Source organism: Nocardia sp. NPDC050712, from assembly GCF_040654295.1.
Lineage (GTDB): Bacteria > Actinomycetota > Actinomycetes > Mycobacteriales > Mycobacteriaceae > Nocardia.
This window is the reverse complement of sequence record NZ_JBFAHT010000002.1, coordinates 285745-401087: the sequence shown is the minus strand read 5'-3', so window position 1 is coordinate 401087 and position 115343 is coordinate 285745. Positions and strand designations below refer to the sequence as shown.

At 69.4% G+C, this 115343-nt stretch carries 100 protein-coding genes (2 of these 100 only partly in view); 56 read left to right on the top strand and 44 right to left on the bottom strand.

Features of this window, described 5'->3' with window-relative positions; translation table 11 throughout:
- Positions 1–1092, bottom strand: partial view of a germacradienol/geosmin synthase gene (locus AB0H76_RS12180; RefSeq protein ID WP_357321509.1) — the 5' portion only. It extends 1134 nt beyond the left edge of the window; only the first 1092 of its 2226 coding nucleotides appear in the window; it begins with the start codon at positions 1090–1092; the stop codon falls past the left edge of the window.
- 529 nt (positions 1093–1621) lie between these two features.
- Here AB0H76_RS12180 and AB0H76_RS12175 point away from each other — a divergent pair.
- Positions 1622–2824, top strand: coding sequence for a lipase family protein (locus tag AB0H76_RS12175; protein WP_357321506.1), 1203 nt, complete (start codon positions 1622–1624; stop codon positions 2822–2824).
- 10 nt (positions 2825–2834) lie between these two features.
- Here AB0H76_RS12175 and AB0H76_RS12170 read toward each other — a convergent pair whose 3' ends face one another.
- Entirely contained in the window at positions 2835–3473 is a 639-nt protein-coding gene (locus AB0H76_RS12170; protein ID WP_357321503.1) for a TetR/AcrR family transcriptional regulator, read from the bottom strand.
- Between the two features lie 79 nt (positions 3474–3552).
- Between AB0H76_RS12170 and AB0H76_RS12165 the strand changes: the two genes are divergently transcribed.
- Positions 3553–4962 (top strand): cytochrome P450, encoded by a 1410-nt coding sequence (locus AB0H76_RS12165; RefSeq protein ID WP_357321500.1) that lies wholly within the window; start codon positions 3553–3555, stop codon positions 4960–4962.
- A gap of 74 nt (positions 4963–5036) precedes the next feature.
- Positions 5037–6518 (top strand): NAD(P)/FAD-dependent oxidoreductase, encoded by a 1482-nt coding sequence (locus AB0H76_RS12160; RefSeq protein WP_357321497.1) that lies wholly within the window; start codon positions 5037–5039, stop codon positions 6516–6518.
- A 5-nt stretch (positions 6519–6523) separates the two neighbouring features.
- Here the strand turns inward: AB0H76_RS12160 and AB0H76_RS12155 are convergent, their stop codons facing one another.
- Together AB0H76_RS12155 and AB0H76_RS12150 are read right to left on the bottom strand one after the other, a co-directional pair.
- Positions 6524–7897, bottom strand: a complete 1374-nt coding sequence (locus tag AB0H76_RS12155) for an alpha/beta hydrolase family protein (RefSeq protein WP_357321494.1) — start codon at positions 7895–7897, stop codon at positions 6524–6526.
- Between the two features lie 16 nt (positions 7898–7913).
- Positions 7914–9191 (bottom strand): MFS transporter, encoded by a 1278-nt coding sequence (locus AB0H76_RS12150; protein WP_357321492.1) that lies wholly within the window; start codon positions 9189–9191, stop codon positions 7914–7916.
- A gap of 123 nt (positions 9192–9314) precedes the next feature.
- Between AB0H76_RS12150 and AB0H76_RS12145 the strand changes: the two genes are divergently transcribed.
- From AB0H76_RS12145 to AB0H76_RS12135, 3 genes are all read left to right on the top strand, one after another.
- Positions 9315–10502, top strand: coding sequence for a TetR/AcrR family transcriptional regulator (locus AB0H76_RS12145; RefSeq protein ID WP_357321489.1), 1188 nt, complete (start codon positions 9315–9317; stop codon positions 10500–10502).
- Between the two features lie 13 nt (positions 10503–10515).
- Positions 10516–11457 carry an alpha/beta hydrolase gene (locus AB0H76_RS12140; RefSeq protein WP_357321486.1) on the top strand — a complete coding sequence of 314 codons (942 nt, stop codon included), beginning with the start codon at positions 10516–10518 and terminating at the stop codon, positions 11455–11457.
- Between the two features lie 223 nt (positions 11458–11680).
- Positions 11681–12373 (top strand): PAS and ANTAR domain-containing protein, encoded by a 693-nt coding sequence (locus tag AB0H76_RS12135; protein ID WP_357326117.1) that lies wholly within the window; start codon positions 11681–11683, stop codon positions 12371–12373.
- Between the two features lie 7 nt (positions 12374–12380).
- On the opposite strand, the gene AB0H76_RS12130 is transcribed toward AB0H76_RS12135, so the two are convergent.
- Positions 12381–12941, bottom strand: a complete 561-nt coding sequence (locus tag AB0H76_RS12130) for a hypothetical protein (protein ID WP_357321484.1) — start codon at positions 12939–12941, stop codon at positions 12381–12383.
- A 167-nt stretch (positions 12942–13108) separates the two neighbouring features.
- Between AB0H76_RS12130 and AB0H76_RS12125 the strand changes: the two genes are divergently transcribed.
- The 7 genes from AB0H76_RS12125 (at position 13109) to AB0H76_RS12095 (ending at position 20657) form a co-directional block, all read left to right on the top strand.
- Positions 13109–13936: an alpha/beta hydrolase gene (locus AB0H76_RS12125; RefSeq protein ID WP_357321481.1), complete on the top strand. Its 828-nt coding sequence runs from the start codon at positions 13109–13111 to the stop codon at positions 13934–13936.
- A gap of 22 nt (positions 13937–13958) precedes the next feature.
- The gene (locus AB0H76_RS12120; RefSeq protein WP_357321479.1) at positions 13959–14783 is read left to right on the top strand and encodes an alpha/beta fold hydrolase; all 825 of its coding nucleotides are present in this window, start codon (positions 13959–13961) and stop codon (positions 14781–14783) included.
- A gap of 28 nt (positions 14784–14811) precedes the next feature.
- Positions 14812–15612 carry an alpha/beta hydrolase gene (locus AB0H76_RS12115; RefSeq protein ID WP_357321476.1) on the top strand — a complete coding sequence of 267 codons (801 nt, stop codon included), beginning with the start codon at positions 14812–14814 and terminating at the stop codon, positions 15610–15612.
- Positions 15613–15733: 121 nt separating this feature from the next.
- Positions 15734–16705, top strand: coding sequence for a helix-turn-helix domain-containing protein (locus tag AB0H76_RS12110; RefSeq protein WP_357321473.1), 972 nt, complete (start codon positions 15734–15736; stop codon positions 16703–16705).
- 141 nt (positions 16706–16846) lie between these two features.
- A complete protein-coding gene (locus AB0H76_RS12105) occupies positions 16847–18160 on the top strand; it encodes an ATP-binding protein (protein ID WP_357321470.1) in 1314 nt (437 codons plus the stop codon).
- Positions 18161–18200: 40 nt separating this feature from the next.
- Positions 18201–19604, top strand: coding sequence for a LuxR C-terminal-related transcriptional regulator (locus AB0H76_RS12100; protein ID WP_357326114.1), 1404 nt, complete (start codon positions 18201–18203; stop codon positions 19602–19604).
- Positions 19605–19760: 156 nt separating this feature from the next.
- Entirely contained in the window at positions 19761–20657 is an 897-nt protein-coding gene (locus AB0H76_RS12095) for a M23 family metallopeptidase (RefSeq protein WP_357321467.1), read from the top strand.
- A gap of 1 nt (position 20658) precedes the next feature.
- Here the strand turns inward: AB0H76_RS12095 and AB0H76_RS12090 are convergent, their stop codons facing one another.
- Entirely contained in the window at positions 20659–21069 is a 411-nt protein-coding gene (locus AB0H76_RS12090; RefSeq protein WP_357321464.1) for a VOC family protein, read from the bottom strand.
- A 156-nt stretch (positions 21070–21225) separates the two neighbouring features.
- Between AB0H76_RS12090 and AB0H76_RS12085 the strand changes: the two genes are divergently transcribed.
- Positions 21226–21603: a VOC family protein gene (locus AB0H76_RS12085; protein WP_357321461.1), complete on the top strand. Its 378-nt coding sequence runs from the start codon at positions 21226–21228 to the stop codon at positions 21601–21603.
- 4 nt (positions 21604–21607) lie between these two features.
- On the opposite strand, the gene AB0H76_RS12080 is transcribed toward AB0H76_RS12085, so the two are convergent.
- Entirely contained in the window at positions 21608–23005 is a 1398-nt protein-coding gene (locus AB0H76_RS12080) for an MFS transporter (protein ID WP_357321458.1), read from the bottom strand.
- Between the two features lie 79 nt (positions 23006–23084).
- Here AB0H76_RS12080 and soxR point away from each other — a divergent pair, with 79 nt between their 5' ends.
- On the top strand, positions 23085–23576 hold the full coding sequence (soxR, locus tag AB0H76_RS12075) for a redox-sensitive transcriptional activator SoxR (protein ID WP_357321455.1): 492 nt from the start codon (positions 23085–23087) through the stop codon (positions 23574–23576).
- Here the strand turns inward: soxR and AB0H76_RS12070 are convergent.
- Complete coding sequence (locus AB0H76_RS12070) at positions 23567–24403, bottom strand: formate/nitrite transporter family protein (protein ID WP_357321452.1); 837 nt, start codon at positions 24401–24403, stop codon at positions 23567–23569. The genes soxR and AB0H76_RS12070 overlap by 10 nt on opposite strands.
- A gap of 213 nt (positions 24404–24616) precedes the next feature.
- On the opposite strand from AB0H76_RS12070, the gene cynS reads away from it, so the two are divergent.
- A complete protein-coding gene (cynS, locus tag AB0H76_RS12065) occupies positions 24617–25066 on the top strand; it encodes a cyanase (RefSeq protein WP_357321448.1) in 450 nt (149 codons plus the stop codon).
- Here the strand turns inward: cynS and AB0H76_RS12060 are convergent.
- On the bottom strand, positions 25054–26190 hold the full coding sequence (locus AB0H76_RS12060) for an aminotransferase class I/II-fold pyridoxal phosphate-dependent enzyme (protein WP_357321445.1): 1137 nt from the start codon (positions 26188–26190) through the stop codon (positions 25054–25056). The genes cynS and AB0H76_RS12060 overlap by 13 nt on opposite strands.
- A gap of 212 nt (positions 26191–26402) precedes the next feature.
- Between AB0H76_RS12060 and AB0H76_RS12055 the strand changes: the two genes are divergently transcribed.
- Positions 26403–27464, top strand: a complete 1062-nt coding sequence (locus AB0H76_RS12055; RefSeq protein ID WP_357321442.1) for an NAD-dependent epimerase/dehydratase family protein — start codon at positions 26403–26405, stop codon at positions 27462–27464.
- Here the strand turns inward: AB0H76_RS12055 and AB0H76_RS12050 are convergent.
- The 3 genes from AB0H76_RS12050 to AB0H76_RS12040 are packed head-to-tail and all read right to left on the bottom strand — an operon-like array spanning position 27436 to position 30479.
- Complete coding sequence (locus AB0H76_RS12050; RefSeq protein ID WP_357321439.1) at positions 27436–28467, bottom strand: HAMP domain-containing sensor histidine kinase; 1032 nt, start codon at positions 28465–28467, stop codon at positions 27436–27438. The genes AB0H76_RS12055 and AB0H76_RS12050 overlap by 29 nt on opposite strands.
- Positions 28464–29153 (bottom strand): response regulator transcription factor, encoded by a 690-nt coding sequence (locus tag AB0H76_RS12045; protein WP_357321436.1) that lies wholly within the window; start codon positions 29151–29153, stop codon positions 28464–28466. The genes AB0H76_RS12050 and AB0H76_RS12045 overlap by 4 nt, the downstream gene beginning before the upstream one ends.
- A 6-nt stretch (positions 29154–29159) precedes the next feature.
- Entirely contained in the window at positions 29160–30479 is a 1320-nt protein-coding gene (locus tag AB0H76_RS12040; protein ID WP_357326112.1) for a hypothetical protein, read from the bottom strand.
- A gap of 192 nt (positions 30480–30671) precedes the next feature.
- Between AB0H76_RS12040 and AB0H76_RS12035 the strand changes: the two genes are divergently transcribed.
- Genes AB0H76_RS12035 through AB0H76_RS12020 form a run of 4 tightly spaced genes read left to right on the top strand, consistent with a single transcriptional unit; the run spans position 30672 to position 33595 of the window.
- Positions 30672–31328, top strand: coding sequence for a glycosyltransferase family 2 protein (locus AB0H76_RS12035; RefSeq protein WP_357321433.1), 657 nt, complete (start codon positions 30672–30674; stop codon positions 31326–31328).
- Positions 31325–31993, top strand: coding sequence for a DUF2064 domain-containing protein (locus tag AB0H76_RS12030; RefSeq protein ID WP_357321430.1), 669 nt, complete (start codon positions 31325–31327; stop codon positions 31991–31993). The genes AB0H76_RS12035 and AB0H76_RS12030 overlap by 4 nt, the downstream gene beginning before the upstream one ends.
- A 22-nt stretch (positions 31994–32015) precedes the next feature.
- Positions 32016–33170: a molybdopterin-dependent oxidoreductase gene (locus AB0H76_RS12025; RefSeq protein WP_357321427.1), complete on the top strand. Its 1155-nt coding sequence runs from the start codon at positions 32016–32018 to the stop codon at positions 33168–33170.
- Positions 33167–33595, top strand: a complete 429-nt coding sequence (locus tag AB0H76_RS12020; RefSeq protein ID WP_357321424.1) for a hypothetical protein — start codon at positions 33167–33169, stop codon at positions 33593–33595. Before AB0H76_RS12025 ends, AB0H76_RS12020 begins: the two co-directional genes overlap by 4 nt.
- Positions 33596–33602: 7 nt before the next feature.
- Here the strand turns inward: AB0H76_RS12020 and AB0H76_RS12015 are convergent, their stop codons facing one another.
- Complete coding sequence (locus AB0H76_RS12015) at positions 33603–34730, bottom strand: cation:proton antiporter (RefSeq protein WP_357321422.1); 1128 nt, start codon at positions 34728–34730, stop codon at positions 33603–33605.
- A complete protein-coding gene (locus AB0H76_RS12010) occupies positions 34727–35122 on the bottom strand; it encodes a hypothetical protein (RefSeq protein ID WP_357326108.1) in 396 nt (131 codons plus the stop codon). The genes AB0H76_RS12015 and AB0H76_RS12010 overlap by 4 nt, the downstream gene beginning before the upstream one ends.
- Before the next feature lie 220 nt (positions 35123–35342).
- Between AB0H76_RS12010 and lanKC the strand changes: the two genes are divergently transcribed.
- The 8 genes from lanKC (at position 35343) to AB0H76_RS11970 (ending at position 44674) form a co-directional block, all read left to right on the top strand.
- Entirely contained in the window at positions 35343–37889 is a 2547-nt protein-coding gene (gene lanKC / locus AB0H76_RS12005; protein WP_357321419.1) for a class III lanthionine synthetase LanKC, read from the top strand.
- Between the two features lie 537 nt (positions 37890–38426).
- Positions 38427–39668, top strand: coding sequence for an MFS transporter (locus AB0H76_RS12000; RefSeq protein ID WP_357321416.1), 1242 nt, complete (start codon positions 38427–38429; stop codon positions 39666–39668).
- A gap of 34 nt (positions 39669–39702) precedes the next feature.
- Positions 39703–40158, top strand: coding sequence for a hypothetical protein (locus tag AB0H76_RS11995; protein ID WP_357321413.1), 456 nt, complete (start codon positions 39703–39705; stop codon positions 40156–40158).
- Positions 40151–41317 carry a histidine kinase gene (locus tag AB0H76_RS11990; RefSeq protein ID WP_357321410.1) on the top strand — a complete coding sequence of 389 codons (1167 nt, stop codon included), beginning with the start codon at positions 40151–40153 and terminating at the stop codon, positions 41315–41317. The genes AB0H76_RS11995 and AB0H76_RS11990 overlap by 8 nt, the downstream gene beginning before the upstream one ends.
- Positions 41314–41964 carry a response regulator transcription factor gene (locus AB0H76_RS11985; protein WP_357321407.1) on the top strand — a complete coding sequence of 217 codons (651 nt, stop codon included), beginning with the start codon at positions 41314–41316 and terminating at the stop codon, positions 41962–41964. The genes AB0H76_RS11990 and AB0H76_RS11985 overlap by 4 nt, the downstream gene beginning before the upstream one ends.
- 83 nt (positions 41965–42047) lie before the next feature.
- Positions 42048–42656 carry a class I SAM-dependent methyltransferase gene (locus AB0H76_RS11980; RefSeq protein ID WP_357321404.1) on the top strand — a complete coding sequence of 203 codons (609 nt, stop codon included), beginning with the start codon at positions 42048–42050 and terminating at the stop codon, positions 42654–42656.
- Between the two features lie 91 nt (positions 42657–42747).
- Positions 42748–43392 carry a TetR/AcrR family transcriptional regulator C-terminal domain-containing protein gene (locus AB0H76_RS11975; RefSeq protein WP_357321401.1) on the top strand — a complete coding sequence of 215 codons (645 nt, stop codon included), beginning with the start codon at positions 42748–42750 and terminating at the stop codon, positions 43390–43392.
- A gap of 19 nt (positions 43393–43411) precedes the next feature.
- Complete coding sequence (locus AB0H76_RS11970; protein ID WP_357321398.1) at positions 43412–44674, top strand: helix-turn-helix domain-containing protein; 1263 nt, start codon at positions 43412–43414, stop codon at positions 44672–44674.
- A gap of 8 nt (positions 44675–44682) precedes the next feature.
- Here AB0H76_RS11970 and AB0H76_RS11965 read toward each other — a convergent pair whose 3' ends face one another.
- On the bottom strand, positions 44683–45603 hold the full coding sequence (locus AB0H76_RS11965; protein WP_357326105.1) for a LysR substrate-binding domain-containing protein: 921 nt from the start codon (positions 45601–45603) through the stop codon (positions 44683–44685).
- A 91-nt stretch (positions 45604–45694) separates the two neighbouring features.
- Here AB0H76_RS11965 and AB0H76_RS11960 point away from each other — a divergent pair, with 91 nt between their 5' ends.
- Positions 45695–47014 (top strand): aspartate aminotransferase family protein, encoded by a 1320-nt coding sequence (locus AB0H76_RS11960; protein WP_357321395.1) that lies wholly within the window; start codon positions 45695–45697, stop codon positions 47012–47014.
- 7 nt (positions 47015–47021) lie between these two features.
- Here the strand turns inward: AB0H76_RS11960 and AB0H76_RS11955 are convergent, their stop codons facing one another.
- The 4 genes from AB0H76_RS11955 to AB0H76_RS11940 all read right to left on the bottom strand — a co-directional run bounded on the left by AB0H76_RS11955 (position 47022) and on the right by AB0H76_RS11940 (position 53556).
- A complete protein-coding gene (locus AB0H76_RS11955) occupies positions 47022–47927 on the bottom strand; it encodes an oxidoreductase (protein WP_357321392.1) in 906 nt (301 codons plus the stop codon).
- Positions 47928–47957: 30 nt separating this feature from the next.
- Positions 47958–51209 (bottom strand): MMPL family transporter, encoded by a 3252-nt coding sequence (locus tag AB0H76_RS11950; RefSeq protein ID WP_357321388.1) that lies wholly within the window; start codon positions 51207–51209, stop codon positions 47958–47960.
- 258 nt (positions 51210–51467) lie between these two features.
- Positions 51468–52001, bottom strand: a complete 534-nt coding sequence (locus AB0H76_RS11945) for a transglycosylase SLT domain-containing protein (RefSeq protein ID WP_357321385.1) — start codon at positions 51999–52001, stop codon at positions 51468–51470.
- 433 nt (positions 52002–52434) lie between these two features.
- Positions 52435–53556: a GGDEF domain-containing protein gene (locus AB0H76_RS11940; protein WP_357321382.1), complete on the bottom strand. Its 1122-nt coding sequence runs from the start codon at positions 53554–53556 to the stop codon at positions 52435–52437.
- 192 nt (positions 53557–53748) lie between these two features.
- Here AB0H76_RS11940 and AB0H76_RS11935 point away from each other — a divergent pair, with 192 nt between their 5' ends.
- The 4 genes from AB0H76_RS11935 (at position 53749) to AB0H76_RS11920 (ending at position 58545) form a co-directional block, all read left to right on the top strand.
- Positions 53749–54873: an XdhC/CoxI family protein gene (locus tag AB0H76_RS11935; RefSeq protein ID WP_357321379.1), complete on the top strand. Its 1125-nt coding sequence runs from the start codon at positions 53749–53751 to the stop codon at positions 54871–54873.
- Positions 54874–54938: 65 nt separating this feature from the next.
- Positions 54939–55460 (top strand): 2Fe-2S iron-sulfur cluster-binding protein, encoded by a 522-nt coding sequence (locus tag AB0H76_RS11930; RefSeq protein ID WP_357321376.1) that lies wholly within the window; start codon positions 54939–54941, stop codon positions 55458–55460.
- Complete coding sequence (locus tag AB0H76_RS11925) at positions 55457–56455, top strand: xanthine dehydrogenase family protein subunit M (RefSeq protein WP_357321373.1); 999 nt, start codon at positions 55457–55459, stop codon at positions 56453–56455. Before AB0H76_RS11930 ends, AB0H76_RS11925 begins: the two co-directional genes overlap by 4 nt.
- Positions 56452–58545 carry a xanthine dehydrogenase family protein molybdopterin-binding subunit gene (locus AB0H76_RS11920; protein WP_357321370.1) on the top strand — a complete coding sequence of 698 codons (2094 nt, stop codon included), beginning with the start codon at positions 56452–56454 and terminating at the stop codon, positions 58543–58545. The genes AB0H76_RS11925 and AB0H76_RS11920 overlap by 4 nt, the downstream gene beginning before the upstream one ends.
- 484 nt (positions 58546–59029) lie before the next feature.
- On the opposite strand, the gene AB0H76_RS11915 is transcribed toward AB0H76_RS11920, so the two are convergent.
- The 4 genes from AB0H76_RS11915 to AB0H76_RS11900 form a co-directional block, all read right to left on the bottom strand.
- On the bottom strand, positions 59030–61486 hold the full coding sequence (locus AB0H76_RS11915) for a hypothetical protein (RefSeq protein WP_357321367.1): 2457 nt from the start codon (positions 61484–61486) through the stop codon (positions 59030–59032).
- A 3-nt stretch (positions 61487–61489) separates the two neighbouring features.
- Entirely contained in the window at positions 61490–61798 is a 309-nt protein-coding gene (locus AB0H76_RS11910; RefSeq protein WP_357321365.1) for a WXG100 family type VII secretion target, read from the bottom strand.
- Positions 61799–61997: 199 nt separating this feature from the next.
- Positions 61998–63824, bottom strand: coding sequence for an APC family permease (locus tag AB0H76_RS11905; protein WP_357321362.1), 1827 nt, complete (start codon positions 63822–63824; stop codon positions 61998–62000).
- A 103-nt stretch (positions 63825–63927) separates the two neighbouring features.
- A complete protein-coding gene (locus AB0H76_RS11900; protein ID WP_357321359.1) occupies positions 63928–64722 on the bottom strand; it encodes an alpha/beta hydrolase in 795 nt (264 codons plus the stop codon).
- 92 nt (positions 64723–64814) lie between these two features.
- Between AB0H76_RS11900 and AB0H76_RS11895 the strand changes: the two genes are divergently transcribed.
- Positions 64815–65891, top strand: a complete 1077-nt coding sequence (locus AB0H76_RS11895; protein WP_357321356.1) for a magnesium and cobalt transport protein CorA — start codon at positions 64815–64817, stop codon at positions 65889–65891.
- 3 nt (positions 65892–65894) lie between these two features.
- Here the strand turns inward: AB0H76_RS11895 and AB0H76_RS11890 are convergent, their stop codons facing one another.
- The 10 genes from AB0H76_RS11890 to AB0H76_RS11845 are packed head-to-tail and all read right to left on the bottom strand — an operon-like array spanning position 65895 to position 75442.
- Positions 65895–66269 carry a phage holin family protein gene (locus AB0H76_RS11890; RefSeq protein WP_357321353.1) on the bottom strand — a complete coding sequence of 125 codons (375 nt, stop codon included), beginning with the start codon at positions 66267–66269 and terminating at the stop codon, positions 65895–65897.
- Positions 66270–66282: 13 nt separating this feature from the next.
- A complete protein-coding gene (locus tag AB0H76_RS11885; RefSeq protein ID WP_357321351.1) occupies positions 66283–66822 on the bottom strand; it encodes a hypothetical protein in 540 nt (179 codons plus the stop codon).
- 36 nt (positions 66823–66858) lie between these two features.
- The gene (locus AB0H76_RS11880; RefSeq protein ID WP_357321348.1) at positions 66859–68097 is read right to left on the bottom strand and encodes an MCE family protein; all 1239 of its coding nucleotides are present in this window, start codon (positions 68095–68097) and stop codon (positions 66859–66861) included.
- Positions 68094–69176, bottom strand: a complete 1083-nt coding sequence (locus AB0H76_RS11875; RefSeq protein WP_357321345.1) for an MCE family protein — start codon at positions 69174–69176, stop codon at positions 68094–68096. The genes AB0H76_RS11880 and AB0H76_RS11875 overlap by 4 nt, the downstream gene beginning before the upstream one ends.
- Positions 69173–70273, bottom strand: coding sequence for an MCE family protein (locus AB0H76_RS11870; protein WP_357321342.1), 1101 nt, complete (start codon positions 70271–70273; stop codon positions 69173–69175). Before AB0H76_RS11870 ends, AB0H76_RS11875 begins: the two co-directional genes overlap by 4 nt.
- The gene (locus AB0H76_RS11865; RefSeq protein WP_357321339.1) at positions 70273–71349 is read right to left on the bottom strand and encodes an MlaD family protein; all 1077 of its coding nucleotides are present in this window, start codon (positions 71347–71349) and stop codon (positions 70273–70275) included. Before AB0H76_RS11865 ends, AB0H76_RS11870 begins: the two co-directional genes overlap by 1 nt.
- Positions 71346–72371, bottom strand: a complete 1026-nt coding sequence (locus AB0H76_RS11860; RefSeq protein ID WP_357321336.1) for an MlaD family protein — start codon at positions 72369–72371, stop codon at positions 71346–71348. Before AB0H76_RS11860 ends, AB0H76_RS11865 begins: the two co-directional genes overlap by 4 nt.
- Complete coding sequence (locus AB0H76_RS11855) at positions 72371–73717, bottom strand: MCE family protein (RefSeq protein ID WP_357321333.1); 1347 nt, start codon at positions 73715–73717, stop codon at positions 72371–72373. Before AB0H76_RS11855 ends, AB0H76_RS11860 begins: the two co-directional genes overlap by 1 nt.
- A gap of 8 nt (positions 73718–73725) precedes the next feature.
- Complete coding sequence (locus tag AB0H76_RS11850; protein ID WP_357321330.1) at positions 73726–74586, bottom strand: ABC transporter permease; 861 nt, start codon at positions 74584–74586, stop codon at positions 73726–73728.
- Position 74587: 1 nt separating this feature from the next.
- A complete protein-coding gene (locus AB0H76_RS11845) occupies positions 74588–75442 on the bottom strand; it encodes an ABC transporter permease (RefSeq protein WP_357321327.1) in 855 nt (284 codons plus the stop codon).
- Between the two features lie 130 nt (positions 75443–75572).
- Between AB0H76_RS11845 and AB0H76_RS11840 the strand changes: the two genes are divergently transcribed.
- The 7 genes from AB0H76_RS11840 to AB0H76_RS11810 all read left to right on the top strand — a co-directional run bounded on the left by AB0H76_RS11840 (position 75573) and on the right by AB0H76_RS11810 (position 87429).
- The gene (locus AB0H76_RS11840) at positions 75573–76259 is read left to right on the top strand and encodes a TetR/AcrR family transcriptional regulator (protein WP_357321324.1); all 687 of its coding nucleotides are present in this window, start codon (positions 75573–75575) and stop codon (positions 76257–76259) included.
- A 113-nt stretch (positions 76260–76372) separates the two neighbouring features.
- A complete protein-coding gene (locus AB0H76_RS11835; protein WP_357321322.1) occupies positions 76373–76900 on the top strand; it encodes an RICIN domain-containing protein in 528 nt (175 codons plus the stop codon).
- Between the two features lie 111 nt (positions 76901–77011).
- Complete coding sequence (locus AB0H76_RS11830; RefSeq protein WP_357321319.1) at positions 77012–77500, top strand: DNA starvation/stationary phase protection protein; 489 nt, start codon at positions 77012–77014, stop codon at positions 77498–77500.
- A gap of 122 nt (positions 77501–77622) precedes the next feature.
- Positions 77623–83745, top strand: a complete 6123-nt coding sequence (locus AB0H76_RS11825) for an amino acid adenylation domain-containing protein (RefSeq protein WP_357321316.1) — start codon at positions 77623–77625, stop codon at positions 83743–83745.
- Between the two features lie 165 nt (positions 83746–83910).
- Complete coding sequence (locus tag AB0H76_RS11820) at positions 83911–84846, top strand: arginine deiminase-related protein (RefSeq protein WP_357321313.1); 936 nt, start codon at positions 83911–83913, stop codon at positions 84844–84846.
- 1 nt (position 84847) lies between these two features.
- Positions 84848–86083, top strand: a complete 1236-nt coding sequence (gene glsA, locus AB0H76_RS11815) for a glutaminase A (RefSeq protein WP_357321310.1) — start codon at positions 84848–84850, stop codon at positions 86081–86083.
- A gap of 68 nt (positions 86084–86151) precedes the next feature.
- The gene (locus AB0H76_RS11810) at positions 86152–87429 is read left to right on the top strand and encodes an MFS transporter (protein WP_357326102.1); all 1278 of its coding nucleotides are present in this window, start codon (positions 86152–86154) and stop codon (positions 87427–87429) included.
- Here the strand turns inward: AB0H76_RS11810 and AB0H76_RS11805 are convergent.
- Complete coding sequence (locus AB0H76_RS11805) at positions 87419–87562, bottom strand: hypothetical protein (protein ID WP_357321307.1); 144 nt, start codon at positions 87560–87562, stop codon at positions 87419–87421. The two genes, AB0H76_RS11810 and AB0H76_RS11805, sit on opposite strands and share 11 nt — an antisense overlap.
- Positions 87563–87737: 175 nt before the next feature.
- Between AB0H76_RS11805 and AB0H76_RS11800 the strand changes: the two genes are divergently transcribed.
- The 4 genes from AB0H76_RS11800 (at position 87738) to AB0H76_RS11785 (ending at position 93001) form a co-directional block, all read left to right on the top strand.
- On the top strand, positions 87738–88781 hold the full coding sequence (locus AB0H76_RS11800) for a mechanosensitive ion channel domain-containing protein (RefSeq protein ID WP_357321304.1): 1044 nt from the start codon (positions 87738–87740) through the stop codon (positions 88779–88781).
- Between the two features lie 60 nt (positions 88782–88841).
- Positions 88842–90137 carry a threonine/serine exporter family protein gene (locus AB0H76_RS11795; protein ID WP_357321300.1) on the top strand — a complete coding sequence of 432 codons (1296 nt, stop codon included), beginning with the start codon at positions 88842–88844 and terminating at the stop codon, positions 90135–90137.
- A gap of 69 nt (positions 90138–90206) precedes the next feature.
- Positions 90207–91745: an FAD-binding protein gene (locus AB0H76_RS11790; protein WP_357321298.1), complete on the top strand. Its 1539-nt coding sequence runs from the start codon at positions 90207–90209 to the stop codon at positions 91743–91745.
- 164 nt (positions 91746–91909) lie between these two features.
- A complete protein-coding gene (locus tag AB0H76_RS11785; RefSeq protein WP_357321295.1) occupies positions 91910–93001 on the top strand; it encodes a hypothetical protein in 1092 nt (363 codons plus the stop codon).
- Here AB0H76_RS11785 and AB0H76_RS11780 read toward each other — a convergent pair.
- Positions 92989–94455 carry an aldehyde dehydrogenase gene (locus AB0H76_RS11780; protein ID WP_357321292.1) on the bottom strand — a complete coding sequence of 489 codons (1467 nt, stop codon included), beginning with the start codon at positions 94453–94455 and terminating at the stop codon, positions 92989–92991. The genes AB0H76_RS11785 and AB0H76_RS11780 overlap by 13 nt on opposite strands.
- A gap of 138 nt (positions 94456–94593) precedes the next feature.
- On the opposite strand from AB0H76_RS11780, the gene AB0H76_RS11775 reads away from it, so the two are divergent.
- On the top strand, positions 94594–95709 hold the full coding sequence (locus AB0H76_RS11775; protein ID WP_357321289.1) for an NAD(P)-dependent alcohol dehydrogenase: 1116 nt from the start codon (positions 94594–94596) through the stop codon (positions 95707–95709).
- Positions 95710–95761: 52 nt separating this feature from the next.
- On the opposite strand, the gene AB0H76_RS11770 is transcribed toward AB0H76_RS11775, so the two are convergent.
- From AB0H76_RS11770 to AB0H76_RS11730, 9 genes are all read right to left on the bottom strand, one after another.
- Positions 95762–96472, bottom strand: coding sequence for a hypothetical protein (locus AB0H76_RS11770; protein WP_357321286.1), 711 nt, complete (start codon positions 96470–96472; stop codon positions 95762–95764).
- On the bottom strand, positions 96469–96972 hold the full coding sequence (locus AB0H76_RS11765; RefSeq protein WP_357321283.1) for a hypothetical protein: 504 nt from the start codon (positions 96970–96972) through the stop codon (positions 96469–96471). Before AB0H76_RS11765 ends, AB0H76_RS11770 begins: the two co-directional genes overlap by 4 nt.
- A gap of 164 nt (positions 96973–97136) precedes the next feature.
- Positions 97137–97844: a TetR/AcrR family transcriptional regulator gene (locus tag AB0H76_RS11760; RefSeq protein WP_357321280.1), complete on the bottom strand. Its 708-nt coding sequence runs from the start codon at positions 97842–97844 to the stop codon at positions 97137–97139.
- Between the two features lie 111 nt (positions 97845–97955).
- On the bottom strand, positions 97956–99641 hold the full coding sequence (locus AB0H76_RS11755; protein WP_357321277.1) for an MFS transporter: 1686 nt from the start codon (positions 99639–99641) through the stop codon (positions 97956–97958).
- 183 nt (positions 99642–99824) lie between these two features.
- Positions 99825–100541: a TetR/AcrR family transcriptional regulator gene (locus tag AB0H76_RS11750; RefSeq protein ID WP_357321274.1), complete on the bottom strand. Its 717-nt coding sequence runs from the start codon at positions 100539–100541 to the stop codon at positions 99825–99827.
- 6 nt (positions 100542–100547) lie between these two features.
- The gene (locus AB0H76_RS11745) at positions 100548–101729 is read right to left on the bottom strand and encodes a cytochrome P450 (RefSeq protein WP_357321273.1); all 1182 of its coding nucleotides are present in this window, start codon (positions 101727–101729) and stop codon (positions 100548–100550) included.
- Positions 101726–102151 (bottom strand): DUF6285 domain-containing protein, encoded by a 426-nt coding sequence (locus AB0H76_RS11740; protein WP_357326099.1) that lies wholly within the window; start codon positions 102149–102151, stop codon positions 101726–101728. The genes AB0H76_RS11745 and AB0H76_RS11740 overlap by 4 nt, the downstream gene beginning before the upstream one ends.
- Positions 102151–103164 carry a phosphotransferase family protein gene (locus AB0H76_RS11735; RefSeq protein WP_357321270.1) on the bottom strand — a complete coding sequence of 338 codons (1014 nt, stop codon included), beginning with the start codon at positions 103162–103164 and terminating at the stop codon, positions 102151–102153. Before AB0H76_RS11735 ends, AB0H76_RS11740 begins: the two co-directional genes overlap by 1 nt.
- A complete protein-coding gene (locus tag AB0H76_RS11730; protein ID WP_357321268.1) occupies positions 103161–104882 on the bottom strand; it encodes an AMP-binding protein in 1722 nt (573 codons plus the stop codon). Before AB0H76_RS11730 ends, AB0H76_RS11735 begins: the two co-directional genes overlap by 4 nt.
- Positions 104883–105033: 151 nt before the next feature.
- Here AB0H76_RS11730 and AB0H76_RS11725 point away from each other — a divergent pair, with 151 nt between their 5' ends.
- The 9 genes in view from AB0H76_RS11725 to AB0H76_RS11685 are tightly spaced (at most 34 nt apart) and all read left to right on the top strand, a layout consistent with a single transcriptional unit that may run on beyond the window.
- Positions 105034–106251 carry an oxygenase MpaB family protein gene (locus tag AB0H76_RS11725; RefSeq protein WP_357321265.1) on the top strand — a complete coding sequence of 406 codons (1218 nt, stop codon included), beginning with the start codon at positions 105034–105036 and terminating at the stop codon, positions 106249–106251.
- Positions 106252–106282: 31 nt separating this feature from the next.
- Positions 106283–107065: a crotonase/enoyl-CoA hydratase family protein gene (locus AB0H76_RS11720; protein ID WP_357321262.1), complete on the top strand. Its 783-nt coding sequence runs from the start codon at positions 106283–106285 to the stop codon at positions 107063–107065.
- A 29-nt stretch (positions 107066–107094) separates the two neighbouring features.
- Entirely contained in the window at positions 107095–107871 is a 777-nt protein-coding gene (locus AB0H76_RS11715) for an SDR family NAD(P)-dependent oxidoreductase (protein ID WP_357321259.1), read from the top strand.
- A gap of 34 nt (positions 107872–107905) precedes the next feature.
- Complete coding sequence (locus tag AB0H76_RS11710; protein WP_357321256.1) at positions 107906–109078, top strand: acetyl-CoA C-acyltransferase; 1173 nt, start codon at positions 107906–107908, stop codon at positions 109076–109078.
- A gap of 28 nt (positions 109079–109106) precedes the next feature.
- Positions 109107–111269 carry an acyl-CoA dehydrogenase gene (locus AB0H76_RS11705; protein WP_357321253.1) on the top strand — a complete coding sequence of 721 codons (2163 nt, stop codon included), beginning with the start codon at positions 109107–109109 and terminating at the stop codon, positions 111267–111269.
- Positions 111270–111282: 13 nt separating this feature from the next.
- Positions 111283–112452: an acyl-CoA dehydrogenase family protein gene (locus tag AB0H76_RS11700; protein ID WP_357321250.1), complete on the top strand. Its 1170-nt coding sequence runs from the start codon at positions 111283–111285 to the stop codon at positions 112450–112452.
- Positions 112449–114224: an acyclic terpene utilization AtuA family protein gene (locus AB0H76_RS11695; RefSeq protein ID WP_357321247.1), complete on the top strand. Its 1776-nt coding sequence runs from the start codon at positions 112449–112451 to the stop codon at positions 114222–114224. The genes AB0H76_RS11700 and AB0H76_RS11695 overlap by 4 nt, the downstream gene beginning before the upstream one ends.
- The gene (locus tag AB0H76_RS11690; RefSeq protein WP_357321245.1) at positions 114224–115270 is read left to right on the top strand and encodes a phosphotransferase; all 1047 of its coding nucleotides are present in this window, start codon (positions 114224–114226) and stop codon (positions 115268–115270) included. The genes AB0H76_RS11695 and AB0H76_RS11690 overlap by 1 nt, the downstream gene beginning before the upstream one ends.
- 16 nt (positions 115271–115286) lie before the next feature.
- Positions 115287–115343, top strand: the 5' end (the start) of a protein-coding gene (locus AB0H76_RS11685) for a hypothetical protein (protein WP_357321242.1). 1038 nt of this gene lie beyond the right edge of the window; only the first 57 of its 1095 coding nucleotides appear in the window; it begins with the start codon at positions 115287–115289; its stop codon lies off the right edge, out of view.

The window sequence follows — 115343 nt, the reverse complement described above, 5'->3', positions numbered from 1 at the left end:
CGTATTCCCGGCACGCAGCGGCAGCGGGTAGGCGGTCGAGAGGCCGAACCGCGAGTGCAGTTCGCTCATGCCGAGCATGTCCGTGGCCGGTGCGGCGTCGGGCTTGGTGTATCGACTGGAGCGGAGGTGCCATTCGTGGCCGCCGGCCTGCCAATCCTGCAAGCCCTTGATGTAGGCCGCGACGGCGCTGCCCTCGTCCGGGGTGGCGCCGGTCGCGCCGAACATGATCGGAACCTCGGTGACCGCGGTGTGCTCGAACTGCTGCACCCGGGAGGTCAGCATGTCGTTGACGATGTCGACGGCGCGCTGGGTGGGCACCTGGAAGAAGGTCTCGACGACCAGGACGCCGTTCGAGTTCTCTTTCTCCTCCAGCACCTCGCGCTCATAGGAGAACAGGTCGTTGCGCAGGTGCACGGCGTCGGCGAAGGTGTCGCGCAGGACGCGGATCGGCCGTTGCCCGGTCAGCCGATCCGGGATCTCCATGCCGACGGCGTACTCGACCAGGTCCGCCGACCAGGGGGCGCCGCCGACCCGGCGGCGCATTTCGAAGTACTCGATCGGGTTGGCGATGCGGCCGGAGACGATGTTCTCCAGCTCCCAGCGTGATTCCTCCATCAGCGCGCTGGTATTCGCGACGAACCGGCGTTTCCAGCCGGTGGTCATGTGCGGCGCGGTGCGCCGCCACAGATCATCGAGGCCGCGTTCGGCGGGGTTGCGGGGCTCGGGGGCCGAATCCGGATCGTCGATCGGCATGAACGAGTGCAGCCGCTTCAGGTGCTGCTCCGCACCCGCCTTGTCCAGTTGCCGCTTGAACAACTCGAGGAAATGATCGTCGAAATAGAACACCCAGGTGTACCAGTCCGTCACCAGGTTCAGATGGTCGCGATCGCAATCCGGATGGGTATACGCACACATCAGGCCGTAGTCGTGCGCCGTCAGGTCGGCTTCGGACCAGATATGGCGGCCTTCCTGCGGCTCGAAGAATCCCATCTCGGCCGCCCATTCCATCGTGTGTGAACGGGCGCTCTCGACATTGGGGTTCAGCCTGGCCGGATATGGCGTATAGAAATCAGGCAAGCGATAGGGAGGCATATATCGTTCCTCGGCTTCGGCGCGACAAATCCGTCACGGACTGGGATGAGCCATCACAAAGACCGTCGACAACGCGATGGCAGGCAAGTAACACTCAGCGTGGGTATTACGGCGCGCTAGGCCGGAGGTCGAAGTATGCGGCTATTCGGCGTCATCGATAACTCTCCCAAAGGTGTTCGTACGCAAGGGCACTCGTTGCGCAGGAGCCTGAAGAGCTTGGGCCAGAGACTTGTTCGTTACGGCTATAACTCTATAGCAAGGGTTGTGTCGGGGCTACAGGATTTCGCAAACCTCGAGCTAGTCCGAGACGGTAACGGGGCGGGAGTATGCGCAGACCCCCAAACCGATCAGCGCAACCGCCCCGGCTCGCACACGTTGTCCAACGAGTGACCCAACGTTCACCCGAAATGTCGGCGTGTCCCTGCCGACCGATCCCCAACCAAGCGATACTCAGTTAGCAAACTTTCAGCTAATATTTCCACTCTGGGAGGGTTCACGTACCGTGCTGACGTCCGTCGTTCGTCGCTCCTTGTCGGCCTCACTACTGTCTCGCGCCGCGCTCGGCGTGGTCACCGCGCTCACGCTGGCCACCGCGACCGTCGCGGCCGAGCCGCTCTACCCGGCTCCGGACCCCGACCCGTTCTACGCGGCGCCGGCGGACCTCGAATCCGCCGCACCCGGCGACGTGCTGGCAACTCGCCCGATGCCGCCGCTGTGGTCCTTCCCCGGCGCGCGGGTCACCCTGGTCAAGTTCCGGTCGACCAACTCCACCGGTGCGCCGATCGCGGCCACGACGACGGTCTTGACCCCGATGAACCACCAGCCGGGTGCGCCGCTGCTGTCCTACCAGCACATCATCAACGGCTTGGGCTCCAAATGCGCTGTCTCCCATATTCTCTACACCCAGGACCCGAACCTGTTCGTCAAGGAAGCGCCGGTCCTCAACGCCATCCTGCTGCGGGGCTGGTCGATCGCGCTCCCCGACCACCTCGGCCCGAACGCCGCCTATGGCGCCGCCCGGCTCGGCGGCCTGATCACCCTCGACGGCATTCGCGCCGCGCAGCGCGTCGCCGAACTCGGGCTCGACACGAGTCCCGTCGCGATGCTGGGCTACTCCGGCGGCGGAATGGCCACCGCGTGGGCCGCCGCACTACAGCGTGAATACGCCCCCGAGTTGCGGATCGTCGGGGCCGCGGAGGGCGGTGTGCCGATGAACCTGGTCAAGATGATCGAGGAGCTGGGCTATCAGCGGCACCCGGTCTTCGGCCTGGCGCTCGCCGCGGCCATCGGGCTCGAACGCGAATACCCGCAGCAGCTGCCGATCAGCGAGCACATGAACCCGGCCGGGCTCGCGGTCCGCGCCAGCATCGCCAACAGCTGCACCAACGAGATTCTGATGGCCGGGGCCGGGCGCAGCGTGATGGACGTGGCCAAATCGACGTCGCTGATCGAGGATCCGAGCGCGCGCGGCGTGGTGGAGGCGAACAGCCTCGAGTTGTTCGACGGCATTCCGCTCGCGCCGGTCTACGAGTGGCACTCCCCGCAGGACCGGCTCATCCCGGTCGACTCCATCGTCAACACCGTGCGGCGCTACTGCGGGGCGGGCCAGCCCGTGCTGTCGGAACTGTTCCCCAGCCCGGACCATCTGAGCACCGCCGTGCTGGGCGCACCGGCCGCGATCAGCTGGATCGATGCCCGCTTCCGCGGCGAACCGGCGCCGAGCAACTGCTGAGAATCCCGCACTAAGAGGTGGCAGGTGCGGTCAAATAGCGATCGCCGAAGGCCGATACGAGCCGTCCGGCCTGTGCGACGATCGCCTGCCCGTCGCACTCGAAGACACCGGCCTGCCAGGCGCTGAGCAACTCGACGAAACCGCCGACCGCGACGACGGCGTCCATCCGCAGCGCCAGCCGGTCGGCCCCGGGGCGCAGGTGCGGCTGCGCGGCCGCGACGACCAGCCCGGTGACCATTTGCAGCGCCGAGGTCCGGCACTGCTCCAGCGCCGGGCTCCCCCCGTGATGCATGAACAGAATGCGTGCCGCGCCGGGGTCGTCGGCGATCCGACCGACCACGATTTCCGCTGCCGCCGTGGTGATTTCGTACGGTGATCGATGCAGATTCTGCGCGAAGACGACGGTCAGCGCGGACAGCATCCCGTCCCGCGTGTGCTCCCACACCGCCACCAGCAGCTGGTCGAGATCGCCGAATTCCGCGTAGAAGTAGCGGTCGTTGAGCGCGGCCCGCCCGCAGACGCCACGCATCGTCACCGCGGCCCAGCCGTCGCGCTGCCAGATCTCGATCGCGGCGTCGAGCAGCCGCTTGCGCCGTTCGGCCCGGCGCTCCGCGGCGGTGCGGCCACCCCAGGTTCCGGCTTCTCGCATTCTCGGCACCGTTCCATATTGACAACTTCGCGCGCCGAACCACAAACTGGTGTCACATGCCCCCAAAGGGAGGACAACGATGTCCGTCGCACTCAGCACCGCGCCCCCGGCACCCTCGCGCCGCACCCGCACCCTCGTGGCCACCTACGAAGCACTGACCATCGGCCTGGACTACGAGGACGGGATGATCGGCCGGATGAGGGGCGTCGACGTGCTCCGATTCCGCGCGGGGACACGACGATTCGTCGCCTTCACCAATCCCGAGTACGTCGACCACGTGCTGCACGCCGGCCGGCTGAAGTACCACAAGTCCTTCGAATACGAGATCCTGCGCGCGATCCTCGGCGTCAGCCTGTTCACCGACGAGGACGAGTCGTGGCAGCGGCACCGCACGATGCTCGGGCCGATGTTCGGCAAGCGGCACCTCGACAGCCTGCTCGACCTGATGATCGCGCCGATCGAGGCCAGCCGCGCCGCGCTCGCGACCGAGGACGGCCGCATCGAGGTCGACATGGTGGGCGAGATGGTCGAACTCACCCTCAACGTCGTCGGCAACGCGCTGTTCGGTCAGCAGTTCGCCAGGATCGCGACGAGCATGTCCGGCCTGGTGACCTACGGGCTCCGCTTCGCCGAACATCTCGAGCGGCTGTTCATCGTGTTCGCTCCGCCCAAGCGCGCCTGGCGCGGGCTCTCCTCCGTCGCGTTCACACCGATCCCGTTGCCGCCGCCGTTCCGGCGCATCCAGTCGATCGTCCGCATCCTCGACCAAGCGGTGTGGGACGTGATCGACGAGCGGCGCGCCCACCCGACCGACAGCCCGGATCTGCTCAATCACCTGCTCGGCGCCGAGGACGGACAGGGCCGGCTCCCCCTGCGCCGCGTCCGCGACGAGGCACTGACCTTCATGCTGGCCGGCCACGAGACGACCGCGAACGCCCTGTCCTGGATGTGGTACCTGCTGGCGCTGAACCCGGATGCTCGCGCTCGCCTGCTCGACGAGGTCGACGAGGTCCTTCAGGGGCGCACCCCTACGGTTCAGGACCTGCCCCGATTGCCTTGGACCGCAGCGTGTTTCCACGAGGCCATGCGGTACTTCTCACCGGCCTGGGCGATTCCGCGCGTGGCGATCGCGGACGATGTCGTCGCGGGCCACCACATCCGCAAGGGCACGACGGTGATCATCCCGACGCACCACATCCACCACGACGAGCGCTGGTGGCGCGATCCCGAGGAGTTCGATCCGTCGCGGTTCCTGCCCGGCGCCTCGAAGGGGCGTCCGAGATCGGCGTACCTGCCGTTCGGCGGCGGCAAGCGGATGTGTATCGGATCCAGTTTCGCGACCATGGAATCGGTGCTCATCACGGCGATGCTGAGTCAGCGCTTCGTGTTCGATCTCGCGCCCGGCCACCCGGTCCAGCCCGAAGCGACGCTGACCTTGCGGCCCCGCCACGGGTTGAAGATGATCGCGCGGCGGCGCCCGGTGGCATAACTCGTATCGTCGGAATCGAAGTCAGCCGGCACATCGATGCTGCCGGGACCTGTTCAGGATTTGGTGGCTCGCTTGTGAACATTCAGCACGACATCATCGTCATCGGCGCCGGGTTCTCCGGCATCGGGTTCGGTATCCAGTTGCGGCGGCACGGTTTCCACGATTTCGTCATCGTCGACGAGGCGAGCGGGCCGGGCGGCACCTGGCATTGGAACACCTATCCCGGTATCGCCGTGGACATTCCCTCGTTCAGCTACCAGTACTCCTTCGAGAAGCGCCCGACCTGGTCGCGCACCTACGCCAAGGGCGCCGAACTCAAGAACTACGCCGAGCACTGCGTCGACAAGTACGGGCTGCGCCCGCATATTCGATTCGGCGTCTCGATCACGGCGGCCGCCTACGACGACGATCAGGCGCGGTGGCGGCTCACGACGGCATCCGGTGACGTGCTCACCGCCCGCTACGTCGTGAACGCCGCCGGTGTCCTCACCCGGCCGAAGCTGCCGGACATCGACGGCATCGAGTCCTTCGCCGGCGTGCGGATGCACACCTCGCGCTGGGATCACGCGGTCGACCTGCGCGGGAAGAAGGTCGGCATCATCGGCACCGGCGCGTCGGCGGTCCAGGTGATTCCCGCGATCGCCCCGGAGGTCGCGCAGCTCACCGTGTTCCAACGCACCCCGATCTGGTGCCTGCCCAAGCCCGATGTGGCGATTTCCCGGCCGGCGAAGGCGCTGCTGGCCCGGCTGCCGGGCGGGCAGCAGGTCGCGCGACTGGCCAGCCAGGCGTTCGTCGAGGTGACCTTCCCGATCGCCGCGCACTACAACGGAATCGTCCCCGCGGGCAAAGCCGGCGAACAGCTCGGCCGGGCGTTCCTGCGCCGCCAGGTCGACGATCCGATCGTGCGTGACAAGCTCACTCCCCGTTACGGTTTGGGCTGCAAGCGGCCCAGCTTCCACAACAGCTATCCGGCCACGTTCAATCGCGCGAACGTGGCACTGGAGACCGGTTCGATCACGACCGTGGACGCCGGCGCCGTGCACACCACCGAGGCGAGCCACGACCTCGACGTGCTGATCCTGGCCACCGGCTTCAAGGTGGCCGATCCCGGCAATATGCCGACCTATCAGCTGCACGGGCGTGGCGGCCTGGAACTCGAACAGTGGTGGGACGCGAATCGGCTCCAGGCCTACGAAGGCGTCAGTGTCCCCGAATTCCCCAACCACTTCTCGATTTTCGGGCCTTACGGCTACAACGGCTCGTCCTATTTCGCGCTGATCGAAGCGCAGACGCACCACATCCTGCGGCTGCTGCGCCGGGCGCGGTCGACCCGGGCCAACGTCGTCGAGGTCACGCCCGCGGCGAACCGGCGCTTCTTCGACGAGATGCTGGCCCGACGCAAACACCAGATCTTCTGGCAGGACAGCTGCGCGTCGGCGAACAGCTACTACTTCGACCGGCACGGCGATGTGCCGCTGCGACCGACCACGACCGTGGAATCCGCTTGGCGCAGTCGGCATTTCGATCTCGACGACTACCGGTTCGCGCAGGTGTAGGCCACCTATCGAGATAGGCGCAGCACGGATGTCGTCACGTTGGAGAGCGCACCGGCACGGAACTGCTGATGCTGGTTGGGCGGGCCCAGGTCGATCGTCAGCGTGATTCGGCCACTCGCATCCGGAACGAAGGTGACCGGGTTTCCGTCGATCGTGCCGGTCACCTGCCCGGCCCCGCGGAAGCCGGGTGGCGTCGTGAGGGTGGTGATGCCGCTCCCGGTGATCGTCAGCTCGTCAACACCGACCTCGCGGAGGTCGAGGAATTCGACGGCCCGGTTCGGGTCGGCGCGCACGGACCAGCCCCAGACCTCGAAAGACGGTTCGATCGAGCGGAAGCCGAAGGTGGCGGGCGGGGCGGGCGGGTCCGCGAAGACTTCCGTGAGCCGCTGTACCGCTTCGCGCATCTGGTGTTCGAACATCGCGGGGCCGTGGCAGCCCCAGGGCAGCTCTACCCAGCGGTGCGGGATGCCCCGGGCCAGGAGCTCGCGGTGCATGCTGAGGCTGGGCTGTTGCACGATCGCCGCCTCCACCGGGCAGCCGAGGGCGGCTTCGGCCGGGGTTTCCCCGTGGGCGGGATCGAAGACCCCGTTACCCGTGAAGAGCTGTAGATCCGTGGCGCCGAGGTTGCCGGCGAGGTCGACCGGATTGTGCCCGCGCCATCGAATCTCCTGTGTCGCACGGGGTCCGTAGACCGCGTCGGGTCGCGCGCCGCGCACCAGCGGCACCTGCGAGATCGGTTCCCAGGTCGCCGGGGAATTGGTGTCGAGAACGCCGGACAGGCTTGCGGCCGCGACGAATTCGTCCGGGTGCCGGGCGCTGAGCATGAGCGCGCCGTAGCCGCCCATCGATTCGCCCATGACGGCCCGCTGTCCGCGCTCGGGAAGTGTGCGGAAGTTCTTGTCGATCAAGGGGATCAGCTGATCGATCACGAAGGTTTCATATTTCGGCGGCCCGTCGGCGCCGTCGTTGAACCAGTCGGACCAGAACCCGACGTCGCCGCGCGGGGCCACAACGATGGAGGGATACGCCGCGGTCACCGCCTCGCCGTTGTAGGCGGCACGGAACGCGGTCTGGTCGTGGTTGGCTCCGGCCAGGTAGTAGGTCACCGGCCAGCGTCGGCTGTCCGCGGAGCGGTACTCGACCGGCAGGGTGACCTCGACGGCTACCGGCCCGGTGAATGCGTTGGTGGACACGGTGATTCGCACAGTGCGCGTGGTCACCCACTGTTCGGCGATGATCGCGGCGTCGGGGGCGGTCGCGAAGGAAGGCGGTTGCGCGACAACGGGCGTCGCCGCGCACGCAAGGGCGAGACACACGCCGAGCACGGCGCCCGGCCATCGAGACACCCGCGGTGTCCGGTCGGCGATGGGAGAAGACATCTGCGTTCTTTCTGCTTCAGCGCACGTTCTTGATCGGCAGAACCGCCAGCCCACCGAGCACGATGGCGATGATGGAGCCGATGAACAGCGCGGTGTAGTTGGGTCCGGCGTCGCCGAGTGCCAGCAACGGGGTCGCGACGACCGGCAGCAGCAGCTGGGGAAGCTGGTAGGACAGCGCGACGACGGCCAGCCCGGCTCCCGCTCCGGAATCCGCCGCGGCCGGGAGCAATTCGGTCATCATGGCGACGTCGACGCAGACGAAAGCGCCCTGCCCCATCCCGACCAGGGCGATCCCGAGGGTGAACACCACAAGGCCGCCGGCGGACATCGCGATCAGCAAACCCACGGCGGTGAACAGCGCCGAGGAGTACACGATCGGCTTGCGCCGCCCGGTGCGATCGGAGATCCAGCTGAACGTCACGCTGGTGACGACGCTGGCCGCGAACATCACGCCGATGACCGTGGCCTGCGCGGCCGTCGCGGCCGCGGGAGTCAGCCCGAGCCGATCGGTGAGCAGGTAGAGCAGATAGGTCGCCACCGAGACCAGCGACAGCGTCACGAGTAGCCGGCACAGCCATGCCCAGGCGAAATCCCGGTGCCGCACCGGGTTGATCCAGTAGCTGCTCAGCAGACTGCGCCAGCCCACCGGCACCGGTTCGGTGCGCACGATGTCGCGCAGCACCACGACCATGCCGATATTGGTGACCAGCCCGATCACCGCGGGGATACCGAACCAGTACACGGGATCGACCGGCAGCACGCCCACCAGCCAGCTGCCCAGGGCGGGCGCCAGCGCCGTACTCATCCCGAAGGCGGCCGCGACCCGGGCCCGGATCCGCGCCGGAATCTGTTCGGCCAGTAGCGCGTTGAGCGCCATCGTGGTGGCGCCGAACCCGGCCTGCGCGACGGCCCACCCGCCGATGAGCGCGGGCACGGTGGTGGCGAACGCAAGGATCACCATGCCGAGCGCGGTGACCAGCGCGCCGCCGAGGATGAAGGGCCGGCGGATGCCCGCGCGGGCGGTCGAGACATCGCTGAGGCGGCCGAGCGGGGCCGACACCAGGATGATCACGATCCCGCCGACCGCGACGGTCAGCGACAGGGTCTGGGATTTGTGCACAGGATCCAGCTCGGACAGGCGCAGCGGAATGCTGACGAAACCCGCGGACAGCGCGGTGAGTGCGGCGCCGAGGTAGGCGAGCACCAGCGCGGGCAGGAACATCGGCGGCTGCGGCCGCCCGGGGAACTCGGCGGTGGCGCCCTGGGGCGAGGTCATGGGTTCGGTCTCGGACATCGTTCCAGCTCTATGTGAATTGAATGAAGTGCGATCTGCGACACACTACCGAAGCACACCCGATGGTCAACCACTGATACATTCGCTAAGTGAACGAGGATTGTTCGGCAGAAAGGTGTATAGGTGCCCACTGAGAGCGACCTGCTCCGCCCGGCACGGGGCACCCGCCCGGCCAACCGGCGGCAGCTGATCATCGACGCGGCCACCGAGCTGTTCTGCGCGCGCGGCTACGGCGAGGTCGGCATGGGCGACGTGGCGGACGCGGTCGGCATCGGCCCCTCCGCGCTCTACCGGCACTTCCGCGGCAAACAGGATCTCCTGGCCACGGTCATCGACGCCCAGGTCACCCGGTACGTCGACGTGGTCACCGCCTGCGCGGCCGACGCCGCGCGCGACCTGCCCGCCGAACTGGCCGCGACCGTGCTCGAGCATCGCGGCGTCGGGGTGCTGTGGCGGCGCGAAGCCCGCAACCTCGCCGCGGCCGACGCGAAACGGTCGATGAACACCGCCCGGCAGGTGGCGGACCTGACCGCCACGGTGGTCCAGACCCGGCGCCCCGATCTCGATCCCGCGGGCGCCGAATTGCTCGCCTGGTGCGCGCTCGCCGTCGCCAACAGCGCGTCCCTGCACACCGCGACGCTGCCCGAGCCCGGCATGACCACACTGCTGGCCGAGCTGATCGCCACGGTCATCGCCACGCCACTCCCCCCGGCCGGCGAGGCGACGCCGTCGGCGGAAGCAGGCGGCGGAATCGCTGTCCAGTCACGACGCGAGGCGATCGTCACCGAAGCGGTGAAACTGTTCGCCGCCAAAGGATTCAGCGCGGTCAGCATGGAAGACCTCGGCGCCGCGATCGGCATCACCGGGCAGAGTGTCTACAACCACTTCCCGTCCAAGCCCGAGATTCTCGCCGCCGCGATCACCCGCGGGGAGGAAGGGCTGCGGGTCGATCTGCACCGCGTCTTCGCCCGCGCACGCACGCCCGGCGACGGGCTGGCGGGTTTGCTGGCGAAGTATCGGGAGTTCGTCTTCGACAATCCCGAGCTGATGCAGATCCTCGTCTCCGAGCTGGTCTATCTCCCCGAATCCGAACTCCACCGCGCCCGCGCCGCTCAGCACACCTACATCGCCGAGTGGGTTCATCTCCTGCGGACGTTGCGCCCCGAAGTCGACGTCGCCACGGCCCGAATCCGGGTGCAGGCGGTGCAGCTGATGACGAGTGACATCGCGGCGGCCCCGCACCTGCGCCGGTATCCCGGCATCGATGCGGCACTTTCCCAGATCGGCGCGCGGCTGCTCGCCGGCGACTAAGAGAAGAGGCACCATGGCTCGACCGATCCCGCAACCCGCCCGCGCCGTCCTGGGGTTGAGCGGTCTGCTCAGCAAACTGCGGCTCCTGCCACCTCCGGACCGCGCGCTCCGCAAACCGCACGCCGCCCGCCTGGCGATGACGCACCCCTGGTTCTTCGGCGGCAGAAGCGATCTCGGCGTGCGCACCTGGAACGAATCCGTCGCCGGCCGCGGCGGGCCGATTCCGGTGCGGGTCTACGCGCGCCCGGATCTACCGCCGGGTGCACCGGCCGTCCTGTTCATCCACGGCGGCGGATTCATGCTCGGCGGCTTGGATTTCGCCGACAACATCCAGCGCGGGCTCGCCGCGCGCACCGGCTACGTCGTGGTCGGCCTCTCCTACCGCCTCGCCCCGGAGTTCCCGTTCCCGGCCGCGCTGGAGGACTGCCAGGACGTGCTGCGGTGGATGGTGGACACCCGGCCGCAAGACCTGGATCCACAGCGCATCGGCGTCGGCGGCGAGAGCGCCGGCGGCAACCTGGCCGCCGCCCTTGCCATCGCCGACCGCGACAGCGCGCAGCACCGAATCCGGCATCAGGTCATCATCTATCCGTTCACCGACACCACCCTGACCTCACCGGACTGGGACACCTCGACCATGGCCGGCGGCGACCGTGCCGCCGGTGAACTGATGGTCCGGAGCTACGCGGGCGCGCAGCGCGACAACCCGCTCGTGAGCGTGCTGCACGCCGACCACACCGGACTGCCGCCCGCGATGGTCATCACCTGCGAGCACGACCCCCTGCGCACCGACGGAATCCGCTACGCGGAAGCGCTGCTCGAGGCCGGCGTGGAAACCCGGCACCGCCACTACGACAACATGCCGCACGCCTACCTCGTCATGCCCCGTCTCCTCCGCGAGGCCGAGACCTCGCTGGACGAGATCGCGGCGGAGATCACCAAGCGACTGGGCTAGGCTGCGAGGACCTGCCGATTTCGATACTGCCGGTACCGGTCGGCTAGGCTCCTTTCGCCTCAACGGTCCAAAATCAGCGCCGCGGGGTCTATCGGGCGTGCTTCGCGCACGTCACCTGAGTTGATCGGAAGCCGCGTGCTCGAGTGTGTTGTGCCCACTTCCCCCAGTCCTGGCAATGTCCGCACGTGTCGGTGGTCCCGTGCAGAATAGGACGGTGACCGACATGGAACAGGCGATCCCCAACGACGCCGAAGTGGAGCAGATCGTTGCGCCCGACAGCGTCGCCGAGGTCGACGCTGTGATCGGCACGGGGACACAGCAGCCCATCGGCAGTTTTCGATTCTGGTTCGCCGACCAGCGCTGGGAGTGGTCCGACGAGGTCGCCGCGATGCACGGCTACGCGCCCGGTGAGGTCGAGCCGACCACCACGCTGTTGCTCGCGCACAAGCACCCCGAGGATCGCGATCGGGTGGCCGGCGCCATCACCACGATGATCGAGAACGGCGAACCGTTCTCCAGCAGGCACCGCATCATCGACACGGCCGGCTACGAACACGAGGTGATCGCCGTGGCCGACCTGATCGCCGACGACGAGGGTTCGGTGGTCGGCACGCTGGGCTACTACATCGAGATCACCGACATCGTGGACGAGGCCGACGAGGCGCTCGCCGAATCCTATGAGGGCCGGGAAACGATCGAGCAGGCCAAGGGTGCGCTCATGCTCGTCTACGGGCTGACGCCCGATCAAGCCTTCCGGCTGCTCAGGTGGCGGTCGCAGGAATCGAATGTGAAGCTGCGGGCCTTGGCCACCCAGCTGGTGGCCGAGCTACGGCCGCTCAGCAATGAGATGCCGAACTTCCGGACCCGATTCGATCACCGCCTGCTGACCCTGCACGAGCGGATCCGGAACGACTGAGCATCGATCAGGAGGCCCGGCTCAGCGGCCAGTCCGCGGGCAGCATCAGCCAGGCCCCGATCATCCGCAGCGCGGTGAGCAGCGCTTGAACCTCATCCAGGCCCGAGGCGATCGCCTCCCGCCGGCCGTCGATGCGGAACCGGCAGATGTAGTACGGCTGCGCCGCCGCCCGGGTCGGCCGGTCGATCTCGACCGCGCACGGCTCGCCGTGCGTGATGAGGATGCGCAAGGCGATGACCTCCCGGCCGCCCGTGTCCGCGGTCGGCCGCGGAGCGCGCTCCCGGCTCGGTGCGGCGGGAAACCCCATCGTGTCGGGGTCGCGCACCGGGAATTCGTGACCCTTGTCATTGGCGCGCGCCAGCACCGCGCCGACCTCGACCAGCGCGTTGTACAGCGCGGCCATCCCATCGACCCCCGTGGCCGAGAATTCACCCAAACCCTCGATCCGGAACCCGGAAGTTCCGATACCGTCCATGGCATGGGTCGGCATGCCCACCTCGATCAAGACCGGACGGGTGCCGTCGGTCACCGTCCGCGTCGCGATCACCTGCCCGACCTGGTCACGCATTGCTCAAAGCACCTCCCAGGGGAACCGCACGGCTGACTACCTATTGCGGTACCCGCTGATCTTCGTCTCAATCCTCGGGCACTACGACCTTCACGTGATTCGCCCGGCCCACTGATGCGGGACTCTCGAGAAGTACCGGACCAGAGGCTCGATCGAAGGAGACATCGATGAGTTACGTGACCACCGAGGACGGGACGCGGATCTGCTACAAGGACTGGGGGCCCGACGACGGCTCCCCGGTCCTGCTGAGCCACGGCTGGCCGTTGAATTCCGACGGCTGGGAAAGTCAGGCGCTCTATCTCGCCGAGCACGGCTGCCGGGTGATCGCCCACGATCGCCGCGGGCACGGCCGGTCGACACAGACGTGGACCGGCAACGAGATGGACACCTATGCCGACGATCTCGCGACGCTGCTCGACACCCTCGACCTGACCGGCCTGACGCTCGTCGGGCATTCCACCGGCGGCGGGGAGATCACCCGCTATCTCGGCCGCCACGGCGCGGCGCGGGTGGCGAAACTGGTGCTGGTCGCAGCGGTACCGCCGTTCATGCTGCGCACCGAGGACAACCCGGAGGGCCTGCCGATCGAGGTCTTCGACACCATCCGGGCCGGTGAACGCGCTTCGCGGGCGCAGCTGTACCGCGAACTCGCCGACGGCCCGTTCTTCGGGCACAACCGCGCCGGCGACATCCCGCAGGGTGTGCGGGACGCCTTCTGGTCGCAGGGCCTCGCCTCGGGTCACCGCAACGCCTATGAATGCATCGCGGCGTTCTCGGCCACCGATTTCCGCGCCGATCTGGCCGGGATCACCGTGCCGACCCTCGTCATCCACGGCGACGACGACCAGATCGTCCCGTTCGAGGTCGGCGGTCAGCGCTCGGCGAAGCTCGTAGCGGGCGCTGAGCTGAAGGTGTATTCCGGTGCCGGACACGGACTTCCGGACACCGAGAAACAGCGACTTTCCGCCGACCTACTAGCCTTCATTCGCTCCTGACCAGCAGTAACGGAGAATCATCATGAGTACAAGCACACCGCCGATCGTCCTCGTCCACGGACTCTGGATGACACCCTCGAGCTGGGACACCTGGGCCGGACGCTTCCGGGCACTGGGTCACGAGGTCATCGCTCCCGGCTGGCCGGGCATCGACAACCGCACCCCGGCCGAGGTCCGGGCGGACCCCAGCGGTCTCGAAGGTGTCGGCATCGTGCAGATCGTCGACCACTACGACGCCATCATTCGCGCCCTGCCCGAGCCGCCGATCATCATGGGGCACTCGTTCGGCGGGATCTTCACCCAGATGCTGCTCGATCGCGGCCTGGGCATCGCCGGCGTCGGCGTCGCCCCCGGCCAGCCCGCGGGCATCCTCACGCTACCGTTCTCTACGCTGCGCACGGGCTTGCCGATCCTGTCGAATCCGTTCCGCCGCGGGAAGGCGAACCCGATCTCCAAGGGCCATTTCCACTACACCTTCGGCAACGACCTCAGCCGAGCCGAGTCCGACCGCGAATGGGAGGCGAGCGCGGTCAACTCCGCCAACCGGGTGTTCTTCGAGGGCGTGCTGTCACTGCCGAAGGGGAAGTCCGGGATCACCGCCGTCGACTTCCGCAAACCCGACCGGGCGCCGCTGCTGCTGATCTCCGGCGAGATCGACCACGTCGCACCACCCGCGATTCAGAAGGCGGCCCTGCGCAAATACGCCGCGGGCACCGCGCTGGTGGAGCGCGTCGAATTTCCCGGCCGCTCCCACCGCCTGGTCAGCCAGAACGGCTGGGAGGAGATCGCGGACTACGCACTCACCTGGGCGCTCGACCACGCGACGACCCGCAACCCGCACGCCTAGTACGACACCACCGAAAGGGCGATAAATCATGTCGAAGTCACCCCGTAACCGCCGACTAGTGGCCTTGCTGGCCGCCGCCGCGATCGCCACGGGACCGGCCGTCGCCGGCACCGCGAGCGCCGCACCGGACGACCCCACCATCGTGTTGGTGCACGGCGCGTTCGCGGACGCGACCAGCTGGGACGGCGTCGCCGCCGAACTGCGCGGTCGCGGCTATCGCGTGGTCACCGTGGACAACCCGCTGCGCGGCCCCAGCAGTGACGCCCAGGTCGTGCAGCGCACCTTGGACGGCATCGACGGGCCGGTCGTGCTCGTCGGGCACTCCTACGGCGGCGCGGTCATCACCAATACCCACGATTCGAAGGTGCGGGCCAACGTCTACATCACCGCGTTCGCCCTCGCCGCGGGCGAATTCGTGCAGGGCCTGCTCAGCCCGATCCAGTTCCCCGGCAGCCAGATCCTGCCGCCCGCACTCCAGGTCCGGCCCGAAGGCGCGGGCCTGGACGGCTACATCGCCGAACCGTATTTCCACGACATCTTCGCCCCGGATGTCAGCGCCGACACCGCCGCGACCATGTTCCAGCATCAGCGGTCGGCCTCCCTGGTGGCCAACCTCGAACCCAGCGGTACGCCCTCCTGGGCCACCACACCCAGCTGGTATCTGGTTTCCAAGCAGGACAAGGTGATTCCCCCGGCATCCCAGCGGTTCATGGCCTCGCGCGCCGCACCGGGCCACACCGCGGAGATCGATGCCTCGCACGCCTCGCTGGTCTCCCAGCCGGTGCCCGTCGCCGACACCATCGAGGCGGCGGTCACCGGGACACGCTGAGCCGATCCGCGTGATCCGCGCCTGACCACACGATATCGACCGACGGCGACCTCGACCGGACCCGTGCTGGCTGTCAGAATCTGCTGACCATGTCTGCACAGCTCCACCGGTCGAGGCGACCGTGACCATAGTTTTCGACACCCGGCCGCTCCCCCCGCGCGAACGGGCCGACGCCATCTGCGATGCGATGCAGACCGCGTCGGTGCCTTCGCATGTCGAACACGAGGACCCCGCCGGCGTGGTGCACGGGGTGTTCGAGATGTGGGAATTCGGAACGGTCAGCATCTTCCGGGCCGAGATGTCCGGGATCCGGCTCCGGCGGACAGCCCGCCAGGTGCGCGCGTTCGAGGCGCCGATGCTCGCGATCGCGGTCCAGCAAACCGGCCTGGGCCGCTACGAGCAGCTCGGCGCACAGCACACCGTTCCGGTGGGCGCGCTCCATGTCATGAATCTCAACGCACCCTACGATTTCCGCTGGAGCGCCCGCGGCGCGTCGACCTGCCTGTACGTGCCGCTGGATCAGCTCGACCTGCCGGAGCACCTGATTCGCCGCGCCGCGCCGCTGGTACGTGACAGCCCGCTCTACTCGCTCGTCGCGGGGCACATCGTCGCGCTGACAACCTCGGCGGACGGGCTGAGCCCGAGTCCCGCCGCCGGGCCGGCCGGGTCCGCGAGTCTGGAACTCGTTCGCGGACTGCTACTTTCGGCGGACCGGCCGCACAGTGGCGCGGCGGTCCTTCCGGATCGGGTGCTGCTGGACCAGATCCGTGGGTACGTGCACGGGAATCTCCGGAACCCCGATCTCGACGCCGCGAGTATCGCCCGGGCCCACCATGTTTCGGTGCGCTATCTGTACAAGGTCTGCGCTGCCGCCGATGTCGGCCTGGCCCAGTGGATCATCGGGGAGCGCCTGGAGCGGATCCGGTCGGATCTGGCGCGGCCCGAGACGCGGCACCGTTCCATCGCCGCGATCGCGGCGGGGTGGGGCTTTCGCAACCAGTCCCACTTCTCCCGTCGATTCCTGCTCGCCTACGGCATGACACCCAGGCAGTGGCGGCGGCTCGCGGCCGAGGACGCGCCCGGGCCCGCCTGATCGGTGGGCGTGCACGTTGCGGCGAAAACCCGTGCACGCTCGGCACAGTCGGGCGCCCGCCAGGGCTCTATGCTGCGCGCTCCAGGACTGCGCACGGAGGGAGATTTCGATGTCCGTCAGGCGGCGATCGGGAGCGCAATCGTGACCAGCGAGTCCGAGGTTCTCGTCGGCCGCGCCGCCGAGCTGGAGAAACTGTTCGCGCTGATCACCGCCGCGCGCAACGGGATCGGCCACACGTTGCGACTGCTCGGCGATCCCGGCATCGGCAAGACCGCGCTGCTGGCCGCCGCGATCCGACGGGCCGGCGGGTTCCGCGTGCTCCGCGCGGACGGCTACGAGGTGGAGCAGGCCCTCCCCTATACCGCCGTCCAGCGGCTCCTGGCCGCGCTCGACACCGATGCCGAGGATCTGCCGGAGCGGGAACGGGAGGCGCTGAACGTCGCCATGGGGCATCGGCCCGGCCCGGTCCCCGACCGCTTCCTGGTCGGGCGCGCGCTACTGGGCCTGCTCACCCTGACCGCGCGCGAGCGGCCGGTGCTGTGCGTCATCGACGACGCGCAGTGGGTGGACCGGGAATCCTTGGACGCCCTGGGTTTCGCGGCGCGCCGGATGCACGCGGACGCGGTGCTGGTGCTGTTCGCCTCCCGCCCGGACGCCGAGGTGGACGTGCATCTCGGCGGCGTCGCCGTCCGGGAGGTGCCGGAGCTCGATCGCACGGCGGCCGTCGAATTGCTCACCGATCGGCTGGGCGTCGCCTTCGACCCGCGCATCGCCGCGGGCATCGTGGACGCGGTCGGCGGAAACCCGCTGGCCTTGACCGACCTCGCACATGATCTCGGCACGCGTCGGCTGTCGGATTCGTCGTTCCTACCCTCCACCGTCGGTGCCGGTCGCCGGCTGGAGCAGCATTATCAACGGCAGGTCCGGGCCTTACCCGCGGCTACACAGCAGTGGTTGCTGGTGGCGGCCGCCGAATCCATCGGAGATCTCCGGCTGATCGATCGCGCGGTGCACACGCTCGGCCTCGCCGAAAGCGCGGGCGAATCGGCCGATTCCGCGGGGCTGGTGATCATCGAGGGCACGGTGCGGTTCCGGCACCCGCTGGTGCGCGCCGCCATCTACGGTGCGGCGCCGGCCGCCGGCCGCCGACCGGCGACGCGTGCACGCCGCGCTGGCGCGGGCGGCCGCGGCCCTCGACCTGCGGGATGTGGAAGCCTGGCATGCCGCCGAGGCCGCGGCGCGACCCGACGACCGGGTGGCGGCGCGCTTGGCGGAGGCGGCCGAGCGGGCAGCGCGGCGCGGCGGCCTGATCTCCCAGGCGAGTCTGCTGAGCCGCGCGGCGGACCTCAGCGTGCATCCCGCCGACCGGCACGAACGCCTGCTCGGCGCGGCCGAATCGGCCGCCGAGGCCGGGGCCGGTCAGTTCGCGTTGAATCTGCTGGCGCGGGCCGGTGACTCCGGCAACCCCGATCCGGTGCTGGCGGGACGGCAGCTGATGCTGCGCGCGTCGCTGGCGACATTCCTGGCGCAGGGCGATGTCCTGCCCTACGCGGCCGCGCATCTCGCGGACGCGGCCGACCTCTTTCACGGAGTGGACCCGCAACGCGAGCAACTCGCGCTGCTGCGGGCCTTCGATGTCGCGCAGGTCGTCGAAAGACTCATGCTCGCCACCACCGTGACCGAACTCGGGCAGCGGATGCGCAGTGCCGCCGCGGGTGACGACGGAGTCTTCGGCATCGTGCTCACCGGCCTGTCCGCGCTGATCCTGGAACCGTATGCCGAGGCGATCGGGCCTATGCGCGCCGCGGTCGCGGCCATGGCCGCGCTGGACGATTCGCGCATCCTGCTGTTCGGCACCGCCGGGGTCGCCCTGACCACGGCTTTGTGGGACGAGCGCGCCCGAGACCGGCACCTCGAGCAGAGCGAGCAGATGGCGGTCACGAGTGGCGCGCTGAAGGCGCTGGATACGTATCTGTGGATGCGGTCGCTGACCGATCTGGACCGCGCCGATGTGGTGTCGGCGGGCCGGGTGCTCGAGCGGGTGCGCGAAACCCGCCGCGCCATGGGATATCCCGCCGAGCATGTCATCAACAGCCCCTACCTGGCGTGGACGGGCGAGTCCCGCGAACTGGTCGAGCAGATCGCGGAGGCGACCCTCGCCGCCGGGTTCGCCGGGGTGAACACCGCCGCCGTGCACGCACTCGCCGGGCGCGATCTCGCCGAGGGGCGCTACGAGGCGGCCTACGCCGAGTTGACGATGTCACAGCAGTACGCGTTCCTCCAGGTGCGGGCCCGCCACCTGCCGGACTTCGTCGAAGCCGCCGTCCGCAGTGGACATCTCGCCGAGGCCCGCCGAGCCACCGAGGAACTGACCCGCATCGCCACTGCCAACCAGGCGCCGTGGGCGCTGGGCATCAGCGCCCGATGCTTGGCTCTGATCGACGAAACCGCTTCGGCCGAACGCTATTTCGCATCCGCGCTGGAGCTGCTCGCGACCACGGATACGCCGGGCGATCTGGATCGCACCCACCTGCTGTACGGCGAATGGCTACGCCGCCGCCGGCGGCGCAACGACGCGGGTAGCCAATTACAGCGCGCCCGTGCGGGATTCCTCCGCGCGGGCGCGACCGCCTTCGCCGAACGCGCCCGGCGCGAACTCGCCGCCCTCGGCGAGCAGTCCGCACCGCTCGCCGAGCCGACGCCGTGGGCGCGGCTGACGGTCCAGGAATCCCAGGTCGCCACCCTTGCCGCGGCCGGCGGCACCAATGCCGAGATCGCCGCCACCCTGTTCGTCAGTCCCAACACCGTCGACTATCACCTGCGAAAGGTGTTCCGGAAGCTGGGCATTTCGTCGCGTCGGCAATTGCGGGAGCACCGGCCGGTGACCGATCCGGCCTGAGCGCGCCGCTGACGCTTCCGGTCGGCCTCGCCGGAACACGCCACGACACGGCTACGGGCCGGTACAGTTTCTGTCACGGCCTAAGCACCGGTGCGTTACCTTTCGCGGTAAGCCCAAAGCGGCGGCGGCCCACCATGTTCGACGCTAGGACCAGCTATGCCGCAGCACCGTGTCACTCCCGGTTCCCTGTCCGTTCAGGATCTACTCGGCGATCTGGGCGGTGATCAACCAGCCAGCCATCGCGCCGATACCGGTCGATTCAGGGTCGCCGCGGGCACTGCCGTCGCGGCGGGGGCGCTGCTCGGCACCGTCGCCCAGATGTCGCCCGCCACCGCGGCCGCCGCGCCGTTGCCGCCGACGGATCAGGGCGTCGAGAATCCCCTGGACGCGGGTCTGCGGTGGTTGTCCTCCCTCGCTCCGGCCCTGCCGCCGGCCCCGGCTCCCGCACCGGTGGTCGCCGAGCAACCCGCGCCGGAGATCGCCGAGCCGCAACCGGCGCCCGCGCCCGACCCGGCGGCGCCGTTCGGATTCGCCGGGCTCCCCGCGGAGATCGCGGTGCCCCTGGCCCAGGCCGAACAGATCGTCAAGAACCTGCACCAGCAGGCCACGCCCCTGATCGCACCCCCGGCCGCCGCGGCGCCGTCCGCACCCGCGGTACTGCCGGTCGGCGGCCAGATCAGCTCCGAATTCGGCAGCCGCTGGGGCGGATTCCACTACGGCGTCGACATCGCCGACGCGCTCGGCACCCCCATCCACTCCGCGATGGGCGGCACCGTCATCGAAGCCGGCCCGGCCTCCGGCTTCGGCCAGTGGGTGCGCGTGCAGCAGGACGACGGAACCATCGCGGTCTACGGCCACGTCAACGACTACTACGTGCACGCCGGTCAGCGCGTCGAGGCCGGTGAGGTGATCGCCTCGGTCGGCAGCCGCGGCCAGTCCACCGGCCCGCACCTGCACCTCGAGATCTGGGACGAGGACGGCGACAAGATCGACCCCGTCACCTGGCTCGCCGCCAACGGCGTTGCCGCCCACCAGCATTGGGGCGACGACTGACCTATCGAGGGCGCGTCCCCAGATCCTGGGAGACGCGCAGCAGATAGCCGTCCGGATCTTGCACGGCGAATTGGCGCACACCGACAGCGTCGGTCGCACGGTCGTACCACCGTTCCTCCAACGGCAGATACAGCTCCCTGCCGGTGGCGCGAACAGCCGCGTGCACCTGACCGACGTCATCCACATCGATGGTGAGGTTGATACCTCGCCCATACGGATGGACCAATTCCACACGGGGATAAAGCCGATCGTGACGCAGCGGCTGTTCCAGCATGAGTTCGGCCCCCTCGCGTTCGAGATAGGCGAACCGTTCGAGCGGGCGCTCGTAGCGAACCCGGAATCCCAGCACTCGATAGAAGGCCAGGCTGGCGGGGAGATCGGAACAGATCAGTTCGGGGATCAGCCGAGACACTCGACTCCCTTCAGTGTGGGACATGGCCCGAATTGCGAGTAATTGCACTGTGTTTCGGAGTGACCGGCCGTTGTGAGCGCTGCGGCGGCCCCGCCACCGTGGTACGAATGGTAGCGACCTCGGGAGCAGCGGGGCGCGAACTCGGCAGGGGGAAGTATGGCCGTGATAGCTAGATTTGGCGCGATTTCTCTGGACAGTAAAGACCCGCATCGGCTCGGGCAGTTCTATCGCGACCTCTTGGATTTCAGTGTCCGGTACGAATCCGATGACTTGGTGATCCTGCGGGGCGACGGCGTGACGCTGACGGTCGAGCTGGTGCCGGATCACACGCCGCCGGATTGGCCCGGCAATCAGGTACCCAAGCAGATGCATCTCGATCTCTTCGTCGCCGATCTCGATCACGCCGAACAGGCGGCGATCGAGATCGGCGCGGTCAAAGCGGATTTCCAGCCCGCACCCGATCGCTGGCGGGTACTCCTGGATCCGGCAGGGCATCCGTTCTGCATCACGGTCCCGCCCAGTACCGGCACCTGAGTTTCTACGCCCGATCACGCGTCGCCAGCACGGCGGTCACCGCACCCAGGGCGGTGAGCACCGCGATACCGATGGCCATCCAGCGCGCCGAATCGACCATGGAGCCCTCGCCGATCCTGATCAGCGTGCCGGCGATCGCCGCGCACACCGCGTAGGTGATCAGCTGCGTGGTGTTCAAGGCGGCAGCGGCCTTGGCGCCCTCCGCCGCCTCCTCGGTGCTCCGCATGGCCGCCACGCTCAGATGCGGGAAGGCCAGGCCGATACCGGTGCCCGCGACGAACAGCGCGAGAGCCCACAGGATGACCCGCGGGCCCGACGCCGCGTCGGCTTGGAGCAGACCGTAGGTCAGGAGCCCGCCGGTGAGCAGAACGGGCGCGACCCGCACCGCCCGGCGCGCACCCGGCGCGGCGAGCCCCACGCTGACGACCTGGGCCGCCACCCAGCCGATCGAGAGCGCCGCGCCCAGCAGGCCCGCGATCAGCGGCGAGAGCCCGCCGAGCTGCTGACCGAACAGCGGAATGAAGTTCTCGGTCATCACGCCCGCGCACAGCGCGGCGACGGTCAGGTAGACCCATTTCAGCGAACCGCCGCGCCGGTAGGTCAGCTTGGGCAGCACACTGCGCGGCCCCTTGGCCTCGATCACCAGGAACGCGGCGAGGAGCAGCACACCCACGCCCAGCGCGAGCGCCGTGGGCACACCCGGCGACACCGTGGAGCTCAGACTGAATGCCGCGGCCGCCAGCGTGAGCAGTACGAGCGAGACCACCGGCAGCGGAGTCCGATCGGGCGCGGCGCCGGCGCCGCGCGGCAGCGCCCGCCGCGTGAGCAGGGCCAGCACCACCGCGACCACCAGCAGCAGCACATAGGCCCACCGCCACGCGCCGAGCTCGGCGAAGACCCCGCCCGAGGCCGGGCCGATCAGCGTCCCGACACCCCACATGGCCGACACCAGTCCGGCGGCGCGGGCCCAGAGACGTTCCGGCAGTGCGGTTCTGATGACGGCATAGCCGAGCCCGGCGAGTAGTCCGCCGCCGAAGCCCTGGACCACCCGGCCCGCGATGAGCAACTCCATGGTCGGGCTCAGCGCGTTGATCGCCGCGCCGGCGGCGAACACCAGGAACGCCGTCAGGTAGGCGGTCGCGGCGCCCCAGGACCCGAGGATCCGGCTGACCAGCATGGACGCGATCACCGCCGCCATGAGGAACCCCGTGGCGACCCAGGCGTAGTACCGGTCCCCGCCGATCTCGTCGACGATCGAGGGCATCAGCGCGGCGGTGAAGTACAGGTTCATCGCATACAGCGCGACGCCGCCCGCGAGGATCAGCACCGTCGCGAGCTGCGGTCCGGAAAACAGTTCCGACCACCGGCCGGCGCCGGTGGCGGGCGCATTCGGCGCTGTCACAGCACTATTCGAGGAGGTTGCAGTCACAATGAACTACCGTAAAACTTAAAGCACTATTGAAGTCAACCGAGAGATTCGCATGAAACAGACGCCGACCGATCTGCTCACCATCGGCGATCTCGCCAAGCGCGCGGGCGTGGCGACCTCGGCGGTGCGCTTCTACGAGGACCAGGGCTTGATCTCCTCGATCCGCACCTCGGGCAATCAGCGGCGCTATCCCCGGCACGTCTTACGTCGGCTCTCGCTGGTGCTGTTCGCGAAACGGCTCGGCATCCCGCTCGCCGAGGTGGCCGAGGTCTTCGCGAGCCTGCCCGAGGACCACATGCCGAGCAAGCGCGACTGGGATCGCATTTCCCGGCGCTGGCGCGACCACCTCGAGGCGCGGCGCCGGGAAATCGAACAGCTGCAACGCGAGCTCACCGACTGCATCGGCTGCGGTTGCCTCTCCCTGCGCCGCTGCTACGTCCTGAACCCGAGCGACAGTCTCGCCGAGAACGGCGCCGGCCCGCAGCGGCTGCTGCACCCCGAGACATCCGGCGAGAACGGCGGGCAGACAACGACTTACGGCTGAGTCGACGGCACCGGTTCCCGCGCCTGGCGCTCGGCAGCGGTCCGGCCGTGCGTCGTGTAGAGCGTCAGGCCGACAAAGGTCAGCCCGCCGACGAGATTGCCCAGCACCGTGGGGATCTCGTTCCAGAGCAGGTAGTCCGCGATCGAGAAGTCACCGCCGAGCAGCAGCCCGGAGGGGAACAAGAACATGTTGACGATGGAATGCTCGAATCCCATGTAGAAGAACAGCATGATCGGCATCCACATGGCGATCACCTTGCCCGACACCGACGTCGACATCATGGCGGCGACCACGCCGGTCGAGACCATCCAATTGCACAGCACCGCACGGATGAACAGGGTCAGCATGCCCGAGGCGCCGTACTCCGCGTAGCCGAGCGTGCGCGCCTCGCCGATCGCGCCGAGCTTCTGCCCGACCTCGTTCGGATCCATGGCGAACCCCGTGGTCACGATGATCGCGATCATGACCGCCACGGTGAACGCTCCGGCGAAGTTGCCCAGGAACACCAGGCCCCAATTGCGCAGCATGGCCCGCAGATTCACACCGGGCCGCTTGTCTATCCAGGCCAGCGGCACCAGGGTGAACACTCCGGTGAGCAGGTCGAAGCCGAGCAGATACAGCAGGCAGAAGCCGACCGGGAATAGCACCGCACCGAGCAGCGGTTCCCCGGTCTGGACGGTGATGGTGACGGCGAACGCGGCGGCCAGCGCGAGGATCGCACCGGCCATGTAGGCGCGAATCACGGTGTCCCGGGTGGACATCAGCGCCTTGTCCTGTCCGGCGTCCACCATCTTGACGACGAACTCCGAGGGTTTGAGATACGACATGCGTGTCCTTCGATCGGGGCGGGAATACGCCGATTCTGGACACCGGTTGTTGCTCCGCCATGACCGCGCGGACGCCCGAATGTTTCCCGAACCTCACAGTGCGGCAAGAACTCCCAGGTCGCCGCAGGCATCGTGAACAGTATGTTTCCGATAGTGGTATACCACTGCCGCTGTGGCAGGGTGGCGGAGTTCGCACCGAGACAGGAGATTTCGATGACACCGATCATGAGCAAGACCGAGGCGGCCGGACTCGTGGACGCGGCGCGCATCCGCGGCGGCCACACCTGGGCCGAACTCGCGACGGCCATCGACGCGCCGCTGGTCTGGGCCACGGCCGCACTGCTCGGGCGCCATCCGCTCACCGCCGAGCAGGCCGCGACCCTCTGCGCACTGCTCGAACTGGACGACACCGTCGCCGAGGCACTGCGCCAGCAGCCCGCCCGCATCGCCGATCCCGCGATCATGACCGACCCGACCGTGTACCGCTTCGTGGAGGCCGTCAACGTCTACGGCCCCGCGCTCAAGGCCCTCATCCACGAGGAGTTCGGGGACGGCATCATGAGCGCCATCAATTTCACCGTCGACATCAGCCGGCGCCCCGACCCGGACGGCGACCGGGTCGTGGTCACCTTCGACGGCAAGTTCCTCGATTACCGCTGGTGAGCGAGCAGCATCGTGGTGGCCGCACACGCGGCGACCAGGCGGGTGACTTCGTCGTCGGTGAGACCCGCGTGCAGGGATAGCCGGATCAGGGTGCGATCGTCGGGCGTCGCGGGCGGCGCGAAGACGGAACCGAGGACGCCGTGGCTCTCCAGGACGTCGCGCACCGCGAAGGCGTGGGCGGCGGGCCCGGTGTGCAGCGAGACGATCTGACTGCTGGAATCCTCGAGGTCGAAGTCCAGCGCGGTGAGAGCGGATCGGACAGTCGCGGCGATCTCGCGCAGTCGACTCCGGCGGTCATCAGCGGCCCGAATGAGGTCCAGGGTCACGGCCAGACCCGCGATATCGTGCGGGCCGACCGTGGTCGAGAAGATCGCGGGGTGGGATTCGGAGCGGAAGTAGTCGCCGAACCGCGGGTCGCTCGTCGCGACGAACCCGGCGCGTCCGACGAAGGCTTTGGCCAGGCTGGCGGTGCGGAAGCAGACTCGATCGGTCAATCCGGAGGCGGCGACGAGGCCCGCACCGTGCGCGCCCTCGACACCGAGCGCGTGCGATTCGTCGACGACCAGCAGACTTCCGGTCGATTCCGCGAGCTCGCACAGCCGCACCAGCGGGCTGCGGCTCCCCGAAGTGCTGTAAATCGCGTCCACGGCGATGATTCCGGGACCGTTCCGGTGGATCAGTTCGGCGAGGTCACCGGAATCGTTGTGCCGGAACGGGTGCAACGGCGCGCCTGCCATTCGCGCTCCCTGCCACAGCGACGCGTGGGCGGCGCGATCCGGGTAGACGGGTGTCGAGCGATCGGAAAGTACCTGTAACAGACCGACATTGGCTTCCCAGCCGGACTGGCACAGTATCCCGGCGGCCGCACCCATGTGCCGGGCCAGCGCCGTCTCCAGCACCGGCCGCGTTGCCTGACCGCACGACACGGTCAGCGCCGCGCCCATCGCCGCGGCGATCCGGGCATCACCCGCCAGCGCCAGATAGTCGTTGCTGCACACCGCGACGTCGCCCGGACCCGGTGCGCGCGAGCGCAGCAGATCGCGCCCGCCCCATGCGCCCCGTAACCGGTCCACCTCGAACCGATCGATCCGGGAGCGCACTCGATCGGCGACGGTCACCGGCATACCGGCCTCCTGCCTCTTCCGGAACATTGTCACTACCAGCATTGCCCAGAATCCGACCGGCAAATATTACCGATCGGTGACCGATCCCGAATTCTCCCGGCAAATGTGACCGAATTCTTACGGACCCGATAATCGGCCGCCCAACGGCTGCGAATTCGATTGCGGCGGGCCAGAATCACGACCATGACTGCACTCTCGACTTCGGTTCTGTGATGCGCGTCCTGCTGACCGGCGCGGCCGGATTCATCGGTTCCCATATCCGGCGCGCGCTCGAGCACGGCGGCCACGAGGTGGTCGCGATCGACCTCATGCTGGCCGCGGCACACGGTCACGAGGCCGACCTCCCGGACGGGGTCGACCTGGTGGACGTGCGCGACCCCGAAGCGCTGGACGCGTGCCTGCGCGGCGTCGACGCGGTGTGCCACCAGGCGGCCGTGGTCGGCGCGGGTGTCAGCGCCCAGGACGCGCCCGCCTACGCCAGCCACAACGATTTCGGCACGGCGGTGCTGCTCGCCGCCATGGATCGGGCCCGGTGCCGGCGCCTGGTGCTCGCCTCGTCCATGGTCGTCTACGGCGAAGGGCGCTACCGCGCCGGTGCTGCCACGGTATCGGCGCCACCAACGCGCATTCGCGCCGACCTCGACGCGGGCCTGTTCGACCATCTCGACCCCGCGACGGGCGAACCGCTGGACTGGGCGCCGGTCGACGAGGCCGCGCCGCTGCGGCCGCGCAGCCTGTACGCCGCCAGCAAGGTCGCCCAGGAGCATTACGCCGCCGCGTGGGCGACCGCGACCGATTCGGCGGTGATCGCGTTGCGCTACCACAACGTCTACGGCCCGGATATGCCGCGCGACACTCCGTACTCGGGTGTGGCCGCGATCTTCCGGTCGGCGCTCGCGGCGGGCGTGGCGCCCCGGGTCTTCGAAGACGGCGGGCAGATGCGCGATTTCGTGCACGTCAGCGATATCGCGGCGGCGAACGTGGCCGCGCTGGAGTCCTCGCGGCCGGGCTTCCTCGCGCTGAATATCGCCTCCGGACAGCCGATCAGCATCGCCGAGGTCGCCCGGATCATCAGCGCGGCGCACGGTGGCCCGGCTCCCCTGGTGACGGGCGACTACCGCGCCGGTGACGTCCGGCATATCGTGGCCAGCCCCGAGAACGCCAGGCGGCTACTGGATTTCCACGCGGCGGTCACCCCGGCGGCAGGGCTCACCGAGTTCGCCATGGCACCGTTGCGGGCCTCGGTCAGTGCTGGTGCGCCGACCTGGCGGTGACCAGCGGCAACCGGATCTCGAAGCAGGCGCCGGGATCGCGATTGGCCACCGTGATCTGACCGTCGTGCGCCGTGACCAGGCCCGCCGCGATCGCCAATCCCATGCCGCCGCCCGCGGTTTCGCCCATCGACCGGGCCGCGGTGCCGCGGTACCCGACCTCGAAGATGCGCGGCAGGTCCGCCTCGGCGATGCCCGGCCCGGTGTCCTCGACCCGGGTCCAGGCCTGCCCGCCGGCGGTACCGGCCGAGATCTCGATCCGCCCGCCGGGCGGGGTGTGCGCGATGGCGTTGGCCACCAGATTGGTCAGCACCCGGGTCAGCGCCTGATCGCTGCCCGCCACGGGAATGGCCGAGTTCGGCTGGCGGGCTTGCAGGTTCAGGTGTGCGCGATGGGCCGCGGGCTGGTTGGCGGCCAGCACGTCGTCGATGAGTTCGCGCAGGTCCAGGGGTTCCAGGGTCAGCCGCAGCGCGCCCGCGTTGATCTTCGACATCTCGAACAGGTCGTCCACCATGCCGGAGAGCCGATGGGTTTCGCGCACGATCTGGCGCGCGTAGCGCTCGATATCGGTGGGCTCGCGCACCACTCGATCGGCCAGGGCCTCCCCCATCGCCCGAATTCCCGCCAGCGGGGTGCGTAGATCGTGACTGATCCAGGCCACCAGTTCGCGGCGGGAGTGTTCGGCGGCGCGCTCCTGCTCGCGCATCTGCTTCTCCCACACCATCTGCCGGGCCTGGGCCCGCCCGAGCACGACCGCGGCCGGCACGGTCACCGCCATGACCACGGCGAGCACGATCGCGATGCGGGTCAGCTCGTCGCTGAACATCAAGCCACTGACCGCGACGAAGCCGCTGAGCGTGGCGATCGCCGGAATCAGCACCAGGACAACGGTGTTCGTTTTCAGCGCGTGATTATGTAGTAGCCGGAGCGCGAGTGCGCCCAGCACCACCACCGGCACCGATCCGAGCAGCGCGTAGCCGATCAGACCGCCCAGCTCGGCCGTCACGCGCCGGCTCCCTTCGCGGTGACCCGGCCCCAGGCGTAGCCGTGACCCCAGACCGTGTCGATGCCGTGCGCCGCGCCGAGTTTCGCGCGCAGCCGCTTGATGTGCACGGTGACGGTGGATTGGTCACCGAAGTTCCAGCCCCACACCTGGGCGAGCAGTTCCGAACGGCTGAACACCCGCTGCTGGTTGGCGAGCAGGAAAGCCAGGAGATCGAATTCGCGGGCGGTCAGCTCGACCGGGACGCCGTCCACCCGCGCGGTGCGGGCGCCGGGGTGCACTTCGATGGCGCCGCTGCGCAATACCGGCTGGGCGCCGGCGGCGGGCTGGCGGATGCGGCGCAGGACCGCCGCCACCCGCAGCGCCAGTTCGCGGGGGCTGAAGGGTTTGGTGAGGTAATCGTCGGCGCCCGCGCTCAACCCGATCACCCGGTCCTCTTCCTCGCCGAGCGCGGTCAGCAGGATGATCGCGACATCCTGGTCGACCGCGCGGACGGTGCGGCACAGCTCGATGCCGTCCGGCGGCGGCATCATCACATCGAGCACCGCCAGGTCCAGGTCGTGTTTCGCGAGGGCTTTCGCCGCGGTGGGCCCGTCGGCGGCCTCCACGACGGTGAGTCCGTCCCGTTCCAGGTAGCGCCGGACCACCTCTCGGACCACCGGATCGTCGTCGGCGATGAGCACGCGCATCAGATTTCACCAATTCGTCAGGACGAGATGGACAAGGAGCAGTGTGCCCACCGCCTGCACCGTCAGCCAACCCGGTACGGTCCGGCGCGGCAGCAGCGCGGTCGCGGCAAGTATCCAGATGTCGAACGGCAGCCAGATCCGTTCGGTCTCGGCCTTGCTGAGCAGGCTCAGGTCGGCCACGACGATAGCGGCGAGCCCGGCGGTGGCGAGCAGTGCGGCCGGGTCCACGCGCGCGCGCCACTCCGCCAGTGCCACGGCCGGTTTCGTGCGAATCTCCAGGAACGACGGAACGGCCAGCGCACCGGGCAGCCGGTGCAGGGCACCGGCACTCGCCAGCCCGATGACGCAGACGGTGGCGGCGAGATTACCCCACACCCAGTATTCGACCGGGCGTGTGGTCGCGATGCCCTGGTAGTACCGCTGCACCACCAGGTGATAGCCGTCGAGCCACCAGAACCCGGACACGGTGAACGCCGCGACCACGGCCACGACGCCCGCGAGCGCGGGCAGCGCGGGTCGATACCCCCGGGCCAGCAGCACGGCGGCCACCGGGATCCCCATCAGGACCAGGCCGTAGTTGAGGTAGAGCCCGAAGCCGAACAGCAGGCCGGCGGCGAAGGCGCACAGCGCCGTCCGCGGTTCCCCGGGCCGCAGCGCCAGCGCCAGCAGCGCGACCGCCCAGGCGGTGACGCCGGCGAAGAACGCGTCCGCGGAGACCGCCAGCCAGACGGCCGCGGGCGCCAGCGCGAGGAACGGCGCGGCGGCCCGAGCCCGATCCTCGGAGCCCAGTGCCCGGATCGCGACGACCACGGCCACCGCCGCGCTGGTGCCGACCAGCACGCAGACCAGCGCGGCCCACACCCCACCGCCGAGCCCGATCCGGTCCAGCCAGACGAAGGTGAGCAAGGCGCCCGGCGGATGCCCCGACACGTGCGTGGTCCAGGAATCGGGCTGGTAGTCCAGGATTCGGCCGGAGAAGCCGCGCAGCATGGCGCCGATATCGACGACGCCGGGCACCTCGTACAGGTACTCGTGCGAAGTGGTCAGGCGGCGGGCGAACCCGCGCTCCCAGCCGTCCACCATGGCGAGGGCGAACGCCCACAGCGCCGCCACCGCCCAGGTCGCACCGAGCAGCCGCCGCCACGGCCAGGTCTCGGCCAGCCGCGGGCCGTAGCGCACCACCGCTATCGCCAGCACGACGGCGGGCCCGGTCCCCCAGCCGAGGTGCGGAACCCAGCTGCCGAAGATCGGCGCGGCCGCCGCGTACACGCGGTCACGCCAGTGGGCGCTCGCCGCCAGCGGCACGACGATCGCCGCGGCGATCAGTAGCGCCGCGGCGGCGGCGCAATACACATCACGGCGGGCCAGGTCGCGACGGCCCGCGATCAAGACAGACGAATTCGACACTATTGCACCGTAAACGCGCGCGCGATTCTCGTCCGCACCATTGTTTCGACGTCATACTTTCGTCACCGATTTCAACGGCCGATTCGCACCGGGCCGCCTTACGGTCAATGGGTGACCGAAGGCAAATACCGCGTTACCGTCGTTATCCCCTGCCGCAACGAGGCCGGCGCGCTGCCCGGCGTGCTCGCGGCGGTGCCCGCCGATTACCGGGTGATCGTGGTGGACAACGGCTCCACCGACGACACCGCGGCGGTGGCCGCGGCCGCGGGCGCGAGAGTCATCCGGGAGAGCACACCGGGCTACGGCTCGGCCGTGCACGCCGGCGTCCGCGCCGCGGACACCGATCTGGTGGCGGTGCTCGACGGTGACGGATCGATGGATCCCGCCGAATTGCCCACCCTGGTCACTGATCTCGCGCCCGGCGTGACCATGGTCGCGGGCCGTCGCCGGCCCCTGCCCGGTGCGATGCCGTGGCACGCCCGCGCCGGGAACTGGGTGCTCACCTCCTGGCTGCGGCGGCGCTACCGGCTCGAGATGCGGGACCTGGCCGCCATGCGCGTCATCCGGCGGCCCGCGCTGCTGGAGCTGGGCCCGTTGCATCCCCGGTCCGGCTATCCGCTCGCCCTGCTGGCCCGCGCCGCCGAAGCCGGCTGGCAGGTCCGCGAGCGCGATGTCACCTACGCGCCCCGAACCCATGGCGTGTCCAAGGTTTCCGGTTCAGTACGCGGCACCTTCCGCGCCGCCCGCGATTTCTGGAGCGTTCGATGATCCCCTGTACCGTCCTGGTCGTCGCGAAGGCGCCGATTCCCGGCTTCGCCAAGACCAGGCTGACCCCGCCCCTGACGCCGGCCGAGGCCGCCGACCTGGCCGCCGCCGCCCTGCTGGATACCCTGACCGCGGTCCGGGACAGCACCGCCCAGCACGTCGTGGTGGCCTGGACCGGGGAGCTGACCCGCGCGGCCCGGGCCGCCGAATTGGACGCGGCCCTGCAGGATTTCGAGGTGTTCGCCCAGCGCGGCACCGACTTCGGGCAGCGACTGGCCTGCGCGCACGCCGACGCGGCGCGGGCCGGCCTGCCGGTCCTGCAGATCGGCATGGACACCCCGCAGGCCGACGCCGCCCTGCTGGCCGCGTCGGCGCGGCAGTTGCTCGACTGCGGGGAGACCGTGCTCGGCCCGGCGACCGACGGCGGCTGGTGGGCCCTCGGCCTCACCGACCCCCAGGCCGCCCGGCTGCTCGCCGACGTGCCGATGTCCACCGACCGCACCGGCGAGCTGACCCGATCGGCCTTGCAGGACAACGGCTATGCCGTGCACCTGCTGCCCGTGCTGACCGATGTCGACCATGTCTGCGACATCGCCCCGGTGGCGGCGCACAGCACCGGCCGGTTCGCGGCAGCCGCGGCCCGGCTCACGACCGGGGCCCTGCGATGACCGAGGAAACCCGGGTCGGGCGATGAGCACCGAGACACCCGAATCGGATCTGCTACTTCCGAAGTCGCTCAGCGATCACCTCTCCCCCGGGCGCTCACCCGCCGTGGCCGCCCGGGTCGGTATCGCGCTCGGTCTCGCCATCGCCGTCTGCTTCGGCACCGGCGTGCTCAGCCACTGGATCCAGCATCCACCCTCCTGGTTCTGGTGGCCCGCCCATCCCGTGTGGCTCTATCGGTTAACCCAAGGGGCGCATGTCATTTCGGGCGTGGTGGCGATACCGCTACTGCTGGTCAAACTGTGGTCGGTGTTCCCGCGCCTGTTCGCCCGGCCGCTGCTCGGCAATCCGATCCGGATGCTGGAGCGCGGATCCATCGCGGTGCTGGTGGGTTCGGTCTTCTTTCAGCTGGTGACCGGATTGTTCAATACCGCCCAGCTCTACCTGTGGCGATTTTTCTTCCCGGCCGCGCACTATGCGATGGCCTATGTCGCGTTCGGCGCGCTCGCGGTGCACCTGGCGGTGAAGCTGCCGGTCATCCGGACGGCCTTGTCGCGGCCGCTCGCCGCCGAACCGCCCAGGGCACACGCGATCTCGCGGCGGCTGGTGCTCGGCGCGGCGGCGGCCGCGGCCGGAGTCGCCGGGCTGGCCATCGCCGGGCAGACCGTCACACCGCTGCGCCGGCTGTCGGTACTCGCCCCGCGCAGCGGCGCTGGGCCACAGGGACTTCCGGTGAATCGGACCGCCGCGGCGGCGGGCGTCACCGAACGCGTCCGCGACGCCGCCTATCGACTGACCGTGACCGTCGGTGACCGCACCCGCGCATTCACCCGCGCCGAGCTCGCGGCGCTCCCCCAGACCACCTCGATCCTGCCGATCGCGTGTGTCGAAGGCTGGAGCGCGACCGCGGAGTGGACCGGCGTGCGGGTCCGCGACCTGCTCGCGGCGGTCGGCGAATATCCCGGTGGTGACCTGCGTTTCGGGTCACTGGAGCAGGCCGGGCTCTACGGCCGCTCCGTGTTGCCGCAAACCCACGTCCTCGACGATTCGACCTTGGTCGCCCTGCGGCTCAACGGCGCGGATCTCGATATCGATCACGGCTACCCGTGCCGGCTGATCGCACCGAGCCGGCCGGGCGTGCTGCAGACCAAATGGCTTTCGACCATCGAGGTGCGCGCATGACTGCGATCCGGGTGTTGCTGGCGTTGTCCGGGCTCGGGCTCGCCTGGTACGGCATCGACCTGTTCCTGGACTTCACCACGACGGACCTGATCTCGGTCGCCTTCTGGTTCGCCGGTGGAATCCTGTTGCACGACGCGGTCTTCGCGCCGCTCTGCGCGGCCGTCGGACTCGCGGCGCATCGACTGCTGCCCGAGTCGTGGTGGGGTCCGGCGCTGGTGGGCACGGTCTGCACCGTCACCCTGCTCGCGCTCGCGGTGCCGGTGCTCGGCCGCGCCGGCGATGCCGCCAATCCGACTGTGCTGGATCGCAATTACGGTCTCGGCCTGGTGCTGGCCATCGCCGTGGTCTGGATACTGGTCGGCCTCGCTGTCGTCGTCTCTCGCCGTTTCCGGGCGGCGGAACCCGACGACTCCGCGCAGGCCTGAGGCTGGATCACGCGGCGCGGGCGGCTATCCGGCCCGCGGCGAAGGCCGCGGCGGCGATGGTGCAGAGCGCGCCGAGCATCAGGGCCGAGCCTTCGCCCGGTAGCAGGACGTGCAGCTCCGAGCCGATGGTGACGGCGGCGATGGGAACACCGATCTGGGCGGCCGCCAGGGTGCCGTAGGCGAACGGCTGGCCGGTGACACGCGTCGCGAGGTGCAGCAGTATCGTGCCCAGGCCCAGCGCCAGGCCGAGCAGGATCAGGCGGGGGTGCGCACCGAATTCGCGGAGGTCGAGCCGGGCGCCGAGCCAGACGAAGAACAGCGGGCCGAGGAAACCGTCGTTGATGGCGAAGAGCTGGCGGGCGACACGGCGCGGTTCGCCGATCCCGGCGACGGCCAGGCCCGCGGCGAAACCGGCGAGCATGATCGAAACGTGCGTCTGGGTGGCCAGCGCGCACAGGGCGAACAGGATCGCGAGGCTGACGCGCAGTTCCAAGGCGAATCCGCGATCCTCGGACAGGCGGTGCATCCGGCGGCGCGCCCCCGACAACTCCGAACGGCGCAGCACCAGGAACAGCACGACGGCCGCGGCCGCCACCGCGGCGGCGCCGACGGCCGCGCGACCCGCGTTGGCGGGATCGATCACCAAGGGCAACGCGATGACGCACGCGGTATCCGCGATCGCGACCTGGGCGGTCAACGCGAGCAGCGGTTTCCCGCCCAGCCCCAGCGCATCGGTGATCGGCAGCACCAGCGCCGCGGACGAGGACGCCATCAGCACCGCGTAGACCGCGCCGTGCCCGGTATCGAACCAGCGCGCGATACCGAAACCCGCTGCGGCGGCGAGCAATCCGACCAGCACCGCCCGCGCCGCGCCCTGGCCGAGCGCGGAGCGCACCGCCGGATCACGCACCGGGACATGGGTGCCCGCGACGAACATGACCAGGGCGAAGCCCATATCGGCCAGGAAGGTGAACAGCGGGTCGGAAGCGTGCAGGATGCCGAAACCCGTGGTGCCGAACAGGATTCCCGCGACGAGTTCACCCAGAATCACCGGCACGTGCCAGGAACGCCGCACCGCGAGCAGCGGTCCGCACAGTCCGAGCGCGATGACCAGGGCCAGGGTGGAGAAGGTCATCGGTGGGCGGGATGACGCGGCAGCGCGGCGATCTTGGCCGGGATGGCGATGTTCTCGTCGGCCCAGTGGATGGCGCAGACACGGTGGTAGCCGTCGGCGATCACGAGCGGGACGCCAGCCCGGAAATCGCCGCGCACCAGCAGGATCGGAGACAGCGACTTGCGGTTGTTGATCTTGACCAGGTCCCGGCGGACGTGCGGATTCTCGGCCGAGAGCAACTCCAGCCCCGCGGCCCGCAGAATGTCCTTGGCCTTCTTGTAGACGATCGGCGCGGTCCGCAGATCCGCCAGCACGGCCTCGACGACCTCGGTGGTCGCCAGCAATTCCAAATAGTCCGCGGCCGCCGGGTAGTCGTGCTCCTGCGGCTCGTCCTTCCAGTTCACGGGGAAGATCTCGGTGGTCGCCATCGGCTCATCATCGCGCCCCGCGGGCCGCATCGGGGGGACCTCGGCGGGGCGTTTCTACCGCAGGGCGATGAGGACGCTCATCGCGGCGCGGTAGGCGAAAACCACCACTGCGCACTGATTCGGTGAGGGTGCCGCGCCAGCCATTCTGGAACTCGTTCGATCGACAGACGAACCGCCCCCCGAGACCCAGAAGGGTTGGACCGCAATGCTTCACGACGCAGCGTTCTTGCTCGCCGACCCCGACTACTTCCAGCCGGTCGAGCGTACCGATCCGGGGCCGCGATACGCCCCCGCAGTGCCGCCGCCGGGGTGGCGGCGCGGCGAGTCGGGTGTGTGGACGCACTGGCTGCCGCCCGGGGTCGAACTGCCCGACCAGGGCTGGAAGGTGCATGTCTCCAGCTCGCTGGACAACACCCACCTGGTGCTCGACATCGTCGCGAAGATCTGCGGCGAGCTGGGGGTGCCGTTCAAGCACCTGACCGGGCGCACGTTCTTCGGGTGGCTGCACAGCAAGCACGGCAACCGGGTGCAGAGCGGGAAGTTCTGCGCGCTCTATCCGCCGACGCCGCAGTCCGCACACGAGGTGCTGGTGCGGCTGGAACGGGCGCTCGACGGCGTCGCGGGACCGTATGTCCTCACCGACCGCCGCTTCGGCACCTCGCAGTGCGTTTCCTATCGGTTCGGCGCTTTCCGGGCCACCTATCGGCTCCAGGCCGACGGCTCGAAGCTGCCCACGATGCGGGCTGTCGACGGTAGCGAGGTCCCCGACGAGCGCCGCCCCGAGTTCTTCCTGCCCGCCGGGGTGGTCGACCCCTTCACCCCGGCATCGGAGCCGATCGGCGACGACGCCGAGGTCAGCTTCCACGGCTACACCTTCGAAGCGGTGCTGCGCCACAGCAACGCGGGCGGCGCCTACCGGGCTCGCGACGTGGCCGGGACCGCCTGCTTCGTCAAGGAGGCCCGGGGCCACAACGGCTACGTGGGTGCGCAGGATGCGCGCCGCCGGCTCGAGCGGGAGTACCTGACGCTGCGGGCCCTGCACGCGGCCGCCCCCGGGCTGACGCCCCGGCCCGTCGAGCTGTTCAGCGAGTGGGAGAACACCTATCTCGTCACCGAATTCGTGCCGGGTCGCACGCTGACCAGCTGGATGGTCGCCACGACACCGCTGATCCACGCGGCTCCGAGTGCGGCGACCGTCGCCGATTACTACCAGCGCTGCCGCCACATTCTCGATCAGGTCACCGCGCAGATCGCCACCCTGCACGGCCTCGGATACGCCTTCGTCGACATCAGCCCCGGGAACGTGCTCATCGACGAGGACGACACCGTGCGGCTGATCGACGTGGAAGCCGTTCAGCGCCTGGATCATCCGCTCGGACTGCTGTCCACGCCGGGGTTCGCGCCGCCGGAGTTGCGCACGAGCAGCGCCCGTGCGCAGGCCGACCCGCGCTATGTCGACTCCTACGGGCTGGCCGCACTCGCCCAGCTGCTGATCTTCCCGATGCACGAGGTGGCCGAGCGGTCACCGCAGGCCCTGGATCACCTGCACGCCGACCTCACCGAGCTGGCCGCGCCACCGCGACCGCTGTGGGATGCGGTCATCCGCTACCGGGGCAGCGTCGAGGAGCAGAGCCTGCCCGATCCCGGCACCGTGCGGGCCGATCCGCGGGCCGCGCTGGCCTGGTTGCGGGACCGCACGGCCAACGAACTCGAACACATGATGGATCCCGGCAACGCGGAGTCCGCGTATCCCCTCGGGCCGGAAGGCTATCGGACCAATACCCGAAGTCTCGCTCACGGCACGGCCGGCGTGCTCCACGCCTTGCGCCTGGCCGGGCGCGCCATCGACCCGGCAGTACGCACGCGGTTGCGTGACGAGTCCCTGGCCGGCCTCGGCGACACCTGCCCCGGTCTGCTCTTCGGCAACGCCGGAATCGCCCTGGTACTCGACGATCTCGGCGAGCGCGAGGCCGCGCTCACCCTGCTCGCCGCGGCGAGCGCGCATCGGCTCGGCGCCGAGTCGGCCACCTGGGGTGGCGGTGCGGCGGGGATCGCCATGGCCCATTTGACCTTTCATCACCGGACCGGTGACGGCGCGCACCTCGAACACGCGGACCGGCTCCTCAGCGGGCTGCCCGCGGAGCTGGCGCCCTTGCTGGGCGCGGACAACGCCAGCGGTCTGGTGCACGGACGACCCGGGGTCGCGCTGGCGCTGTACTACCTGGCCGCGTTCACCGGTGAGCACCGGCATTTCGAGCACGGGCTGCGGTTGCTCCGCGACGAACTCGTCCACGCCGAGCCGATTCCGGGCGGCGCCCTGGGCTTCCGGGCCTCGGAACGCGATCTGCGCGTGATGCCCTACCTGGCATCCGGAAGCGCGGGCTACGCCCAGGTGCTCGCCCGCTATCTGACTCGGCACGACGAGCCCGGACTGGCCGACACGCTGAGCGCTTGCCTGCGCGCCACGGACATCCGGTTCACCGCCGCTCCCGGCCTCTTCCACGGCCAGGCGGGAATGGCGCTGGCCCAGGCGGATTCGTCGCGGCTGACCGCCCTGTTCAAGTACGCGATCCCCGGTCCGGCCGGCGTGCGCTGGCTGGGCGGCCACGGCCAGCGGCTCAGTGCCGACCTGGCCACGGGTTCGGCCGGTGTCCTGCTCGCCCTGCACCACGCCCTGACCGGCATCCCCGACCCGCTGTTCACCCTCGACGCGGCCCTGCCTGCGGCCGCACCCGAGCCGGTCGCGCGGTAAGCGACCACCCAGACCATCGTCCGAGCTCACCGAAGGGAGGTGAACATCATGATCCAGATCCTGAAGCTGCAGGCCGAGACCGCCAAGAACGAGGGCGAGGACGCCGGCTGGAGCACCCTCAGCATGGCCAACTGCACCAACACCCACGAAATGCTCTGACCCCCAACCCTTCTCATCACATCTCGTAAGGAGGTGAACATCATGATCCACATCCTGAAGCTGCAGGCCGAGACCGCCAAGAACGAAGGCGAAGACGGCGGCTGGAGCACCTGGAGCGTCCAGAACTGCACCAACCAGCACGAAATGCAGTGATCCCGCACGGCCCCCGACTACGCCTGAAAGGAGGTGAACACCATGACCCAGATCCTGAAACTGCAGGCCGAGACCGCCAAGAACGAAGGCGAAGACGCCGGCTGGAGCACCCTCAGCATGCAGAACTGCACCCACGCCCTCGAGGCGTAATCGCACGAACTCCGCCGGGCGCGGGCCTGACAGCCCGCGCCCGGCGATTCTCTTTCTCCGACAAGGAACCCGACCATGCTCGACGCACTACCGGCACAGACGAATTCGGATCTGCGGCGCTACACGATCGCGCAGGTCGCCTCCACCTTCGGCAGCACCATGACCAGCACCACCGTCGCCGTCACCGCGGTCACGGTGCTGGCGGCCGGACCGCACGAGGTGTCGCTGGTGGTGGCCGCGTCGGGCATACCGCCGCTCGTCCTGGGACCTTTCGCGGGCGTCCTGCTGGACCGGGTACGCCGGCCGCGACGGTTGCTGATCGGCGCGGATCTCCTTGCCGCCATGGCTATTACAGTGTGTGCGGTAGCGGCGCTCACGCACCTGCTGACCGTCGCCACCCTGATCGGCCTGTCCCTGACTCTCGGTGTGACCGGGGTGGCGCGCGCGGGGCTGTACTTCTCGCATCTGAGCACCCTCGGCGTCCGCGATCTGAGCACCACGCGGGCCCGACTCCAGGCGAACGCGCTGCTGGCGCGCTCCGCGGGCGCCTCGGTGGCGGGCCCGCTGCTCACGGCGGTCGGCGCCGCGGTGATGTTCGGCTGCGATGTGCTGACGTATCTGTTCAGCGCCTATTGCCTCTCGGGCCTGTCCGCGCCGGATCATCGCGAGACCGCGCGACGGGGCGGCATCGCCCGGGAGTTCGCCGACGGCGTCCGGGTTTTGCGCGACTCCACGGTGCTCGCCGCCTTGGCGCTGTACCTGCTGATCGGGGGCGCGGCGGCCGGCGGCGTGGCCGCCCTGCGCGCGGTGTTCCTGCTCACCGAGGTCCGAATTCCGGTGTCCGTGTACGGCATTCCCGCCGTGGCCGCCACCCTGTCCGCGGCGCTGGGCGCGCTTGCCGCGCCGCGCATCCTGGCCGCGGGGATCTCTCCCCGGCAAGCGCTGCGCGGCACCGTCCTGGCCGCCGCGGCCTGCGCGCTCGCGCTGCCCCTGGCCACCGGGCCGGTCCCCCTCGCTCTGCTGATCGTCTGTGCGAGCACCGCAGTGCCGACGCTGTGCGGCGCGATCATGAACATCGCCCTGATCACCGTGCTGGGCACCGATGTCGGCGATCGCTACTTCGCCCGGGTCGGCGCACTGCTCGGCACCGGCACGACCGCGGCCAACCTGACCGGCGCGCTGCTGGGCGGCCTGCTGGGCGAACGCTGCGGCGTCCGCACCGGCATCTGGATCTTCGTGCTGGCCGACCTGGTCGCCGCCTGCGCCTTCACCCTGGTCCTCGCCCGCCGGCCGGGACAGCGGACCGCGAACACATAGCCCTGCCCGGCGATATCGTGGGACACTTCTGCCCATGACAGCACGAACTTTCGTGGTCGTGTACGCGGTCGACGAGAGCGGCGCGACCGGTGTGCGGCTGGGCCGGGCGACACTGCTCGAGCGGGAGTTCGCGCTCGCACATCCACCGTTGTCCACGATGCTCGCCGAACAGGGCGCGACGCTCCGGCTCGGCGTGTTCAGCCCGGCACACGAATACGGTGAGATCGTCGACGTCTCGGCGACGATCGTCGTGCCGGACGCACCCGACATCGTGCTGCTGCAACTGGCCGAGACCTCGGCCGCCCCGCCGCGCGGGGTGCCGGTCACCCTCGTCGAGAACCCCGAGGGCGGGCTCGCCGAACCCGGTCGCGACGAGGTCATCGCCGCCGTGCGCAAGGTCCTCACCGAAGCCGCCACCGCGACGCCGCCGCCGGCGATGTCGATCGGCAACCCACTGACCTGGGTATGGAAGCTCCTGGGCGGTGGCTGAATCCAGCGCCACAAGCACATCGCTACGCCGCCTGGCCGACGTCGCCCTGGTCGCCGTGGTCGGCGCCATCGACCTGGCGGCGTGGGGCGGGGACAGCGAACTCCTCGGCGGCCGGTCGCTGCCGATCTGGGTGATACCGGCGGCCGCGGTCCTGTTGTGCGCGGCCCTGCTGCTGCGTGGCCGCTTCCCGCTCGCGGTGTGGGGCGCGGCGTGGGCCTTCACCTCGGTGAATCTCGTTGTGCCGACGTATTTTCCGGTCGGTTACCTGCTCGTCGCGACCTTCGCCGCCGCCTGCCGGGTCGCCACCGCGACAGCGCGACTGGTACTCGCCGGGTCGGCGCTCTCGCTCGCGTTGTTCACCTATCACAACGGCCTGGCCGGTCCGGGCGAGCCGGAACTGAGCCACTACCTCGTCGCGGGGACGATGTGGGCCTTGGCGCTCGGTGTCGTGTGGGGCGTCGGCCGGCTGCTCTATCTGCGTGAACACCGCGCGCTGGCGGTGCAGGAGCGGTTGGCGGCCGAGGGTGCGGCCGCGCTGGCGGCACAGCGACTGCGGCTGGCGCACGAATTGCACGACAGCGTGTCCGGCGCGGTGGCCGGAATGATCCTGCACGCCGCGGCCGCCCGGACGCTGGCCACCGACGGGAATCCGCAAGTGGCCGAGGCACTGGCCGTCATCGAACAGGCCGGGACACACGCGATGGGCCAATTGCACGATCTGCTGGGGCTTTTGCGCGCACCCGACCAGGCGGTCGCGCCCGTCACCCTCGATGATCTGATCGAGCTGAATCGGGCGCGCGGGTTGAATATTCGCCTCGATACCGACGGCACCCGGCCGCCGAACGTCGACCCCGGCATCGACCTGGCGGCCTACCGGCTCGTGCAGGAATCGCTGACCAATGCCGCCAAGCACGCCGGGGCGGGGGCGAACGTCGATATCAGCATCGGCTGGCACCCCACCCGCGTCACCGTGGCGGTGCGCAGCACCGGCGGCGACGGCCCCGTCGCGCAGGTCGACCGGCTCTCCACCCGCCAAGGCCTGACCGGGTTGACCCAGCGCCTGCAAACCCTCAGCGGCACGGTCGAATACGGACCGGACGGCAACGGCTGGTCGGTGACCTCGGAGATTCCGTTGCGCAGCACGGAGAACGCGACGTGACGATCCGCGTGATCATCGCCGAGGACGAGGCCCTGGTGCGTGCGGGGTGCGTGCTCCTGCTCGGGAGCGTCGCGGACATCGAGGTGGTGGGCGAAGCCGGTGACGGCGCGGCAGCGGTGGAACTCGCCGCGGCCGTCGCACCCGATGTGGTGCTGATGGACCTGCGCATGCCGGGCACCGACGGGATCAGCGCTACCCGGATCATCTGCGAAAAGCCTGATGCACCAGTGGTTCTCATGCTCACCACGTTCAACGAGCAGCACGCGGTCCAACAGGCCCTTGCCGCCGGCGCCAGCGGATTCCTGCTCAAGCACGCCGCCCCCGCGGACCTCGCCCAGGCGATTCGCGCCTGTGCCGCAGGCGAGGGCTGGCTCGATCCCGCGGTCGTCGGCGGCGTCCTCACGACACTGCGATCGGCCACCCCGCCCTCGGCCGCGACACCGGAATCCGTGGCCGGGCTCACCAACCGGGAGCGCGAGGTGCTGGTGCTGATGGCGATGGGCTACGCCAACACCGAGATCAGCGCCCGGCTGTTCATCAGCGAAGCCACCACCCGCACCCATGTCTCCCACGTGATCGCCAAGACCGGCTCCCGGGACCGCACGCAAGCCGTGGTCCTCGCCTATCGAAGCGGTCTGATGAGCTGACGACCCGCGCGGGCCGCGCGTTGTCGATCCGGGCGACGGTGGCACAGTGAACGAGGCCCGGCCCGAGCGAGGAGGAGCAGACGATGAACGCACGCGTCCCCAGTCAGTGGGAGGAAATCACCGCTGCCGACCCGGCACATTCGACCCGGTATGTGAATCGCTTCCGCACCTTGGCGGCCGAGGGCGCCGATATCGTCGGCGAAGCGCGGCTGGTCGACGCCATGCTCGCCCGCGGTAGCCGGGTGCTGGACGCCGGCTGCGGGGCGGGGCGGCTCGGCGGTTATCTGCACCGCGCCGGGCACGAGGTCGTCGGGGTCGATGTCGATCCGGTGCTGATCGCCGCCGCCGAGCAGGACTATCCCGGACCGGCGTGGCTCGTCGGCGACCTGGCCGACCTCGAGCTGCCGGGCCGCGGCATCGCGGCGGACTTCGATGTCATCGTGTGCGCGGGCAACGTGATGGCGTTCGTGGCGCCGTCCACCCGGGTCGCGGTGCTGACCGGCTTCGCCCGCCATCTCGGCCCCACCGGTCGCGTCGTCGTCGGGTTCGGCGCGGATCGCGGCTACGAGTTCCCGCAGTTCTTCGCCGATGCCGCGGCGGCCGGGCTCACCGTGGACCTGCGACTGTCGACCTGGGATCTGCGGCCGTTCACCGATGAGTCCGACTTTCTGGTGGCGGTGTTCTCCGGATAGGCAGCTGGTTTCGGCGATACTCGCCCGAATTTAAACTTGCAGCGCTAGGTTTACGGGGGAAAGCAGCACCGCGATAGAACAGGGGCTCACAATGGCGCGACCCCGCCGGCCACTACTGAGCCGCGATCGCATCGTCGAAACCGCACTGGCCCTGGTCGATGCCGAGGGGCTGACCGCGGTGTCGTCCCGGCGGCTGGCCGCCGAACTCGGCGTGCAAGGTCCCTCGCTCTACAACCACGTCGGCACCATGGACGAGCTCATCGACGCGGTGGTGGACGCGGTACTCGCCGAGGTCGACACCTCGATGTTCGGCACCTTGAGCCCCGAAAACCCGTCCTGGCGTAGCGCGTTGGAGAACTGGGCGCAGTCGTATCGCGCCGCGGTGGCCGCACACCACGAGATCGTGCCCGCGCTGGCCAGCGGTCCCGGGCGCCGCCCCCACGCCTTGCGGATCGCGGACGCCGTCTTCGGCGGGCTGGTCGCCGCGGGCTGGCCGCGGCGCGAGGCCACCAGCGTCGGCGCGCTCATGCGGTACTTCGTGACCGGGTCCGCGCTGGGTTCCTTCGCCGGCGGATTCCCCAGCGATGCCGCCGTCTACGACCGCGACTACCCCCATTTGAACGAAGCCCACCTGCTCGCGGAACGACAACAGCGGATCGCGCGGGACGCTTTCGACACCGGCCTGAAGGCGCTGCTGGACGGGCTGGAACTCCGCTACGCAGGATTGCACGACTAGAACGGCGCTGGAGCAACACATGTCATTTTCCACCCTGGATCTCTCCGTCGGATCGCCGGACACCGCACTGCGGTTCGCCGGTCAACCGGCGTCCCTCGCACTCGAGGACACCGCGCGCGTCGCGTCCCGGATAGTCGACTACTTCGCGACCTGTCTCGCGCCCTGCCGCACCCTGCCCGGCGAGCAGCTGCGCGGCGAGGTCACCACGATGACCCGCCACTGTCTCGCGCTGATCGTCGAACTGCTCGACCACCAGGCGGTGCCCGACGACGAGCAACTCGCACAGGTCCGCGCGGCGGCGACGCAGTGGGCCCGGGAAGGTGTTCCGCTGGAGGCGATCCTGCGCGCCTACCACGAGGGCATCCGGATCGGACTCAGCCTGGCCACGGCCCGCGCGAACGCCGACGATCATTCCGAGCTCCTGCTCGCGATCGACCTCATCCTCGAACTGCTGGAGTCGGTCACCGTCGCGGCGACCGCGGCCTACGCCCAGGAACAGCGCCTCGTCGCCCGCGAACATCACTCCGCCGCACAGACTTTGACCTCCGCACTGCTCAGCGGGCACGGCACGTCCGCACTCGTGCGGCAGGGCGAGATCCCGGTCGCCGAGTCGTATCACGTGGTGGCACTGGCGATTCCAGCACACGCCGACGAACAGAATCCGCGGATCGACGCCCACATCTCGGCCCAGCGCAAACTACGGCGGGTGCAGTCGGCACTGGCCAAGGCCCTGGGATCACGCGCCCTGGCGCTGTTCAACCCGCAGGGCGGCACGCTGCTCATCCCGGTGGCCGAATCCGCCTCCGCCACAGTCATCTCCGATCTCCGCGACGCACTGTCCGCCGCCGCGGAGGTGCCGGTCACCGCCGTCGTGATCACGACCGCGACCGACCGCATCCCCGACTGCGCCGACCACGCGCACGAACTACTCGAGCTGGTCCGCGCCGCGCGCCGGCAGCCCGGCCTGTACCACCCCGCCGATCTCGCGCTGGAATATCAGCTCACCCGGTCCGGCCCCGGCATCAGTCAGCTCGCCGCGACCCTGGACCCGCTCGACAAGCACCCGGAGCTGCTCGAAACGATCCGGGTCTACCTCTCCCGCGACCTCAGCCGCCGGCTCACCGCCCGGCACCTGTTCATCCATCCGAACACCATCGACTACCGACTACGCCGCATCGCGCAGTTGACCACCATCGATCTCAACACCACCGCGGGCATCTCCAGCGCGTCGGTCGCGCTCCTGGCCCGCGACCTCCACCGGGCCAAGCCCGCCGGCACGTGAGCCCGGGGCTAATCGCCCGCTGAGCGCGGGTCGCCGGGCAGCGGCAGGTCGGGGTTGCGGCGCAGCGAGTCGAGGACGACCCGCACCGCCGCGCGCGGTGCGGCGCCGCGGCGGACGGCCGCGGTGATGGTGCGGGTCACCGGGGTGGCGAGTTCCCTGGTGGTGATGTCGTAGCGGCTGTGGTCGACGGCGAGAGCCGGCAGCAGCGTGATGGACAGCCCGGCCTCGACGTGCTGCAACGCCATCATGTAATTGCTGAAACGGCAGACGACCCGCGGTTCGAATCGGGCCTGACGGCACAGCCGCAGCGCGAGATTGGCCATGTAGGACTGCGGGATGTCGAAGGCCCAGGGCTCGTCGGCGAAGGCCGCCAGCTTCACCGGGCCGCGACCGGCCGCGTGCCCGGGCGGCAGCACCAGCAGAATCTGGTCGGTGGCGAGGGGCACCAGGTCCAGATCCGGGCCCAGGGGCAGTTCGTCGAAATCCGTGGTGGTGATGATGACGTCGGCGTCGCCGACCCGCAGCGCGGGCATGCTCGCGTGCGGTTCCAGTTCGAGGATCTCGACGTCCAGATGCGGATACTCCTGGGCCAGCCGCGTCACCGCCGGCACCGCCAGGGTGTGGATCGCGCTCTGGAACGCGCCCAGCCGCACCAGCCCGGAGGGCTCCTCGCCGAAGCCGCGCAGTTCGGACTCGACGCTGTCCATCTGATCCAGGAGCGTGCGCGCCCGCCGGGCCAGGATCAGCCCGGCCGAGGTCAGCCGCACCCGCCGCCCGGTGCGCTCGAGCAGCTGGGTGCGGGTCTCGGCCTCGAGCACGGCCAGTTGCTGCGACACGCTGGACGGGCTGAGATTCGCGGCCTGCGCCACCGCCCGGACGGTGCCGAGGGTGTCCAGTTGGCTCAGCAGTTTGAGCCGCCAAGGGTTCATCACCCCGTCGATTCTTGTACGGAAATTCCGAACAGGAAAGCCGGAATTGTGAGATGGACGTGATGCTCGGCCGCCGCTTACCGTCGAGACCATGCCTGACCTCACGCCGCAGCCCGATGCCTTCTGGAACGACGCCGCACGGCACCTGGTGCGCTACGGCTCCGCGTTCACCCCCGAGATCGTCGAACGCGCGGCGGGCAGCTTCGTGTTCACCGCCGACGGCCGCAAGATCCTCGATTTCACCTCCGGCCAGATGAGCGCGATCCTCGGCCACTCGCACCCGCGCATCGTCGAGACGGTCCAGCGGCAGGTCGCCACGCTCGACCATCTCTACAGCGGCATGCTGAGCCGCCCGGTGGTCGACCTGGCCCGGCGCCTGGCCGATTCCCTGCCCGAGCCGCTGTCGAAGGTGCTGCTGCTGACCACCGGCGCGGAGTCGAACGAGGCCGCCATCCGGATGGCCAAGCTCGTGACCGGCAAGCACGAGATCGTGTCCTTCGCCCGGTCCTGGCACGGCATGACGCAGGCCGCCGCGTCGGCCACCTACAGCGCGGGACGCAAGGGCTACGGTCCGGCCGTGCCCGGCAACTTCGCGATTCCCGTGCCGAACAGCTATCGGCCCGATTTCACCACCGCGGACGGAAGTCTGGACTGGCAGCGGCAATTGGACTTCGCCTTCGACCTGATCGACGCCCAGTCGACGGGCAGCCTGGCCGCGTGCCTGCTCGAGCCGATCCTCAGCTCGGGCGGCATCATCGAGCCGCCGCCCGGATACTTCGCGGCACTACAGCGCAAGTGCCGGGAACGCGGCATGCTGCTCATCCTCGACGAAGCCCAGACCGGCCTGTGCCGCACCGGAACCTGGTACGCGTTCGAGCGCGACGGCGTGGTCCCCGACATTCTCACGCTGTCCAAGACCCTGGGCGCGGGGCTGCCGCTCGCGGCCGTGGTCACCAGCGCCGAGATCGAGCAGACCGCCTACGAGCGCGGCTTCCTGTTCTTCACCACCCACGTCTCCGATCCGCTGGTCGCCGCGGTCGGCAACACCGTCCTGGACGTCCTGATCGAGGACAAGCTCGATCAGCGCGCCCGCGATCTCGGCGCGTATTTGCGCAAGGGCTTGGAATCGATCGCCGAACGGCACGCGGTGGTCGGCGACATCCGGGGCCGCGGCCTGCTGGCCGGGGTCGAACTCGTCGTGGACCGCGCGACGAAACAGAGTTCGGACGCGCTCGGCGCACGAGTCACCCAGCGCTGCCTCGAACTCGGCCTGCATATGAATATCGTCCAGTTGCCCGGCATGGGCGGCGTCTTCCGGATCGCACCGCCGCTGACCGCTACCGAGCAAGAGCTGGAACTCGGTCTGACCATGCTGGACGAGGCGATCGGGGACGCCTGCGCAACGCTGTGAGCCGGGCCTAGCCCTGGTCGTCGCGGGCGCCGAGATCGAATTCGACCCCGGTGAGTTTCTCGGAGACCGTCCAAAGGCGCTGAGCGGTAACGGGATCGCTGGCCTTGGCGGATCGTCCGACCAGGGTGGGGTGGCCGTGCAGTTCGCGGCGGCCGTCCGGGCCGACGTAGCTGGCGCCGGGGATGTCCTGGGTGGCGGCGAACAGCGTGGGCAACGCGCCCTGTTCGCTGCTCTGCGCGAGCAGCCGGCCCGCCAGATGCACGGCGTTGACCAGAATCTTGTTGCGGCCCTGGGTGCCGAGGTTGGTCGCGGCGTAGCCCGGGTGCGCGGCCAGCGCCCGGACCGGCGAGCCCGCGGCCCGCAGCCGCCGGTCGAGCTCGAGGGTGAACAGCAGGTTGGCGAGCTTGGATTGACCGTAGGAGGCCGCGAATCCGTACTTGCGGCTGGCCAATTCGAGATCGTCGAAGTGGATGTCACCGGCCCGGTGGGCGCCGGAGGCCAGCGTCACCACGCGGTCGGTGAGGTGCGGTAGCAGCAGGTTGGTCAGCGCGAAGTGACCGAGGTGGTTCGTGCCGAACTGCAGGTCGAAGCCGTCCGCGGTGCGCGCGCCCGGAAACCCGGCCACCCCGGCGTTGTTGACCAGGATGTCGAGCGGCCCCTGCCAGGACCGGCCGAAATCCCGCACCGAGGACAGGTCGGCGAGGTCGAGACGGCGAACCTCGTTGTCCCCGCCCACCGTTCGCGCCGCCGCCGCCCCGCGCTCGGTGTCGCGCACCGCGAGCACCACGCGCGCTCCGGCGCGCGCGAACGCGGTCGCCGTGGCCAGCCCGACGCCGCTGTTCGCGCCGGTGATCACTACGGTGCGCCCCGTGAGCGAGGGCATGTGCTCTGCGGTCCATCCTGTACGCGCCATCTGTCCGAACCTACCTGCCGCGCGTCGCGCTCACGACAGCTCCGCGTGTTCCTCGATGTCGAAGCCCAGCCAGACATCGTGGTCGACTTCGCCGCCGGTGATGATCACCTCGCTGGTCACCAGCGGATATCCCCGTGCCACCACGGTGTATTCGCCCTCGGGCAGGTCGGTCACCGCGTAGCGGCCGTCCTCGTCGGTATGGACGACGCCGACGGTCACACCGGAGCGGTCGAGCACGGTGACCCGGGCGTCGTACACCCGCCGGCCGTCGGCGTGCACCGTGCCCCAGAGCATCGCCATCGGCGCAAGCTCGACATCGAAACGCAGCTGCCCGCTGTCGGGCACGGTCAATGTCGTTGCCGCGGGGCGCATCCGCGCGGCGACCGTCACGAGCGTATAGGTACCGGCAGGCACGCTCTTACAGGCGTAGGCGCCGTTCGCCGCGGTCACGGCGGTGCCGACCACCTCGCCCCGCGGATCGGTCACGGTGACCGTGGCGCCCGCCACCGGCTCGCGCGCGGCCGTGCGGACCACGCCCGACAGCTCGCCGGACCCGTGCAGGGTGACCTCGACCTGCTGCGCACCGCCGTCCACCACGGTGACGTTCACCGCGGCCGGTCGATACCCGTCCGCGGAGACGATCAGAACGTAGCTGCCCCGCGCGGGCGGCTCCAGGGCATAAGCACCCTCGCCGTCGCCGGCGACTCGGGAAACCTGTTGTCCGCGTTGGTCGATCAGCGTCAGGACCGGATCCGGCACCGGGCGCCCGTCGTCCCGGCGCACGGTGCCGCCGATCGTCCGGCCACTCGCCCGCTGCTCGCGCGGCAACCGTTGCGGCCCGAGGCCGTTGGTGGCCGGGTGCGCGACCGCGACCGGAACGGGTTCCGGCTCCGGTGCGGCGATGATCGGCACAGCGGCCTCCTCGATCTCTTCCTCGTCCCGCGCCCCGAGCCCCGGCGGCATGGCGACGACCGGTTCGGGCTCGGCGGGGCCGTACCGCGGCGGCTGCCGCGCACGCAGTTTCGCGCCCTCGACATCGATGTCGGGCAGGACGCGGTCGAGCCACTGCGGAATCCACCAGGACCGGGTGCCCATGATCACCAGCAACGCCGGGACCAGCACCATGCGCACCACGAACGCGTCGATGGCGACACCGGCGGCCAGCGCGAAGCCCATCGACTTGGCGGTGACGTCGGATTCGAGCAGGAACGAGCCGAACACCGAGATCATGATGATCGCCGCCGAGGTCACCACGCGGGCACCGTGGTGGTAGCCGCTGATCATGGCGTCCTTGGCGGACTTGCCGTGCACGTACTCCTCGCGCATGCGGGTCACCAGGAACACCTGATAGTCCATGGCGAGGCCGAACACCAAGCCGATCAACATGATCGGCAGGAAACTGATGATCGGCTGCGGATCGGAGATCAGGCCGAACGCGCCCTCCTGGAAGATCAGCACCGTCGCGCCGAAGGTGGCTGCCATCGAGAGCAGGAAGCCGAGCGCCGCGGTGAGCGGGACCAGGATCGACCGGAACACCAGGATCAGCAGCACGAAGGCCGCACCGGCCACGATCGCCAGGTACGGGACGATCTTGCCGAGCAGCACGCGGTCCATATCGGCGTAGATGGCGGTCGTGCCGGTGATGCCGTACTCGATGCCGTAGCGGTCGGTGAGTTCGCTTTCCGCCGCGCGGGCGTCACGCACCAGATCCTTGGTGTCCTGGTTGTTCGGCCCCGACTTCGGGACACCGCTGAGCATGACGCCGAGGCCGTTCGCGCTGAACTGCGGCCGGGTGACGTAATCCATCTCCGGGAACTCGGCGAGCCGGTCCCGCAGCGCGGTGACCGCGGCCTCGCGCACGCCTTCCGGCACGTTCTCCAGGTCGGCGGCGACGGTCAGAATGCCGTTGCTGCCTTCCCCGAAGCCCGCCGTCCGGATGTCGTAGGCCTGGCGAACCGTGGAATCGGTCGGGAAGCTGTCCTCCCCCGGCAGACCCAATTGCAGACCGAGCGCCGGAGTGGCCAGCGCGGCCAGGGCCGCCACGGCGAGCGCCAGCGCGATCCACGGCCGCTTGCCGATCAGGCGGGCCACCCGCATGCCGTTGCTGACGGCGGTGTCGTCCTCGGGATCGTGCCGGGACACCAGCGGCACCTTCGGCTTGAACAGGAAGCGGCCGAAGGCCCCGAGCAGGGCCGGCATCAGGGTGATGGCGGTGAGTACGGCGAAGAAGGCCGCCATCGCGCCGCCCAGGCCCATGAAGGTCAGGAAGTTGACCCCGACGATGCTCAGCGCGCCCAGGGCGACGACCACGGTGAGACCGGCGAACACCACCGCGGATCCGGCGGTGCCGACGGAAATGCCCGCGGCCTCTTCGGGATTCGCCGCGACATGCAGTTCGTGCTTGTAGCGCGAGACGATGAACAGCGCGTAGTCGATGGACAGCGCGATACCGATCATCGACGCCAGGAACGTGGTGAAACTCGGCACCTCGATGATCGAGGTGCCCAGCGCGATCATCAGCATGGCGGCGCCCAGGCCGACGATCGCGGTGATGATCGGCACGAACGCCGCCACGACGGCGCCGAAGGCGATCACCATGACCACCAGCGCCACGCCCATGCCGATCAGCTCGGCCTGGCCGCTGGGCTGCTCCTGTTCCTGCTGGATGGCGCCGCCGAGTTCGACGGTCAATCCGCGCGCACGGGCGGGATCGGCCAAGTCGTAGGCGGCGTGCCGCTCCTCGTCGGTGATGTCCATCGAGGAGGCGATGTCGAACGGCACCGTCAGCACGGCAACGGTTCCCGGGGCATCCGGGCTCAACACATTGAGCGGGGCACCCGAGCACACCGCCGGGTCGGCCTTGGTCAGGCAGCCCATCTCTTCGGCGGCGGCGACCGGATTCCGCAGCGCGGCAGCACTTTTCGCGGAGACCAGCAAGCGCGCGCCGTTGTCGACCGACAGCGCCTTCAGATCGGCGATCAGCGCGTCCAGCGCGGCACTGTTGGCCTTGTCGGTCAGCTTCGTGCCCGCGGGCGCCTTGATGACATACGCGCCGCTGACGGCATCGATGCCGAATTGCCCGGACATACCGGGGAATTGCTTGTCCAGAATGTCGGTGGCGCGCTCCGACGGTAGCGACGGCATGCTGAATTCGTCGCTCATCGGTTTACTCAGCAAGCCGCCCGCGATACCGAGCACCGCGAGCAGGACGAGCCACACCGGCAGAACGATCCACTTGCGGCGGAAGGCGAATTTGCCCCACCGATAAAGGTATACGGACACGACAGAGTTCTCCTGGAGGTAACCGGGTTGTGCTGAGTTCAGGGCCCGATACAGCACCTTCGCGGCCCGCCATGCATGCGAACAGCTCCTCCGGCAAAGATCTGACAAGCCGAAAGCGGAGGAGAAACCTCAAGTTTCGCGAGCTTACCGCACGCCGAATCGACACCGTCAGCGACCGCCCCCACCGCGAAAAACCCCGGACCACTCAGTGGTCCGGGGCTTTTCGAGTATGCGGTTGTTATTCAGTTGTCGATGGAATCAGTACGCCGAGCTGACGTTGTCCATCGAGCCGTAGCGGTGCGCGGCGTAGTTGCAGGCCGCGACGATGTTGGCGACGGGATCCCAGACGTCGTTCGAGGTGCCTTCCACGTGGTAGGTCTGGAAGGTCGGATCGATCATCTGCAGCAGGCCCTTGGACGGAATGCCCATGGCGGCGTTGGAGTCCCACTGATTGATCGCGTCCGGCTTACCGGCCGACTCGCGCAGGATGTTCTTGTGGATGCCCTCGTAGGTGCCCGGGATGTTCTTGTCCTTCATGATGTCGAGCGCCTCGCGGATCCAGCCGTCGAGGTTCTCCGAGTAGGCGGGAGCGACGGCGGCGGCCTTCTCGATCGACGGGCCCTTGGCCGGCGCGGCGGCCTGGGCCACCTCGGAGGACGCGGCGTTCGAGGGCGCGCCGTCGTCGGCGACCGAGACCGCGCCGGTGGCGGCGACGGCCGCGAGGCCGGCTGCGGCTACCGCGAAGGTGAGGCCTTCACGCAGGTTCGATCGGCGGAAAATGGAGAGCTTCATCGAGTAATCGGTCCTTGTGTCGGGAAACGGGGTCGATCCGGCCGCGCAGCAGCGCGAGGATCCTTGGCGGGTCACATCGGGTGGCTCGCCGCAGAGCTGTGCTGTTGTGGGTTTTGGTTGTGAGGGGAACTCGTCCCCGGACAGTGGGCCGGCGCTCCTAGGCGCTCCCTGGTCCGCGTCGTCTCGCGGAACTCCTCGTCACACCGACGGGGAGGTTGAATCGAGACGGTCTAACCAACTTCCAGTCTGTTTGCGACCTCGTTACAGAGTGATCACGACTGGTTAACGCAGGGTGAACGGAAAATGAACGGCAGGATTTTCACCTGAGGAAACACTGGGACCGGACCGGCGAAACCGGCGCTGCGCGGGCAGTTTGCCGAAAGTAAGCTGGCGGTATAGGTCACAAAGTTTTCTCGCCGCTTCCGCGCCAAAGCTAGTGCGAACCTCCGATATCCGGCATCTCGCCCGCGGCGACAACGGCGTTGCCGCCCCGATGTTTCGCCCGATACATCGCGGAATCGGAGCTGCGAAGCAACTCACGGTAGTGCGCGTCACTGCGGGGTTGCGCCGCGTCGAGGACCGCGACACCGACGCTCGCGGTGATGGTCACGGGCAAATCGGACATGCCCTCGATCGCCCGGCGCATCCGCTCACCGATCGCCGCGGCGGCCTCGTGCAGGCGGCCGACGATCACGAACTCCTCCCCGCCGGTCCGGGCGATGAGCGCGTCGGAGTCGACCGCCGCGCGCAGGCGCCGCGCGGCGTTGATCAGCACCTCGTCACCGAAGGGGTGCCCGAAGGTGTCGTTGACGGATTTGAAGCGGTCCAGGTCCACCGTCGCGACGAAGGCCGCGTCGCGGCGGTTGCCGCCGAACAGCGCGGGCAGGTGCGAGTCCAGGCCGCGGCGGTTCAACAGCCCGGTCAGCGGATCCGACAGGGCGTCGACGCGCAGCAACCAATGGCTGAACTGCATGAACGGCAGCACGACCCCGACCACCACGATCATGACCAGCACCACACCGATGCCGACCGCGATGTCCGCGCGCCGGCCCGCGTCGATGCCCGGCAGGTCGCCGCTGATCATCAGGCCCGCCAGCAGCACGCTGACCAGCACGGTCCAGCCGATGTGCAGGGCCAGGATGCGCGGACTGTGGAACACGGCGACATAGCCGCCCATGGCCGTCAGCAGCACGACCCCCAGCACCGCGACGACCCGGTCCGCGGCGAGGAACTCGTTGACGGCGGTGTCCAGGTCGAACAGCACGATCCAGGCCAGCGACTCGTATTCGCGCGGCCACGGCAGAAACCACCAGCGCAGCGTCCACACCCCGGCGACCGCGACTTCGACGATGCCCTGCACCTGGATGATGTGGGCCGGGAACTCACCCTGCGCGGCCGGCGCCAAGGCGGCCAGGCACAGCATCACCAGTCCCCCGGCACCCAGCATGAACTTGAAAGGGCCCAGCGCCCCGTGCGATTCGAAGGTTTCGACCAGGTGCCGATAATCGACCGGATCTCGCCACCACCTGCGAAACATCGATCGGTTGTCACTCATCGAGAACCGCCCTCAGCTCGACAACGGCCCCCGGTGCTTCAACCATCAGTCGTCACAATGCCACATCGCCGAAGCACAGAACGCACGCCGGAGGTCCCGGGTTTTGTGTCGGCGCACCCGGGTATCGACTACTGGCCGCGGGATTGCCCGCGGTTAACCGCTTCGATCGGTGACGCTGAAGGACGAGGACGGATGGCATCTCTGGAGGAGACGGTCTGGCAGACGATCGCACGCTGGCATCGACGCGGTGAGCGGGCCGCCCTGGTGCGGGTGGTCGGCCGGTCGGGTTCGGCGCCGCGCGGACTCGGCGCCGCGATGGCCGTGTCCCGGTCCGGGCAGGTGGTCGGCAGCGTCTCCGGCGGCTGCGTCGAGGGCGAGGTGTTCGAGCTCGCGCAGCAGGTCATCGAGTCCGGAACCCCGGTCGGCTCCAGCTACAGCAGCACCACCGACGTCCTCGCGCCCGAACTGCCGTGCGGCGGCACGATCGAGGTTTTCATCGAACCGGTCGATTCGTCGCTGATCGCAGTGCTGCCCGCACTGCTCGACGCGGTGCGCGACGGTGAGCCGGTGGCGCTCGTCTCGGTGATGGCGGATGCCACGTCCGGCCGTCATCTGCTGGTGGCGCCGCACCGGTCGGTCGGCACGCTGGGCGATGCCCGCCTCGATCACGCGGCCCTGGACGACGTGCGCGGGCTGCTGGCGCTCGGAACCACCCGGGTGCTGCGCCTGGGGTGCGAGGGCGAGCGCCGGCACGACGAGCTGTCGGTATTCGTACAGTCCTTCGCCACCCCGCCGCGGATGGTGATCTTCGGCGCGAACGATTTCGCCGCCGCACTGACGCGGATCGGAAAGTTCCTGGGCTATCGGGTCACCCTGTGCGATGCCCGGGCGGCATTCGCCACGGCCGAGGCGTTTCCGGCGGCCGACGAGGTGGTCGTGCGGTGGCCGCACGACTATCTGGCCGAGACCCCGACCGATGCCGCGACGGTGATCTGCGTACTCACCCACGATCCGAAATTCGATGTGCCGGTGCTGGAGGTCGCACTGCGCACCGAGGCCGGCTACATCGGCGTGATGGGGAGTCGGCGCACCCACGCGGATCGGCTGGCCCGTTTGCGCGCCGCCGGGATGACCGAGAGGCAGTTGGCGCGCCTCGCCGGTCCGGTCGGGCTGGACCTGGGCGCGCGCACCCCCGAGGAGACAGCCGTGTCGATCGCCGCGGAGATCGTCGCCCGGCGCTGGGGCGGAACCGGAGCGCGGCTGAGCGACCTCGAGCTTCCGATTCACCACGAGCGCGGGCCGCGATTGTCCGGGTGAGGTGGACACTCCGCAGGATCGGATCAGCGCGGATTCGAGTGCCGGGCACCGGGTACCCGCCGCAGATGGATGCCACGGAAACGCGGACCGAGATCACCCTCGACGTCGACGGTGAGCGGCGATCCCTGCAGGTCGACAACCGCACCACCCTGCTCGACGCGCTACGCGAGCAGCTCGGCGTGACCGCGCCGAAGAAGGGCTGTGATCACGGTCAGTGCGGATCGTGCACCGTGCTGCTCGACGGCCGCCGCGCCACCTCCTGCCTCACCTTCGCCGTCGCGCAGGACGGCGCCCGCGTCGTCACCGCGGCCGGGCTCACCGACGGCGACGACCTGCATCCCATGCAGCAGGCCTTCCTGGACCAGGACGGTTTCCAATGCGGCTATTGCACACCCGGGCAGGTGTGTTCGGCGATCGGCGTCCTCGAAGAGATCAGGGACGGCCATCCCAGCCACGTCACCGCGGATCTCGAAGCCGCACCGGAACTGACCGATGACGAGATCCGGGAGCGGATGAGCGGCAACCTGTGCCGCTGCGCCGCCTATCCCAATATCCTCGCCGCGATCCGGCAGGCGGCGGCCTCGTGATCCCGTTCGAGTACCGCCGCGCCACCAGCACCCAGGACGCGGTCGCCACGGTGACCGCGCGCCCGGACGCCGCCTACCTCGGTGGCGGGACGAACCTGGTCGATCACATGAAACTCGGCATCACGGCGCCGCAGCTGCTGGTGGACGTCAGCCGCCTGCCGCTCACCGACGTCGAGGAGACCCCGGACGGTGGACTGCGGATCGGGGCGGGTGTGCGCAACAGCGACCTCGCCGCGCATCCGCTGGTCCGGTCCCGCTATCCCGCGCTGTCGCGGGCACTGCTCGCGGGCGCGTCCGGTCAGCTGCGCAACCTGGCCACCACCGGCGGAAATCTGTTGCAGCGCACCAGGTGTCCCTACTTCCAGGACACCACCACGCCCTGCAACAAACGCACACCCGGCACCGGTTGCTCCGCGATCGGCGGCTATGTGCGCTATCACGCGATCCTCGGCGCCTCCGAGGAGTGCGTGGCCACCCACCCCTCGGACATGGCGGTCGCCCTGACCATGCTCGGCGCGCGCGTGGTCGTGCACGGCGCCGACGGCGCGACGCGCATCCCGCTGACAGACTTCTATCGGCTGCCCGGGGACCGGCCCGACCGGGACACCGTGCTGACCCACGGCCAGCTCATCACCGCCGTCGAGCTGCCCGCGCCGCCGCCCGGAGCCCGCTCGACCTACCGCAAGGTGCGCGACCGCGCGTCCTACGCCTTCGCACTGGTCTCCGTCGCCGCCGAAATCGTGCTCGACCCCGGCGGGACCGAGATCGCCTCCGCGCGTGTTGCTTTCGGCGGTGTCGCACACAAGCCGTGGCGGGCGATCGAGGCGGAAGCGGTCTTGCTGGGCGCACCGGCCACCGCCGAGACCTTCGAGCGCGCGGCGCGGGCCGAACTCGCGCCGGCCCGGCCGCTGGACGGCAACGAATTCAAGGTCGACCTGACTCGGCGCACCCTGGTGTCCGTGCTCCGCGCCCTCACCGAGGAGGCCTCGCGATGACAGTGCTCCAGCCCCGGGCGATCGGCGCGCCACTCGCTCGCCTGGACGGCCCGGCCAAGGTCACCGGCACCGCGCCTTATGCCTTCGAGCATCAGGTCCAGCGACCGACCTATCTGCATCCCGTTCAGGCCACCATCGCCCGCGGCCGCGTCACCGGGATGGCGACCGCCGAGGCCGAAAAGCTCGACGGCGTGCTCGCCGTGCTGACGGTTTTCGACGCGCCGAAATTGGCCGACACCTCCGACGGCGAACTGAGCATCCTGCAGGACGATCGGGTGCACTTCCGCGGCCAGTTCATCGGCGCGGTCCTGGCCGAGACGGCCGAAATCGCCCGGCAGGCAGCGGGTCTGGTGCGCGTCGACTATCACGAGGAAACCCACGACACCGAACTGCGGGCCGACCATCCGGGGCTGTACGCCCCCGAGGAAATGCTCGAATCCAAAGCCACCGATACCGAAGAGGGTGACGTCGAGGCCGCCTTCGTGAACGCGGCGGTGACGATCGACCGGACCTACACCACTCCGCTCGAGCACAACAATCCGATGGAGCCGCACGCATCCATCGCCACCTGGGACGAATCCGGCGGCCGACCACAGGTGACGCTCTACGATTCGACGCAGGGTGTGCACGTCGTCCGCAAGACGATCGCGCCGATGTTCGGTCTCGAACCCGAACAATTGCGCGTGATCGCGCCGCACGTCGGCGGCGGATTCGGCGCCAAGGGCGCGCCGCACGCGCACAACGTCCTCGTCCTGCTGGCGGCGCAGCGCAGCGGTGGCCGCCCGGTCAAACTCGTGCTCACCCGCCAGCACATGTTCGCACTCGTCGGTTACCGCACCTCGACCATCCAGCGGGTCCGGCTCGCCGCCGACCCGGCCGGAGCGTTGACCGCGGTATCGCACGACGCCATCGGGCAGACCGCCACGGTCAAGGAATTCGCCGAGCACCCCGCGGTGATCTCCCGGATGATGTACGCCGCGCCGAACCGGCGCACCACGCATCGCCTTGCGGCACTGGATGTTCCGGTGCCGTTCTGGATGCGCGCCCCCGGCGTGTGCCCCGGCATGTTCGCCGGTGAGGTCGCGATGGACGAGCTGGCCGAAGCCTGCGGGCTCGATCCGATCGAGCTCCGCGTCCGCAACGAACCCGAGATCGACCCGGAGACCGGAAACCCTTGGTCCGGAAGGCATCTCCTGGAATGCCTGCGCACCGGCGCCGAACGATTCGGCTGGGCCGACCGTGACCCGGCCCCACGCCGCCGCACCCGGGGACAGTGGCTGCTCGGGACGGGCGTCGCGGCCGCCACCTATCCCGCCTCCTCGATGCCCGGCAATGCCGCGCGCATCGAATACCGGGCAGACGGCCGGTACGTGGTGCAGATCGGTGCGGCCGATATCGGCACCGGCACCTGGACCGCGCTCACCCAGATCGCCGCCGACGCCCTCGGCTGCGACACCGACGCCGTCGAGATGCAGATCGGCGACACCGACCTGCCCGTCGCCTCGGTGGCCGGCGGCTCCAGCGGCATCAGCTCGTGGGGCACCGCGATCGTCACCGCCGCCCGCGCCTTCCGCGAGCAGCACGGCGAAAACCCTGCCCCCGGAGCGGAAACGACCAAGGAGGCGGCCGACAACCCGGACGCCGAGAAGTTCGCCACCCATTCGTTCGGAGCCCAGTTCGTGGAGGTCGCCGTCGACCAGGACACCGGCGAGATCCGCGTACCGCGCATGCTCGGCGTCTTCTCGATCGGCCGCGCCATCAACGCCCGCACCCTGCGCTCCCAACTGATCGGCGGCATGACGATGGGCCTGTCCATGGCCCTGCACGAGGAGAGCGTGCGCGGTACGCGATTCGGTCACGTCGTAACGCAGGACCTGGCCAGCTACCACATCAGCTCGCACGCCGATGTCCATGACGTGGACGCGATCTGGCTGGACGAGGTCGATGAGCACGCCAATCCCATGGGTGCTCGCGGGGCCGGGGAGATCGGGATTGTCGGGGCTGCTGCCGCCGTGTCGAATGCCGTCTATCACGCGACCGGTGTGCGGGTGCGGGATCTACCGATCACGGTGGATGATCTGCTCGGCTGACGGGCCTAATAGATTTGTCCCACAATGCTTCTCGTGCCAACAACGAGGAGCTTCGGCCAGCTGTTGTCCCGCCGCGCTTTGCGGGTCAACAGCTGGCAGCTCCAGTATCCATCGTGCCCACAGCGACGCGCCCCAGGAAATGGAATCAATTGCCGCACAACCAAACCCGTCGTGATTCGCCGGGATTTACCCAGCACTAATCGCTCTCATTTGCGCAAGGCCGGCACGGACGCACCCGCACGTGTTTGCCAGTCAATCCGCCCACCGCACAGCGAACCGAACCAGCCACCGCTGGCAGCGATTAGCACTGGAAGACCCCGCGTCCACGCCGGGTTCCCAGTGCGACACGTCCGTCCTCCGCGACGGCGAGGGGCGCCGCCCCGGCCGTTGCCGTAGTACAGCGAGCGGTCCGATATGAGGGGCGAGCCCCCAGGTCACTTTCATATTGACTCAGTTCCATTTGGTCTCAGATGCGGGATCAAGCTCAGGTTCCAGCTCTGGGCACGGCTCTCCAGCTCTCACTCGGACTCCAGTTCGTCCCCGGCTCAGTTCCGGCCCCGGGCCCCGGCTCCCGTTGCGGCTCCGGCCCAGGTTCAGGTTCCGGATCGAACCCAGGTTCGGGCCTTGGCTCGGGTTTGGGCTCAGGCTCAGGTTCGGGCTCAGGTTCGGGTTCGGGCTCGGGCTCAGGTTCCGGCTCCGGCTCGGGTTCGGGCTCGGGTTCGGGTTCGGGTTCGGGTTCAGGTTCCGGATCGGGAGACGGTCGTGCGCCCCACACAGAGTCGTCGGGAGGGGAGGCGGCCTCGTACTGCGGGATTGGGGGAACGCCGAAATATCTTGGCGTGTAGGGGATCTTCGAGGTCGTGTCGAGGACATCGTCAGGTGTCAGCTCCCCCTCGACTGTCTCCTGTTGCGGCCGGGGCTCGGGTGTCACGCTGGTGTTCGGTTGTCGATCCGGTGTGGTGACTGGATCTTCCCGGTTACCCCCGATCTGGTCGAGGTCGGATCGCAAAGCCCGGCGCAGGGCGAGGAATTCGTCGATTTGCCGTTGCAGATGCCTGCGTTCGACCGCGAATTCCCCGGGCCGCAGCCCAGCGCCCTCGAGTGCAGCGATTCGCTCCGCGAACCCGTCGACGGCGCGCGCCAGCGCCGCGGCACCCTCCTGCTGAAGTTGCTCCGGAGTCATTCCATCCAGATCAACACCCAACTGCCGCAGCCGATCCCGAGAGCGATCGAGCACATCAGCGGGTGTTCGCGGCTCGGCGTGCCCACCCTCGGCCCTCGGCTGCGCCTCCGATGACGGATGCGCCGGAGCCGGCCCGGGCGAATACGCGGGCGCGGCCGGAGTCACCTGGGCGGAGGAGGCCCCAGCCGCCGGAATTCTGGGCTGGGCGACCGCCTTGTTCGCCTCGCCGCCGGGCACACGAGTGTCACTCGAATTCGCAGTGTGGCCAACGGTTTCGCCCGACCGAACCTCCGGTGCGCCCGCCTCGATCGGCCTACCGCTTCGCGCTGTGCCGTCCGAGCTCGACGCCGGGGTTTCCAAGGGCCCCGCCACAATCCCGGATTCCGCACCCCCGGCACGCAAACCGTCGCCTCCACCGACGCCTGTGCCATCGGGCACCCCAGCACGCAAGCTATCCGCGCCGCTCGGCGCCGCAGCGTCAGGCACACCGGCACGCAAGCTATCCGCCCCACTTACCGCCGCAGCATCAGGCACACCCACACGCGAACTATCCGCCCCACCCGGCGTGGGGTGAGCGCCACCGGTCGAGGTCCCGCTCTGCGAACCAGCGACCGAAATCGATGGTGCCGCAGACGGGTTACCGACAGGCCGGCCCGGCGGGTTACCGGTCGAGGTCCCACTCTGCGGATCAGCAACCGAAATCAACGGTGCCGCAGGCGGATTACCGGAAGAATTGGCCCGCGGGACACCCACGCGATTCCCGGTCTGGGGCGCCGGAGTGCTGCCGTCACCGCTGAATCCCCCGGGGCGCGCCGCGGTGAAACCGCCCGGGCCGGGCCCGCGGCCGAAGGTGGAGTGGCGGAAACCCTTGCTGCCGCCGGTCATCGCGCCGTACGCGGCTCCGCTGGTGAGCAGGCGGGGGTCCCAGGTCCAGCCGTTTTCGATGCCGCCGATGCCCCATGCGCCCAGGGCGCCGGCCATGCCCGAGCCCGCGCCGACGGTCGCGCCCTTCAAGCCGTCTGCCCAACGTCCGCCTGGCAGTGACACTTTCGCGGCTCCCTTGGCGAGCATTCCGCCGGCGGGGCCGCCGACCGCGCCTGCCGCGGCGGCGGTGTAGGCGGTGGTGCCGACCCGATCCCAGTCGATACCGTCCCGCTTGCCCGCGCCGACCTGATACCCCTGGATGGCGAGGTCCTGTCCCGCACCGAGCAGCGTGCTCAACGCCACGTGTTCGGCCAGGAACTTGGTGAGCGCGGCGACGCCGGTTTTGGCAGCGAACTGCGCGATGGCGCTGACCGCGCGTTGCCCGAGCAGCCGCACCGCCACCCGGGTCAGGGCGATCGCCGCCGCCTCGACCAATGGCGCGGTCGGCGGAAACGCCCATGCCGCAACGATTTCGAACGCCAGCATGGCCAGCGAGCTGAGCACCAGCAGCTTGGTGTATTCGATTTCGGTGGCCAGCGCGTCGGCTGATTCGGCCACCAGATCCATGACCTCGGCCAGTCGTTCCAGCGACTGCGGGCCGCGATCCAGTTCGCTCAAACGCGCGGTGATGGCCTCGATTCCCTGACCCCACGGGTACGCCTCGAGGGTCGCTTTCCGGGCCGCGGCCAGGTCGGGCAGGAGGTCGCGAATGTCCGCGGCGGCCTTACGCCAGTCCTCGGCGATGGCCCACATCTTGTCCTCGTCGCCATCGGGCCAGTCCGAGCCGGCGACCCAGCCGAGCCACTCCAGCTCGCCGGGAATGGTGATGGACACTCGCTACCGCATGTTCCGCGCGGATTGCCGGTCGTTCTCCTCGAGTAGTTTCGCGGCCCGGTACTGCCCATCGGAATACGAGTCCAACGTCGTGGCGGTATTGCCGATCCCCTCGGTGAGGTTCGCACACGCGGCGCGATATCCCTGCGGACCGTCGGCGAAGGTACTGCCGTACCCGTCACCGCCCCAGGCCGCGCCTTTCGCGGACAGGGCGTTCTCCAGGTTCGAGAGAATGCCCTGCACCTGATCTCGAAGATCGCCCATCCGCCCTGCGGCACTGCGCAATTGACCCGGACTGACCCCAACCTTCACCCTGATACCTCTTCCCTCAGCAGTCGGTGTCAGACGATGACATGGCGCGAACGGCGGCAACCAGATCCCGCCCGCCGAATTTGCGAACCACTGACAGCGCCGGGACTGATGCCTGACCTCGATCGCAGGCACGAACCAGCAGGCCGCACGCGCAGGGGCGCTTCGGCGATCGTTGACGGTTTCCTGACGGCGCGCTCGTTCAGGCCACAGGCACACGCAAGTGACACACCACGGTGTCGGGCTGCCGGCGCATCTGCTTCGCGAGTTCCTGACCGCGGCGGCTGGGCAGCACCCGCCGCCACCCGCTGGGCGGATCGATCTCCGCGATCACGACGACCTTGCGCCGCCCCGGGAACCGCTCCGAGAGATACCGCGCGACCGGCCCGCCGACGGTGGCATCGCTGTCGTCCAGGAACACCAGCGGGACGTCGGGATGCCATGCCTCCCAAGCCTTCCCGAAGGCGGTGCTGGAGGCGCCGTCGAGACGAACGTGCACCACGATCACCTCGTTGCCGAGGGACAGCGCCGCCGAGAGCGCCTGGCAACTCAGCTCGGACACCTCCGCGACCGGAACCACCACCACGGCCGCCCCGCCCGGCTGTGGGCGGCCCGGCAGTTCCACCGCGCCGGGCGCCCACTCCGTCACCGCGCGACGGCTTTCCCCCATCCGGCCGTAGGCGCGGCGCACCTGTTCCATCGCGACCACGAGCGCGGGCAGCACGACCACGATCAGCCACGCCCCTTCGCCGAACTTCATCGCCGTGGTGACGATGGCCGCGGCGCAGGTCAGAACCGCGCCGAAGCCGTTGAGCGCGAGCCGCCAGCGCCAGCCGCGGGTCCGGGTCCGCAGCCAGTGCCGGACCATGCCCACCTGCGCGATGGTGAAGCCGACGAACACGCCGATCGCGAACAACGGAACCAGGGTGTTCATCTCGCCGCCGGCGCCGATCAGCAGTACGCCCGCGAGCAGGCCGAGGGTCAGCACCCCGTACCGGTACACCTGCCGCGGCGACCGCACCGCGAACCGGTGCGGCAGGCAGTTGTCGTCGGCCAGCAGCCGCGTCAGCGTGGGCAGGCCGCCGTATGAGGTGTTGGCCGCCAGCGCGAGCAGCAGCACGGTGGCGAATTGCACTATGTAGTAACCGATTCCGTCGCCCAGCGCGGCGGAGGTGAGCTGGGACAGGACTGTCGTCCCCTCGACCGGACGCACCTGAAACTTCTCGATCAGCACCGCCAACCCGACCAGCATGACGCCCAGCAGCGCCCCCAGCGCGACCTCCGCCCGCTGCGCGCGCCGCACCTTCGGCACGCGAAAGCTCGGTACCGCGTTGGCGATCGCCTCGACACCGGTGAGCGCCGCGCATCCACTGGAAAACGCTTTCAACAGCAGCAGTACCCCGACGGTCTGGAGATCGGCGGGCACGGCGGAGTCCACGGTGACAGTGACGGCGGGCGTCCCACGCACCAGCCCCGCCACGATCACCACCATGATTCCGGCGACGAACACCACGGTCGGCGCCATGAACGCGCGCGCACTCTCGGTGATGCCCAACAGGTTCAGCGCCGTGATGCCGGCCAGCACGGCCAGGCAGATTTCCACGGTGTACCCGTGCAGCGCGGGGAACGCCGAGGTGAGCGCCGCGATACCGGCGGCGATCGACACCGCCACATTGAGCACGTAGTCGACGATCAGCGAGGCGGCGGCGGTCAGGCTGGTGCGCCGACCCAGGTACGCCTTGGCCACGGCGTAGGCGCCACCGCCATTCGGGAACGCGGCGATCACCTGCCGGTAGGACGCCACCAGGACGGCGAGCAGCGCCGCGATCGCGAGCGTCACCGGCACGGTGAGCCCGAGCCCGGCGCCGCCCGCGGCGGCCAGCACCAGCACGATGGCCTCGGGTCCGTAGGACACCGAGGCCATCGCGTCGAGCGAGAGTCCGGCCAATCCGGTGGGCACGGTCAACCCGCGCTTTCCGGGATCGCTCTTCCCGGGATCGGTCTTCGCGGCGGACAACAAAGCGGTCATCTGCGCGAGTCTCGGCGTCGGCCCGGGAACGCACCAGAGTCCTTTACGCAATGCTGACGCCCCGGTGACGTCGGCCATACCGGCCGGGTTTCGAGGTGAGTTCTCAAAGGGTCGCCGCCACCTCGCGGACGGCGGTGGCGACCGCCGGGGAGTCCTTGCGCAGAATCTGCGTGTGGTTGCTCGCGACCTTGGCGCTCACCTGCACGTTCGGGTTGGCGGCCAGCACCGGATTCAGGGAGGTGCGGACCTCTTCCATCTCCCCGGCCTCGGTGCCGAGGCTGTCGCCGGTGGCCACGACGAACCGCACCGGGCAGGTCAGCCGGTTGAGGACCGGCGCGCTGGCGGCGGCGTACTCGTTGGCGTCGATGCCGACGAGGGCGTGATCGGCGGCGGACATCCGCGCGGCCATGCCGAACGGGCGGGCCAGGGGCAACAGCAAACGCATCTTGTGGAACTGGGCGCGGATCCGCTCGTGGCCCGCCTCGCCGGTCAAGCCGAAGGGCAGCGCGTCGACGGTCACCACGCCGAGCGTGCGGCCGGGATTGCGGTCGGCCCAGTGCCAGCCGAGGATTCCGCCGTAGGACCAGCCGACCAGGATCGCCTGCTGCACGCCCCGCGCCGCGAGGACGGCGTCGATGTCGCGCAGGGACGCTTCGAACGAATGGTCCGTCGACTGCTTCGATTTGCCGCGGGCCCGCTCGTCGAAGGCGATGTGCCGGAAGCCGGGGCCGAGGTCGGCGATCACCCGCCGCCAGTGCTTCTGGTCGGCGTAGGCACCGTTCAGGTAGATGACGGCGCGACCGGTCCCGCCGGTGTCGGTCACGTAGAGGGCGGTGTCGTCGACCGAGACCATGCCGGTCCAGGTCGCGGTGGCTGCGGAGTTCTTGTTGTTCGTCATGCCGACAACTCTGGGCGTGCGGGCTGTCACCACCCTGTCAGCGGCCTGACACGTGTACTGACGCGGTAATTCACCGCGCCTAGCATCAGGCGGTGCCCTCTCTCTCCTCGCTCCACCCGTCGCGCGGTTCGCGACGTTCCGCGCGGCGGGTGCCGCGAGTTCCCGCCCCCGCCAAGCATGCCCTGGTCGACTGCGGCGTCTACATCGACGGCCGCCGCCTGCCGGGCCGGTTCAGCCCCGCCGACGGGCTCGCGGAGGTCCAGAACCGGGGTACCGGTTTCGTCTGGGTCGGCCTGCACGATCCGGGCCAGGCCCAGATGTCCGACATCGCCGAGGTCTTCGATCTGCACCCGCTGACGGTCGGGGACGCGGTCAAAGCCCATCAGCGCCCGAAATTCGAGCGCTACGACGACACCCTCGTGCTGGTGATGCGGACGGTCACCTATGTCGAGCACGACATGCACAGCGTCAGCGAGATCGTCGAGACCGGCGAGATCATGGTCTGCGCCGCACCAGATTTCGTGCTGACCGTGCGCCACGGGGAACACTCGGGCTTGTCCTCGGTCCGCAAGGCGCTCGACGCGGACGCCTCCCGGCTGATGTACGGCACCAGCGCGGTGCTGCACGCGATCACCGACTACGTGGTGGACTCCTACATCGAGGTCGCCGCGGCGGTCGAGTTCGATATCGAGGCGATGGAGGAGGAGGTGTTCACGCCCGGCAGCCAGGTCGCCAGCGCCTCGATCTATCAGCTCAAACGCGAGGTCGTGGAGTTGCGGCGCGCGGTCACGCCGCTGGCGGCGCCATTGCGCTCGCTGTGCGAGAAGCCGGAATTGGCGCTGCCCAAGGAGATTCGGCGGCACATGCGCGATGTCGCCGACCACCATATCGGCGTATCCGAACGCATCACCGACTTCGACGAAGCGCTGAGCGCCTTGATCGGCGCGGCGCTGGCCAAGCTCGCGGTGCAGCAGAACACCGACATGCGCAAGATCTCGGCGCTGGTCGCGATCGCGGCGGTGCCGACGATGATCGCGGGGATCTACGGCATGAACTTCGACAACATGCCCGAGTTGCGGCAGGTGTGGGGGTATCCAGCCGTCCTGGCGGTGATCGTGACGTTGTGTACCGGGCTGGTGATCGGGTTCCGGCGCAACAAGTGGCTCTAGCCGTCAACGACCCGGGTCGCGCCGTACGGGCACACGGCGCCGTGCCGACCGCCCGAGCAGCGACGCGCCGAGCGCGGCGACGACGCCGGCCGCGCCGAACAGCGTGACCGAGGTGACCAGCAACGCCGCCCAGTGCGGCACCCACTGAGCCAGCGACTCGACGGCGAAACCCACGCCGGTCCAGACACCGGCGAGCAGGGCGATCACCGCGGCGGAGAGCAGTAAGGCACCCGCTGCGAGCACCTTGCCGCGGCGCACCAGATCGCGGCGAATGACGCGCCAGCGGGCGCGGGCCTGCGCCACCACCTCGGCGCGGGCCCGATCGCGCAGGCGCACCGGGTTGTCGGCCGAATTGCGTTGATATGCGGTGGAGTTCATTGTTCCTCCAGATCTACCGGGGCAGGACGGGTGAGCTCACGTTGTTGACCAGCCAGCTGTCGCCCGACTTCTCCATCGAGAGCGTGACGGTGAGCTGGCCGGGTCGCGGCTGGCTGTTGGTGCCGAGACTCGTGATGGTCTGACGGACGACCGCGACCGCGCGAGCAGTGCGCTCGTCGGCGGTCTCGATCGCGCACTGCACCGTGTCGACCTTGGCGACCACCTGGCCCTGCACCAGCACTTCCCGCAAATCCCTGCTGGTGGCGTCGAATTCGGTCTTCCACTCGCCGGTCGCTCCGGCGAGGACGGCGGCGAAGTAGGTGTCGAGGTTCTTGGCGTCGTAGTCCGCCATGACGGGCGCGTAGGCGCACGCGGTCCGGCGCGCGTCCTCCCGGGCCTGCTCCAATTCCCGGACTTGCCGGTGCTGCCAGTAGTAATAGCCCGCGAGGACAAGCGCCGCGGCCGTCACTGTCGCCAGCATCGCGACGGGAGCCCTGCGGCGCAGCGCATTTCGCGGTTCGACGGCCGTCGCTTCGCTGTCGGATTCAGCCATGAGATGTCTTTCTGTTCGAGTCCCGGATCAGTGGGATCACTTGCCGGGCAGGGGAAAGGAGAGTTCGTTCGGGTCGACTCCCGCGGGCACACCGGGGGCATTGTCGGGCCGCGGCGCGTTCGCCGAACCCCGGACCTGCAAGGCCGGATCGGTGCTGATGCAGTAGTTGTAGAGCCGCACCCGGCCGTCGCTGACCTGTGCCGGGGAGACCGGAATGGTCTCGTATTCACAGGTGGGCCGCGGCCAGATGTCGAGCAGCGTATGGAATTCGTTGTCGCGCACCGGGATTCCGAGTGCAGCGGTCCCGGCGCGCAGGGCGGGGAACAAGGCGGCCAGCGCGGGCGTGCGCAGCCTGGCGGCGCGCGTGATGGCCACGAAGTTGGTCACCAGATTGGTGATCGGGTCGCTGGTTTCGGCGACCACCCCGCCGAGGGTGGCAAGCTGTCCGGGCCCCAGATCCAGCAGCCGGCGCACTTCCTGATCGGCCGCGGTCAGCTGATCGAACAGCGCGCCCGACCCGCGCACCAGGGTGGCGAGGTCCGGTTGGGCGTGACTGGTGGTCTCGGCGATGACCGACAGGTTCTCGAGCAGGCCGCGGGTTTGCGGCAGCATGTCGGTCAGCCCGGTCATGGCCTGGCTGATACCGCTGATCACACTGCGGAGCCGGTCCGGCCCGTCGGCGAGCGCGACATCGAGTTCGTCCACGATCACATTGAGGCGCTCGGGATTGAGACCGGCGATGAGCGCGCTGGTATTGACCAGGAACGAATCGATCGTGACCGGCAGCGATACCCGCTCCTGCGCCACGGTCGACCCGTCGGCCAGAAAGGGACCGTTCCCGGTCGCGGGACGGAAGTCGATGTACTGTTCGCCCGCGGCCGAAAGACGTTGCACCGCAACGGCGGTGTCGACGGCGATCCGGGTATCCGCCGCGACATCGAGCACCGCGACCACACCCTGCTCCCCTAGCTCGACCGCCCGCACCCGCCCGACGCGGACACCGCGGAAGTTGACGTCGTTGTCGGGCAGCAGACCACCGGAGGCGGGCATGTTCACCCGCACCGTGAACGTCTCGTGCAGCGGATCGAACCGCACCACCTCGACGGCGACGTAGCCGCCGCCGAGCAGCAACAGGCCGAGCATGCCCAGGGTCGCGAAGGCGAGACGCCGGTCATGAGCCCATTCGGCGGCGGCGACCACGAGCGCGGCACCCCGATCGATGCCGCGCCACGCCGACTCGGCCAGCTGGGGAAACCGTTCGTCGAGTCTGCTCATCGCGGCCCGCCCTGAACCCGGCCGAGCACCCGCGTCAGGACCTCGGTCAAACTGCCCGCGAACGCCACCACGTCGGAGCCGTCGGGCAGCTTCCCGGCATTCGGATCGGTCAACGCGCTGACGCTGAGATAGGACACCGTGACCGCCACGGCCAAACTGGTGCCCTCGGTGGTCGCCCGCCAGGAGGGATAGAGCTCGTGCAGCCGGTCGAGCGCTCCGGCGAGGTCGCCGCCCATCCGGGTGAACCCCTCCATCAGCTGTTGCACGCTGTCGAACAGGGTCACGAAATTCGGTCCGGTGGTGGCCGTGAAATCGCCGAGCGCCGCCATGGTGACCGAGAGCTTGGTGCTGAGATTCGTGATGGCCTGGTTGTTTTCGGCGAGGACGCCGATCAGGGCGGGAAAGGTGTCGGCCACGGTGCCGAGCTGTTGTTTGCGCTGATTCATGGTGGTGGTGAGGTCGGCGAGCCCGTACAGGACGCCGTCGATCTGGCCGGTGCGCCGGCCCAGCGCGTCCAGCGCCGCGGTGAGTTCGGTCAGCAGATGCGCCAGTTGCGGGCCGCGGCCCGCCAGCATCGAGTTCATCTCGGTGGTGATGCGGGCGAACTGATTGAGCGCGCCACCGTTGAGCAGCAACGACATCGACATCATCAGCTCCTCGACCGACGCGCCCGCGGAGGTGTGGGTCCGGTCGAGCCGGTCACCGTCGCGCAGGGCCCGGACGCCGGGACCGCGCTCGGGCAGCACCAGCGCCAGGAACATGTCGCCGAGCGGGGTGGCCTGCCGCAACTCGGCCCGGGTGCCTTCCAGCAACTCGATGTCCGCACTGATCTCCAACTCCACCTCGGCCAGGAAATCGACCGTGGCGATGGCGGTGACGACCCCGATATCGGTGCCGCCGATCTTCACCCGCGCCCGCTCCGGCAGGTTCAGCGCATTGTCGAACACGGCCTGAATGCGATAGGTCGGGCCGTCGACGCCGGGTTTCGGGAGCGGCACGGTGTCGACGGTGACCGCGCACCCGGTCAGGGCGGCGGCGGTGAGGGTGACGGCGAGCAGCCGCCGGAGCCGGATGGTCATCGGGTCAGCCCCAGGAGTGCGAGCGTCAAACCCAGGTCCGGCCCGAAGTCGACGACCTTGCCGGTGCGGCAGCCGTCCGATCGCAGCTGGATTCGTTCACAGAACACCGCCAGTAATTCGTTGTCCAGCAAAGATTTATCGGTCAGGAGATGCAACCGCATGGCACCGGCCTCCGGGCTCATCGCGTTGGCGACGTTCTGGAAGAACAGGGGTGCGACATCGGCGACCTCGGTGAGTTCACGTGCGCGATCGCGCATCTGCTGGGTGATGCCGGTGAGCCGGGTCAGCGCGGCGGTCAGCGGTTCCTTGTTCTCGGCGACGACCGCGCTGGTGTTGGCGATGAAGTCGTTGAGCTGGGTCAGCACCGCGTGCAGCCCGGGCGCCTGCTCGCCCAGCAGCGTGACCAGCTCGGTGAGCCGGCCGCTGAAATCGCGGACGGTCTGGTCGTTCTCGGCGACGATCTGAGTGATGTCGTTGAGTTCGACGATGGTGTTGGAGATCTGATCCTTGTTGGCCAGCGTCACCTGGAAGGCCGCCGACAGGGCGGCCAGGGTGTCCCGGATCTTGTCGCCGTTGCCGTCCAGGAGCGGGAACAGCACCCGGCTCGCCATCGGGCCCTCGGTGTTGTCGCCACGCAGCGCCGCGCCGAGTTCCTCGAAGTTGCGCAGGATCCGGTCGAGTTCCACCGGTGTTCTGGTGCGCGCCAGTGGAATATGGTCGCCGTCGCGGAGCATCGGCCCCTCGCCGCTGTAGGCCGGGGCGAGTTCGACGTGCCGGTTGGTGATCAGCTGTGGCGAGACCAGCGCGGCGATGGCGTCCGCGGGTACCGGGACATCGGGATCGACCGTCATGCGGACCTCGACGTAGGGCCCGCGGGCCTCGACCGCGTCGACCGTGCCGACGGGCAATCCGAGGATCGACACCTCGTTGCCCACGTAGAGGCCCGCCACGTTCTCGAAGTCGGCGGAGATGTGCAGCGCCCGTCCGCGCAGGCGGTCCGGCAGCGTGGCAATGCCCTGCGGCAGTGCCGAGCAGGAAACGACCACGGCGGCAACCAGACTCAGCGCGCCCAGGGTGAGCAGGCTCTTGGTGCGCATCACCGGCATCCCCCTATCACCTGTGCCGAGCACAACCAGTTGTCGGGGAACAGCCAGGGCGCGTACACCTCGCCGTAGGGCCCGTTGCCGAGGGTGTTGTTGAACTGGCGCAGGGCCACCGGCATGATCTCGTAGAGCCGATCGAGATTGTCCCGGTTCTTGGTCAACCCGTCGGACATGGTGTTCAGGTTCTGGATCAGCGGGGCGAGCCGGCCGCCGTCCTCGATGCCGATCTCCTGCAAGACTTTCGACACCGCGGCGATGACGTCGAGCAGGCCGCGCACCAGGTCCTGCCGCCGGGCCACCGCGGCGCCGATGGCCTGGCCGTGGGTGAGCAGCAGCAGCACGCTGTTCTTGTTGTCCGCGACCAGCTGGGCGACGGCGTCCATATTCTTCAGCAGCGCGTCGACCTCGTCGCGCCGGTCCGCGATCACGCCGGCCAGGACGCCGACGCTGTCCAGCGCCGCCGCGGTCAGCTGCGGGGAGTCACCCATTTGCCGATCCACGGCCTGGAGCGCGGCTCGGATCTTCGCGGGGTCCAGGCGTTCCAGACGTTCGAAGGAGTTGGTGTATTTCGGATCGTTCACCACTTTGGCCAGGTTGTAGGGAACCGTGGTCCGCGACAGGGGAATTCGAGCACCTGCCAGTCCTGAGCCCGAGCCCGCGGTGAGCTCGACGTGCATCTTGCCGAGGATCGTCGACATCTTGATGGCCGCGGTCGAATCCGGCCCCAGCGTGATGTCGCTCCGGAGGGACAGCGCCACCACGATGTGATCACGCTCGACGCGCGCCGACTTCACCGTTCCCACTTCGATTCCGGCCATATCGACGCTGTTGCCGGGTCGCAATCCGGCCGCCTGCGCGAACTCCGCCTGCACCGTGTGCTGACCGATACCGGCCCGCGACAACAGACTCGACCCGACCAGCAGCGCCACGACGACCGCACCCGCGGCCAAGCCGAGCCACCAGTGCCGGTTTTGGGAGTAGGACGGAATCGCGGCCCCCAGGCGGCGCAGCCCTGGCACCCCGAGAGCGCCGAGCCGGGCGTCGATCCGGGCAATCAGCTTGCCGATCATCGGCACACCTCCGAGTGCGCGTCGCCGCCGATATGGGTGAGCAGTCCCTTCGGCGGGAGCACGCCCCACAGCGAGACATCGAGCTGGCAGTAGTAGGAATTGACGTAGGCGCCGTTGCCGGTGATCCGGGCGAGCCCGGCCAGCACGTACGGCAGTTCGACCGCGGCCCGGTCGAGACGAGCGCCGTTGGACAGCAGCAACTCGACACCGGAGGTGGCATAACGCTGCGCCCGGGCAATGCCGGGCTGGACCTGCATGATCAGATCGGTGAGCGCACCGGCGGAGTCGGCCACCTGATCCACCGCACCCTTGAGCGCCTCACCTTCGGCGTAGAGACCGCCCACCAATGCTCGCGCCTGGGTGATGAGGGTCTCCAGCTCCGCGCTGCGATTGGCCAGACCGGCCATGACGCCGCTGAGATTGGTGATGACCGCGCCGAGAATCTCGTCGCGCTGCTGGAAGGTGCTCGCCAGTTCGGCGGCCCGGGTGATCAACGCGCTGAGCGAGACCCCGTCACCCTGCAGCGCCTGGACCAGGGTCTCCGAGAGCGAGTTCACCTCCTCCGGTTGCAGCACGCTGAACAGCGGTTCGAAACCCGACAGCATCGTGGAGACATCGAAGGAGGATTCGGTGCGCTCCAGCGGTATCGCCCCGCCGGGCGCCAGCGGACTCGCCGCACCCGGCGCGGGCGTCAACGCGATGTAGCGCTGGCCGATCAGATTCTGGTAGCGGACAGCGGCTTTCGTCGTGCTGGTCAGCCGCTGCCGGGCCTGCACGGCGAGGACCACCCGTGCGGTGGTGTGCCGATCCGCGAGGTCGATGCTGTCCACCCGGCCCACCCGCACCCCGGCGATGCGCACGTCGTCGCCGACCCGGAGGCCGAGCACATTGCCGAAAGTGGCCGTGTAGCTGTGGGTTTCCCCGGACACGGATCGTTGCAGGGTGGACCAGATGGTGTAGGTGGCGATCAGTGCGAGTGCGACGAACAGGCTGAAACCTAGTGCGGCGCTGCGTATCTTCATCAACGTTCCCCAGGGTTGGTGGGCTGCGGGGTGAGCGCGCCGCCGGCCAGCACGGGGCCGAGCAGCAGCAGGTGCGCCATGGTCGGGCGGCCACCCACCACCGCGGCGATCGCATCCACGCCGCGCAGGGCGATCGGAGCGGCCGCGGGCTGGACGGACGGATCCACGGGGCTCGGCGCGGGCAGCAGCGGGATCACGGGCAGCCCGATCTGCGGCATCGCGGTTCCCGGTAGCCAACCGGGCACCAGCTGCTTCGGAATCTCCTGCGCCGGAGCCACTTCCGGGACCGTCACGCCACCGCATCGCGGACCCGGCAGCTCGGCGTAACGCGGGCAGTCCGCCGCGGTGTACTGCCGGAACGGCGAGAACGACAGGTCGATGGACCAGACCATCTGCCGGGCCGGACCCCAGTGGAAGACGGTGCCCAGCTTGCCCAGCGCGTCGTTGAGATTGGCCACGGCCACCGCGATGGCCTCGGGATCGTCGGCCAGCGCGCCGAAGGTCTCGTCCAGTCCGGTCACCAAATGCTTTCCGGCATCCGGGTTCCGGGCGAACAGCGCGTTGGTCGCGTCCAGCGCCGTCCCGGAGCCGGACAGCAGGGCGACCACCGCGGCGCGGCGTTCGGTGACGGTGTGGGCCACGGTCACCGATCGGCCGAGCACCTCGATCAGCTCCGGCGCGGAGGACGCCACCTGGGTCGCGGCGTTACCGAGATCGCCCAGCAGGGTGCCGATTTCGGGAATCGCTCGCATTTCGGTGGCCCAGCGGTTGAGGCGTTCGATGGTGGAGCCCGGCAGGCGTGCGGCCGGGTCGAGCGCGTCGGCCAGCGTGCCCAGGACGCGGCCCAGTTTCTCCGGGTCGATGCGGTGCAGCACCGTGCGCAGCGTGGTGAGCGTGGTCTGCAACGCGGTGGTGGCGGTGCTGGTGTCCTCGCCGATCATCGCGCCGGTCCGCAGTCCGCGCGGGCCGGGGCCGCTGTCCAGGAGTTCCAGCGCGGTCACCCCGAAGATGTTCGAGGGCACCACCCGGGCTCGGACAGTGGCCGGGATGCGCGCTGCGGCATCGGGTTCCAACTCGATGCGCACGTGCTGGCGCTCACCGCCCGCCGCGATCTCGGACGCGGTGACGCTGCCGACGAGCAGGCCCCGGAACTTGACGTCCGCGCGCGCCGGGAGACCGTCGCCGGTGCTGGTGAGCACCGCGGTCACCGCCACGTTGTCGTCGAAGGCGCCCAGGTAGCGCAGCCCCAGCAGGTACACCACCGCGGCGGCCGCCAGCGTGGTCGTCACGCCGGCCAGGCCGAGCCGGCGCCGCGAGAAGCCACGCCCGTTCGGATCGGGAATCATCTGCGCCCCTATCCGGAGATCCGGATACCGGGGTCGATGCCCCAGATCGCCATCGTCAACAGCAGATTGGTGAAGACGACCACGATGATGGTCATCTTGATCGCCCGGCCCGCCGCCGCGCCGACGCCCTCGGGACCGCCGGTGGCGACATAGCCGTAGTAGGACTGGACGAACGTCGCGATCATGACGAAGACCAGCACCTTGATCACCGAGTAGGCGATGTCCACCGGGTTCATGAACTGGTGGAAGTAATGGTCGTACGTGCCCGCGGTGGTGCCGCCCAGCAGGATCACCGACAGTTTCGTCGTCACATAGGCCGTGGCCAGCCCGACGCTGTAGAGCGGCAGAATCGCGATGACGGCGGCCAGCATCCGGGTGGTCACCAGGTAGGGCAGCGGCCGGATCGCGATGGATTCCAGGGCGTCGATCTCCTCGGAGATGCGCATCGAGCCCAGTTGCGCGGTGAACCGGCAGCCGGCCTGCGCCGCGAACGCCAAAGTCGCCAGTAGCGGCGCGAGTTCGCGGGTGGTGGCGAAGCCCGAGATCGCTCCGGTCAGTGGGCTCATGGTGAGCAGGCCCAGGGCCGTATGGGATTCCATGCCCACGGTGATGCCGCCGAAGCCGCACAGGATCAGCACCACGCCGACGGTGCCGCCGCCGACCACGAGCGAACCATTGCCCCAGGTGACGTCGGTGACCAAGCGCAGCAGTTCTTTTCGGTAGTGCCGCAGCACGAAGGGGATCGCGGCCACGGCTTGGACGAACATCACCGCCTGATGCCCGAGGCGCACTTGGCCGCGCGCCGGTCCCTGCGCCAGTGCGCGCAGCCGCCAGGCCGGACGCAGCAGCGGCGGAACGTAATTCGCCATCTCAGAGCACTTTCGTAGGGAACAGGGTGTTGTAGAGCTGGGTCACGATGATGTTGGTGGCGAAGAGCACGATGGCGGAGTTGACCACCGCCGAGTTCACCGCGTTCGCGACGCCGGCCGGACCACCCTTGGCGTTCAGCCCGGTGTCACAGGCGATCACGGCTGCCAGCGCGCCGAAGATCATCGCCTTCACCAGGGCGACGACCAGGTCCGTGGCGACCGCGAACGAGGCGAAGGTGCTGATATACGAACCGGGCGTGCCGGATTGGATGTAGACGTTGAACACGTAGCCGGTGGCGAAACCGACGAAGACCACGAAGCCGCACAGCAGCGTGCTCACCAGCATCGCCGCGGCCAGCCGTGGCGCGACCAGCCGGCGGACCGGGTCCACCCCCATGACCCGCATGGCGTCGATCTCTTCGCGAATGGTGCGCGAACCCAGGTCGGCGCACAGCGCCGAGCCCACCGCGCCCGCGATCATCAGGGAGGTCACCAGCGGTGCGCCCTGCCGGATGATGCCCAGACCGTTCACCGCGCCGATGAAGGTCGTCGCGCCGACCTGGCTGACCAGCGAACCCACCTGGATGGAGACCACCACCGCGATCGGGACGGCCACCAGCAGGGTCGGGATCGCGGACACGTTGGCCATGAACGCGCACTGCTTGATGAACTCGCGCGTCGGAAACCGCCGCTGCACAAGGGAAAGCACCAGTCCCGCCACCGCGCGCCCGGTCATCAGGACCTGCCGGCCGGCCGTCTCCACCGAGCGCTGTGGATGGTCGCGCCAGTATTCGCGGCCGAACTCGACGATGCGATCCCGATCGGACCCTTCGGTGCCATTCGCTCTGATGGCCATGCGCCCCCGCCAAGTAATGGAACAATAACTACGTTGGCGTAGAACTGCTTTTCTACGCCTGCGTAGTTTGGTGGCTCAGACAGTAGCAGCCGCCCTGCGGGCTTACCAGCCCTCGAGGGATGATTTCCGTGTGAGCGTGGAGAAGAAGGCCTCGGGTGTCTGGCAGATCGTGCCGCCGCGGCCCGGGCCCCGGCGCCGCAATGCCCCGCGCCTGCCACCCGACCAGCGCCGTGCGCAACTCCTCGACGCCGCGCTGCGCGTGCTGGCCCGCGACGGGTTGCCCCGGCTGACGATGCAGGCCGTCGCGAAGGAAGCCGGCGTCGCCAAACCCGTGCTCTACGCGCTCTACCCGACCGCGGCGGAACTCGTTGCGGCACTGCTGCATCGAGAGCACACCCGCGGAATGCACCAGGTGCTCGCCACGCTGCCCGAGGACTTGAGCAGCAGCGACCCGGACGAGGAGTACACCCGGGCCACCCTCGGTTTCCTCGCCGCGGTCGCCAGCGACCCGCTGCGCTGGCGGCTGATCCTCATGCCCAGCGACGGCGCTCCCGCCGAGTATCGCGAGCTACTGGCCACCGCCCGCGACGGGCTGGTCGAACGCTGCCGCGACCTGCTGACCGCGGGCATCCAGTTGCGCGGCGGCCCGGTCGACGCGGACGTCGAATTGATCGCCTCGGTAATGGTCGGATTCACCGAGGTCCTGGGCCGGCTCGTCCTGTCCGATCCCGAGCGCTACACCCCCGAGCGCCTCCGGCCCACCGTGCGCTCCCTGCTGCGGACGCTGCCTCGCGGCGATAACCCCTCCCCGGGTTGATTTCCGCACCCCCCGGCGGCCGGACCGCCGCCCCAGGGTGCCTTCTGGGCCAGGTGATTGTGCTCGAACCTTGAGGTACAGGCGAAAGCACCCTCCCCCAGAAAGATCCGAACTTGACGCACTACACCAGCCGCGCGGCAGCAGGACTGTTCATCGGCACCCTGACCGCCGCCGCGATCGTCGCCGTGCCCGCCACGGCGCATGCCGAGCAGGCGGACGACGTCGTCACCCTGCAGCAGGTTTCCAGTGGCCGCTACCTCGACGCCTGGGCCGACGGCACCCACGACTACAACGTGGTCACCCGGCCCAAGCAGGGCGATCCCAGCCAGCAGTGGCGGATCAACTGGGACGACAGCGGCACCGGAACCGGAACCATCCAGCAGGTCAGCAGCCACCGCTACCTCGACGCCCACGAAATCGACTCCCTGGACTACCACCTGGTCACCCGCCCGGCCCAGAACAACCCCACCCAGCTCTGGCACATCCAATCCCTCGGCGGCGGCAAGTACACGATCCAGCAGGCCTCCAACAACCGCTACGTCGACGCCCACGAGATCGCCGACAAGGACTACGGCGTCGTGAGCCGCCCGGCCCAGAACAACCCGACCCAGCAATTCATCCTGGTCGTCGTCGGGCACTGAGTCCGCCGGTCCACCGCAGCGAGATGTGATCAAGCCGACCCTGCTCGGGGATTTTCCGACGCTAAACTGGAGTTGTTCCAGAAAAGGTCATCCCTAGAGAAGGAGCACATCATGACTGCAACGCTGTCCAAGAGGGCCATCTCCGGGACGCTCGGCAAGGCCGAGACCAAGGTGGTCGGCGTCGTCCTACAGGAAGCGCTCACCGATCTCATCGACTTGACCCTCACGGCGAAGCAAGCCCATTGGAACGTGGTCGGCCCGCAGTTCCGCTCGGTGCACCTGCAGCTGGACGAGCTCGTGGCCAGTGGTCGGGAGTTCTCCGACGCGGTCGCCGAACGCGCTGCCGCGCTGGGCATTTCGCCCGACGGGCGCTCGGGCACGGTCGCCGAGTCCGCGACGGCGTTCCCCGAGGGCTACCTGGCCGACAGTGAGGTCGTCGCGCTGATCGTGGCTCGACTGCACGCGTCGGTCCAGCAATTGCGCAAGCATGTGCAGGCCACCGAGACCGCCGACCCGGTCACCCAGGACCTGCTCATCGGCATCACCGCCAAGCTCGAAGAGCATCACTGGATGTTCCAGGCGCAGACAGCGCTGAGCTGAACGGCGGCGGTGTGCGCCGAATTACACACCGGCACAGCAGGTCATCAGGAAATTAGCTGATCTGTTGCCCTGATAGAGTTGCGGGCGATATCTACGGATCGAAACTCTAAGGATCACAGCCGGTGACAGCCGAAATGCTCGCGTTCCGCCATGCCCGCAGGGCGCGGCATGGCAAAACGCGGGTGCGCACGCTGCCACAGCTGCTGGAGACGGCGATCGGGCTGGATCCGGGGGCCTGCGCTATCCGGTTTGCCGGTCAGGAGCTGACCTACGCGGAACTGGGCGCGCGGTCGGCCCGGCTGGCCCGGGTCCTGATCGAGCGCGGCGTGGGGCCGGGCGATCGGGTGGTGCTGGCGCTGCCCCGGTCGATCGATTCCGTGGTCGCGGTGTGGGCCGTGGCGCAGACGGGTGCGGCCTTCGTCCCGGTGGATCCGCACTACCCCGCGGAGCGGGTGGCGCACATGATCGATGACTCCGGAGCCGCGTTCGGGCTGACCGTGTCGACGGTTCGACCGGGCCTGAGCGCGGATCTGGATTGGCTGGAGATCGATACCGCAGAGTGCGCCGCCGCGCTCGAACAGGCCTCGGCCGAGCCGGTGCACTTCGACGAGCGCACGCGACGCCTGCACGGCGCGGATATCGCCTATGTGATCTACACCTCCGGGTCGACCGGACTGCCGAAGGGCGTGGCCGTCACGCACGCGGGCCTATCCGGCTTGTGCGCCGAGCAGACCCGGCGGTTCGGGGTGACCGCGGCGGCGCGGACCTTGCATTTCGCCTCCCCCAGCTTCGACGCGTCGATCTTGGAGCTGCTGCTCGCGGTCGGGGCCGGCGCGACGATGGTCGTCGTCCCGCCCGATATCTACGGTGGCGACGAACTGGCAGAGCTGCTGTGGGGCGAGCGGGTGACGCACGCGTTCATCACTCCGGCGGCGCTGGCGGGTCTCCCGGAGACCGTCCTGCCCGCACTGCGTGCGCTGATCGTCGGGGGCGAGGCGTGCCCGGCGGAGTTGGTGGCGCGCTGGGCGCCCGGTCGCGCCTTCTTCAATCTGTACGGGCCGACCGAGACCACGGTGGCGGCCACGATCAGCGGCGCGTTGCGTCCGGGCGACCTGGTCACCATCGGCCGGCCCGTCGCCGGGATCGTCGCGCTCGTGCTCGATGCCCGGCTGTCGCGCGTGCCGGATCGGGTGGCGGGTGAATTGTATTTGGCCGGACCGGGTCTGGCGCGCGGCTACCACGAGCGCGCCGGGCTGACCGCGACGCGATTCGTCGCTCATCCGGACGGTAACGGCGAACGGGTCTATCGCACAGGCGATTTGGTGCGGTGGGTGAGCGGCACCGACGGCACGCCACAGTTGGAGTACCTGGGACGCACCGACGCGCAGGTCAAGATTCGCGGGTTCCGGATCGAGCCCGGCGAGATCGACGCGGCGCTGACCAGCGCGGATTCGGTCGCGTTCGCCACCACGGTGGTGCGACGGCTGCCCAGCGGAGTGGACGCACTCGTGTCCTATGTCGTGCCCGCACCGGGTTCGGAGTTCGACGCCGCGGCGGTGCGCGAGCACGCGCGGCGGCTGCTGCCCCGGCACGCGGTGCCCGCGGCGGTCATGGCGATCGAGGCCATTCCGATGACGCCGGTGGGCAAGCTCGACCACCAGGCGCTGCCGGCGCCGGAACTCACCGCGCGGGCCTATCGAGAGCCACTGACAGCTAACGAGTTACGGGTGGCCGCGATCTTCGCGGATCTGCTCGGCGTCGACGCCGTGAGCGCCGAGGACGACTTCTTCGAGCTGGGCGGCAATTCGCTGCTGGCGACGCAGGTGGCGGGACGATTGCGTGCCGCACTCGAGATTCGGGTCCCGGCGCGGGCCGTCTTCGAACATTCCACCGTCGTGGAGCTGGCAGCGGCGGTGGACGACCTCGTCGCTACGGCCCCGCGGCAGCTGCCGTTGACCGCGCGGCCACGCGGCACGCACGTGCCGCTCTCACTGGCGCAGCAGCGGATGTGGTTCCTCGCGCGCTTGGATCCGGCCTCTGGCGCGCACAATATCCCCGTGGCACTGCGCCTTTCCGGCAGTCTGTGCACCGATGCCCTCGCTGCGGCCATGCGCGACGTGCTGGAACGACACGAAGTGCTGCGCACGATCTATCCGGAGCACGACGGGGACGGGTATCAGCACATCCTGCCCGCCGAGCAGGTGCGGGTGGATCTGTCCCCGGTCGCGACGACGGACACCGCGCTGCACCCGAACCTGACCGAGTTCCTGAGCGCGGGATTCGACGTGACCGCGGAGGTTCCGTTGCGGGCCCGGCTGTTCCGGCTCGCCGACGACGAGTTCGTGCTCGCCCTGGTCCTGCATCACCTCGCCGCCGACGGATCCTCGCTGGCGCCGTTGACCCGCGATCTGATGACCGCCTATCACGCCCGCACCCAGGACCGGGCCCCGGAGTGGACGCCACTGCCGGTGCAGTACGCCGATTTCGCACTCTGGCAGCGCGAAACACTCGGTCTGGCCGCCGATCCGGAGTCGCCGCTGAGCAAGCAGCTGAGGCACTGGCGCGACACGCTCGCGGGATTGCCCGCCGTGCTCGACCTGCCGGCCGATCGGCCGCGCCCGCCGGTGGCGAGCAATCGCGGTGCGGCCCAGGGTTTTCACCTCGACGCCGACCTGCACCGCGCTCTCGAGGAGTTCGCCAGGGATCGCGACGCGACCCTGTTCATGGTGGTGCACGCGGCGCTGGCCCTGCTGCTGGCGCGACTGTCGGGCACCGAGGATATCGCGATCGGGACCCCGGTGGCCGGCCGCGGCGAGCAGGAGCTGGACGATCTGGTCGGCATGTTCGTCAACACGCTCGTCTTGCGCACGCGCACTCCGGGTTCGGCGAGTTTCGCGCAGCTGGTCGACCGGGTGCGCGACGCCGATCTGGACGCGTTCGCGCACGCCGATATTCCGTTCGAGCGGCTGGTCGCCGAACTGGACCCGCCGCGCAGCCAGGCCCATCATCCACTGTTCCAGGTGGCGTTGGCATTCCAGAATTTCCAGAGCCAGGCGCTGCGACTGCCGGAGCTGACCATCGCGCCGATCGACCTCGGTGCCGCGGTCAGCCCGGTCGATCTGCAATTGACCGTGGTGCCGCACCAGGATTCCGCGGGGCTGCACTGTTCCTGGCGGTACGCGACGGATCTCTTCGATCCGGCGACCGTCGAGGACCTGAGCCGGCGACTGATCACCCTGTTGCGCGCGGCCGTGGCCGAACCGCAGCGGCCCGTCGGGGACCTGCCCCTCCTCGACCGGTCCGAGCAAGCCGCGCAAGCGCTTTCGGCGACCGGGCCACAGCATCGAGTGCCGAACCGGCTACTGCTCGACAGGTTCGCCGCGCACGCCCGGCGCTCCCCCACCGCACCTGCGGTGACCTGTGGTGCCGAATCGCTGACCTACGGGGAGCTGGCCGCGCGGGTCAACCGCCTGGCCCGCAAGCTGGTCACGCTGGGTGTGGGTCCCGGCACGACCGTCGGCCTCGCGACCGCCCCGGCGCTGGATTCGATGATCGGCATGTACGCGATCGTGCAAGCCGGTGGTGCGTACGTGCCGATCGACCCGAGCCAGCCGGCCGCGCGCATCGCCGACATTCTCGGCACCGCGGACCCGCTGTGCGTCCTGACCTCCGATGCCGGGGTCGAGATCCCGGGCCGGGTGCTCCGGATCGACGATTCGGCTGCGCTGTCGCATTTTTCGGATACGCCGCTGACCGACGCGGATCGAGTGCGGCCACTGCGCGAGCAGGATCTCGCCTACGTGATCTTCACGTCCGGCTCGACGGGCCGCCCCAAGGGTGTCGGCGTCCCGCACTCGGCGATCGTGAACCAGATCTCCTTCTTCACCGCCGAATACCGGCTCGCCGCGATCGATACCTTCCTCCAGTCGGTGCCGTTCACCTTCGACGCGTCGCTGATCGGTTCGGCCGCGCCGCTCAGCGCGGGCGCGCACCTGGTGATCGCCACCGCCGAGGAACGCGCGGATCCCGATCGGCTGGCTCGGCTGATCGCCCGGTATCGGATCACGGTGACGGCGTCCGTGCCGTCGCTGCTCGAAGTTATGCTGGATTCGGCTCCGCCGCAGTCGCTCTCGTCGCTGCGCGCGGTCTGGGTGGGCGGCGAGCCGCTGTCCGCCGCGACGATCGCGCGATTCACCGCCGCCTGCCCGGGCCGGTTGCACAACCTCTACGGGCCGACGGAGACCACGGTCTCCATTACCGGCGCGGAGGTGACCGAGACCGGTGGTCCCGTGCCGATCGGACATCCGCACTGGAACTGCCGGGCCTACGTGCTCGACGCGCGCCTGCATCCGGTTCCGACCGGTACGCCGGGCGAACTGTATCTGTCCGGCGCGCAGCTGGCACAGGGCTACCTGGGCCGAACCGGACGCACCGCAGAGCGTTTCGTCGCCGATCCGTCCGGACCGGCGGGTGCGCGGATGTATCGCACCGGTGATCTGGTGCGCCGCAACCGCACCGGCGCTCTGGAATACCTCGGCCGGACCGATGTGCAGCTGAAGCTGCGCGGCCTCCGGATCGAACCCGGTGAGATCGAGGCCGCCCTGCGCGGGCAGGTCGGCGTCACGGGTGCGGCTGTCACCGTGCGGCGTGCGCAGTTGATCGGGTACGTGAGCGTCGCCGATGCCGCGGTCGATACCGGCGCGATCCTGGCAGCGCTGCGAAAGCGGCTGCCGGACTACATGGTTCCGGCGCAGCTCGTGGTCGTGGCGGAGTTCCCGCTCGGTCCGACCGGCAAGCTGGACCGCGCCGCGCTGCCGGATCCGCCACTCGTGACCCGCGCCTACCGCGCGCCGAGCACCGGCGACGAGCAGACCGTGGCCGAGGTCTTCGCCACCGTGCTCGGCGTCGACCGGGTCGGCCGCGACGACGACTTCTTCACCCTCGGCGGCACTTCGCTGTCGGCGGTCCGGGTGCGCACCGCGCTGGCCGAACGCCTCGGGGTCGAAGTTCCGTTGCGCCACTTGTTCACTCACCCCCGGGTCGATCAGCTCGCGACCGCGGTGCGCCAGGGCACGACCGCGACGGCCGAGCTCGACCCGCTCGCCGACACGGTGCTGGACCCGTCGATCACCATTCTCGATCGCACTCCCCCCGAAGCCACGGCACCCGAGGCCATCCTGCTCACCGGCGCGACCGGATTCCTCGGCGCGTTCCTGCTGCGCGAGCTGCTCACCGAGACTCGCGCCACGATCTACTGCCTGGTCCGGGCGAGCGATGACACCGCGGCCCGCGCGCGCGTCCTGGCCGCCGCCGCGCGGTATCGCGTCGACCTCTCCGGGCTGGAAGCCCGAATCGTCGCCGTCCCAGGCGATCTCGCGCACCCCCGGCTCGGGCTCACCGCGCAACGCTTCGGCGAGCTCGCCGAGGGCATCGACGAGATCTATCACAACGGGGCGCTCGTCAACCATCTCGAACCGTACGACCGCATGCGCGCCGCGAATGTCGGCGGCACCACCGAGGTCTTGCGGCTGGCCACCACGGACCGGATCAAGCCGGTCCACTACGTCTCGACCAGTTCCGCCCCGCCCACCGGCGACCTGCCCGCCGGTCTGCCCGGCTACGTCCTGACGAAATGGGTCGCCGAGCAGCTCGTCCGCGCCGGTGCGGAGCGCGGCATTCCCGCCACGATCTACCGCCCCGGGCTGATCACCGGCGACTCGCGCACCGGCGCGGCCGGAACCGACGACGCCTGGTGGACGATGCTGCGGTCCATGCTGGTCCTCGGCCTGGCTCCCGACCTCGCCGCCGGGGAGATCACCATGCTGCCCGTCGATCATGTCGCCGCGGCGATCGTGGGCTCTGCCCGGCGGCCGCACGCCCCGGCGCTGGACGTGTCCGCGGCGACCGCGCTGCCGCTGCGAGCGATCGTGGACGAGGCGCGCCGGCGCGGGTATCGCCTGGACCTGGTCGAGCCCGAACGCTTCCCCGAGGCGCTCACCGCCGCCGCCGAGGAGCGGGTCGGCTCCGAGGACGAATCGCTCTCCCGCGCAGCCGCTTTGAGTACCAACTACGCCGCGGAGCAGCAGGCCACCGACGACATCGCACCCGCGCCGGTCGTGCGCCTCCCCGTGCTGCAGGTCCCCGGCGTGGACGCCGCGGTGCTCACCCGCTATTTCGACTTCTTCATCGAGACCGGATTCTTTCCACCCAGCGCGGACCGCGACGATAACGATCAGCCCCGATGAGGTTGCTAAATGATCGCTCTTCACCGAACGATCGATAACGACATTCGGCAGACCTGCCGGTAGATGGACGAATCCCGCCATTGGTCACCGCGAACACCAGTGGAAATACCTCGAGGCAGCACACTAAGGTCGCATCTCATGCTCGCCGACAAGGTATCGATACGTGTGGACAGCGAGTTTGCTCCGCTGCGCACCGTCGTGGTCTCGCAGAGCGAGTTCCGGGCACCGGACAGCGCGGATATTCTCGGGCACTCGATGCCGGTGGAGCCCAGCGCCGTGGAAATCCTGGAGGCGGTGTGGGGCAAGGACTTCGGCGCGGTCTATCCCGCTAGGCAGAAAGCGTGGGAGGCCGAGCGCGACGCGCTCGCGGCGGTGCTGCGCCGTCACGGTGTGGAGGTGTTGCGGCCGCGGCTGTTCACCGACGACGAGAAAGCCGCGACGGGGGCGACCGGTTATGCCAATTTCTTTGTGCGCGACCCGTGGTTCACCGTCGGCGACCACGTCATCGAAGGGGTGCTGCAATTCCCCCATCGCCGCATAGAGGTGCTTCCCAGCCGGGAATTGCTGCTCGACCGGGTAATGCCGTCCGCGGCGCGATACGTCTCTCTGCCGCAGCCGGGAATCGCGGGTCCCTTTCTCGAGGGCGGCGATGTGCTGGTGCTGGGCACACAGGTCATGGTCGGCTGTTCGGGCATGGCGACCGACGAACTCGGCCATCGCTGGCTCGCGAAGTATCTCGAGCCATTCGGATTCACCGTGACGCCCGTCCGGCTGCCCGCGCACGTCCTGCACCTGGACTGCGCCCTCGGCCTGGTGCGCGACGGGCTGCTGATCGCCTGCCGGGACCGGCTGCCCGACGGACTGCCCGAACCGCTGCGCGGCTGGGAGGTCATCGAGGTGAGCGAAGCGGAAGCGGCGGCGATGGCCACCAACGGCTTGCCGATCGACTCGGACACCTACCTCACGGACCCGGAGTTCAGCCGGGTCGGCGCGGAATTGCAGGACCGCGGCGTCACCGTCGAGTACCTCGACCTCTCGGTGTCGCGACTATTCGGCGGCGCGTTCCGCTGCTCGACCCAGCCGCTGCTGCGGGCGAACTGACATGGACGATCCCGTCACCACCTCGCTGACCAACCTGCTGCACCGCCTGGCCCCGGATCGCTCCGGCGCGGTCGCCGACTACATTCCCGAGCTCGCGTCCGTCGACCCGGACGCCCTGGGCGCGGCGATGGTCAGCGTGCACGGCGACATCTATCACGCGGGCGACGGCGAGAAGGAATTCACGATCCAATCGGTGTCCAAGCCGTTCGTCTACGCGCTGGCCCTGAGCGATCTCGGGTTGGAAGCGGTCACCGAGCACGTCGGCTTCGAGCCCAGCGGTGAACCGTTCAACGCCATCAGCCTCGAGGCGGATACCGGTCGCCCGGCCAACCCGCTGATCAACGCGGGCGCCATCGTCACCACCGCGCTCGTCGCCGGGACGGATCGCGCGGACAAGTTCGCGCGCATCCACGCCACCCTCTCGGCCTTCGCCGGCCGGAATCTCGAACTGGACGAAGCGGTCTACAAGTCCGAGAGCGCGACCGGTGACCGCAACCGCGCCCTGGCCTATCTCACACTGTCCCAGGGTGTGCTGGCCGGGCCGGTCGAGGACGTCACCGACACCTACTTCCGGCAGTGCGCGCTGCGGGTGACCGCCGTCGACCTGGCCGTCATGGCCGCCACCTTGGCCAACGGCGGCGTCAATCCGGTCACCAAGCGGCAGGTGATCGACGCCGAGATCGCGCGCATCGCGCTGTCGGTGATGGCGACCTGCGGCATGTACGACTTCAGCGGGGAGTGGATGGTCGAGGTCGGCCTGCCCGCCAAGAGCGGGGTCGGCGGCGGCATCGTCGCGGCGCTGCCGGGCGAGTTCGGCATCGGCGTCTTCAGTCCGCGACTGGACGCGCAGGGCAACAGCGTGCGCGGCAAGATCGCGTTGCGCACCATGTCCGAGCGGTTCGGCCTGCACGTGTTCACCGCACCCACGGGGCACCGCTCGCCGATCGCCGCCTCGCGCATCCACGGGCAGGTGCTGACGGTGGAATTGCAAGGCGCGGTGGACTTCGTCAGCGCCGAGCGGATCGTGCGTCATCTGCAGGAGACGGCCGCGACCTATCCGCTGACCCGGATCGATGTGGATCTCACCCATGTCACGACCGTGCGCGCCAGCGGCTCCGACATGGTCACCGTTACCTTCGCCGACCTGCGAGCCCGTGGAATCGAGGTCCGCGCGACGAGTCCCGAGCCCGCTCCGCTGCTCGACCTGCCCGGCGCGGCCGCGACGCTCGACGACTGATGTGCCCGCACGCGAGCAGTGGCGATGACGCGGTGACCACGGAGGCGCGGAACTCCTTGCCGCGCAGGATGATGTGCCGCGGCGCGGCGGCCACCGAGCAGGGCGTGGACCTGGTCAAGCGGGCCGCCCGCGCCGACGGCGCCGAAGAATCCGGGTTGACCGCGCTGATCCGGGCGACAGTCGCGAACTTCGCGACCGATGCCGCCATCGCCGTCGCCTTGGCGAATACCTTGTTCTTCGCCAGCCCCGCGACGCAGTCCCGGGTCAACGTCGCGCTCTACCTGCTGATGACGGTGGCGCCCTTCGCCGTGATCGCGCCGGTGATCGGCCCCCTGCTGGACCGGATCCAGCGCGGACGGCGGCTGGCGCTGGCGGCCACCTTCGCGGCCCGGGTCGTGATCGTCCTCGCGCTGATCTTCGCCCTCGACAGCTGGGTGCTGTACCCGCTGGCCCTGGGCACCATGGTGCTGAGCAAGTCGTTCTCGGTGCTCAAGAGCGCGGTGACGCCGCGGGTGCTGCCACCGGGAATCGACCTGGTGCGCACCAACTCCCGGCTGACCGTGTTCGGGCTGGTAGGAGGCTCGATCCTCGCCGGCGGTGTGGCCGGGGCGGCGGCGCTGGTGTTCCATTCGGCGGGTGCGCTGGTCGTCGCGGCGGTACTGGCCGGGGCGGGCGCCGTGCTGAGCCTGCGGATTCCGGGGTGGGTCGAAGTCACCGCGGGCGAGGTGCCCACCACCTTCGGAAACGAGGGCACGCTGCGGCCGCTGAAACTGCGGCAACCGCTGGGGCGGAAGGTCATCGCGGGGTTGTGGGCCAACGGCGCGATCCGGGTGCTGACCGGGTTCCTGACCTTCTATGTGGCGTTCGTCGCCAAGGGCAGCACGGATTCCGCACTGCGGCAGGCGGTGACGCTCGCGGTCGTCGGCGCGGCCGCCGGTATCGGCAACTTCACCGGCAACGCGGTCGGCGCCCGCTCGAAACTGGGGCGCCCGCGGGCCATCATGCTCGCCTGCGCGGCGGGCTGTGTGCTGGTCGCGATCCTCGCCGCGGTGCTGGACCGCCCGCTCGGGGCGGTGCTGGCCGCCCTGGTCGCGTCCTGCTCGACGGCACTGGCCAAGGTCTCCCTCGATGCCACCATTCAGGACGATCTGCCACCCGAATCGATCGCCTCGGGGTTCGGGCGCAGCGAGACGGTCTTGCAGTTGGCCTGGGTGACGGGCGGCGCGCTGGGGGTACTGCTGCCGACCGAGTATTGGAAGGGCTTCACGGTGGTATCGGTCCTGATGGCCGTCGCGGTCGCGCGATCGATGATCGGCTTCCGCGAACCGGCCGGGGTCACACGCTGATCAGCAGCGCGGCGACGAGCACGACGAGCACGGCCCAGACGGCCAGGACGCCCCAGCCCGACCGCACGCCGCCGTAGCACTCGGCGACGCGGATCCTGTTGTGGCGCTGGGGAGTTGCGTGTGATCCCTGCATGGTTCCCTTTCCCTTCGGACGCCGGTTCTGTTCCAGTGGTAACCAAAAATCGGGTGCCGCAACAGATTCGACTGTTTCGATCTTGTGGCGATGATCACCGGTGGCAGGCGGGCGGGCCCGAAATGTAGCGTGGCGGGATAGCCATCGAGAAGCCAATGACAAGGAGTTGAACGCCTTGGAGGAGGTACTACGCCCGCTGATCGTGTTCGGCGGCACCCTCGCGCTCACCATCGTCGCAGGTCTACTGGTCGATCGGTTCCTGCGCTACCGCGCGGAACGGCAACCACCCCGGCGGCTGGCCGGCCTGCTGCGCCGCACCCAGCTACCGTTGCAGGCCCTGCTGGCAACCACCGCACTGCATTTCACCTATCCCCTCGCCGAGTTGCACCTGCGCCAGGACGACATGATCCGCAACGCGCTGGCCGCCATGGCGATCATGGCCGCCGCCTGGCTCACCATGCGCGCGGTCGACGCGGTCGCGGAGAACACCCTGGAGCAGTACGCCGGCCGCACCACCGACACCGCCCGGGTGCGGCGGCTGCGCACCCAGCTCACGCTGGTCCGCCGGATCGTGACCACGGTGCTCACAGTGACGACCGCGGCGGTGGCGATCCTGCTGCTGTTCCCCAGCCTGCGGACCCTGGGCACCTCGCTGCTGGCCTCGGCGGGCGTCATCGGCATCATCGCCGGTGTGGCCGCGCAGTCGACGCTCGGCAACCTCGTGGCGGGTCTGCAGATCGCCTTCGGTGACTCGGTGAAGATCGGCGACACGGTCGTGGTCGAAGGCGAATGGGGAACCGTCGAGGAGATCACCCTGGCCTTCCTCACCGTGCGGGTCTGGGACGACCGCCGCCTCACCATGCCCGTCTCCTACTTCAACAGTCAGCCGTACGAGAACTGGTCCCGGGGCGGGCCGCAGATCACCGGCACCGTGTACCTGTATCTGGATCACAGCGCCCCGATCGCGCGGCTGCGCGAGCATCTCTACGACTACCTGGGCAGCCGCGAGGATTGGGACGGCCGCAACTGGAATCTGCTGGTCACCGACAGCACACCCACCGGCCTCGTGATCCGGGCCTCGATGTCGGCGCGCAACGCCGATGACGTGTGGACCCTGCGGTGCGCGGTCCGCGAGGAGCTGCTGCGCTGGCTGCGCGACCGGCATCCCTACGCGCTGCCGAAGATTCCGACCGCGGCGGCGCCGGCCCTGGCCGACTGAGCTCGCGGACACGCGCCCACGACGGCCCGGGTCCGCGCACCGCCGCCTTACATTGGCATCGTGACCGATACTCAGGCGGACATCCAGCGGATATGGGTCGCACTGGATTTCCTCGCCGGACTCGCTGTCGCCATGCTGGAGTCGGGGTACGCCACCGATTCGATGCACCAGACGGTCACCGCCTGCGCGGCCGCGATCGGTGTACACCCGGTCACCGTCGCCGGAACCGGGCGCACGATCACCGTCGAATACGTCTTCGGCGACCGCTCGGCCGCCACCCGCACCGGCGTCGCCTCGACGCTGGACAGTGTCGACTGCGACCGGATGAAGCGGTTGAAGAATCTCGCGCGAGCGGTCGCCGCCGAAGGCTTGGATCCCGAGATCGCGCTGGTCCGGCTGGCGGCCGCCGATCGCGGGCCGCAGCCGTGGCCGTGGTGGATCGCGCCGTTCGGCGGCGCGCTGCTGGCGTTGTGCATCGCCGTGCAGGTGGGCGGATCCGGGGCCGCGGCGCTGATCGCGGCGTTCGTTCTGGTGCCGGTGTGGGCGCTCGGGCACGGATTGACCGTGCTCACCGTGCCCCGCCTCTACGGCGCGGCCGTGCAGACCGTGCTCGCGGCCGGGCTCAGCGGGATGGCGCACATGTCGGGCCTGGTGACCGTCAGCGAGGCCGCGATCGCGATCGCGACGGTGTGGGTGCTGCTGGTGCCGATGCCGCAGTTGGTGTCCATGTCCATCGACGCGATCAGCTCCGACACCGTCACCGCCACCGCGCGCGCCGCCTCGAGCCTGCTCGCCGTCGCCGGGATCACCCTCGGCGGCGCGTTGGTGGTGACCATCGTGCAGAACAGCGCGCTCACCCCGGTCGATCCTCGGCTGCCGGTGCTGCCGATCTGGCTGGCCCTGATCTTCTCCATCCTCGGCGCCCTCGGCAACGCCGTATTCAACGGCGGCGGTCGCGATCTGCTCGCGCCCGCCGCGGCGGCCGGTCTGCTCGCCGCGGCCGTCAACCAGACGCTGATCCACGTGGTGCACCTGTCGCCGGACTGGTCCGGCCCGTTCTCCGCCATCGTGCTCGGTTTCGTCGCCGCGGCCAGCGCCGAACGGCTGCGGGTCCCGATGTCGGCCCTGATCCTGGTCGGCATCACCGGTGCGCTACTTCCGGGCCTGGTGCTCTATCAGGGGCTGGTCATCGAACTGTTCCACAGCTCCGGCGTCGGCTACTGCGTGCGCGCCTTCACCATCTGCGTCGGCCTCGGCGTCGGCGCCGCCCTCGGCGTGCTCCTGTTCTTTCTGACCAGGCAGCGGCCGTGGCGCAAGGTCGGTCACGCGCGCGGGCCCGACACGCCTCCGCGGTAACCGGAGTGAGGGCCGGCCTCGAGGAAGACTTGGCCGACCGTAGTGACCCGATGCGTGGTGAAGGAATTCATGCCGCTATCCCGTCGTCATTTCTTGGCCGCTTCCGCGTTCGGCACCGCGATGACCGGGATCGCGCCACCGGGTGCGGGTGCTGCGGAACCCGGGGTCATCAAGAAGGGCGAACCCGGTTACGCGGAATTGGCCGAGCGTGGATACAACCGGCGCTATCTCGCGGATCCGCGGAAGATCTTCACTCCCGCCGATACCGAGCAGGTGCGCGGTGCGGTGGAACGCGCGGTGTGCGAGGGGTTGCCGATGGCCGTGCGGTCGGGCGGGCACTGCTTCGAGGATTTCGTGGACAACGCGCGGACACAGGCGATCATCGATCTGCGGCGCCTGGATCGGGTGGCCTGGGACGACGCCCACTCCGCGTTCTCGGTGGGGGCGGGCGCCGACCTGGAAACCGTCTACGCGCAGTTGCTGCGGGCGGGTGTGACGATCCCGGGCGGGATCTGTAAAGGCGTGGGAGCGGGCGGCTATGTGGCCGGCGGCGGCTATGGCCCACTGTCGCGGCAGTTGGGGCTGGTGGCCGATTATTTGTACGGAGTCGAGGTCGTCACCGTCGATCGCACCGGCGCGGCCACCACGGTGCTGGCGACCGAGGACGGCCCGCATGCCGATCTGTGGTGGGCGCACACCGGCGGCGGGGGCGGGAACTTCGGTGTGGTGACGCGCTATCTGCTGCGCGCCGACCTCCCGGCGCCGCCCGGCGGGATGCTGCACACCCGCCTGCTGCTGCCGCCGCTCGGCGAGGAGTCGTTCGTGCGCTTCGTCGGGAACTACCTGGCCTTCTTCGAAAGCCACAGCGCACCGGGCGATCCGTTCGCCAATCTCTATGCGCCCCTGCATATTCGACCGGGCCTCGCGGGCCCCTCCGATGTCCTGATCCTGCTCGATACCGATCGCCACGATCCCCGGGCGCTGCTCGGTGAGTTCCTCGCCGCGATCACCGCGGGTGTGACACCGGCCCCGGTCCTGCTGCCGCCGACGCGCTCCTCGTACGCCGACACCGTGGCGAATGTCTACTACCCCGGGGGCATGCCCGGCGCGCGCGTCAAGGTCAAAGCCGCCTACCTGCGCCGGGCGTATTCGACCGAGCAGCTCCGAATCATCTACCGCTACCTGTCCGATCTCCGGTTCCTCGGCGAATCCCAGTTGGAATTCCTGCCTTTCGGCGGCGCGATCAACGCGGTGCGCGCCGACGCGACCGCCATGCCCGCGCGCGACAGCTTCATGAAAATGCTGATCCACGCCACGTGGCGCCTGCCCGGCGACGACGCGCGGTACCTGGCGTGGGCGCGCGAGATGTATCGCGACATCTACGCCGACACCGGCGGCGTGCCGGTGCCGGACGAGGTCAACGGCGGCAGCTACATCAACTATCCGGATTCGGACCTGGCCGACGACCGCTGGAACACCTCCGGCGTGCCGTGGCACACCCTCTACTACCGCGGCAACTACCAGCGACTCCGCGCCATCAAGGCACGCTGGGACCCCAATTCCGTTTTCCAGCATCGGCTTTCGATCGATCGACCGGACTGGAGCTGACATGAGCACCGGCAAAGCCGTCGCCGCGACCTCGCGCACCCGTTCGGTACGGACCAAAGCTCTTCCACTGCCGAGTCCCGATCCGGATCAGTCGTGACCAATAGTTGCTAGATGTTCGCTACGCTCGGACGGGTTGTAGTCACTTCGAGCACCGGAGGACAGGCATGCGCCATACGGACATTCCGACACACGGCGAGGTGGTCGCACTGGCGGCGGAGAACACGCCGTGGTGCGTCTCCGTCTACACCCCGACCGAGGTGGACACGCCTACTCCGGACAGGAACCGCGTCGCGTTCGAGAATCAGGCCAAACAGGCCCTCGGCCTGGTCGAGGACAAGGCCGCGCGCACGGCCCTGGAGGAGGAATTCGCCGACCTCGCCGCCGACGAAGACTACTGGCGCTACCAGTCGCGGACGCTGGCCGTACTCGCCACCCCGGACCGTATGCGCACCTTCCGGGTACCCAACAATCTCTCCGCGAGCACCACGGTCGGGAGTCGATTCGCCATCAAACCGCTGCTGCGCACCGTCACCTTTCCGCAGGAGGCCTACGTCTTGGCGTTGGCGGAGAACGCGGTGCGGCTGGTCGCGGTGACGGCGGATCGGCCCGCCCGCGACGTCTCGGTCCCCGACCTCCCGCCCGGCCTCAACGACTATCTCGACCTGCCGCCGCTGGGGCGCAACCCGCACGGCCGGTTGCAGGGCGGCGAAGGCCGCAAGGTGCGCATCCGGCAATACTGCCGGGCGGTCGAGCACGCGCTGCGAAACATGCTGTCCGGCAGCGACACTCCCCTGATTCTCGCGGCGGCCGAGCCGACCGCGTCGCTGTATCGCTCGGTGAACAGCTATCCCGGGCTGCTCGCCGAGGGCCTGCCCGGCAATCCGGAGCGCGTCTCCGACACCGAGATCGCCGAGCACGTCCGCACCCTGCTCGACCAGCATTACGCTGAGGAACTCACCGAGCTGCGCACCGAATTCGAGAAGCGCCGCGGTGACGGCCGGGGCCTGGTCGAGCTCACCGACATCGCCCGGGCCGCCACCTTCGGCATCGTGCAGACGCTGTTCGTCGACATCGATGCCGTGGTTCCGGGCACGATCGGCGCGGATGGCGCCATCGCCTACCCGGACGACGCCCCGGACCTCCTAGACGACATCGCGCGCCGTGTCCTGCTCGCCAACGGCCGGGTGCTCGCGGTGCGCGCCGACGATATTCCGGACGGAGTCCCGGTCGCCGCCATCCTGCGCTACGCCGGGTAATCTCCCGGCGTCGCCGACTGCGGCAGGTAGATCGATTTGAGCTGCTGATAGGCGAAGAAACCCTCGGGCCCGAGCTCACGGCCGAGCCCGCTGGACTTGACGCCGCCGAACGGTGCGCCCAAATCGGGGTCGTAGAAGTTGATTCCGATCGTTCCGGTCTCGACGCGGCGCGCGACCTCGAGGCCCCGATCGATATCGGCGGTCCAGACGGTGCCGCCCAGGCCGTACTCGGAGTCATTGGCGATGGTGACGGCCTCGTCCAGATCGTCGTAACCGATGACAGTGAGCACCGGCCCGAAGATCTCCTCCCGGGCGATCCGGCTGTCGTTGCGCACGCCGCCGAACACGGTCGGTTCGACGAACCAGCCCTGGTCGCGGTCGGGCCGGCCGCCACCGGTGGCCAGCACGCCGCCGGCTCTGCCCAGTTCGATGTAGTCCTCCACGCGCCGGCGCTGCCGTTCGCTGACCATCGGCCCGAGTTCGGTTGCGGGATCCAGCGGATCGCCGATCGTCAAGCTTTCGGCCACCGCCACCACCGCACCGAGCACCTCGTCGGCCCGCTGCCGGGGCACCAGAATGCGGGTGGACAGGTGGCAGGTCTGGCCGTTGTTGAGCAACGAGCTCGACGCCAGGCCCTGGGTGATGGTGGTCAGGTCGGCGTCGTCGAGCACGATGGCCGCCGATTTGCCGCCGAGTTCGAGGGTCGCGGGGCGCAGCAGCCGCCCGCAGATCTCCCCGATCGCGCGACCGGCGCCGGTCGATCCGGTGAACGCCACCTTGTGCACACCGGGGTGCGCGACCAGGTGGGCGCCGACGTCCGCGCCACCGCTGACCACATTCAAGACACCCGGCGGTAGACCCGCACGCTCGGCCGCGGCGGCCAGCTCCAAGGCGTCCAAGGTCGTCTCCGGAGCCGGCTTGAGCACCACGGTGCAGCCCGCCGCGAGCGCCGGCGCCACTTTGAACATGGTCAGCAGCTGCGGATAGTTCCACGGGACGATCGCGGCGACGACGCCGACGGGCTCCCGGCGCACCACGGTGATTCCCTTGCCGTCGAGGCGGGGACGGCGCTCCTCGACCGGAACGCTCGCGGCGATCGCCGCGTAATACCGCAGCAGCGCAGGCGGACCCGCGCCCTCGGCGCCGACCGACAGGGTGATCGGCATGCCGTTCTGGACACTGGTCAGCTCCGCCCGGGTCGCGGCCGTCCGCTCCAATTCGGTCGCCAGCCGGGACAGGAGACCGACCCGCTCCTCGAGCGAGATCGCGCCCCATTCCTTCGACCGCAGCGCGCGCCCGGCCGCGTCGACGGCGGCGTCGACATCGCTGGTTCCGCCCTGCGGAATGGTGCCGATGGCCGCACCGGTCGCCGGGGAGATGACCGTGCTGGTCGCCGCGGTGCTCGGCGCCCGCCAGCGGCCGTCGATGAACAGCTCGGTTCGTTCGTAGGACATTGTTCTCCTCTGGCAGGCGGGCTGCGGCGCCATTGAATCTGATACTGACGTCAGGTACAACATCATAGCGGGATCGCGGATGTCAACACCCCCGATCGCGCTCCGAAATCCATTGCGACCACCACGAGAGGACGCCGCATGCGGATCACAGCCGCCGTGCTCCACGCACCCGAGGACCCCTACCGGCTGCAACAGGTCGAGCTGGCCGCGCCCGGGCCGGGCGAGATCCTGGTCCGGATCGCGGCTACCGGCTACTGCCACACCGACGTCCTCCCCCGCACACCCGGATTCCCCACGCCCACACCGATAATCACCGGTCACGAAGGCGCGGGCATCGTCGAGGCGGTCGGAATCGGCGTCGACGCACCGGTGGTGGGCGATCACGTCGTCCTGTCCTACGACGCCTGCCACAGCTGCGGGGCGTGCGCCGCCGGCCACCCGGCCTACTGCGACACCTTCTTCCAGCGCAATCTGGGTGGCACCGGAATCAGCGGCCCCGGCCCGGTCAGCGACCTCGACGGCGTGCCGATCGCGGCCCGCTGGTTCGGCCAGTCCTCGTTCGCCACGCACACGGTCGTGTCCGCGCGCAATGCCGTCGTGGTCGACCGCGAGCTTCCGCTGGCCGTGCTGGCTCCGCTCGGGTGCAGCGCGCAAACCGGGGCCGGGTCGATCCTGCTCGCGCTCGACGTCCGGCCGGGCACCGCGGTCGCGATCTTCGGCGCGGGCGCGGTGGGACTCAGTGCCGTCATGGCCGCGCGCGTCGCCGGGGCGAGCGCCATCGTCGCGGTCGACCTGAATGCCGAAAGACTCGTACTGGCAGCGGAACTGGGTGCGACGCACACCATCTACGGCGCGGCGGCGGACCTGGCCGCGCAGCTCGTCGCCGCCACCGGCGGTGGCGCGCACGCCTGCCTGGACACCACCGGTGTGCCCGCCGTGATCGGAGTCGCGCTCGACGTGCTCCGGCCGATGGGCACCTGCGGACTGATCGGCGTGCAGCAGGGCGACCTGGCGCTGCCGCCGGCCACGCTCGCGGTCGGGCGCACCCTCACCGGGATTCTGGAGGGCGACGCCGTACCGCGGATCCTCATCCCGCGACTGATCGAGCTCTGGCAGCAGGGTCGGTTCCCGCTCGACAAGCTGGTCACCACTTACCCGTTCGACCAGATCAACGCGGCCGAACAGGCCGCGCTGCGCGGTGCGGTGGTCAAGCCGGTCCTGGTCATGCCGGGGCCGGGCAACGGCGCGGCCTGACCGCGCTGCGGAACGGACGGCCCCGCGGTGTCCGCGGGGCCGTCCGGCCTGCCTACTGCGGGGTCGGCTGCTGCAACTCCTGCAGCGGATCGCGCCCCGCGGCCCGCTCGGCCTGCATGTGGTGGAAAGTGGCTGTGCCCGCGGCGATTCCGACCGGAATCGCGACGGCGAGTCCGCCGACGGTGGCCCCGAGACCACCGAACGCGACCGCACCCACCAGACAGGTGGCGGCCATGACGGGCAGGATCAGCGTGCCCGCCGTCGCGGCCGTCAGCAGCGTGCCGCCGGTGAGGATGCCGAACGGGCAGCCGATAGCCGCGCCGATCACCGATCCGGCGGCGCCGCCCACGGCGAACGCGCTGGCCATGTGGCCGTTGGCGACCTTGACCGCGACCAGAAGATCGATGGCCGTGGTGTTCTCCTCGGCGACCGGCGCGGCAGCGGGCGCCGCCGCGGGCGCGGCAGTGTCCTCGGCAGCGAGTCCGGTGGTGTCGATCGGCGTCCCGGCCACGGTCTGCCCGGCGCCGTCGCGCAGGTCGAATTGGCCGGCCCGCATCGCTACCGATCCGAGCGGGGTGGTGAGTACGGCCGCGCCGTTCGAGCCGCCGTCGGTGTACTGGATTCCCGGCGCCAGGGTGACCGACAGCGAGCCGGGCTGCGCGGCGTCCGAGAGCGCGGGATCGGCGGTGGCCGTGCCCGCGGCGATACCGAGCGCCACCGCGGTCAGGGCGGTCAGCGCCGGTCCCTGCGTTTTGAGCCTCATCCTTGTTCTCCTGAAGTAGCCGGAAGCTCCTGCGCGATAAGATTTTTGGAACGCAGCGAGTTGTACTGCCGATCCAGCTCGGCCAGCATCGACGGCGAGCCGGACAGGACCGCGCCCGCGGTGCCGCCGAGGAAGCCGAGCGTGCCCGCGCCGATGACGCAGCCGCCGATCACTCCGATCGGGGTGAGCACGGGCATCGGCAGCGTCAGGGTGCCGCCGGTCAGCGCGCCCAGCGGGCAGCCGATGACGAAACCGGCGGTGGCTCCGATCACGCGCCCGAGGCTGGAATCGACGGCGAACGCGGTGTTCACCGCGGCCAGCGCGTTCAGGTATTCGATCGTCGGGTCCACGGCGCGAGCGGGCTGGTCGACCGCCGCGACCTGCGCGGCGGGGACGGTGGCCGGACCGGTGGCCTCGGCGGCCGCGGCGCCGGAGCCGACGGCCGCCACGGCGGTGAGGGCCAGCGCGGTCAGCGCCGATACCCGGGTGAATTCTCTCATTGGCGAGATGTGCTTTCTGGACAGCAGCATGAAATCTCATGGAGCAGCGAATGATTGATGCCCGCCGGCAAGAGGAAACGGTCGGCGAGTCCCTGATTTATACCTGACGTCACCTTCAGATTTGTGAAGTTTCGTCGAATCGGTTCGGTAATCGCCGACCGCTTCTAGTCGGTCAGCCCGATCGCCCTGCTCCACATATCAGCTAGAAAGCGACCCGACTCGACCGGCGGCATCGGCCGCTTCGCGGGATCGAAAGAATAGGTCAGATAGCAGAATCGGTCCGCCATCGCGCACAACGCGCGGGCGGTGGCGGCGGGATTGGCGACCGGCGGGAAATGCCCGGCCTTCTCGCCATTCCGCAGTGCCGCTTCGACACTCCCCTCGATGGCGCGAGTGAGTTCGCGCCGCACCGAAGCCAGCGCCGGCTCGGTTTGGCAGACCTCTTCCCACACCTGATTGAACGCGGCGTGCTCGGCGTAGGTCTTGGTGTATTCGGTGAGCATTTCCACCAGCAGGGCCTTGCCGCCCTGACCCGACCAATTGACGTGACCGCCGTTGAGTGCGTCGTTCACATAGGAATGCACCAGTGCGGCCATGACATCGGAGCGGTCCTTGAAGTACTGGTAATAGGTACCCAGGCTGACTTCCGCGAGCTGACTGATCTGCGCGACCGAGGTAGCGCCGAAGCCCTGCCGTTCGAACAGGTCACGGGCGGCGTCGAGCAGTCGTTGCCGGGTGGCGGCGCCTTTGGTGCCGGGAGCCAGGATCTTGCCGTCCTGCCGCCGCGCGGGCAGTTGCTCCCGATCGGCATCGGCCTCTTGCGAAACCTTGCGCCCCACCGGAACCCGCGTCTTACCCACCTTGGCTGCCATGCCCGCTCCCCAGGAAGTCGAATTTTCGTTCGCCATCGTAGCCATATGATGTCAGATTCAGATTCGAGGGGCCGCGGGCGACGACCCGCGAGTCGCCGCCCGCCCGGGTCACTACCGCGTTCGATCGTGCCCGGTGCGCGCCAGATCATCCAGCTCCCGCGACACCTCTCGCTCGTGCTTGTCGAAGTCCTCGGCCGCGCGCCGCGGACTCCATCGGCCCCGGATCAGGAAGACGGTCGGCAGGAATACGAGCTGGCCGATGACGCACACCCAGAACCAGGTCTGCCACTGCCCGGGCAGATCGCGTTCGGCGGCCGCCACCTCGGGCCCGAATTCGGCCAGGACGGCCAGGTCGTCGGTCGCGGCGGTGACCACGCCCAAGCGCTGCAGCCCGACCTCGGCGACCGCGCGTACGGCCAGTTCCGGCGGAATCTGATCCCGCGGATACTTACCGAGCTCGGTGAACAGCGCCGGGTCCTCGGCGATGATCGCCAGCGCCGGTCCCGCGCGCCTCTCGGCGTCGTCGACATCGGTGCCGTGCTCCACGATCGGGGTGATACCGCTGACGATGACGGCGATCGAGATCGCGGCCATGACCATGATCAACCGGGTGGCCCAGCCCCAGATCGCCAGACCCACGATCGTCGCGGCGGGTCCGTGCCGTTCGATGTTCTCGGTGTAGCCCGCCAGCCACGGCCCGTAGGACACCGACCCGACGATGCCGAGCACGACCAGCGTCCCGACGAAGGTCGCGTACGAGGTGTCCTTGTCGGTGGCGATGGTGGCGAAGAAGCACATCACCGCGAGCGAGGCCAGCGAGCCGAGCAGGATGAACGGCTTACGCACCCGCAGCCGATCCGACAGCACGCCCGCGCCGACCAGGGCGAGCGCCTGCGCGGCCCAGGCCCAGTTGTTGAGTGAGTTCGCGCGCTGCTCCGGCCAGTCGTGGACGACGACGAAGAAGATGACGCTGTTGCCGACCATGGTCAGATAGAAGAGCAGCGAGAAGCCCACCCCGACGGCCGGCAGTACGACATCCGCGCGCAGGACACTGCGCAGGCTCGGGCGCTCCTGCGGCTCGGCGGGTTCCGCGCCGCGGGCCTCGATCAGATCGCGATCGTGGGTGGACACGATGACCTGGTTGCGGATGGCCGGGGCGAGGTCGCGCAGGCCGATGATCGCGAGTACCGCGACGACGATTCCGGTGCCGCCCGCGTAGCGGATCACGTCCTGCCAGGACGAGGTGTCGAGCGTGAGGCTGGCGACCACCGCGACCACCAGGCTGCCCAGCACCGGGCCGGTGTTCCACAAGCCCATCGCGGTGGCGCGGCCCAGCTGGGGCGAGAAGTCGCGGACCATCGTCGGGGAGGCGACCAGGATGAGTCCCTCGACGAATCCGGCCAGCACCGAGAGCAGCAGGAACGTTTCCTTGTTGGGCGCGTAGGGCACCGCGAAGGTGGTGATCAGGCCGACGAACAACAGCCCGTAGGCGACGATGTTCGCCCGGCCCCAGCGATCCGCCAGCCCCGCGGCCAGCGCGGCGATGGCACCCGCCAGGCCGCCGAGCAGTGAGGCGGCGGCGAGGAAGCCGTAGGACATGTCGAAGCTCTTCATCATCGACACCGCGACAGCGGGCGCCACATAGATCATGAAATAGAGCGAGACCGTGGCCAGCACGATGAGGGCGAGGTTTCGATACCGCGGCCCGTTCTCGGGATAGTGGTCGAGCTCGCGATGGAACAGGCGAGCTGCCGCGCTTTCGGCAGGCGGTCGCGGAAGGGGTGGTGCGACGGTCATGAGGTGACTCCGAGTTCAACATTGAATCGAGCGCACGCCACGGCGAGGAATGCGTGGCGGGGTGCGAGGCGAATAGCTGGCCGCGCGAGAACGGGCGGATCGCGGAGGCGGCCGCCTCCCATTATTAGTATGTGACGTCAGTCTCAGATTTTTGCTCAGGTCGGCCTGCGTGTCAAGGCTCACTCATTCCGAGCGCAGCACCTGCCACCACAGATCGGTCAGCAACCGCGCACTCTCGCGCCAGTCCATCGCGGCGCCGCGCTGATCGAAACTGTAAGTAAGGAAACAGAATCGGTCCGCCATGGCGGTCAGCGCCCGCGCGGTGGCCGCGGCGTCGCCGGGTGGATCCAGCACGCCGTGCTCGATGCCGCGGCGCAATTGCTGCTCGACGCCGCGTTCGAGAAAATGGGTGAGGCGGCGGCGCGCGTCGGCGAACGCCGGATCGATCTGGCAGACCTCCTCCCAGGCCCCGGCGAACGCGGCATTGCCGAGGTAGTCGCGCACATAGAAATCGAGCAGCGCGGCGATGCCCGCCCGGCCGTCGTCGACGCTCCAGGCCAGTGCCGCGTTGGACACCAGCGCGGCGACATAACCCAGCACGAGCGTCGACATGATGTGCGCGCGATCGGTGAAGTACTGATAGAAGGTGCCCTGGCTCAGCCCGGCGTGCTCGCTGATCTGGAGCACGCTCACCGCGCCGTAGCCGTGCTGCTCGAACAGGGTGCGCGCCGAGGTCAGCAGGCGTTGCCGGGTGAGCGCGCCGCGGCGGCCGAGCTTGCCGGTGCGGCCCTGCGCCCGGCCGCGGGCCAGCGGTTCGGTGACCGCGAGCAGGGCGGTCGCCGCCGCGGCGTCGAGATCGAACTCCGCCCCCGCGATCCGGATCGGCTCGGGCTCAGGCATATCGGCTCAGGTTGTCCACCGCACCGGTACCGAGATCAGGTCGCGGAAGGCCGGCAGATCCAGCCGCCGGCGCACCGCGTCCGCGTCGATCGACCAGTCGCTCATGAGCGGGATGAGTTCTGCCAGCGCCGAGCGGAGTTCGGACCGGGCCAGCCACGAGCCCAGGCAGACGTGCGGCCCGGAACCGAACCCGATGTGCTGGCGGGTATTTCGGTGGATGTCGAAGGTGCCCGGGTTGTCGAAGACCGCCGGGTCGCGGTTGGCGGCGCCGAACATCATCACGACGGTCTCGCCGGATCGCATAGTGTGCCCGTGCAACTCGACGTCCTCGGTGAGCCGGCGCGCGAATCCCTGGACGGGCGACTCGAATCGGATCACCTCCTCCACGGCGGCGGGGATCAGCGAGCTGTCCCGCCGCAACTCCGCGAGCTGCTCGGGGTGCGCTAGCAGGAGCAGGACCGCGTGGTTCAGCACCGAGGAGGTCGTCGCGTTGCCCGCGAGCATGAGCAGGCTGCAGAAGTCGATGATCTCGATCTCGGTGAGGGTGCCCTGCTCGTCCATCGCGGTGACCATCCGGCTGATCAGGTCGTCCCGCGGGTGCTGCCGCCGTTCCAGCATCGCGGTGCCGAAACACTGCACGGCTTCGCCGATCGCGGTGTTCAGCACCTCGAGATCGGGCTCCTCGACCCAGGCGGCGGAATTGAAAACCTCACTCCAGCGCCGATAGTCGGCCCAGCGCTCCGGATCGATACCCAGGTAGGCGCCGATCACCCTGGTCGGCATCTGCTCCGCGAACAGGGTGGCGAAGTCGAATCCGCCGTCCGCCCGGGTAGCCGCCACCTGCGCGACGAGTTGGTGCACCACCTCATCGATCCGGGCGCCCAGCGACTTCACCGTGCCCGGCGTGAACTCCTTGCTCAGGATCGACCGCAGGCGCTTGTGGGCCGGGTCGTCGGCGGCGACCATCGACGATCCGCCCGCTCCGGGGCGGTACGCGACGCCCTGCGCCGAGGAGTAGACCGTCGGCGTGCGCAACGCGCGTGCGACATCGGCGTGCCGGGTCAGCAGCCACACGTCGGGTTGCTCGAGCCGGAGCACCGGCGCTTCGGCGTGCAGCCGGGCGAAGGTCGGGTACGGGTCCTGCTGGAAGTCTTTGTCCCACAGATTGAACAGCAGCGGTTCACTCATACTCGGTCCTCCTTGACCGTGTCGCCGCGATCGGCGGCAACGGGATATCTCGGGTTGATCAGTTGCAAGCGCCGCAGCGTGTAGTCGTGCAGCGCCTTCAGCAGTTCTGGAGATCGGTGGTCGCAGCGGCCGTCGCGGATCGCGGTCGCGAGGGCGGACAACAGCTGTTCGTCGGATTCGATGGCAGCGGAGTCGAATCCGGGCTCGCCGGTGCCGATGTCTGGCAGCAAGGCGTGCAGGGCTCGTCGATCTTCATCGAAATATGCTGGTCCGGAGCGCACTTCGCGTTCGACGCCGCGCAGTGCGCGGGCGGCGACGCGGGCGTTGTAGCGCTCGGCTCCGGAGAGGGCCGCTCCCCCGGGCCCTTCGAGCCATTCGGCGACGGCTTCGAGCATGTCGGCCGCGTCCGGGATCATCTGCATCACAGGCCTTCCAGCAGCAGGAGTAGGTCGTATTCGGCCTCGATCAGGCGGCGGCCGATAGCGGCGAGTTCGACGCTGCGGACATCGCCGCGGCGGTGGATGTCGAATTGGGTAAGGCAGGTCACGGCCCATTTGAGGGTGCCGTAGGTTTCCCAGAAGCGGAGATCGGCTGGGCTGATGGGTCTTCCGCCCGCGGCGACGTAGGCCCGGAGCAGTTCGGCGCGTCCGGTGAAGCCGCCCGCCGGTTTGTCGTCGGCGCCGAAACGCCAGGCGCGCACGCAGAACCAGCCGAGGTCTTCGGCGGGCTGCCCGGCGTGGGCCAGTTCCCAATCGAGGACCGCGGACAGGCCGCTCTCTTCGACCATGAGGTTGCCGGTGCGGACATCACCGTGCACGAGTGCCGGAGCCACCGGCTCGGGCAGGTTCGCCGCGAGCCACCGGACGGCCAGTTCCAGCACCGGCGATTGCACGCCGGACCCGCGCAGGTACGAAACCAAGCCCGCCAGTGCGGATTCCGCGGTCGTCGCCGGACCGAGGAACCCGATCTGATCGACGCTCACCGTATGAATACGCGCGAGCGCCTCCCCTACTTGCGCCCCCAGCTTCGGACGCGCAGCGGCAAACCGCTCATCGCGCAGCAACTTCCGCGGAATGGTCTCCCCTTCGAGAAACTCCATCACGAAGAACGCGGGACTGTCCCCGTCCACGGATTCCGCGAGCACGCGGGGCACCGGCACGCCCGCACGATGCACGACACGCAGCAACTCGGCCTCGTCACGACGGCTGCTGGTCGGCACGCCCGGCCGGTCCCGGCGAATGATGATCGGCGCACTCCCCTGCCCCGTACGGAGTTGAGCGCGCCAGGTCTCGAGCGACGCGCCGCCGGTCAGCGGCCGTAATTCGGTCAGCTCGATCGGAGAGGCATCGACCGGGGCAGCGCCATGCGCTGGCATGGCCGCACTTATTGCGGCGGTGATGGATTCGGCGAATGCCGAGCGGGCTGATGTGGTCATCGGCGAGTTCCTTCCGGGTCGGGTTCGCGGGTAGACGCGTAGGTCTGTCGGAGCTGGTCTTTGCGCAGTTTGCCGGTGGCGGTGCGGGGCAGCGGTCCGTCGTGGATTTCGATGGCGCTGGGGATCTTGAAGGCCGCCAGGCGCTCCCCTACTCGTGCGCGAGCGGCCTGCTCGTCGAACCGCTCCGGTGTGACCGGATCGGCCAGGCGGACGATCGCCAGCACCTCCTCGCCCAGCCGGGGGTGCGGGCGCCCGATGATCGCGGCCTCGGCGATCTGCGGATCGTCGCCGAGGATGTGCTCGATCTCGGCGCAGTAGACGTTCTCGCCGCCGCGAATCACGATGTCCTTGCTGCGGTCGGTGATGTAGAGGTTGCCGTGCTCGTCGAGGCGGCCGAGGTCGCCGGTGCGCAGCGCGCCGTCGAGGAAGGCCGCCGCGGTCTCGGCGGGGCGATTCCAGTATCCGCGCACGATATTGGGTCCCGCCAGCACTATCTCGCCGACTGTCCCCGGCGCGACCCGCCGGCCGTCCTCGTCCACGATGCCGACCTCGACGACCGGGCACGGACGCCCGACGCTGGTCGGGTTCGCCGTATAAGAGTCGCCGATGTTCGTGGTCGCGTTGGCCGAGCTCTCGGTCAGCCCGTACCCGACGCCGACCGACGCGTTCGGCATCGCCCGCCGGATCGCGGTGACCAGGCTCGGCGCGGACGGCGCGCCCCCGTATCCGACGTAGGTGACGCTGGACAGGTCCCGCCCCGCCCCCGCCTCGACGATCGCCTGGATCGTGGTCGGCACGCCCATCAGCCGGGTGAGCCGCTCGCGTTCGATCAGCTCGACCGCCACGTCGGCGTCGAACTTGTTGAGCAGCACGAGTTTCGAGCCCTGCGCTACCGCCGCGACCAAGGTCGCGTGACATCCGGTCGCGTGGAACAGCGGGACGGTCACCAGCACGCTGGCCTGCGGTGGGGTCGCGGGAGCCGCCACCGGCTCGGCGAGCCGCGCCGCCGCCGCACCCCAATACAGCAGGTTCATCACATTGGTCGTCATGTTCCGATGCGTGCCGACCGCGCCCTTGGGGCGGCCGGTGGTGCCGGAGGTGTAGAAGATGGTGGCGTCGTCATCGGGATCGATATCGACTGCGGGCAAGGCGAATTCGGCGTCCAGCTCGATCTCGGCCAGTTCGCGCACGCTCGCCGCACCCGGCGCTTGGGCCGGGCCGTCGAGGGTGATCACATCGATCCGGTCGAGCCGCCCGGACAAGCGGGCCAACCGGGCCGCATCGGCAAAAAGGACCGTCGCCCCACTGTCCCGGATCGCGTACTCCAGTTCGTCGCCGGCGCCCCAGCTGTTGAGCGGGACGACGACCGCGCCGGCCGCCGCGGCACCCCAGAAGGCGACGCTCCACTCGATCCGGTTGCTGGCGGCGACGGCGACCCGAGCACCGGGCCGCACGCCCAGCTCGGCGACCAGCCAGCGGGCCACCGCGGCCGCGGCCCGCGCATGGCGGGCATAGGTCCAGCGCTGCTCACCGTGGACCAGATACTCCAGCTCGCCCCAGGTGAGCGAGTTCGCGAGGAGTTCGGCCAGGCTGCGGGGCGCATTGCGCCACACCCGCATCCGGCGGCCGTGGACCGCCTCGGTCACGACCTCGAACGGCTGCCCGGCCGCGGTGAGTTCATCGGCCACCCGGGTGGCGTCGGGAACCTCGATCGACATGTAGCGCCCTACTTTCCGCTGCGCTGCGTTCAGATGATTGACGGCAGGTGCCGCTCGCATTATCGTAATCTGACGTCAGGTTCAGATTCAAGGCTTTGCCCCGCGCTCGCGGTTACGGCAGACCTGCATTCACTCAGCGAAGAGGACCACCATGGAAGCGGCATCCACCACCGGCGACGTGTCCATCCCGTCGCGTTTCCGCGCAGATCCGGACTGGGCTCGCTCCTCGAGCGCGGGCTTTCGTAAGTTGGTCGGCCCCGACCCGGACCCGACCCAGGCCGAACTCGACACCATCGTCGCGGGCCTGACCAGCAGCGATCCGCTCGGCGCGACACTGGCCGACGCGATCGCCGCGCGCGAGGTAACGCTCAAACAATTCCGCGAGGTACTCGCCGGCGGGCTGCGCCCCGACAGCCCGGAGCCGCTGCGGGCGTTCTTCACCGAGGTGCAGGCCCGCCCCGACTGGGTCGACGACCAGTTGCTGGTCCGCGGCGCGGAACTGATGCGCCAAGCCGGCACTGTGATGGTCGACGTCCTGGACACCGCGCTGGTCAACGGCTACCGCAGTTCGGCGAACACATTGCTGCTCAACCTGACCGGCGGACTGTCCCACCGGCCCCTGCGCCGCCTGGGCGAGACCCTGAAGTGGACCGTGGAGTGCGTGCGCGCGGGCGGGCTGGACCGCGACCGGCAGGGCTGGCAACTGACCGTGCACGTCCGCCTGATGCACGCCCTGATCAACCGGCACTACGCGCGCGACGCCGAGTGGGACTTCGCCACCTACGGGATGCCGATCAACCAGGCCGATCAGGGCGCCACCCTCGGATTGCATTGCAGCTACTACCTCTTGGGGGTCCGGCTGCTCGGCATGCCGATCACGCGCGGGCAGTCGGCGGCGGTGATGCACCTGTGGCGCTACATCGGCTGGCTGCTCGGAGTCCAGGACTACTGGCTGCCCCGCGACGAGGCGGACGGGCGGCGCAAGTTCTACCACCTGTCGGTGACCGCGCCGGGCCCCGACGACAACTCGCGCCTGCTCGCGGCGGCGTTCGAAACAGCGCGGGCGGAGATCCACTACCCGCGCTTCGGTAAGGCGATGCACCGCTATCACTCCGCCAAGACCCGCAGCATCTTCAGCGTGCTCATCGGCCGCCGGGGCCTGCGCGAGGATCTGGGCCTGACCGCGTCCTGGCCGTGGTATTTCCTGCTGCGCGTGCCGGCCAATCTCGTGCTGCACGGCATCATCGCGAACCTGCCCGGCGGTCGCGCGCTGATGCTCGCCCGCGGCGAGCGTCAGCTCGACATCGCGCTGTCCCGGCTCTTCCCGGACGGCCCGGCCGCCATCGGCCAACTACGCCACGGCAATTGACTTCTCGCTCAACCACTTTCGGAGACTCATCATGACCGACACGAACACCGCCGAACCGGTGGTGCTGACCGAGGTGCGCGACGGCATCGCCGTCGTCACCCTGAACCGGCCACAGGCCCGCAACGCCATCGACTACGCGGTGGCCGTCGCGGTCGCCGCCGCGATGGACGAGTTCGACGCCCGCGCCGACGTGCGCGTCATCGTGCTCACCGGGGCGGGCCCGACATTCTGTGCCGGAATGGATCTCAAGGCCTTCCTCCAGGGCGAGGTGCCCGCGCTGCCCGGCCGCGGCCTGGCCGGGCTGACCGAGGCGCCCCCGGGCAAACCGCTCATCGCCGCCGTCGAAGGACATGTCCTGGCCGGCGGATTCGAGATCGCGCTGGCCTGCGACCTGATCGTCGCGGCCGACACCGCGTCGTTCGGCCTGCCCGAGGTCAAGCGCGGGCTCGTCGCGGCCGGTGGCGGACTGCTGCGGCTGCCCAAACGTATCCCCTACCAGGTCGCACTGGAAACGGCGCTGACCGGCAACCCTCTGGACGCGCACCGCGCGTACGCGCTGGGCTTGGTGAACCGCCTCGCCGATCCCGGCAAGGCCCTCGCCACCGCCCTCGAACTGGCGCAGGAGATCGCCGCCAACGGCCCCCTCGCGGTGCAGGTCACCAAACAGGTGCTGAGCCGGTCCGCGGCGTGGTCCCCGCAGCAGATGTGGGAGCAGCAAAGCGCCCTCACCACACCGGTATTCGTCTCGGCCGACGCCCGCGAGGGCGCGGCGGCCTTCGCCGAGAAGCGCGCACCCCACTGGACCGGTCGCTGACCGCGACCCGGCAATCACCAAGGAGAACAATGGACATCAAGGGAACCTCGGCCGTCGTCACCGGCGGCGCCTCCGGGCTCGGCCTGGCCACCGCGCAACGGCTGCTCGAACACGGCGCCAGCGTGGTGCTACTGGACCTGCCCACCTCCCAGGGCGCGCAGGTCGCCGCGGAACTGAGCGAACAGTTCTCGGGCACCGCGCATTTCGCGCCCGGTGACGTGCGCGACGAGGCGACCGTTCAGGCCGCGATCGCCCGGGCCGCCGAACTGGCGCCGCTGCGCGTCGCGGTGAACTGCGCGGGCACCGGCAATGCCATCCGCACGGTCGACAAAACTGGAAAGCCGTTCCCGCAGGCCGACTTCGAGCGCATCGTCGGCATCAATCTGTTCGGCACCTTCAACGTGCTGCGCCTGGCGGCCGCCGAGATGACGAAGAACGAGACCCGCGACGGCATGCGCGGCGTCATCGTGAACACCGCCTCGGTCGCCGCGTTCGAAGGGCAGATCGGCCAGGCCGCCTACTCCGCCTCCAAGGGCGGCGTCGTCGGCCTGACCGTTCCGGTCGCCCGGGACCTGGCCGTCTGGGGCATCCGGGTGGTCACCGTCGCACCGGGTCTGATGCACACCCCCATTCTCGGCGAGCTCTCCCAGGAGGTACTCGACGCGATCGGCAGCGGCGTGCCCCATCCGTCCCGCCTCGGGCGGCCCGCGGAATTCGCGCACCTGGTCGGCGCGATCGTCGAGAACGACTACCTCAACGGCGAGGTCATCCGCATCGACGGCGCGCTGCGCCTCCCGCCCAAGTAGATCCGTAATCCGCTCGTATCCAAGGAGTTCAACAATGCGTGATGCTGTCATCGTCGAAGCGGTCCGGACCGCGATCGGGCGCGGTAAACCGGGCGGGGCGCTGGCGGGTGTGCACCCCGTCGACCTGTCCGCCCAGGTCCTGCAAGACCTCGAGGCCCGCACCGGCCTCGACGCGGCCGGTGTGGACGATGTGATCTGGGGCTGCGTCTCCCAGGTCGGTGAGCAGGCCGCCGACATCGCCCGCTACGCGGTGCTGGCCGCGGGCTGGCCGGAGTCCGTCCCGGGCGTCACGGTGGACCGGCAGTGCGGATCCTCGCAGCAGGCCGTGCATCAGGCGGCCGCCGGGGTGATCGCCGGGCAGTACGACATCGTCGTGGCCGGCGGCGTCGAATCGATGTCGCGGATCCCGATGGGCGCCGCGTTCGTCGAAGGCAAGCTGGGCATCCCGTTCAGCTCGGGCATCACCAACCGGTATCCGGGCGTCGTGTTCAACCAGGGCGTCAGCGCGGAGATGATCGCGGCCGAATACGGTTTGAGCCGTACCGAAGTCGATGAGCACGCGCTGGAATCCCATGCGCGCGCGGCCGCCGCGATCGACGCGGGGCGTTTCGCCGCCCAGATCTCGCCGGTCACCGTCCGGCACGAGGACGGCACCCAGCACCAGGTCACCGTCGACGAGGGCGTTCGCCGCGACGGCACCCCGGAAACGCTTGCCCGGCTGCGCACCTCGTTCGCCGAGGACGGCGTCGTCACCGCCGCGAACGCCTCGCAGATCTCCGATGGCGCGGCCGCGATCCTGGTCACCACCAGCGAGATCGCCGCGGCCAACGGCTGGACGCCGCTGGCGCGCTTCCACACCGGCACCGTGCTCGGCGTCGACCCCGTGACGATGCTCAAGGGCCCGATCCCGGCCACCGCGAAGGTCCTGGACCGCGCGGGCCTGCGGATTTCCGATATCGGCGCCTTCGAGATCAACGAGGCCTTCGCGTCGGTGACGCTGGCCTGGCTGCGCGAGACCGGTGTCGAGCCCGAGCTGCTCAATCCGAACGGCGGCGCGATCGCGCTCGGCCATCCGCTCGGCGCCTCCGGCGCGCGTTTGATGACAACTCTGCTACATCACATGCGGGACAACAATATTCGCTACGGACTCCAGGCAATGTGTGAAGGGGGCGGCCAGGCCAACGCCACCGTTCTCGAACTGCTCTGAGCCACTCCGCATCCCCTAAGGATCGACTATGGCTATCGCCATCAGTGAAGACCACCGGATTCTCGCGGCGACCGTGGATTCCTTCTTGACCACGCACAAGGCCCGCACGGCCGCCCGCGAGCTACTGGAGGCGCCCGGGGTCCGCCGACCGGACTATTGGACCGCGGTCGCCGAACTCGGACTGCTCGGCATCCATCTCCCCGAAGCGCACGGCGGGGCCGGATACGGCCTGCCCGAGCTGATCATCGTCGCCGAGCAGTTCGGGCGGCACGTGGCAGCGGGTCCCCTGCTGCCGACGGTCACCGCCTCGGCGATCGTCGCGGAGCTCGGCGGGCCGGCGCTGGCCGAACTGCTGCCCGATCTCGTCGACGGAAGCCACACCGCGGCAGTCGGATTCGGCGGCACCGTGCGGTTGACCGACGGTGCGCGCGCCTCCGGCGAGGCGACGGTGCTGGGCGGCGCGGGCGCGGACCTGCTGATCCTGGCCGCGGGCGAGGACCTGCTGGTGTTCGACACCGGCCGCGACGGCGTCCGGGTCGAGGTCCCGTTCAACATCGATCCCTCCAGGCCCTCCGCCTACGTCAGCCTGCACGAGGTGGCGGTGCGCGCCGAGGAGGTGATCGCCGGCGGCCGCGCCCGCGCACTGGCGCTCCAGCGTCTGCTGGCCGCCGCCGAAGCGGTCGGCGGCGCGCAGACCTGCACGGAACTGTCGGTCGACTACGCCAAGACCCGCGAGCAGTTCGGCCGCACCATCGGTTCCTTCCAAGCCGTGAAGCATCACTGCGCGAACATGCTGGTGGCCACCGAACTCGCCACCGCCGCGGTGTGGGACGCGGCGCGGGCACACGCCGAGGGCCCCGAGCAGTTCGCCCTGGCGGCGGCGGTCGCGGCCCGGCAGGCGGTCCCCGCGTTCACCGGCAACGCCAGCCTGAACGTCCAGGTGCACGGCGGCATCGGTTTCACCTGGGAGCACGACGCGCACCTGTATCAACGCCGGGCGCTGGCGCTGGCGGCGTTCGTCGACCCCGCGGCCGCCGCCACCGACATCGCCGAGTTCGCGGGCGCCGGCCGCACCCGGGCCTTCGCGATCGAACTTCCGCCGGAAGCCGAGGCGCACCGGCCTGCGATCCAGGCAGTGGCCGCCGGCCTCGCGGCCCGGCCGGACAGCGAACGCCGTACCGCCCTGGTCGAATCCGGCTATCTGATGCCGCACTGGCCCAAGCCCTTCGGCGTCGAGGCCGCGGCGGCCGAGCAGTTGATCATCGACGAGGAGTTCGCCGCCGCCGGCATCTCGCGTCCGGTCCTCGGCATCACCGGCTGGGTGATCCTGACGGTGATCCAGCACGGAACACCTGAGCAGATCGAGCGTTTCGTGCGCCCGGCCCTGCGCGGCGACCTCGTCTGGTGCCAGCTGTTCAGCGAGCCCGCGGCGGGCTCCGACGCCGCCGGCATCCGCACCCGCGCGCGGCGCACCGACGGCGGGTGGCTCGTCACCGGCCAGAAGGTGTGGACCAGCGGCGCGCACCAGTCCGGCAAGGGCCTGGCCACGGTGCGGACCGACCCCGAGGCGCCCAAGCACCGCGGCATCACCACGATGGTCATCGACATGCACGCACCGGGCGTCGAGGTGCGGCCGCTGAAAATGGTCACCGGGCACAGTGAATTCAACGAGGTCTTCTTGACCGACGTGTTCGTGCCCGACGACGACGTGCTCGGCGCGCCGAACGCCGGCTGGGCCGTCGCCCGCGCCACCATGGGCAACGAGCGGGTCAGCATCGGCGGCGGGCAGGGTGGCGGCGGCACCATCGATCTCGACCTGGTCGAGCTGCTGCGCCGCACCGGCAACCCGCTGGCCGGCAGCGCCGCGGAACTCGGTGCGCTGCTGGCCGAACAGCAGTCGCTGACACTGCTCAACCTCCGCAGCGCCGAACGCGCCCTCACCGGGGCGGGCCCGGGACCCGAGGGCAACATCACCAAGCTGGTGCTCGCCGAATTCCTGATCAAACGGGCGGAATTCGCGATGTCGCTGCTCGGGGCCGATGGCGCCTTCTTCACCGAAACCTCGCACGCAGCAGTCCTTTCCGCGCTCAGTGCCCGCGGCATGACGATCGCCGGCGGCACCTCCGAGATCACCCGCAATCAGATCGCCGAGCGCATCCTCGGCCTGCCGCGCGACCCGCTCCTGAAATAGAGGAAGACAAGCTATGACCCACGACATCGAAGTCCTGCGCGGCAAGACCCGGGAGTTCATCGACCACCGCGTCATTCCCGCCGAAGCCACGATCGAGGCGGGTGGCGCCGCCGCGTTCGAGGCGGTCGAGGCCCTCAAGAAGGAAGCCAAGGCCGCGGGCCTGTGGGCCCTGGGCCATCCCACCCACCTGGGCGGCGGCGGCCTCTCGCTCTATGAGTTCGCCCTGCTCAACGAGATCATCGGCCGCTCCGAATACGGGCAGCAGGCCGTCGGCAGCATCACCATGCAGGACGCGATCATGCTCGACCGGCACGGCACCGAGCAGCAGCGGCGACAGTGGCTGCAACCCATGGTCGACGGGGCGATCTATCCCAGCGTGTCGATGACCGAGCCGGAGGTCGCCGGTTCCGATCCGACCCGGATCCGGACCACCGCGCGGCTGGACGGCGAGCACTGGATCGTCAACGGCCACAAGTGGTTCACCACCGGCGCCAGCGGCGCGGCGTTCACGACGGTGTTCGCCGTCACCGACCCGGACGCCACCAGCCCGCACCGCCGGATCTCGGCCATCGTGGTCCCCAAGGGCACCCCGGGCATGGAGATCGTCCGCGTCATCAAGACGATGGGCTCGGACAGCGGCGATCACTGCGAGATGCGCTTCACCGACGTCCGGGTGCCCGCCGATCACGTCCTCGGCACACGCGGTGCGGGCTTCACCATCTTCCAGGACCGGGTCGGGCCCGGGCGGATCTTCCACGCCATGCGCTGGCTGGGCCAGGCCCAGCGCGCCCTGGAACTGATGGTCGAGCGGGCGAAGACCCGCGAGGCGCACGGCTCGCTGCTGGCCGACAAGGGCGAGATCCGCCGCTACATCGCCGAATCCGTCGCCGAGATCCAGGCCTCGCGCCTGCTCACCCTGGACGCGGCCCGCCGCTACGACCAGGACGGGCGGGCCAGTCTGGAGATCAGCCTGATCAAGTTCTACGGGGCCCGGATGCTGCACAACGTCATCGACCGCGCCATCCAGGTGCACGGCGCGCTGGGCGTCAGCGAGGACACGCCCCTGGAGAACATGTACCGGCACGCGCGCTACGCGCGGATCTACGACGGGCCCGACGAGGTGCATCGCATGGTGGTCGCCCGCAAGGCACTCGCGGGCGAAACCCCCTGGGACAAGCCGTGACGGACCGGCCAGTTCGGATCGCCAACTTCAGCGGCTATCTCGGTGACCGGTTCACCGCCGTCGACGAGGCCCTGGCCGGTGACCCGGTCGACGTGCTGGTCGGCGACTACCTCGCCGAGATCACCCTGGCCGCGCTCTCGGCCCGGCACCACGCCGATCCCGGCCTGGGCTACGTCGAGTATTTCCTCGACCAGTTGCGCCCGCACCTGGGTACCCTCGCGCAGCGCGGCATCAAGGTGATCACCAACGCGGGCGGCTTCAATCCGGCCGCGCTGGCCGGGGTGCTGCGGGAGGAAATCGCCGACGCCGGTGCGGATCTCACCGTCGCCCACGTCGAGGGCGACAACATCGTGGCGCGGCTACCGGAGCTGCGCGGCGCCGGCCACACCCTGGACAACCTCGACTCCGGGGCCCCGCTGACCGCGTGGCAGGCCACGCCGATCGCCGCGAACGCCTACCTGGGCGGCTGGGGTATCACCGCGGCGCTGGCCGCCGGCGCCGACATCGTGGTGTGCGGGCGCGTCACCGATGCCGCGCTGACCTCGGGGCCCGCCGCCTGGTGGCACGGGTGGGACCGCCAGGACTGGGACGCGCTGGCCGGCGGTGTCGTCGCCGGGCACATCATCGAGTGCGGCGCGCAGGCCGTCGGCGGTAACTTCTCCGGATTCGGCACGGTCGAGCGGATGCTCGTGCCGGGCTTTCCGATCGCCGAGATCGCTTCCGACGGAAGCTGTGTCATCACCAAGCACGCGCGCGACGACGGCGCGGTGACCGTCGACACCGTGACCGCGCAACTGGTCTACGAGATCCAGGGACCGCGCTATCCGAATCCCGACGTCACCGCGCACCTGGAGCAGCTTCGCCTCACCCCGATCGGGCCCGATCGCGTCGAGGTGCGCGGTGCGCTCGGATCGCCGCCGCCCGCCACGACGAAGGTCGCGCTGTTCGGCGTGCTCGGCTACAGCATCGTCAACACCATCTATGTCACCGGACTCGCAGTGGCACAGAAGCTTTCGCTGATCGAGGCGCAACTGAGCCGGGAGCTGCCGGCAGGCGTCGCGATCGATCTCACGCCGATCGGTGTCGTCGCCGAGGACCCCGCGTCCCAGTGGGAGGCCACCATCGCGGTCCGGATCATGGCCACGGCCGCGACCGCCGAGGCCTTGACGCGCTACAACCTCGCGCGCCGGGTCGGCTCCCTCTATCTACAGACCATCCCCGGCTACTTCCACGACGGTGGCGCCCGGCTGCACACCACGGTGCTGCCGCGCGTCGACTACTGGCCGGGCCTGCTGCCGATGACCGAGCTCGAGCACCGCATGGTGACCGGCGACGGCCACGTCAGCCCGATCGCGCCACCGCGGACAACGCACCCGGTGCACCAGCCCGTCGAGCCCGAACCGGAAGCGCCGCCGGTATCCGACCGCGTGCGCCGGGCACCGCTGGGCACGATCGCCTACGCGCGCAGCGGCGACAAGGGCGGCAACAGCAACGTCGGGATCTGGACGCCGGACGAGCGGGCCTGGCCCTGGCTACGGCGATATCTCAGCACCCAGGAGGTGCGCCGGCTGCTGCCCGAAACCGAACACCTCGAGATCGTGCGCCACGAGTTCCCGCACCTGCGGGCGGTGCATTTCGTGCTGCGCGGGCTGCTGGGCACCGGTGGTTCGTCGAACCTGCGCGTCGACCAGGTCGGCAAGGCCGTCGGTGAGTACCTCCGCGCGAAACAGGTGCTGATACCCGAGGACCTGTTCGCCGGCGGGAGCGACTGATGCGCATCGAAGACTTGACCGCGCAATGGCTCGCCGACGCGCTGGGAACCGGCGTGCGCGGAGTCCACGATCTGCGCTACAGCCCGCTGGGCACGGGCCAGGTCGCCGACACCTATCGGCTGAGCTTCGGCACCGGCGGGACCGACCGCGCCTCGGCGGTGCTGAAGGTGACCTCCGCGGACCCGGTGAGCGCCGCCACCGCGGTGCAGCAGCGGGTGTATCTCCGTGAAGTCCGGTACTACCAGGCGCTGGCCCCCGGCCTCGACATCAGCGTGCCGCGCTGCCTGCACGCGGAGATCGACACCACGAGTGCGGATTTCGCACTCCTGCTCGAAGACCTCGCACCGTGCCGTCCGGGTGACCAGCTCGTCGGCTGCTCGGTGGGCGAAGCCGAGCTGGCCCTGCGCCAGGCCGCCGAACTGCACGCGCCCTGGTGGGACAAGGGCGAACTCGGAGAGTTCTCCTGGCTCCCGCAGCCCTTTCTGGATCTCGCGCCCGCGGTGCTGGACCTGCTGTCCGACGCCTTCGACGACTTCGGCCAGCGGTACGCCGGCGCCCTCGAACCGGAGGTGCTCGACATCGGCCGGCAGCTCTTCGACCGGCTGCCACACTATTTCGCCCTGCACACCGCGGCACCGCCGACCGTGCTGCACGGCGATCTGCGTCCTGACAACCTCCTGTTCGACGCCGCCGACGGCACCCGGCCGGTCGTAGTCGTGGACTGGCAGACGGTGCAGCGCGGACCCGGGATGCTGGATGTCTCCTACTTCCTGGGCGGCAGCCTCGATCCCGGCACCCGCCGCAGCGCCGAACGCGGCCTGGTCGCGCTCTACCACGACCAGTTGCGGCGGCTCGGGGTCCGCGACTACTCGTTCGAGGACTGCTGGCGGGACTACGTTCGCTTCTCCTTCCAGGGCTATTTCACGGGTGTCACCTCGGCCATGATGGTCGAGCAGACCGAGCGCGGCGATCGGATGTTCACCCATATGGTGCGCCGGGCGGCCCGCCATATCTCCGATCTCGACGCGATCAGCCAGCTGTACTGAGACAAGGAACAACGCCATGCTGATTCCGTTCGACGACTATCCGGTGCATCAGACCGCACTGCCGCTGGCCCAC

Excerpts from the sequence above, each read along its gene's own strand:
- glsA (WP_357321310.1), top strand. The coding sequence starts at position 84,848 with ATGGACGATCCCGTCACCACCTCGCTGACCAACCTGCTGCACCGCCTG.
- AB0H76_RS12055 (WP_357321442.1), top strand. The coding sequence starts at position 26,403 with ATGCGCGTCCTGCTGACCGGCGCGGCCGGATTCATCGGTTCCCATATC.
- cynS (WP_357321448.1), top strand. The coding sequence starts at position 24,617 with ATGACACCGATCATGAGCAAGACCGAGGCGGCCGGACTCGTGGACGCG.
- AB0H76_RS11920 (WP_357321370.1), top strand. The coding sequence starts at position 56,452 with ATGACAGTGCTCCAGCCCCGGGCGATCGGCGCGCCACTCGCTCGCCTG.
- AB0H76_RS12140 (WP_357321486.1), top strand. The coding sequence starts at position 10,516 with ATGGCTCGACCGATCCCGCAACCCGCCCGCGCCGTCCTGGGGTTGAGC.
- AB0H76_RS12120 (WP_357321479.1), top strand. The coding sequence starts at position 13,959 with ATGAGTACAAGCACACCGCCGATCGTCCTCGTCCACGGACTCTGGATG.
- AB0H76_RS12125 (WP_357321481.1), top strand. The coding sequence starts at position 13,109 with ATGAGTTACGTGACCACCGAGGACGGGACGCGGATCTGCTACAAGGAC.
- AB0H76_RS12135 (WP_357326117.1), top strand. The coding sequence starts at position 11,681 with ATGGAACAGGCGATCCCCAACGACGCCGAAGTGGAGCAGATCGTTGCG.
- AB0H76_RS12015 (WP_357321422.1), bottom strand. The coding sequence starts at position 34,730 with ATGACCTTCTCCACCCTGGCCCTGGTCATCGCGCTCGGACTGTGCGGA.
- AB0H76_RS12170 (WP_357321503.1), bottom strand. The coding sequence starts at position 3,473 with ATGCGAGAAGCCGGAACCTGGGGTGGCCGCACCGCCGCGGAGCGCCGG.
- AB0H76_RS12030 (WP_357321430.1), top strand. The coding sequence starts at position 31,325 with ATGATCCCCTGTACCGTCCTGGTCGTCGCGAAGGCGCCGATTCCCGGC.
- AB0H76_RS12115 (WP_357321476.1), top strand. The coding sequence starts at position 14,812 with ATGTCGAAGTCACCCCGTAACCGCCGACTAGTGGCCTTGCTGGCCGCC.
- AB0H76_RS12150 (WP_357321492.1), bottom strand. The coding sequence starts at position 9,191 with ATGTCCGAGACCGAACCCATGACCTCGCCCCAGGGCGCCACCGCCGAG.
- AB0H76_RS11705 (WP_357321253.1), top strand. The coding sequence starts at position 109,107 with ATGGCTATCGCCATCAGTGAAGACCACCGGATTCTCGCGGCGACCGTG.
- AB0H76_RS11730 (WP_357321268.1), bottom strand. The coding sequence starts at position 104,882 with ATGTCGATCGAGGTTCCCGACGCCACCCGGGTGGCCGATGAACTCACC.
- AB0H76_RS11965 (WP_357326105.1), bottom strand. The coding sequence starts at position 45,603 with ATGAACCCTTGGCGGCTCAAACTGCTGAGCCAACTGGACACCCTCGGC.
- AB0H76_RS11865 (WP_357321339.1), bottom strand. The coding sequence starts at position 71,349 with ATGATCGGCAAGCTGATTGCCCGGATCGACGCCCGGCTCGGCGCTCTC.
- AB0H76_RS11805 (WP_357321307.1), bottom strand. The coding sequence starts at position 87,562 with ATGCAGGGATCACACGCAACTCCCCAGCGCCACAACAGGATCCGCGTC.
- AB0H76_RS11775 (WP_357321289.1), top strand. The coding sequence starts at position 94,594 with ATGCGGATCACAGCCGCCGTGCTCCACGCACCCGAGGACCCCTACCGG.
- AB0H76_RS12165 (WP_357321500.1), top strand. The coding sequence starts at position 3,553 with ATGTCCGTCGCACTCAGCACCGCGCCCCCGGCACCCTCGCGCCGCACC.
- AB0H76_RS11955 (WP_357321392.1), bottom strand. The coding sequence starts at position 47,927 with ATGGCGCGTACAGGATGGACCGCAGAGCACATGCCCTCGCTCACGGGG.
- AB0H76_RS12070 (WP_357321452.1), bottom strand. The coding sequence starts at position 24,403 with ATGTCGTATCTCAAACCCTCGGAGTTCGTCGTCAAGATGGTGGACGCC.
- AB0H76_RS11885 (WP_357321351.1), bottom strand. The coding sequence starts at position 66,822 with ATGGCTGAATCCGACAGCGAAGCGACGGCCGTCGAACCGCGAAATGCG.
- lanKC (WP_357321419.1), top strand. The coding sequence starts at position 35,343 with ATGCTTCACGACGCAGCGTTCTTGCTCGCCGACCCCGACTACTTCCAG.
- AB0H76_RS11715 (WP_357321259.1), top strand. The coding sequence starts at position 107,095 with ATGGACATCAAGGGAACCTCGGCCGTCGTCACCGGCGGCGCCTCCGGG.
- AB0H76_RS11900 (WP_357321359.1), bottom strand. The coding sequence starts at position 64,722 with ATGACGAACAACAAGAACTCCGCAGCCACCGCGACCTGGACCGGCATG.
- AB0H76_RS11830 (WP_357321319.1), top strand. The coding sequence starts at position 77,012 with ATGACTGCAACGCTGTCCAAGAGGGCCATCTCCGGGACGCTCGGCAAG.
- AB0H76_RS12085 (WP_357321461.1), top strand. The coding sequence starts at position 21,226 with ATGGCCGTGATAGCTAGATTTGGCGCGATTTCTCTGGACAGTAAAGAC.
- AB0H76_RS12020 (WP_357321424.1), top strand. The coding sequence starts at position 33,167 with ATGACTGCGATCCGGGTGTTGCTGGCGTTGTCCGGGCTCGGGCTCGCC.
- AB0H76_RS11855 (WP_357321333.1), bottom strand. The coding sequence starts at position 73,717 with ATGATTCCCGATCCGAACGGGCGTGGCTTCTCGCGGCGCCGGCTCGGC.
- AB0H76_RS11845 (WP_357321327.1), bottom strand. The coding sequence starts at position 75,442 with ATGGCCATCAGAGCGAATGGCACCGAAGGGTCCGATCGGGATCGCATC.
- AB0H76_RS11785 (WP_357321295.1), top strand. The coding sequence starts at position 91,910 with ATGCGCCATACGGACATTCCGACACACGGCGAGGTGGTCGCACTGGCG.
- AB0H76_RS11970 (WP_357321398.1), top strand. The coding sequence starts at position 43,412 with ATGTCATTTTCCACCCTGGATCTCTCCGTCGGATCGCCGGACACCGCA.
- AB0H76_RS11980 (WP_357321404.1), top strand. The coding sequence starts at position 42,048 with ATGAACGCACGCGTCCCCAGTCAGTGGGAGGAAATCACCGCTGCCGAC.
- AB0H76_RS11700 (WP_357321250.1), top strand. The coding sequence starts at position 111,283 with ATGACCCACGACATCGAAGTCCTGCGCGGCAAGACCCGGGAGTTCATC.
- AB0H76_RS12095 (WP_357321467.1), top strand. The coding sequence starts at position 19,761 with ATGCCGCAGCACCGTGTCACTCCCGGTTCCCTGTCCGTTCAGGATCTA.
- AB0H76_RS11935 (WP_357321379.1), top strand. The coding sequence starts at position 53,749 with ATGGCATCTCTGGAGGAGACGGTCTGGCAGACGATCGCACGCTGGCAT.
- AB0H76_RS11975 (WP_357321401.1), top strand. The coding sequence starts at position 42,748 with ATGGCGCGACCCCGCCGGCCACTACTGAGCCGCGATCGCATCGTCGAA.
- AB0H76_RS12100 (WP_357326114.1), top strand. The coding sequence starts at position 18,201 with ATGCTGCGCGCGTCGCTGGCGACATTCCTGGCGCAGGGCGATGTCCTG.
- AB0H76_RS12025 (WP_357321427.1), top strand. The coding sequence starts at position 32,016 with ATGAGCACCGAGACACCCGAATCGGATCTGCTACTTCCGAAGTCGCTC.
- AB0H76_RS11850 (WP_357321330.1), bottom strand. The coding sequence starts at position 74,586 with ATGGCGAATTACGTTCCGCCGCTGCTGCGTCCGGCCTGGCGGCTGCGC.
- AB0H76_RS11890 (WP_357321353.1), bottom strand. The coding sequence starts at position 66,269 with ATGAACTCCACCGCATATCAACGCAATTCGGCCGACAACCCGGTGCGC.
- AB0H76_RS11690 (WP_357321245.1), top strand. The coding sequence starts at position 114,224 with ATGCGCATCGAAGACTTGACCGCGCAATGGCTCGCCGACGCGCTGGGA.
- AB0H76_RS11810 (WP_357326102.1), top strand. The coding sequence starts at position 86,152 with ATGATGTGCCGCGGCGCGGCGGCCACCGAGCAGGGCGTGGACCTGGTC.
- AB0H76_RS11880 (WP_357321348.1), bottom strand. The coding sequence starts at position 68,097 with ATGAGCAGACTCGACGAACGGTTTCCCCAGCTGGCCGAGTCGGCGTGG.
- AB0H76_RS11780 (WP_357321292.1), bottom strand. The coding sequence starts at position 94,455 with ATGTCCTACGAACGAACCGAGCTGTTCATCGACGGCCGCTGGCGGGCG.
- AB0H76_RS11720 (WP_357321262.1), top strand. The coding sequence starts at position 106,283 with ATGACCGACACGAACACCGCCGAACCGGTGGTGCTGACCGAGGTGCGC.
- AB0H76_RS11945 (WP_357321385.1), bottom strand. The coding sequence starts at position 52,001 with ATGAAGCTCTCCATTTTCCGCCGATCGAACCTGCGTGAAGGCCTCACC.
- AB0H76_RS12155 (WP_357321494.1), bottom strand. The coding sequence starts at position 7,897 with ATGTCTTCTCCCATCGCCGACCGGACACCGCGGGTGTCTCGATGGCCG.
- AB0H76_RS11860 (WP_357321336.1), bottom strand. The coding sequence starts at position 72,371 with ATGAAGATACGCAGCGCCGCACTAGGTTTCAGCCTGTTCGTCGCACTC.
- AB0H76_RS11905 (WP_357321362.1), bottom strand. The coding sequence starts at position 63,824 with ATGACCGCTTTGTTGTCCGCCGCGAAGACCGATCCCGGGAAGAGCGAT.
- AB0H76_RS11760 (WP_357321280.1), bottom strand. The coding sequence starts at position 97,844 with ATGGCAGCCAAGGTGGGTAAGACGCGGGTTCCGGTGGGGCGCAAGGTT.
- AB0H76_RS11735 (WP_357321270.1), bottom strand. The coding sequence starts at position 103,164 with ATGACCACATCAGCCCGCTCGGCATTCGCCGAATCCATCACCGCCGCA.
- AB0H76_RS11740 (WP_357326099.1), bottom strand. The coding sequence starts at position 102,151 with ATGCAGATGATCCCGGACGCGGCCGACATGCTCGAAGCCGTCGCCGAA.
- AB0H76_RS12060 (WP_357321445.1), bottom strand. The coding sequence starts at position 26,190 with ATGCCGGTGACCGTCGCCGATCGAGTGCGCTCCCGGATCGATCGGTTC.
- AB0H76_RS11875 (WP_357321345.1), bottom strand. The coding sequence starts at position 69,176 with ATGACCATCCGGCTCCGGCGGCTGCTCGCCGTCACCCTCACCGCCGCC.
- AB0H76_RS11790 (WP_357321298.1), top strand. The coding sequence starts at position 90,207 with ATGCCGCTATCCCGTCGTCATTTCTTGGCCGCTTCCGCGTTCGGCACC.
- AB0H76_RS11725 (WP_357321265.1), top strand. The coding sequence starts at position 105,034 with ATGGAAGCGGCATCCACCACCGGCGACGTGTCCATCCCGTCGCGTTTC.
- AB0H76_RS11770 (WP_357321286.1), bottom strand. The coding sequence starts at position 96,472 with ATGAGGCTCAAAACGCAGGGACCGGCGCTGACCGCCCTGACCGCGGTG.
- AB0H76_RS11995 (WP_357321413.1), top strand. The coding sequence starts at position 39,703 with ATGACAGCACGAACTTTCGTGGTCGTGTACGCGGTCGACGAGAGCGGC.
- AB0H76_RS11755 (WP_357321277.1), bottom strand. The coding sequence starts at position 99,641 with ATGACCGTCGCACCACCCCTTCCGCGACCGCCTGCCGAAAGCGCGGCA.
- soxR (WP_357321455.1), top strand. The coding sequence starts at position 23,085 with ATGAAACAGACGCCGACCGATCTGCTCACCATCGGCGATCTCGCCAAG.
- AB0H76_RS12130 (WP_357321484.1), bottom strand. The coding sequence starts at position 12,941 with ATGCGTGACCAGGTCGGGCAGGTGATCGCGACGCGGACGGTGACCGAC.
- AB0H76_RS12045 (WP_357321436.1), bottom strand. The coding sequence starts at position 29,153 with ATGCGCGTGCTCATCGCCGACGACGATCCGGTGGTCCGAGAGGTGGTC.
- AB0H76_RS11930 (WP_357321376.1), top strand. The coding sequence starts at position 54,939 with ATGGATGCCACGGAAACGCGGACCGAGATCACCCTCGACGTCGACGGT.
- AB0H76_RS11765 (WP_357321283.1), bottom strand. The coding sequence starts at position 96,972 with ATGAGAGAATTCACCCGGGTATCGGCGCTGACCGCGCTGGCCCTCACC.
- AB0H76_RS11940 (WP_357321382.1), bottom strand. The coding sequence starts at position 53,556 with ATGAGTGACAACCGATCGATGTTTCGCAGGTGGTGGCGAGATCCGGTC.
- AB0H76_RS11710 (WP_357321256.1), top strand. The coding sequence starts at position 107,906 with ATGCGTGATGCTGTCATCGTCGAAGCGGTCCGGACCGCGATCGGGCGC.
- AB0H76_RS11960 (WP_357321395.1), top strand. The coding sequence starts at position 45,695 with ATGCCTGACCTCACGCCGCAGCCCGATGCCTTCTGGAACGACGCCGCA.
- AB0H76_RS11870 (WP_357321342.1), bottom strand. The coding sequence starts at position 70,273 with ATGCGCACCAAGAGCCTGCTCACCCTGGGCGCGCTGAGTCTGGTTGCC.
- AB0H76_RS11745 (WP_357321273.1), bottom strand. The coding sequence starts at position 101,729 with ATGAGTGAACCGCTGCTGTTCAATCTGTGGGACAAAGACTTCCAGCAG.
- AB0H76_RS11750 (WP_357321274.1), bottom strand. The coding sequence starts at position 100,541 with ATGCCTGAGCCCGAGCCGATCCGGATCGCGGGGGCGGAGTTCGATCTC.
- AB0H76_RS12000 (WP_357321416.1), top strand. The coding sequence starts at position 38,427 with ATGCTCGACGCACTACCGGCACAGACGAATTCGGATCTGCGGCGCTAC.